This is a genomic window from Asticcacaulis excentricus CB 48, assembly GCF_000175215.2.
GTDB classification, from domain to species: Bacteria; Pseudomonadota; Alphaproteobacteria; order Caulobacterales; family Caulobacteraceae; genus Asticcacaulis; species Asticcacaulis excentricus.
The window spans coordinates 1,230,080-1,345,422 of sequence record NC_014816.1; the positions used below are offsets into that span (position 1 = coordinate 1,230,080).

Genomic DNA, 115,343 nt, shown 5'->3' on the forward strand with positions numbered 1-115,343 from the left:
TCACGGACAGACTATTACTCAACGACGACCTGGACGCGCACGAACAATGCCAGCAACTCGACCCCGTGGCCAAGCGCCAGCTATTACGGTACGCCCAGCTACAGCTATGCGCAATACAACGGGACAATTACGGCTACGCCCACCAGCGCCGGTGGGTATGGCTCCGGATCGACGACCACCATCAAGGACAACAGCACCATTACGGCGAATTCGGACCTTCTCGGCGTCGGCACCGACAGCTGGAACGGTTGCGTCATCGATCGCAAACAGCCATATGATGTCTCGGGGCAATCTCCTATCGCGTCCAATACTGACACGCTTTATCCGGCGGCCAAATGTGCCACCAATAACCTTTTACCAGTGATGGGGCTGACCACGGATATTGCCGCTGTGCGGGCCCATGCCCAAAAGCTGACGCCGGCCGGCAACACCAATATCACCATTGGTGTGCAGTGGGGTATGGAGCTTCTGTCGCCGGAACTGCCGTTCAATACGGCCAAGCCCTATAGCGACAAGACCAATTACAAGTACATGATCGTCATCACTGACGGTGAAAATACCCAGAACCGCTGGAGCACCTCAGCCTCCACTATCAATGCCCGCACGCTGCTGGCTTGCCAGGCGGCCAAGGATCTTGGGATCACCGTCTATACCATACGCGTCATGGAGGGTAATTCCGACATGCTCAAATCCTGCGCTAGCCGTCCGGAATACTTCTACGATGTGACGGCCTCAAGCCAGCTGACCTCGACGCTTGCTAAGGTTTTCTACTCGATCCAGAGCACGCGCCTGACGAAGTAATACTAAGGGGCATTGAACATGACCCCGGAATGCCTTTCGCGAACATCTGATGCCTTCGGTACCGTTGAGTTAGTCGCGAGGTCTCAATGGTCGAATGCGGGTAGCCTCCTCGTGCGCTGAGATAGGGGGTATTTCCTTAATTTTGTCAGTTAGTTGCTGGCACGCTCACAATCGAAATGACAGGGTTCTGCAATAGAGTGAATCTTAAGCTTTGGCGCGTAAATTGCAGGGCAAAGCCGATACTTAGACACGGATACACTCATGGGCCTGCCTGACTTCTTTCGCGATCGACGTGGCAACACAGCCGTTATGTTCGGCCTGTTCTTCTCTATCCTGATAGTCTCGATGGCCGGAGCCGTGGACTACTCGAACGTCATCTCGCGCCGTAGCAAAGCTCAGGACGCGCTGGACGCGGCAACGCTGGCCGTTGCCGTTTTGCGCCCGGCAACCGTTGAGCAGGCTCAGGCGGCCGTAAAGCTGCGTCTGGACAAGGAACTGGGAGACAACCCGGACAAGGTCGTTATTGGTCAGTTCAATTACGATACAAAGACACGCACCTACTATGTGACGGCCAAAGGCACCTATAAGCCGTTTCTTCTGGGCGTGGTAAACATCAAGGAGATCCCCTACGAGGTTATTAGTGAGACCATTCAGGCGGCCAACGGCACGTTGGAACTGGCGCTGGTCCTCGATAACACCGACTCCATGGGACAAATCCTCAATGGCAGCAGCACCCGGCTCGATGTCTTGAAAACCGCAGCAACGAACCTTGTTAACACGGTTATGACATCTGCGAACAAGGACTATGTAAAGGTCGCTGTTGTACCCTATGCAGATTACGTCAATGTCGGTTTGGCCAATCGGAGCCAATCTTGGGTTTCGGTGGGCGCAGACTATACGGTGCCTGCTGCGGCCAAGACCTGCACCACAATCTCTACTAAACAGGTCTGTACTGGTGGGGTATATGGGACTTGCGACTCCATCAAAGATGGCGTGCCTATCAAGGTCGGATGCTGGAAAACGCCGCAAACCTGTACGACGGTAAATATAACACCTTATCAATCGTGCAATAACCCGCAACCGACCTACTATAAATGGTATGGTTGTGTGCGCCATCAGGTCGATTCCAAAACCAAAATGCTCGTTCTGCCTGATCCGTTGACTGCCTACACGGGCGTGCTCGAGACGGCACAAAAGTGCCCGACGGCCATCCAGCCTCTGAGCAATGACAAGACTGTGGTGACCAATTCTATCAAGGGGCTGGTCAACAGCATCGGCAGCTATAAGCCGGATACCTTCATCCCAGGGGGCCTGCACTGGGGCGTCAACACGCTATCTCCGCCGGCGCCCTTCAAAGAAGGGATGGCCTATGATTCCAAGAATAAGGAACCGAAGAAGGTCATTGTTCTTATGACCGATGGCGCCAATACGCTCTACACCAATTCCTCTGGCCAGATCGTATCGGCAGCGACAGGAAGTCCGCCGACGATCAGTTCGTCACTGGTCGCCCCGACCTACACAGCTCAGGATAATGCCTGTAAATATGCCAAGGGTAAGAATATCGAAGTTTTCGTTATCGGACTTGGGGTAACCGATCCTACGGCGCTGAGTGCGCTGAAATCCTGCGCCACGGATGCCCAGCACTATTTTGATGCCCAGAATGCCAATGACCTGATTGAAGCCTTTGAAATCATCGGCGGCAAACTGAGCGTCGTGCGTCTGATGCAATAACTGAGGCAGAAAAGCGCCGCCGCTCAGATAAGCGTCTTTTCTCAACCAGTTGACGGTGTTAAGCGAAGAGGCGGGGACGTCGTGTTCCTGCCTTTGTTGCTGTGGGATGGATCATGAACCAGAAGATTGACTGGAGCGAGCTGTTCTTTTCGTCCACCGGACGAGTGCGTCAGACGCCGTTCCTGATCGCCCTGGCGGTGCTGGTCGGACTGTTCATGATCTATGACTCGGCCATTACCGGGGCACCGCGCGTGCTGACCGGATGGGTGGTCTATCCGGCGCTATTGTTCTGCGCCGCGTGTGTGCTGTCGAAGCGCCTGCACGACCGGGGGCGCTCCGGCTGGTGGGCGGCGGTGATCCTAATTGCGTTCATGATGGTGTGGCCGCGCCCAGATAACTTCCTAGACTTTGTTGGCGCGCTGGTGCTGCTATGGGCTGCCATTGACTTAGGCGCGATGCCCGGCGAGAGGGGCGCGAATAGGTACGGCCGTTCCACCCGGTTTGCCGAGCCAGAGACCGTGTGAGCCCTGCCTCAGTCACCGGCACATCGCTTGCAGCGGGAGATGAATTGCGGCAAAGACACCGCATGACCCTCGATGAACTCAATATCTTCTGCCGGTCGCTCGTGGCTGCCACGCATGTGGTGCAGTGGGGCGGACACGATGTATGGAAGGTCGGAGGGAAGGTCTTCGTCATTGCGGGCAGACAAACCGATGGGCATTTGTCGTTCAGCGTCAAGGTCTCCCCCGTGGCGTTTGAAATTTTGCGCGATCACCCCGATTGCCGCCCGGCCCCCTATTTGGCGTCGCGGGGCATGAGCTGGATAGAGTATTACACCGGTGATCAGATGTCCGGAGATGAATTGCGCGGCCTGATCAGCGACTCGTACCGTCTGGTTGCCGACGGCCTGTCGAAAAAGAAACAGAAGGAATTAGGGCTTTGAACTATCGCCACGGCTTTCACGCCGGGAACTTCGCCGACCTGTTCAAGCACGCGGTCCTGTTGAATTTTCTGCGCGCCCTGCGGGAGAGTGCACAGCCGCTTCAGGTGGTGGACAGCCACGCCGGGGCGGGCCAGTACGACCTGTCCGATCCGACCTTCTCGCGCTCCAAAGAGGCCGAGGCTGGAATAGGCTATCTGCTGGGGGGGGATGTGCCGCAAAGTCTTATTCCCCTGTCGGACTATGTGTGGGCCAAGAATCGGGCGGCGGGGTTCAAAACGCGAATTGGTCTATATCCCGGGTCGCCGCTTCTGGTGCTCGACCATCTGACGGCGGAAGGCAGCTATATGGGCTGTGAACTCCGCAAGGACGATTACGAGCGCTTGAGGGCGACGGTAATGCCTCGCGGCAAGGCGCGTCATACGGATGGCTATGAGGCGGCGGTCGAAATGGCTGAGCCGGATAAAGATTTTTTTCTGCTGATCGATCCGCCGTTTGAGCAGTTCGAGGACTATGAGCGCATCAATCTGTGCCTGCGCGACGTGCTGAAAAAACAGCCCACCGCCAAGGCTTTGGTGTGGTTGCCGCTGAAAGACCTTGAGACATTCGACCGTTTCCTGCGCCATATGGAATGCGAGCTTCTGGAAGACCAGACAGGGGAGGGCGGGCCGGATATTGCTGTGGCCGAACTGCGCCTGCGGCCTCTGACCAATCCGTTGAAGATGAATGGTTGCGCGCTTGTGACGGTCAATGCGCCCGCTTCGGTGGTCGAGGCCATGCGCGACATTGCCGACGATCTGGCTCAGGTCTTTGCCGAACCGGGTGGCAAGGCCTCGGTGTGGACGTTAGATTAATCGCTGATCACGCGAATTTGCCCATTTAGGGCGATCGGTCGCATAGGCGGCTGTGAATTTATGTGTTAGTTTTGTGCGCTGCAATATTTTTTGAGCGCACGAGGCCACGAGATGTTGACTATGACGCAATCTGATCTGCCCGCGTTTTCACTGCCCACCTCCGAAGAGATGAAGAGCGCGACCGAGCGCCTGACCCATTTTTGGATCGGGGCCTGCTCGCCGATGTGGGTGCCGTTTTTTGCTGCGACCAGCTTCGGCGTTTCTGCGTGGATGCTGTCCGGTGTGCCGGCGCGGCGCCCGGGCGGCAGCGATCTTTATAAGGATCTGCCCAAGGGCTTTGTCGATATGATGAGCCTGCGTCAGACCTGGTACAAGGCCAGCGAAGACGCTGCCCATGTGCTGGAAGAAGTCAACGAGGCCGTCCGTGAGGCCGCCGTTGTGCCTGTTATCGCGGCTATCGAGGTCGAGGACGCCGTGGTCGATGCCTTAACGGAACTGTCCGAGGCGAACGGGAGCGCAGCCGCGCCGGGCATAGAGTTTGCCCCGGAGCCCGCAACTGAACTCGCGTCTGCGACGTCAGAAGCGCAAGTCGCCGATGGGGTGCTGCCAGAGCCGCTCGTCGAGTCCGCCCTTAAGCCGGTGCCGGCTGTCAGATCCGCGCCTAAGCGCCGCCCCGCGCCGCGCAAATAGCTTATTTGGCTGGGTAGATATCCACCCGGATTGGGCGGTGGTCGGAGCCGTAGTAGGGACCAGCCTTGCGATTGCGCAGGCTGAGCGCCTGGCCGGCAAAGGCATTGTCGATGCCGATACGCAAGGGAGCGGGCAGGACGGCGGGCCATGTGCCCACCGGGGCCGGGGCCGCGAACAGGCCCAGATTGCGACTGAAATCCATGAGGCCTGAGGCCGAGGGGGTGGTGTTGAAATCTCCGACCAGCACCGTGCGCTCCGGCCGTTCATCGCGCAGATCCGCACGCAGCCGCTCCAGTTGCCGCGGTTGGTTGCCCGGTGCGCTGAACGGCCACGGGCGCGTCAGATGCGAAACCGCGAGATTAAACGCCCCCGCAGGTGCTCCAACCTCTACGGTCAGCAGGCTGTAGCCAATAGGGCGGGCGCGCGGCCGCGTGAGGGGGTAGCGCGAAAACACAAAGGTGTCATAGCGGCGGGCCATGTGGGGATAGGTCTGGCGCAGTTTCGCCGCCAGCGTCTCTTCGGCCAGAGGTCCGGCTTCGACGATGGCGACGACATCGGGGTTTTCTGCTGTGACCCAGTCGAGTAATCGCTCTGGCGTCTCGTTGTTGACGTATAGGTTGGCGAAGATCAGCCGCACCGGGGTCGCCTTGGTGTCCGTTGGGGGGTGGGGCGGGCTAATCTGCGGCCAGAAGCTCAAAGCCAAAACACCGGCCGCTATCAGGCTGATGAGAGCCGAGGCGCGTTGACGCAACTGAATGAGCACAAAAGACACCGCTAAGGCCACGCTGAGAAGGGGCGCGGTGAAAATATCGATCAGATAGCCCCGTGCCTCATGCGGGTCGAGCAGGCACGCTGCGCCCATGCCCAGCAGAGCAAGGCTCAGCATAAAAGTCAAAAATGAAAACAGCCTGAGAACCAGCAAGACTTAGCGCAGGACGACGGCGGTACCTGAACAGGTGACCATCAGCATGGTGCCCTGAGAGACGGTTTCATAGTCGAGGTCGACGCCGACAATGGCATTGGCGCCGCGTTGCGCAGCTTCTTCCTGCATTTCCTTCAAGGCGGCTTCGCGGGCGGCGCGTAGCACTTTTTCATAGGAGCCCGACCGACCGCCGATAATGTCACGGATACCGGCAAACAGGTCGCGGAAGATATTGGCCCCCAGAATGGCCTCACCGGTGACGACGCCGATATAGGTGTCTATGCTACGGCCTTCGACGCTGGGTGTGGTAGTGACGATCATGATTAATTCCCCTAACTCACGTAATTGACGCATAACCCCGCTACAGGCAATGTCTAGCCATAACGGGCGAAGGGGAGCAAATGACATGTTTGTCAGGTCGGCTTATGACGTGCAGAAGGTCTACGACTCAGTAGGCACAATCAAGCGCCTGTCGGATCGCATTATCGGTATCGGCCCGTTCAACCTGATCGGGCTTGATGGCCTTTTGGCGTGGCTGCCGTTTCCGGTCGTTGGGGCGGTCTATTCATTCGGGGCCTCGGCGTACATACTGCTGAGTGGGTTTCGCGCCCGCATTAGTCCGGTCGCCTGGGTGCAGGCGGCGGTCGTTCTGGCGCTCGATCTGGGCATCAGCGGACTGGAGGAGGTCGCGCAACTTATCCTCCCGTTTTTCCCGGTGGGGGCGGTGGCGGATACCCTGTATCAGGGGCACCTCTACGCCTCGCACATCGTGCAAAAGGACATCGAAAAAACGCTTTACATCGAAGAGAGCGGCCGCGAAGCCCACGCGTCGGGCCGACACCAGGGGAATCTGGCGACGATGAAGGCGACCAAAGGGAAAAAGCGCCTCGTTTATCTTCTGCCCTGAAGTCGATCCTCGCCGCTCAGCTATCGCGGATACTGACAGGCTTCCCTTCCGTTGAGGTCCAAACGTGTCCTTGCAAAACGCCCCTCCCTTGGCCTGCCCTTGTTTCGAGCGGGGCGGGCATAAAAAGCACATACCCCGCAATGAACGCCTTTGGCGGCCTGATGTCCTCGCTCAGGCCCGCGTCAAGCAACGCGCGGTCACCATAAAGCCTGCCACATTGCATGTGGGCGGCGCGCTTATATGCTGCCCGAAGGCGCATCTGGGGTGGCCTGGGATGACCTCCCACTGGTGACTCTTCCGTCCATCAAGGCCGCGACTGGTCCCTTCTCAGCCTGCCCGACGCGGCGCGCGTGACCATCGGCTTTATGCAGGTTCAAGCCACCTTGTACGCCTTACAAAACCTTTGGCGTTTGGATTAGCGCGACAGCAGTTGTGACCAACCGTCTTTTGATCAGTAGGCGACAGGTCCTGTTCAACTACGCCGGGGGCGGTTGTCACTCTCAGTGGCAACAAGCCTGTAGGGACTGAGGAGGTCGGCCTTGTTTTTCAACTGCCTTTTCGTCGCGCGGCTTGCAGTGGACCTTGAGCTCGGACTTCTGACGCCCAAGGCTTCGCTCCAAGGGTCGTGCTTCATATCGTTTAGCCGGTGGATCGGCCTACGCTGCGCCACAGGGTTGATAGGTATGGGCCGGGAAGGCCCTAAAGCAATTTGCGTGTTTGTGCAGTAGATGCGCGATATTCTCAGCGCGGGAGGACTTGTATCAGCAAGCTATGGTATCTTCAGCTAGGACGAGCGGGAAGATAAGGTTTCGATTCGGACACCGGACGCGCCCCGATGTCATTCTGTCTGCCATGCAACTGGGCGTGCGTTATGACGAATTGATCCAGTTTTTGCTTAAATATTTTTAGTGGCAAGCCCCGGATATGGCGAAGGCCCGGTCGTTTCAGAACCGGGCCTTCATGGTGCCGTATGGCAGGATTGAACTGCCGACCTCAGCCTTACCAAGGATGCGCTCTACCACTGAGCTAATACGGCTAAACCGGTGTGAAGACCGGCTGAGGACGCGGCTAATACCCAAACCGAGGCGAAACGCAAAGCGAAAAGTGCATTTTTCGCTCGCTTTTTGTGGATGGAACGCTAAATCACCGGCCTATGAGCGACTCTCCGAATAAAAACCCCAGGGACGAGAAGGCCGAGCGCCTCAATGCCGCCCTGCGCGCCAATCTCCAGCGGCGCAAAGCTGCTGCCCGCCGTCCTGAGCCCACACCGATCCGTAAGGACGACGCGAAAAACTAGCTGTTGCACCTGCGGCCCGGTGATGTAGAACGCGAAATCCATTTCATTTCCAAAGCTCTGAATCGGGGCGGCCCCGTCGGCAGAAATGAAAGTTCAGACATTCGGATCAGGCGTACTCAATGGATCGTATTGCGTTGGAAGGCGGCGTGCCGCTCAAAGGGGACATTCCCGTCAGCGGAGCCAAGAATTCCGCGATCAAGCTGATGGCGGCGTCGCTGCTGACTTCAGAGCCGGTGCGCCTTACCAATATGCCGCGTCTGGCCGACACCCGCCTGCTGGGCCGCCTGCTGCAACGCTTTGGTACGCAGATCACTGAAACTAACGGACCGGACGGGCATCAGGAAACCCTGCTGCACACCCCGGAAATCACTTCGGCCTTTGCACCCTACGATCTAGTTCGTCAGATGCGCGCGTCGTTCAACGTGCTGGGGCCGCTTCTGGCGCGCACGGGTCATGCTAAGGTGTCCCTGCCGGGCGGCTGCACCATCGGCGCGCGCCCGGTCGATCTGCACCTCAAAGCGCTGGAGGCGCTGGGGGCGCATATAGACATGCACGAAGGCTATGTCTTCGCGCAGGCGCCGCGCGGCCTCAAAGGGGCTGAGATTGAGTTCCCCTTCGTTTCGGTAGGCGCGACCGAACACGCCCTTATGGCCGCCGCTTTGGCGCACGGCACTACAGTGTTTAAAAATGCTGCCTGTGAGCCGGAAATCGTCGATCTGGCTGAATGCCTTAACGCCATGGGCGCGAAGATCACCGGGGCCGGGACGCCAACCATCGTCATCGAAGGCGTCGCTTCGTTAAAGGGCACCGACTGGGCAGTGATCTGCGACCGTATCGAAGCCGGCACCTACGCGCTGGCCGGGGCGGCCATGCCGGGCAGTGAGGTACGCCTGACGAAGGTGCGCCCGGAACTGATCGGTATTCTGCTCGACAAGATGCGTCAGGCGGGCTGCGAGATCGAAACGACGGCAGATACGGTGACGATCCGTCGAGGTCAGGAGCGCCTGAAAGCTGTCGATATCACCACCGAAGTCTATCCGGGCTTTGCCACCGACCTTCAGGCGCAGTTCATGGCCCTGATGACCTTGGCGGAAGGTGAGTCCACGGTGCGCGAAACCATCTTTGAAAATCGCTTCATGCACGTGCCGGAACTGGGGCGTCTGGGTGCCAATATCTCGGTCCTGCACGGGGGCGAAGCGAAGGTGACGGGCGTTGAGGAACTGCGCGGGGCGCAGGTCATGGCAACCGATCTGCGTGCTTCGGCCTGTCTTGTCATTGCTGGTTTGGCGGCGCGCGGTGAGACGGTCGTCAACCGGGTCTATCACCTCGATCGCGGCTTCGAGAACCTTGAGGGCAAGCTTTCCGCCTGCGGGGCCAATATCCGCCGTATCAAGGGCAATGACCCGATCGAGGAAGAATAAGCCAAATGCCAAAACGTGTGCACCGGTTTTTGGATAGGAGGCGTTGAGATTACGGATGTTCGGGTGGTTTCACAAAAAGCCGAAACCGCTCCGTCTTCTCGCGCAGAGCGAAGAGGACGTGGTGCCGTTGAGCGCGCTGTTGCAGGATGCGGCCCTGCGTGGCGAAGACGTGCGTTACGACGCCCGCGCTCGCGCTCTGACCCTGCGTTTCAATCGCTTTTGCCATGAACACAAGAGCCGCACGCCTCTGCGTGCCGCCTGTGCGTTGCAGATCGGCTCGATCACAGGCCTTCGGTCGCGAGGTTTCGACGTGCATCACCCGCCGCAGGGCATGACCATTCTGCATCTGGCCACCGAACCGCTCGACGCGCCGGCCTGCCACCTCTATCTGCGCTTTGCGGGCAAGACCGCTGCCGAGCTGAAGATCGAGGTCGAGGCCGTCGATCTTCTGCTTATGGACCTCGCAGCGCCTCACCGCGCCCGTTCGACCCCTAGCCATCCGGTGTAATTATGAAACTGGCCCGTATCGACATCGACTCCGACAGCCTGGCTTCGCCGTCTCCGGAAGTGGAGCATGAGCGTCAGGTCGCCATGTTCGACCTGATTGAAAAAAACAGCTTCAAACCCGAAGGCGGTTCGGCGGAAAAATACGATCTACGCCTGGCCTATGAGGATGGGCGGCTGGTGTTTGATGTGTCGGGCGAGGGCTATGCCAAAAAAATCATGCTATCCTTCACGCCGCTCAAGCCGATCATGAAGGACTACGCCATGATCTGCGAAAGCTACTATGAGGCGCTGAAAAATGCCACGGTGGGGCAGATTGAGTCGATCGACATGGGCCGTCGCGGTATCCATAATGATGGAGCAGAACTGCTAACCGAACGTCTGGCCGGCAAGATTGAGATCGATCACGAAACCGCACGACGTCTGTTTACCCTGATCCATGCCCTGCATCTGCGAGGCTGATGTCGTATGCTGAGGTGCAGAATTGGGGTGTGGCTGAAAAACCCCGGAACACCTAATTCGTCGGAAATGAATGATCGTTCATTTTGAGTTCATCAAGATGGCGGTTTTGCCGCAATCTCCTATTAAATTTATGTTTTTCTTGTAAAAAAGTCCAGAAATGGCCTTTGAGGCGGCCCAATGCGGCCCCTTTGCGGAGCGATTGTCTTGTGGTCGCTGGAGCCTCAGCTCCGGTCGGCGCAACAAAGAGTGCGGTTCATGAAAATCGCACGGCACACGAAGACAATAGGAGTTCACTATGAAGACCATGCTCATGGCTACTGCCGCTTTGGCTGCCGCTGCTTTCGGCGCGTCCACGGCTTCCGCGCAATCCCTGTCGCAGCCCGAGGTGTATGGCTCGATCGGTGCGACCGCCACGAATAACAACGAGTCCGACTCTAGCCTTAACTCGATGAATGCGCGCCTCGGCACCAAGCTGACCCCGCACTTCGGGCTCGAAGGCGAACTGGCCGCCGGGACCAACGGCGACACGACCAATACGGGCCGTTACAAGCTGACCAATAAGAAGGCCGCCTACGCCGTGGGCTTCCTGCCGGTTTCGGACCGCGTTGAGCTGATCGGCCGCGTGGGTGTTTCGGACACCAAGCTGAAAAACTACAACAACTCGCCGATCGCCGAAGATGGAACGGCGCTGGATGTTGGTGTCGGAGCGCAGATGAAGCTCAATGACGCCTACGCCATCCGAGGCGACTATACCCGCTCGGCTTTCAAGGATGATCGCGGAAATGCCGACAACCTGTCGGTCAGCGTGGTTCGGAAGTTTTAATTTCTACCCTGCAAGCTAACCAAGGATTGGCGGAGTTCCGAAAGGGGCTCCGCCTTTTCATACGCGCTTTCCCTCTTTCCACTTAACCCGTTTGGGTATAAAGGGAGCGCCACTGATTTTCATGGGCGACATCGCATGACGATTCGCCCTTTTCCCTTTCCATGTGGGGCCGAATGGCAAAAGAAGAACTGTTGGAGTTTGCGGGTACCGTTGTCGAGCTTCTGCCGAACGCGACATTCCGCGTGACGCTCGAAGACTCGGGGCATGAAATCATCGCGCACACTGCGGGCAAGATGCGCAAGAACCGCATCCGCGTGCTGGCTGGCGACCGTATCATGGTTGAAATGACGCCCTATGACCTGACTAAGGGCCGCATCACTTATCGGTTCAAATAAGTGTTGGCCGCTTTAAGTAAGGGGCGCGCCTGATGCTGCCCCTTATTCTGGCCAGCTCCAGTCCTCGCCGTGTGGACCTGCTCGCCCAGATCGGCCTGAAACCCGATCGTATCCTTCCCTCCGATATTGATGAAACGCCGCTGAAAAGCGAGACCCCGCGCGAACTGGCCGGGCGGCTGTCGCGCGCCAAGGCCGAAGCCGTAGCGGCGCTGGTTACGCAGCCCGCCTATATTCTGGCCGCTGATACGGTGGTAGGGGTGGGGCGGCGCATATTGCCCAAGGCGGAAACGGATGCCGAAGTTCGCGCCTGTCTCGAACTGATGTCCGGCCGCAGCCATCGCGTCTATACTGGCGTCGCGCTGGTCTCGCCTAAGGGTCTGTCAGCGCGGGTGGTCGAAACCCGTCTGCAATTTAAACGCCTGAGCGCCGAAGAGATCGACGCCTATATTGCTTCCGGCGAAGGTCTAGGCAAGGCGGGCGGCTACGGTATTCAGGGCCGCGCCAGCGCCTTTGTCATTCACCTGATCGGCTCCTTTCCTTCGGTGGTGGGGCTGCCGACGTTTGAGACCCTGCAACTGCTGCGCGGCGCGGGTTACAGGGGGTGAAACTGTATGGTGAACAGCGGTTTGGTCTGATGCGTGCCTGTTTGGCGCGCGACGGGCTGCCGCTGCTCTATGCTGAAGGTCCGGCGCTGGATACATCCCTAACCCTGTGGGGAACGCGTTCGGTGGCTCGGCTAACCGCCAAATCGGGGCGGATCGGCTTCCTTAAACTCGCCGATGGTCAAGAGGCCATGACTGATCTCAGCGACCCCAATGCCCTGAACGAAGGTACGGCAGTCGAGGTCGAAATCGCCGCTGAAGCTCGTGCCGACAAATTGCCCCGTGTCCGCCTGCTGGGTGTCAGCGATGGGCCGCCACGTCGCCTGTCGGACCCGTTGGGGCTGATGGAGCGCCTGAAACAACAGGCGCGGCGCCTGATTGACCCTCAGGTCCGGTTTGAGCCCGCCGAAGACCCCGATGCCCTCGATATTGCCGAGGCGCAGGCGACCCAGCCCAGTTTCGACCTGCCCGGCGGCGGTTATCTGTCCATAGAGGCGACGCGCGCCCTGATCGCGTGCGATATCGACATGGGGCGTGCTGGGGAAGGGATGATCCACACGCCACGTCAGGCCGCCAAACGCCTCAATGAGGTGGCGGTTGAAGAGTTGGTACGCCGTCTGCGCCTGTCCAATCTGGCGGGCCTGGTGGTGGTCGATCTGATCGGCAACAAGCATAATGGTGAGAAGCTGACCGGATTGGTGCAGTCCGCCTTTGCGGCCGAGGGGCGAGCCATCGCCTGCGGGCCGATTACCCGCTTTGGGACGCTGGAATTCAGTCGGCCGTGGGGCGCACAGCCCCATATGGAAGAGACGCCGCTGAGGGCCGCACGGCGGCTCCTGTGGCGCGCCGTGGCCGAAGCCCGTTCGGATGTCGGTGGCCGCCTCCGGTTGCGCGCGCCAGGCCCGGTGGCCGATCAGGTGCGCCAGTGTCTGAAAGACAGCCTTGACCCGCTGACACCACGCCTCAGCGTCGAAACATCGTCGATAACCGAGGTGGTTCCACTGCCGTAATGGTTCCGCAGACCTCTCGGGACGCGTTGAGAAGAGGCCCTATAACTCTCGGTCGCACTATTTTCCGGTACATTCCCCGCGCCTCTGTTTGTTTGGAGAGAAGGCCTGATGATTTTGATCCGCCATATGAAAGCCAGCCGCAGGTCTGCATTTACAGCGAAGTGACGAAAAAAAAGAGCGGGTCGTGAGACCCGCTCTTTCTACATAGTATTGGGAGATTTTGCGACGGGGGCGACCCGAGCAAAACATTATCGCTATGGACCTTTGTCCACGTCCCGATCCGCAGGAACGGGACGTGAGCCAAATTAGAAATCCATACCGCCCATACCGCCCATGCCGCCGCCAGGCATAGCCGGGGCCGCTTCTTTCTTCGGGGCTTCGACCACGGCGGCTTCCGTCGTGATCAGCAGGCCCGACACCGAGGCCGCGTCTTGCAGAGCGGTACGCACAACCTTGGCCGGGTCGATGACGCCATCGGCCACCAGGTCCACGTACTTTTCGGTCTGAGCGTTGAAGCCGAAGTTGGCATCGTTCGATTCCAGCACCTTGCCAACAACGATCGAGCCTTCGACGCCCGCGTTTTCCGAGATCTGACGGATCGGCGCCTGCAGGGCCTTGCGCACGATGGCGATACCGGCGGTCTGGTCGTCATTGTCACCGGTCAGGTCGGCCAGCTTCTTCGACGCCTTCAGCAGAGCCGTACCACCGCCCGGAACGATACCTTCGTCCACGGCCGCGCGGGTCGCGTTCAGGGCGTCATCGACGCGGTCCTTCTTTTCCTTCACTTCGACTTCGGTCGAGCCGCCGACGCGGATGACCGCGACGCCGCCGGCCAGCTTGGCCAGACGCTCTTGCAGCTTTTCCTTGTCGTAGTCCGAGGTGGTTTCTTCGATCTGTTGCTTGATCTGAGCCACGCGGCCTTCGATTTCCGCCTTTTCACCGACGCCATCAACCACGGTGGTGGTTTCCTTGGTGATCGTCACCTTCTTGGCGCGGCCCAGCATGTCGAGAGTCACGGTCTCAAGCTTGATGCCGATGTCTTCGGAGATCACCTGGCCGGCGGTCAGGATGGCGATGTCTTCCAGCATGGCCTTGCGGCGGTCACCGAAGCCCGGAGCCTTGACGGCGGCGACGCGGAGGCCACCACGAAGACGGTTGACGACCAGCGTGGCCAGAGCCTCGCCTTCGACGTCTTCGGCGATGATCAGCAGCGGGCGGCCCGACTGAACCACGGCTTCGAGGATCGGCAGGATGGGTTGCAGGGTCGAGATCTTCTTGTCGAAGATCAGGATGTACGGGTCTTCGAGGACCGCTTCCATCTTGTCCGGGTTGGTGACGAAGTAGGGCGACAGGTAGCCGCGGTCGAACTGCATGCCTTCGACGACGTCCAGTTCGGTTTCGGCGGTCTTGGCTTCTTCGACGGTGATGACGCCTTCGTTGCCGACCTTGGCCATGGCGTCAGCGATCATCTGACCGACTTCGGTGTCGCCGTTGGCCGAGATGGTGCCGACCTGAGCGATTTCCGAGTTCGAGGTAACGGGCTTGGACGAGGCCTTGATTTCGGCGATGGCGACGGCCACGGCCTTGTCGATACCGCGCTTCAGGTCCATCGGGTTGCGGCCCGAAGACACCGACTTCAGACCTTCGACGGCGATGGCCTGAGCCAGAACCGTGGCAGTCGTGGTGCCGTCACCGGCCTTGTCGTTGGTCTTGGAAGCGACTTCGCGGATCAGTTGCGCGCCCAGGTTTTCGAACTTATCGGCCAGTTCGATTTCCTTGGCGACCGACACGCCGTCCTTGGTCGAGCGCGGCGCGCCAAACGACTTTTCAAGGATGACATTGCGGCCCTTGGGGCCAAGCGTGACTTTCACGGCATTGGCGAGGACATTGACGCCGCGCAGGATCTTGTCGCGCGCGTCCGAGGAAAACAGTACGTCTTTAGCAGCCATTTCGGGTGTTCCTTTGGTTGCGTATTATCAGAATAGGGGCGACAGAGCGGATTAACGCTCGACCACACCCAGGATGTCGGATTCTTTGAGGATCAGCAGGTCTTCGCCGTTCAGCTTGACCTCGGTGCCGCCCCACTTGCCGAACAGAACGCGGTCGCCGACCTTTACGTCCAGAGCGACTTGCTCGCCCTTTTCGTTGCGGGCGCCCGGCCCGACAGCGACGACTTCGCCTTCTTGCGGCTTTTCCTTAGCCGTATCAGGGATGATGATCCCGCCCTTGGTCTTGGCTTCTTCTTCAACGCGCTTCACGAGAACGCGGTCGCCCAGCGGACGAAAGCTCATATGATGTCTCCGATGTTATTCAGATGGATGTGTTAGCACTCAGTATGCCTGAGTGCTAACGCGCCCCTGAGTTAGGGTTGCGACCGCAGAGAGTCAAGAAGCGGCGAAGCGGATTCGTGTGAAATTTTTTCGCCGGAATTTATTTCAGCTCGATATCGGCCACGATAGGGAAGTGATCGGAAATGACCTTGCCCGAATAGCTGTCGGTCAGGGTGGCGAAGCTCTTAACCATCAACGTCCGATCCACAAAAATATGGTCGATAGCCTCGCCGTCCGTCTGGCGGATATCAAAGCCATTGAAGGTGCCGGTCGGTCCAAAACGGCGGGTGCTGGCGACGCGGCTGTCTTTCAGCGGGCTCGTTTCGGCGGTGAAGCGTTTATACGGCGCGCTGCCCATACCGGTATTGAAATCGCCCAGCACGATCAGGTGCGCGCCCGGCACGGGCGGCAGGCTCAGAATCTGCACAGCACAGTTTTCGCGCGCCTTGACGCCCACGTGGTCGAAATGGGCATTGCGAACATCAAAGACCTGCCCGCTGCGTTTATCCTTCAAAATAAGGCGCGTGATGGTGCGCGGGAAGGCGGCATCGGCGTCTTTCGAGGGGGTGTCGGGCGTCTGACCGCACCACTGAGTCGTCGCTGATACCTTCTCAAAGCGGTCGCGGCGCCAGAAGACGGTCGTGCTTTCGCCCGACTTGGCCCCATCATCGCGGCCGACGCCGTAATGGTCATAGTCTCCAAGGGCTTGCGACAGGTCATCGACCATCGGCAACAGCGCCTCCTGCACCCCCAGCACATCGGGCGCAAGGAAGGCGATCTGCGCCGCCATGCGCGGGCCGCGCTCCGGCCACGGTGGCACGTCCTGCGGATTAGCGTAGCGGATATTGTAGCTCATCAGGCGCAGGGGCTCGGCAGAGGCGGGCGAGGCGACAAGCAGCGCGGCAGCAAGTAGGGGCAGCAGTTTCATAGGGTTAGTTTATGGCGCGGCAGGCGCGGGGTCCAATGACATTCATATGACGTTTTTGAGCCGAGCTAACGTTTCACGCGGCTACTCTTTCACATCCCCACTTGTGGGGAGGTGGCGGGCGATGTCGCGCCGTAGGGGTATCTTTTCGGCAGGGGTATACCCCTCCGCCTCGTAAACTCGGCACCTCCCCATACAGTGGGGAGGAGGGAAATCGTGAAGTCACCTCAGTCTAGAGCGAGGGCGTGGTTACGGTCGCACCCTGCTGCTCCAGTTGTTGCAAGGCGCCTCCGGGGGTGAGAAGCGCTGACAAGGGCAGCACAATCAGGGACTTACCCGGCGTTCCTAAGGCAGTATTGATCGCGCCCACCGTCTGTTCGACCGACTGCCCCAGCATGGCCTTGGTCGAAGGCGCGCCTTCGAGACAGGCAAGAAGTGCTGAATCCGGCGACAAACGCTGCACGGCCTTGAGATCGCCAATGGCCCAGGCTTCGGTGGCGGCGCGGGCGTTCTTTATGGCAAAGTCAATCTCATCCAGCGTGGCCGCGACGCAATGCGCCTCTTGCTGCGTGCTAAAATCATCGATGCGCCCCAGGGTCTTGGCCACTGAGAAGCTGCCTGATGGCTTGGTTTTCAGCTTCTGGGCCTTGGCGAAACGCAGCAGCGTCTTTTCCGGGTCGCGCGTGGCAATCCCCGCCTTGTCATAAATATCCTCGCGCAGGGTGGCCGCTGCCCAGATGGGCGACAGTTTCTTGTACTTTTCGCGGTCCAGACCGTAGGCATCGGCCAGTGTATAGAAACGCTTCGACAGATCGGCTGGCAAGACCTCATCGAGCTTTTTGCCCAGCGGCAGGCGACGATCCATCAGCAGCCGCGCACCGCCGATCAGTCCGCCCTTAGCCTCTGGCGCGGTAAGCAGCACATTCGACAGGCCGATGACCCGCTCGACACGTTTGGAATCCCACGGGATGCGCTTGGTCATCACGGGCATGGCCCCCAGCACATAGACCTCGCTGTCGTCCTTGCGCACGCGCCACAGGGCGGGGCCGGGCAGGCGGGCCGTCACCACCACGTCGGTAATCCATTGATCGCCGTCCTGCATGGGGTGCGCTTCGCTGATCGTTTCCTGCGCGAAGGCCGCGGGCGCATTCAGGATCAGCGCAGCGAGACAAACGGATTTGAACATAGCGGGGCTCCTCTTCGGAGAGTCATTTGAGTCCTAACTCCGTGACCGCAATGGGGCGCGTCCGCTCAGTCGCCGCCCTTTGCTGTCAGATCAGCCTCGTCGGGGAGGTATGCCATGATGTCGCCCGGCTGACAGTCCAGCAGGAAACAAAGTTTTGACAAGGTATCAAAACGCATGCCCTTCACCTTGCCGGTGCGCAGCAGTGACATCTGGGTTTCCGAGATGCCGACCTGCGCCGCTAAATCCTTTGCGCGCATCTTGCGCCGCGCCAGCATCACATCAAGCGTTACATTGACCGGCATATCAGACGTACTGCTCCAGTTCCGCCGACAGGGCCTCGCGCGCCACCTGCAGCGTGCGGATACGCTGGCTTAGGCTAAACAGGATCAGGCCCAGACCTACAAAGATAAGGGTCAGCAGGACGTCATTTGCGACGCCGGGCTGCCGGCCGGTATTGTTATAGACCTCGCCCCATACCCAAGGTGTGACGTTCAGCCCAACAGCCAGGCCGCCAAGGATCAACCCCGCCCCGCTGTGGCGCAACCCTTTGGACAGAACCGGCTCTAGCGGCGTATCCGGACGAACGCGGGTGATCATGTCGGCAGCAAACCACAGGGCAATAGCTAAGAAACCATAGGGCAACAGCGGTAAGCCGCCTTGCAACAGCGCCAGACCGAAAATGTCGAGCCGATGGCTGGTATTCGCCCACAGTTTCGGCAACTGAACGACCACCAGCGGTACTATGATACCTGTCGGCAGGCCGATCATGGTTCTAAGAATAAGGGCCTTCATACAAAGCTCTCCATATCGGTTTGCAGCTTTTCACCAGCCTGCGTAATCAACCACAGCATTAGGCCGATCAGGCCGATGGTCAGGGGCTCGATAGCGAAATCATAGCGCACGCCGCGGAAGCGATCCTCGGTCATCGCGGTAAGGGTCGGCATAATTAGGATCGCCGCGATGGCCCCGTATATCAGGTTTGAACCGACGTCTTTCAGGCCCTTGACGACCGAAGCCCCAAATCCTTCGCCCTTATGCAGTCGCATAAAAACATCTGAAGCCGACCACAGGGCGAACAGATAGCAGATAGGAGCCAGAAGGCTGATCCAGAAGGACGGCAGCACCATACTGATCGACAGCAGCGACACCTGAACGGACGGGTCCGGGTGCATGTTGTTCAGGGGGGCGGCCTTTTCGACCACCAGTCCGGCGATAAGCCCTACGACGGCGACTTTTGTGCCTATGCCTATCAGGTCGAGCGGTAATTTGTGTGCAGACATGTGTGAACCCCTCTAACAAATTAATGTTAGGGGTATATAAATTTATATTAGAATTAAAGTCAAGAGCCGGTTAGACGTAGGCCCAGCGCCTGTTTCACCTGCCGGGCCTGACGCGCCTGATCGGTCAGGGCCCAGCCCGGAACGCCCATCAGCAGGACCGAAGCCAGCGCAAAGACCAGCGTCCGTAGCGCGCTGTTGTCCCCAAACATGAAGCTCAAGGCCGCCATCAGCAGCCATCCGGTGGAAGGGATCAACATCCAATCGCGGCGGCAGGTCGCTCCGGTCACGGCGCTGATCAGGGCGAAGACAATGGCGAGAAATGCCATGTTGGACACCGGATTATAGGTCCCGGCGACGACATTGCCGACCGAATAGACAAAGATGCCTGCTGCTGCGAAGAGCCAGGCGGCCGAAACGGCCTCGGTGCGCCAGTTGGACAACAGGCTGTGCTTGCGCACACGCAAAGCGATAACCACCGTGCCGATCAGGCCGGCCATAAAATAGATGAGACCGTAGGGCAGGGCGGGTAAAAGTCCGGCATAGGCCAGGCTCAGGCATAGATGGCCGACGCCCAGCACGCCGCCCCACCACAACAGGATCGGGCCACCGGCCAGACCCGCCGACTCTCCGCGCTCCATCAGTCGTCGCAGCCGCGTCAGTTCGTCATCCATCCCGGCGACATCTTCCGGCGACAGGGGCGGTAACAGGCTATCGAGCTTGGGGCCCTGTATCATGGCGCGCTCCTCTTATAAATATAAGCGTTACCACTGATTGCCCGAAGGTAAAGCGGAATCGTGTGGCTCAACCCGGTTGCCAAGGCCTGCGGGTTTCCGATAGTTTTGTCGTGACACAGGGAGCACGACATGACGCAGCGGCGGCGATGGATGATCGGTATGGCGGCACTGATGGGGGTGACGCTCCTGCAAGGCTGTTTTCCGGCACAGCAAAAGCCTGCAGAAAACACCGAAGCCGCCAAAGCCCCGTCCAAGCCCAAGCCGCTCTATCGCGACTTGCCAGTGCCGCCGGATTCAGTGCGTGTCCTGATTCAAACCACCAAGGGCGATATTGTGGTCGAACTGGATGGCAAGCGCGCGCCGATTTCGACGGCTAACTTCTTACAATATGTGGACTCCGGAAAGATGACGGGCGCCCAGTTCTGGCGCGCCATGAAGTCGGGCAACGGTGGCTTCGTTCAGGTCGAGGCTGCGGGCCACCGCTATCAGCCGATTCCGCACGAGCCGACCTCACAGACCGGACTGTCGCACACCGATGGCACGATTTCGACGGCCCGCTATGCCGTTGGCACGGCCAGCAACCAGTTCACCATCTCGGTCGGGGACATGTCCTACATGGACGCCGGGCGTGATCCGGAGGGCGACAATCAGGGCTATGCCGCTTTTGGCAAGGTGGTGTCGGGCATGGACGTGGTCAAGAAAATCTTGAACGGCAAGATCACCAAAAAGAAGATCGAGGGCGGCTGGGACGGGCAGAATCTCGAAAATCCGGTGGAGGTGCTCTCAGCGAAGCGGCTCAACTGACGGCGCTAAGAGCCGGCCTCTCTAAGCGCGGGCGAGATCCATACGCCCCGTACGGCAAGAATCTGTATAAAATATCTCCATTTGGCCCATATTACCAAAAAGCAACTTGACGCTTTTTTGACGGGATGATCGTCTCAACCGTAACGGGGCGGGCGCGACGCGTGGCGTTCCGGAGCATCCTTTCATTCCGGACATCTTTTAAGGAGATACGCCGTGCACAGACGCAACTTTCTGGCCATGACCGGCCTGACGGCGGGCAGCCTGCTCGTGCCGTCGCTTTACGGGCGAGCCGTTGCCGCCGAAGTGCTTCAGGAGACGATCGACGTCAAGGTGAAGAAGACGCTGGCTGACGCCGGTCTGAACGCCGCGACCGGTTCCGGGGCCAGCTATTGCGACGTGCGCGTCGGGCGCTATCTGCGCCAATTCGTTATCACGCGCGAAGATCGCGTTGAAAACGTCGTGAATACCGAGTCGCTGGGTGTGGGCATCCGCGTCATCGCCGATGGGGCCTGGGGCTTTGCGGCCACAAATGACATGACCACTGAAGCCGTGGCCAAGGCCGCCAAGCAGGCCGTGGCCATCGCCAAAGCCAACGCGAAAATCCAGACCGTTCCGGTCAAGCTGGCCCCCGTCAAGGGCGTTGGTGAGGTGTCGTGGAAGACGCCAATCAAAAAGAACAGCATGGAGGTTCCGATCAAGGAAAAGGCCGAGCGCCTGATCGACGTCAATACCGCCGCACTGAAGGCCGGGGCCGACTACGTCAATTCGATGATGTTCCTCGTCAATGAGCAGAAGTATTTTGCTTCGACCGACGGCTCCTACATTGATCAGGACGTGCACCGCATCTGGGTGCCTATGACGGTCACCGCCATCGACAAGGACTCAGGCAAATTCCGCACGCGCGACGGCCTGTCGGCGCCGATGGGTCTAGGCTACGAATATCTCGATGGCGAAGCCAAACAAAAATTCACCGATCCGGCGGGCGTCACCGGCTATGGCCTCAGCTATGATATGAAGGAAGACGCGATCGCGGGCGCCAGACAGGCGCGCGAAAAGCTCAAAGCGCCGTCCGTCAAGCCGGGCAAATACGATCTCGTGCTCGATCCCAGCCATATGTGGCTGACCATCCACGAGTCGGTGGGCCACCCGACCGAGCTTGACCGCGTTCTGGGCTATGAGGCCAACTACGCCGGCACCTCGTTTGCGACGCTGGACAAGCGCGAGGCGAAGTTCCAGTACGGCTCGGAAAACGTCAATATCGTCGCCGACAAGACGCAGTTCGGCTCACTGGGCTTCGTCGGGTACGACGACGAAGGCGTCAAGACCAAGAAGTGGGACATCATCCGCGACGGCAAACTGGTCGATTATCAGGCCATCCGCGATCAGGCGCATATTCTGGGCAAGACCGAGTCGGATGGCTGCTGCTACGCCGACTCGTGGTCGTCGGTGCAGTTTCAGCGCATGGCCAATATCTCGCTGGAGCCGGGCAAGAAAAAGCTTAGCGTCGCCGACATGATCAAGGGCGTCGAAAACGGCATTTATATCGTGGGTGACGGCTCATTTTCGATCGACCAGCAGCGCTATAATGCACAGTTCGGCGGACAACTCTTCTATGAGATCAAGAACGGCAAGATCACCCAGATGATCGAGGACGTGGCCTATCAGATTCGCACGCCGGAATTCTGGAACGCCTGTTCGGCGATCTGCGATGAAAGCGATTATCGCCTGGGCGGCTCCTTCTTCGACGGCAAGGGGCAGCCGGGTCAGGTCTCGGCGGTGTCGCACGGCTCCTCCACCAGCCGTTTCAACGGCATCAATGTCATCAACACCGCGCGTTCGCTCGGTTAATCGGCGGATTGGGAGATTACAGATATGGGCATCCTTACCGAAGCCGAAGCCAAGGCCATTCTCGACAAAGTCATCAAGCTGTCGAAGGCTGACGAATGTACCGCCACCTTGTCGGGATCGATCAACGGCAATATCCGCTTTGCGCTAAATAACGTCTCGACCAGCGGCATCATCACCAATACCGAGCTGGGGGTTCAGGTGGCCTTCGGCAAGCGCGTCGGCATCGCCACCATCAATGCCTTTGACGATGCCTCGCTGGAGCGCGTTGTACGCCGGGCCGAGGATCTAGCTAAGCTGGCCCCGGAAAACCCGGAATTCATGCCGGCCGTGGGCAAACAGACTTATACGCCGACCAATACCTTCAGCGAAGCGACGGCGACTGTTACCCCGGAGCAACGTGCCGGGGTGGCCGCCAAGTCGATCACCCCGTGCAAGCAGGCCAAGCTGATCGCCGCGGGCTTCCTGTCGGATGGTCAGGGTTTCCAGGCCTTTGCCAACTCCAACGGCAACTTCGGCTATCAGAAATCGACCTCGATGGACTATACCTGTACGGTGCGCACCGAAGATGGTCGCGGTTCGGGCTGGGTGGCGCGCAACCTTCAGAGCGTTGCCGACTTCAAGCCGGACACCGAAATCCAGATTGCCATGAAGAAGGCCGCTGACTCCGCCGACGCCAAGGCGTTGGAGCCCGGTAAATATACCGTCATCATGGAACCGGCCGCTTCGGCGGGCCTAATCTCGTTCATGATGAACTTCTTTGACGCACGCTCGGCTGATGAAGGCCGCAGCTTTCTGTCGAAAAAGGGTGGTGGCAACAAGCTGGGTGAGCAGGTCTATGACCCGCGCGTCACCGTCTATGCCGACCCGTCGCACCCGGAAGCCGCCGTGCTGCCGTGGGATGGTGAAGGTCTACCGCGCAAACGCCTGCCCATCATCGAAAAGGGCAAGGTGGCCAGCCTGCAATATTCCCGCTACTGGGCGCAGAAGCAGGGTAAGACGGCGGATGCCTCGCCGGGCAATCTGATTATGGAAGGCGGTACGAAATCGACCATGGACCTCGTGCGTTCAACGCAGAAGGGGATTTTGGTCACCCGCACTTGGTATATCCGTATGGTCGATCCGCAGACCGTGTTGTTGACCGGCCTGACGCGCGATGGCACCTTCTATATTGAAAACGGCCAGATCAAGTATCCGATCAAGAACTTCCGCTTCAACGAGTCGCCGGTCATCATGCTCAACAATATCGAGGAGCTTGGTAAACCAGTGCGCGTCGGCGATGATGAATCGCCGTTCGTGATGATGATCCCAGCTATGAAGCTGCGTGACTTTACCTTCACGTCGTTGTCGGATGCCGTCTGACGGTTCAGATAACGCTCCCTCTCCCTTTTGGGAGAGCCGGTTCGCCGGTGCGGGCGGGGTGAGGGGGAAGCCCCAGCGTAATTGCGCGCCATTTTCCGTCTCACCCGGCGCGAAAGCGCCACCCTCTCCCTCAAGGGAGAGGGGCATTAGTCGAGCGTCTTTTTTTCAGATTTTGGCAGGAGGTCTGGCGACGTTGCTGGCACCTCCGGCGCAAGCAGCCAGCTATGATTTCTGGTTCACGCGCCTGAAATACGCCTCCGGTGACTGGGACGTCGATCAGCGTATGCCGGCCAATCTGATCACCTCGCTGATCGACTACACGACCTTGCGCGTTGATCCGAAGGAGCATGTGATCGACCTCTCTGATCCAAAGATGCTCAGCGCGCCCTTCTGCTATTTGGCCGGGCACAAGCTGGTTGATTTCAGCCCGGCGGAGCGGCGTAATTTCGAGACCTACGTAAAAAATGGCGGATTCGTCTTTGTCGATGACTGCAATCACGACATTGACGGCCTGTTCGCCAAGTCGTTCGAGCGGCAGATGAGAACGATTTTTGGCCCACAGGCGCTGAAAAAACTGCCCAATACGCACGCCATTTATAAGAGTTTTTTCCAGTTCGACGGCCCGCCCAACACCACGTTTGAACTGAACGGCTGGGGCGACGACCTCGTGCACGACTACCTGAAAGGCATAGAGATCAATGGCCGTCTGGGCGTCCTCTATTCCAACAAGGACTATGGCTGCGAGTGGGACTACGACTGGCGCAACAAGCGCTTTCTAGCCGAAGACAATACCAAATTCGGCGTCAATATTGTGATTTATGCTTTGACGAGTTGAGACATCGGACGGCCTTCGCCTTCGGGGCCGGATTATGGGGATTAAGATATGTCGATCAGTGAAACCGAGATCAGGGAAAGGCTGGCCCGCCTGGGTCAACTGCGTCAGGCCATCGCTCAGGCCATTGTCGGTCAGGCCGATGTGGTCGAACAACTGCTAATCGGGCTCTTGGCCGGCGGGCATTGCCTGCTGGAGGGCGTGCCGGGGCTGGGCAAGACGCTGCTGGTACGCTCATTGGGGCAGGCGCTGGAGCTGCAATTTCGCCGCGTGCAGTTCACCCCCGACCTGATGCCCAGCGACATTCTGGGGACCGAACTGCTGGAAGAGGATCACGGCACCGGCCATCGCCATTTCCGCTTCCAGCCGGGCCCTGTCTTCACCAATTTGCTGCTGGCTGACGAGCTGAACCGAACGCCGCCCAAGACTCAGGCCGCCCTGCTGGAGGCAATGCAGGAACGCACGGTGTCCTATGCCGGGGTTACGCACACCCTGCCGTCGCCCTTCTTTGTGCTGGCGACGCAGAACCCGTTGGAGCAGGCCGGGACCTATCCGCTGCCCGAAGCGCAGCTTGATCGCTTCCTGCTGCACATCCGCGTCGATTACCCGACCGAATCCGAAGAACACGACATTCTGCGTCAGACGACGGGTGCCGGCGGTGAGGCGGTGCCCAAGGTCATGGCTGCAGACGATGTGCTGGTGTTGCAAAAACTGGTGCGCGATGTGCATGTGGGCGAAGACCTGCTGCGCTGGATCACGCGGCTGGTGCGCGCTACGCGGCCGGGTGAGGACGCGCCGCAGGCCGTCAACACCTATATAAAATGGGGGGCCGGGCCGCGCGCCGGGCAATCTCTGGTGCTGGCGGCCAAGGCGCGCGCCCTGTTGCAGGGACGGCTGGCGGCTACGCGCGAAGACGTGATGGCGCTTGCCGCCCCCGTCATGCGCCACCGCCTTCTGATGGCGTTTGCGGCTGAGGCCGAGGGCGTGGCCCCCGATACGGTTGTGGCCACCATTCTGAGCGTCGTAAAGCTCTGAGCGCATGGTGTATGATCCGATCCCTCCTGAGGTGCGCCACAGGCTGAAAGGTCTGCGCCTGAGCGCGCGCCGTGCGTCCGGGGCGTCGGGGATCGGGCTGCACGCGTCGCGCTCACGCGGGGCGGGACTGGAGTTTGCGCAGTACCGCGCCTATGAACCAGGCGACGAACTGCGACAGATCGACTGGAAGCTCTATGCACGCTCGGATAGGTTTTTCGTGCGCGAAGCCGAACGCGAAAGTCCGCTGAGGGTGTGGATGGTGCTGGACCTTTCGGCGTCGATGGGGCAGGCCGATACGGCGAAACCCGATTGGAGCCGCCTTGAGGCCGCTAAGACCATAGCGGCCTGTGTGGGCGAGCTGGCCTTGCGTCAGGGGGATGCTTTCGGCCTGATCACCCTCAGCGATCGCGGTGTGGGCGTGGTTGAGGCCGCAGCGGGGTTGAAGGCGCGCGACGGTCTGCGGCTGGGGCTGTTCAAACTGACGGCGGGCGGCAGGTTTCCCACGCTGGCGCAATTGTCGCCGGTTTGGGACCGTATCCGCGCGCAGGACATGGTCATGGTGTTCAGCGACGGCTTTGACGAGAGCTGCGCCGAGCTAATGACGCGCCTGTCTGCGGCTGGGCGCGACGTGCTAATGGTCCAGACCCTGACCGCCGAGGAGCGCGATTTTCCGTTTCAGGGGGGCTATCGTTTCGATGATCCGGAAGGCGGTGCCGAGGTGCTGGGCGACGGCAAGGCCCTGCGCGCTGATTTTCTCAAGCGCTTTGCCGCCGCCCGTCAGGCCTTTGAGGCGCGGCTGTTCGCAGCGGGGGTACGGCATACGCATTACTGGCTGGATGAGCCAGCGGACGCGCCGTTGTTTCGTCTGTTCGGTCAAACACCATCAGGAAAGGAGACGGCCTGATGCCCGCGCTCCTGTTTCCGTTAGGTTTGGCGGCTTTGCTGGCTATGGTCGTCCCGCTGGTCATCCACCTGATGCGGCGCGACGAGCTGCGTCCGGTGGTTTTCGCCGCCCTGCGCTGGCTCGATCCGCGTCCCAAACCGCGCCAACGTATCCGGTTCAGCGAATGGCCGCTACTGATCGTGCGTTTACTACTGATTGCGGTGCTCGCCCTGCTGCTGGCGCGGCCGGTATTGACCGCACGGCTTAGTGACAAGCCCTATGTCGCTGTGGTGCCGGGGGCGGATCTGAAAGCCGCGCAACAGGCGGTGGGCGAAGACGCCGAGGCGCATTGGCTGACGGAGGGCTTTCCGCTCCTGAGCGGTACCGCCGGTGCGGCGGGCGAGGTGAGCAGCCATCTGCGGCAACTCGATGCGCAATTGCCGCCGGGGGCGAAACTGACCGTGGTGGTGCCGCAAACTCTGCAAGGGGGGGACGCCGAACGCCCCATACTCAGCCGCACGGTCGATTGGCGCATCGTCGCCGGGGCCATGCCCGCCGCTCAGCCTGCGGCGACGAAACGGCCTGTTCTGAGCGTGCGGTATGCGCCGAACCACGCCGCCGATGTGCGCTGGTTCCGCGCCGTGTCCGCCGCCTGGCAGACGCCGTTTGAGGCGACCGGGATGGATGCCGCCTTGCCGTCGAAGGATCAGGTTTTGGTCTGGCTGGGCAGCGGCAACATTCCGCCTGCCCTCAGTGCGCGTGTGAAATCCGGCGGGACCGTTCTCGTGGGATCGCAGATGGTCTTGCCGCCATCGCCCCAGCGCCGCGTTGTGTGGCATGATGCCATCGGCGCACCGCTGATCGAGGCGCAAGGCGAGGGGCGGGGGCAGTGGCTACGCCTGACGCGGGCCCTCAGCCCGGCCGTTTTTCCAGCCCTGCTGGAGCCGACCTTTCCGGATCAATTGGCTGCCGTCCTGAGCCCGCCAGCGCCACCAACCCGCGTCGAAGCGCGCGACCTGATCCCGGTTGCGGGGCGTTCAATCTTTAACCGCCCGTCTGAGGAACTGACGCCGTGGCTAGCCCTGTTGGCGGCTGCCCTGTTTCTGATCGAGCGCCTGCTGGCCACCGCCGCTCGCCGGAGGGCCGCGCCATGAGGCCTCACAGTTTTACCGCCTCGGCGCGTTTGCGCACCTTGTTGAACGACGGGCTGACGGCCCTCCCGCTGATCGTCGCTGTGACCTTTGCGGGTTGGGCGGTGGGCGAAGAAACGGGGCTTTTGATGGCACTGTGTCTTGGCCTTGTCGTCGCCTTTGCGCTGGCCATGTGGCGATTGAAGCGCTTCGACCGCGCGTGGGTGATTGGAGCGCTCAATGCCCACCGCGCCGATATGGAAGACAGCGCCGATCTGTTGTTTGCGCGCACCGAAGACCTCAATCCCTTGCAGGCCCTGCAACAGCAACGAATGATCGAGCGCCTGCCGTCGCCGGCTGTGCTGACGCCGCCCTGGCGCTGGAAGCCGGTGGGCTTTGCATTGGCCCTAGGTCTGGCCATCGGTGCCCTGACGGCCGTGTTGTTTTGGTTGCCGCAGACGCATCCGACCGCTGCTGCCTCCGGCACGAGGGGCACCGGCGCGCCTAAACTGATCTCCGCCGAAATCGCCGTCACCCCGCCCGCCTATACGCGGCAGGCGGGGCACCGCGAAACCACGCTCGATCTCAAGGTGCCGCAAAACACGAAACTGGTCTGGCGGTTGCGCTTTGCGCCCGACGCCGCAAATGTCCGGCTGGTCTTTCACGATGGTCAGAGCATGGCCCTTCGGCGCGATGGGACCGGCTGGAGCGCTGCCCTTAGCGCCGACCGCTCACGCCTATATCGCATCGCGGCCGACGGCTTGCCGACGCAACCTCTGCACCGGCTGGAAGTCACTCCCGATGCGCCACCAAAGGTCGAGGCGGTCCTGCCGGACCGCGCCTTGACTCTGGTCACGCCGGGCCAGACGCAGTGGCCGCTGGTTTTTTCCGCCAGCGATGATTACGGCGTCGCCACCTCGACGGAACTTCGCATCATTCAGGCGCAGGGGCAGGGCGAAAACATTACCTTCCGTGAACGGACATTAACCTTAACCGGTACTGGCGGCGCGACCGATAAGCGCTTTGCCACGCGGCTCGACCTCAAGGCACTAGGGTTTGCCGTCGGCGACGACCTAATCGTGCAACTGACCGTGCACGACAATCGCACTCCGTCGCCGCAGGAGGTGCGCTCACCCAGCCTGATCCTGCGCTGGCCGTCCGATCTTGGGGCCGAAAGCACAGGGCTGGAGGCGCTGGCCCGTAAAACCCTGCCGGCCTATTTCCGCAGTCAGAGGCAGATCATTATCGACATCGAAGCCCTGCTAAAGGAGAAGCCGCGCCTGAAACCGGATACTTTCCTCAGCCGCTCGGACGCAATTGGCGTCGATCAGCGCCTGCTGCGCCTGCGCTACGGGCAGTTTTTGGGTGAAGAGGCCGAGGGCGAACGCGAAGCCCCGCCGGGCCTTGAAGAGGGGCATTCTGAAAATGACGGCCATGATCATGGGGGCCACGATCATGGGGGCCACGATCATGGGGGACTGGCCGCGAAACCCGATGCCGCGCCGGTGTTTGGTGACGGCGGCAATGTGACCGCCGAATATGGCCACACCCACGATGAGCCCGAAGCGGCGACCCTGCTCGATCCGGAAACGCGCGCCACGCTGAAAAAGGCGCTGGATGAAATGTGGCAGTCGGAGCTGCACCTGCGGCAGGGCAATCCGCAAACCGCCCTGCCGCACGCCTACAAGGCACTGGGCTATATCAAGGAGGTGCAGCAGGCGACGCGTATCTTCCTGTCGCGTGTCGGGCCGGAGCTGCCGCCGATAGATCATAACCGCCGCATGACGGGTAAGCGCGACGGCATTGCGCCCGTGCCTTTCGCGGTGACGGCGGCCCCGTCCCCCGATGCGCCCGTTGTGGCTCTGTGGACGGCTCTGGCTGAGACACCCGGGGCCAAAAACGACCTGCCGCTGGCGGCGCTCGATGGCTGGCTGCGCACCAATGAGGGCCGGGTTGGCGACCCGCTGTCGCTGCTGGCGGCGGTTGAGGCCGTGCGCGCCGACCCCGGTTGTGCCGCGTGCCGTCAGACGCTGCGCGGTCAGTTGTGGCGTGTCCTGACCCGGCCTCCGGCCGGTTTGGCACCCCGCCCGGCGGTCACGGCATCCGGTGGCCGCTATCTGGATGCACTGGAGCGACCGAGATGACCCCGTCTGTGATCGTGGCTCTCATGCTGTTGGCCGCCGTGGCCTTATCTACGCTGCGGCTGGTCCTGTGGTGGCGCAAGGCCGATGCGACCGAACGCTCGCTGCCGCGGCTTGTGGCGCTACTGGCCCTGACGCCGCTGTCGGCGTGGTTGCTGTATCTGACCCTGTTCCCGCCGCGTCTGGCCTCTGCACCCGGCACGTTGATCGTCGCTACACGCAGCGCACAGGCCGTGGATGCACAGGCAGGGGATCGCGTCGTCGCCTTGCCAGAAGCCCATATACCGGGGGCGGAGCGCGTCCCCGATCTCGCCACGGCCCTGCGCCTGCACCCCGAAGCCACGCGCCTGACCCTAGTCGGCGAAGGCCTGACGCCGCGCGACCGCACGGCGGTGGAGGGGCGGGCCCTGCGCTTTGTACCGTCAGCCCTGCCGCGCGGCGTGGTGCGGCTGGATACGCCTGAGCGCGTGGCCCCCGGTGGGGCGTTTCAGGTCGGCGTAATGGTCAACGGCGTGAAGGGAGGCGTCGTCGAACTGCTTGATCCGGCGGGGGTCGTTGTCGAAAGCCAAACACCCGATACCAGCGGTTTGGCGGTCCTCAGCGGCGCGGCAAAAGCCGCAGGGCCGGTGTCTTTCAGCGTGCGACTGCGCGAGGCCACTAAGGCCGTGGTGGAAACCGCCGAAGTGCCGGTGTGGGTCGATGAGGCGCTGACGGCGCGGGTGCGCGTCATCGGGGGCGCTCCGGGACCGGAGATCAAATATCTGCGCCGCTGGGCCGCCGATGCCGGTATCGACATGCAGGCGCAGGTCGCGCTGGGTGGCGGTGTGGCGGTCGGCGATGCGCCGCAGCCCCTGAATGTCGCCACGCTGAGCCAGACCGATCTGCTGGTCATAGATGAACGCGGCTGGGACGGATTGGGGGACGGGGGCCGCGCGGCGGTGATCAGCGCCGTGCGCGGCGGGATGGGCCTGTTGCTGCGGCCCACAGCCCTGCCGTCGGAGACGACGCGCACGCAGTGGGCGGCGCTGGGCCTGCGCCTCAGCGGCACGGGTGATCCGGAGACGGTGACCTTGCCTGTGCCCTCAGGCAGCAAGGACAAGGCACCTACCGTCACGCGCCTGAACCTGCGCCTCGAGAGCGCCGATGCGGTGCCACTGGCGGTGGACAATAAAGGGCAGCCTATGGGCCTGTGGCGGGCTGAAGGGCGCGGCCGGGTCGGTTTGTGGAGCGTGACCGACAGTTTCGCCCTGACGCTCAGCGGCGAGGCCGGGCGGCATCAGGCCCTGTGGAGCCACCTCTTTTCAACTCTGGTGCGGCGCTCCAGTGCGGCCCTGCCTACCATCAGCCCCGCCCGTGTGCATCAGCGCGTCAGCCTGTGCGGCCTGAGCGGCGCGGCCGAGGTGCTCGACCCGCAAGGCGGCGTCAGCCATCCCGTCGTTGATGCGGCAACGGATGAGGCGCGTTGTGCTGCCGTCTGGCCCACGCAGGCCGGCTGGCATGTGCTGCGCGTGACGACGGCAGAAACGGTGCAGGCCGTGCCTTTCCACGTCCTGTCGGACAAGGGCCTGCCGGGCGTTCAGGCGCTGGAGGCGCGTGAAGCGACTCAAGCCTTGGTGGCCGAAGACGCGCGTCCAACGGAAGCCACCGGCGAGGGCCGTCGCGCCGCCGCCTGGCCGTGGTTCCTCGGCTGGTTGCTGATCAGCGCGGTCCTTTGGTGGGTGGAGCGTCAACGCCGTCCGCAGCCCTGATCCACCTCTCAGCGGCCGCGACTCATATTTTTTCCTTATCTCAATGCGGTCAGAACGGAACACTGGAAGAAGTGTAACGTCCGGATTTGTTGAGGGTCCGGCGGATGGATATATGTCGGACGATCATACCCCCAAAAACGCGCCTCACGCCGGTTTAGACCGTCAGACCCTTCATGATCTGAACAATATGTTCGGGGCGGCCAAGGGCAGCCTGCAACTGATGCAGATGCGGCACAAGGACGACCCACAAAGCCTGCGCATCACCGGCATGGCCTTGCAAAGCCTCGATAATGCGCAGGCCTATGTCTATGACAAGCTGGGGTGCACCGATCTGCGTGACATCGACGGCGGTATTTCGGATTCGCCTGAACGTCTGGCGGCGCGGCATGGCGTCGTGGACTCCGGCGACCGCCACGACCTGTTTTTTGCCGCCATCGAAATGACGCGGATGCCGATGATCGTCACCGATCCCAACCGACCCGACAACCCCATTGTCTTCGCCAATCAGGCCTTCCTCAACACCACAGGCTATACGATGGAAGAGGTGATGGGGCGCAATTGCCGCTTTCTTCAGGGCGAGGGGACCGATCCGCAAATGATCGCCAACCTCAGCCGCGCCATCCGCGACCGCACCGACATTGCGGTGGAGATCCAGAATTTCCGCAAGGACGGCACCGCCTTTTGGAACGCTCTGTTCGTCAGCCCGATCTTCGACCGCGACGGCAAACTGCTCTATTATTTCGGCTCGCAGCTTGATGTTACGCGCCGGCGCGAAGCCGAAATGGCGCTGCGCCGGGCGCAGAAGATGGAGGCCATCGGGCAGCTGACCGGCGGCATTGCTCACGATTTCAACAACCTGCTTCAGGTGATTATCGGCAATCTTCAGATGGCGCGCACCGTCACTGAACAGCCGGAAAAGCTCCATCGCCACCACGAGGCGGTAATGCAGGCGGCCCAGAAGGCGCGCGTCCTGACGCAGCAATTACTGGCCTTTTCTCGCAAGCAACCGCTGGAGGCGAGGGTCGTCAATCTCAACCGTGTGGTCAGTGAGTTGAATGACCTGCTGTCGCGAACTCTTGGCAGTTTTATCGAGATTGAGCTTGATCTAGACCCCGATCTGGCCAATGCCCGCATCGACACCGTTCAGCTTGAGATGGCGCTGATCAATATTCTGGCCAATGCGCGTGACGCAATGCCCGAAGGCGGGCGGGTGGTTATCCGCACCACCAACCGCTCTGGAACGGAGGGCGACCAGGTCGAACTGTCAGTCAGCGACACTGGCGAGGGGATGCCGCCGGAGGTCTTAAGCCGCATCACTGAACCCTTCTTTACGACTAAGGAGGTGGGGAAGGGAACGGGGCTTGGGCTGGCGCAGGTCTATGGCTTTGTTAAACAATCAGACGGCGGTTTTGAGGTCGAGAGCACGCCGGGCGAAGGCACCACGGTGCATCTCTATTTCCCAATGGTGTCGGGGGCGGATGACAAGGCGCCGGCCCCTGAGCGCGCCTCTCAGACGCGTGGCAAGGGTGAGCGGGTGCTGCTGGTCGAAGATAATCGTGAAGTGCGCGAACTGGCCTGCGCTATACTTGAGGCCGATGGCTATGAGGTGGTGGCGCGCGAAAACGCTTCGTTGGCGCTCGACTATCTCAACGGGCCGGACGGGGTGGACCTTTTGTTCACCGATATCGTCATGCCGGGTAAGATGAATGGCGCCGCTCTGGCTAAGGAGGCACGGCAACGATTCTCCGACCTGCCGATCCTGATCACCACGGGTTTTGCTGACGATGTACACGGTCACACCAACGCGCGTGAGTTTGAAACCATCTACAAACCCTATATGCCCGACGAACTGTCTACGCGGGTGCGCGGGGTGCTGAACCGCAAGGACGATCACGGGGGCTGACATGCCTATGTGTGGGTGTAGCTCAAATGTCGCACTATCTGTAAGCGCTTACATGACGAATTGACAGCGCTGTTGTAAGCGCTTACAGAACGCCAAACGGACACTGTAAGCGCTTACACAACACGACAGGGTGCAGACTTTCATGGCGGCAAGCGTAACGCTCAATGACGTGGCCAAGGCGGCGGGGGTGTCGATAGCCTCGGCGTCGCGCGCCATCAATGGCCTCGATAACGTCACCGAAGAGGTGCGCGAGCGCGTCTTGGCGGCGGCGGGCAAACTGAAATACGTGCCGCACGGCGCGGCGCGAGCTCTGGCCATGAGCCGAACCAATACGATTGGCGTCATCCTGCCGGATATCTATGGCGAGTTCTTCTCGGAGATCATCCGCGGGATTGATGTCGGCGCGCGGGCCAGTGGTCTGCACATTCTGGTGTCCGGGTCGCACGGTGATGTGAAGGAGGCCGTCAAGGCGGCGCGCGCCATGGCCGGGCGCGTCGATGGCTTACTGGTCATGGCCCCGTATGCCGATGCTGATGACCTGTCGGGCAAACTCCCGTTCAACCTACCTCTGGTCATGATGGGCGGGGTGGGCGGTCAGGCCGATCTGCCGAGCCTTGTCGTTGACAACCATTCCGGCGCGCTAGAGGCGGTGCGCCACCTGTGCGAACAGGGCTGTCGCCGAATCGCGCACATCGCCGGGCCTGAGAGTAATTTGGAAGCGCAGGACCGCCTGCGCGGCTATCTCGACGGGCTGAAAGAGGCGGGGTTGTCGCCACAGGTATTGCCGGGCGACTTCACCGATGGCGCAGGTTATGCCGCCGTCCAGACGCTTCTGGCACAGGAACAGATGCCTGACGGCCTGTTTGCCGCCAATGACATGATGGCGTTGGGGGCGACCCTGGGTCTGCGTGAGGCAGGTGTGTCGATTCCGGATGACATCGCCATCATCGGCTTTGATGACATTCCGGTGACGCGCTACGCCTCGCCGCCCATTTCGACGCTGCGCGCCGGGGTCTTCGACATCGGCCGGCGCAGTCTTGAGCTTCTTTCCGCCCTGATCGAGCGCGGTTCAGCGGAGGCCTCGGCCTCAGCCGCTAGCCTGATCGTGCGGCCTGAACTGGTGGTGCGGGCGTCGAGCCGCCGCCGTTAAAGCGTTTCTGAAAACGCTGTGAGTATCGTGTTTTATATAAATAAAACAGTTCTTTGGGAGAACAGGATATGCTTTATATGTCTCGCACGCGGGGCCTGAGCCTTGGTGTTTCGGGCCTTGCCCTGGCGGCCGCCATCGTTATGGCGGCCCCGGCCTTCGCCGCGGAATCCGACGCCACTCTTCAGGGGCGCGTCTCCGCCGCCCCGGCGGGTACGGTGGTCACGGCGACCGACGCCAATACCGGGGCCAAGGCCACCGCCACGGTGCGCGCCGATGGCCGCTATGTGATCGTTGGCCTGCGTCCGGGCACCTATACGGTTACCTTCCGCGCGCCGGACGGTACAACGCGCACCGAACAGGCCGTGCTACCCGTCGGTCAAACGATCGAAGTTGATGCGGACCTCGCCACCGCCGAAGCGCCGGTGCAGGAAGTCACCGTCGTCGCCTCGCGCCGCAACAATCCGCGTCAGTCGGAAGTCTCCACCTCCATTTCGCGCGCTCAGATCGAAAACCTGCCCCAGAACGGCCGCAACTTCCTGAACTTTGCCGCTCTCGCCCCTGGCGTCTCGGTGTCTACCGACCCTGAGCGCAAGACGTTTCAGGCGGGGGCGGTCAATGCCAATCAGGTCAACGTCTTCATCGACGGTATGAGCCAGAAGAATCAGGTGTTGCAAGGCGGCGTTACGGGTCAGGACGCCTCGCGCGGCAACCCGTTCCCGCAACTGGCTGTGCAGGAGTTCAAGGTATCGACCCAGAACTTCAAGGCGGAGTATGAGCAGGCCGGTTCGGCGATCATCACCGCCGTCACCAAGACCGGGGGCACCGAATTCCACGGGACGGTGTTTGGTACGCTTCAAACCAAGAGCATGATCGGCCAAAACTATTACGACACCGGCCCCAAGCAGGATTTCGAAAACAAGGAATACGGCTTCGACATCGGTGGCCCGGTCATCAAGAACAAGCTGCATTTCTATATGTCCTACGAAGGCCGCAAGGACGCGCGCCCCTCGGATTCGGTGGATATGCGCAACAATGGCAGCTTAAATACGCTTAACCCGACCCTCGTTACCGCCCTGTCGAATGCCTATAACGGCAGCTATGCCAAAAACTTTCAGCAGGATATGGTATTCGGTAAGCTGACCTGGTTTGCTGACGATAACAATACGGTTGATCTGACGGTCACCAACCGAAAGGAAGACGATGTTCGTAACTTCGGTGGCCTGACGGCGTATGAACGCGGATCGACGCTCAATCAGGAAATTAAGGCCGTTGCCGTAAAGTGGCGTCATCGCGCGGGTAATCTGCTCAATGATATGCAATTGAGTTATCAGGATGCACAATGGCGTCAGGCCCCTCTCTCAACAAACCCGGCCATCACCCTGATTAATGGGCAAAATATCAATAACCAGCTCGCCTTCTTCGGCGGTACGCCCTATTCGCAGGTCAAGGCACAGGAAAGCCTTACCCTGCGTAATGATCTGACCCTGACCGGCATCGAATGGTACGGTACGCACGTCATTAAGGGCGGCTTCAAGCTGGCCAACTATAAGTACACAGCTGAAGAAAATGACCGCAGCCGGAATCCGGAATATTTCTACGACGCGGCCACTTATGTTTATGGCGGCACCAATACACCTGTGGCGGTGAAGATCGCCGATGGTGACCCGCGTATCACCTCGAACAATATGCAGTTCGGGGCCTATATTCAGGACGACTGGACCTTCGACGATCACTGGACCTTCAATCTGGGTGTGCGCTGGGACTATGAGTCCAACATGCTCAACAACGAATACTCGACGCCGGCCGAAATAGCGACGGTCATGCGTAATACGGCGGGTTTCAACAAAGCCTTCAATCCCAATGATTATATTTCCACGGGGTCCAATCGTAAGGGATTTAAGGGTGCACTTCAGCCACGTCTGGGCTTCGCCTATGATGTTAATGCTGACCGTGATCTGGTCATCTTTGGCGGGTATGGCCGCTATTACGACCGAAACATCTATGACCTGGCGCAACTGGAAACGCGCCGCGCCCAGATACATGTGGCCACCATCTACTTCCCGCAGGTTGCCGGACAGGCCAACACGGCGAACTGGAACGCTAGCTATTTCGGCAATCCAACGGCTCTGGTAGCACTTGCCAAGTCGCTGGGCCTGAAGGGCGAAGTGTTTGCCCTCAACAATGACGCCAAAGTACCATACTCGGATCAGTTCAATCTGGGCGTCCGCAAGCGCTTCGGAGAAATTTCCACCTCGGCCACGCTGTCGTACATCAAGTATCAGAACCTGTTTAACTGGGTGCTCGGCAATCGTCTACCGGACGGCAGCTGGTGCCAGTTCGGACCGCAATACGCCTGTCAGCCGTGGGGTAATGGCCTGCCGGGTTATGGGGCGCTGATCATCTCGAGCAATGAGCGTCAGGCACGTTACAAGGCGCTTTACCTCACCGCGGACAAGCCGTGGACACCCGCTTCGAAATACGGCTTCAGCACCACCCTGACCCTGACCGATGCGGAAATGACCGGCCACAATGACCCGTTCATCTTCGACTACGCGAGCCCTTCAGCCACTGGCTGGCACAAGGCGGAAGGCGTCGATAAGTGGCGCTTCGTCGGTTCGGGTATTGTGTCCGGCCCCTGGAATACCCGCGTTTCGGCCATTGTGACCCTGGCTTCAGGCACCCCGTACGGCCGCGTGCTCGATACCGCTCCGGCGCTTCAGATCCAGGAAGGGTATTTCTGGCCACGCAAGACTTTCAAACAGGTTGATCTGCGTGTGTCTAAGGACTTCAAGCTGTGGAACGGTCAGACGGTCACCGCCGATGCGCAGGTCTATAACCTGTTTGACACGTGGAACCGTGCCTATTCGCAGTGGACCGGCGGCTATGACAACGGCACGGGTGCCAAGGAGATACCGGACCCCAATGCCCAGGTCGGTCCCTCGCGCTCCTTCCAGGTCGGCCTGACTTACAAGTGGTAAGCCTTCTGGCGCGGTGGTTTCCGCCGCGCCGCTCCCCATGCCCGGCGGTGTCTCATCCCCTGACGCGTCGCCGGACATTTGCCCGCCAGCCTGTCTTCCTCGGCTCATGCGGCGCTGACTTGCCTTGTGCCGGGGGCTTCTCCTCCCGTTTGGAGCCCCCGGTTTTTTTGGTTTTGAGTGTCCCTGATGGACCGGCGGTGTCACCCGCAGACACCGTGTCGAAGGGAGTTCTGTGATGTCCGTGTCTCATACGTCCCGCCGCGCCTTTGGTCAGGGGCTTTTCGGCCTCAGCCTGTTGCCGCTGGGGGCCTGCGCGTCTCTGCAGGGTCGCTCAGGTGTACCGGGGTATGACGCGTTGCTGAGTGATCTGCACCGGCGGACGTTTCAGTTCTTCTGGGACGTGACCGATCACCGGACCGGCCTGACGCCGGATCGCTGGCCCACCCGCACCTTCTCGTCAGTGGCGGCCATCGGCTTTGCCTTCAACGCCTATATTGTCGGCGCGGAGTCCGGCTATATCCGCCGCGAACAGGCGGCCGAACGCACCTTTAACACACTGAATTTCCTGTATAACCTACCGCAGGGTGACGCTGTCTCCGGCACGGCGGGCTATCGGGGCTATTTCTATCACTTCCTGCGTTTCGATGACGGTACGCGCTATAAAACCTGCGAACTGTCCTCTATCGACACCTCGCTTTTGCTGATGGGGGCCCTGTGCGCCGGTCAGTATTTTGACCGCGATACCACAGTTGAACGCGATATTCGCCGCCTGTCCACCGCCCTTTATGAGCGCGTCGACTGGACCTTTATGATGCGACCGTCGGGGCGGCAGACCATGGGCTGGCATCCTGAGGACGGCTTCATTAAGGCCGAATGGCGCGGCTATAACGAAGGCATGATGGTCTATCTGCTGGCTATGGCCTCGCCGACACACCCGATTGACCCAAAGGCCTATCAGGTGTGGTGTTCGACCTATGATGAGACCTTTGGCCCTAATCACGGAGAGCCGCATCTGGGTTTCCACGCCCTGTTTGGCCATCAGTACAACCACGTCTGGATCGATTATCGCGGCATCGCCGACGCCTATATGCGTCCTAAGGGTCTGGATTATTTCGAAAATTCCCGCCGCGCCACGCTGGCGCAGCGCAACTATGCCATCCAGAACCCGATGGGGTTCAAAGACTATGGTCTGGACATCTGGGGCTTTACGGCCTGCGACGGTCCGGCGGATGTTAAGTTGACTCTCGACGGCGTGGAGCGGCAATTCCGTAGCTATTCGGCGCGCGGGCCAGGCGATCTACACCCGTTCGACGACGGCACGATTGCGCCGACGGCAGCACTGGGCTCGATCATGTTTACGCCGGTCGAGTCTCTGGCCGCCGCCAAGGCCATGCAGGCGCGCTACGGCACGGATATCTATGGCCAATATGGCTTTTTCGACAGTTTCAATCCAACCTTCGTCACCGACTATCCGTCGCGCGAAGGCCATCAGACCAAACGCGCCGGCTGGGTCTCCAACGACTATATCGGCATTGACCAGGGGCCGATCCTGTGCGGCATAGAGAACCTGCGCTCAGGCTTGTTCTGGCGGCTGATGAAGGGCTGCGCGCCGCTTCAACGTGGCTTGAAGCTGGCCGGGTTTGAGGCGGTGGCCTGATGCGCGGACACCTGTCCATCGTTGTGCTGATACTGGCCGCCGGGTTGCTGGCGACGGCTGTGGCGGCGCAAAACGCCCTTGTCACGCCAACGCCGTGGACCGCGGGGGCTTCGGAAGGCGTGACCTCAAAGGCCAGAGGCGGTGAAACAGCCCGACTAGACTACGGGTTCAAGGGCGCAGGCTATGCTTTTATCGTGCAGGATCTTGACTTTGCGGCCCCGGAAAACTTCGTCATCGACATCCCCGTAAAAGGCGAGGGGGCGGGCAATGATCTTCAGATCAAGTTTACCGATGCCTCCGGCGACAATGTGTGGTGGGTGACGCGCCCGGCCTTCGTGCCGACCCCACAGGGGACGGTGCTGCGCATCCGCCCGCGCCATATCGACTTCGCCTGGGGGCCGATTAAGGATCGTGCCTTCCTGGGCGGGAAACGCATAGAGGTTGTGGTCGTCAAGACGGCCAAGGGGGCTGCCTCCGGCTGGCTGGAGGTCGGGCCGATCCGCTGGCGTGCCGAGGCACCGGAACCGAAGACCGCAGCGCCTCTCAAAGCCGATGTGAAGGCCGTAGTAGATGGCGATGCCCGAACCGGTACCCCGGCAGCGTCCGTGACGCTCGACTTGTCGCGTGCGCGGGCATTTGGCGGATTGAAACTCGACTGGGGCAAGGTGCCCGCTCTTTATACGGTGGCTGTGTCCGATAACGGTCGCCGCTTCCGTGAGTTGCGCCGCGTAGCGGGTTCGGACGGAGGGACGGACTATGTGGCCTTGGGTGAGGTCGATGCGCGCTATGTCCGTGTCAACGGGCAGGGGCAGCTTAACGAGGCTGCCCTGCTGCCGCTGGAGATAGGGCTTAAGCCGAATGCTCTGCTGACTGAACTCGCGCGCACTGCGCCGCGTGGCGACTATCCGCGCGGCTTAACGGAGCAGGCTTATTGGACGGTTGTGGGCGTGGCCCAAGGCGGTCCCCGAGCCGCGCTGCTGTCCGAAGACGGGGTGGTCGAGTTGGGGCCGGAACGCCCGTCTCTGACGCCAGTGCTGAAGGTCGGCGCCAAGCGCCTGACCTGGGCGCAGGTCAGGTTGGTGCAGGGCATGGATGCCGAACGCCTGCCGCTGCCGACAGTCGAATGGCAGGGGGAGGGTGTTCAGATGCGGATCGCCCCGCTCGCCTTTGGAGAGAGCAACGCACCCTATTCGCTGGTGCGTTATGAGATGCGTTCCAACGCGGCGCAGACGGTGCGGCTGGAGCTGCACGTGCAGCCGATGCAGGTCAATCCACCCGCACAGTTCCTGACGCGGCCGGGGGGCTATGCGCCGATCCGCCGCCTCAGCCTCGAGGGCGACACGGTCAGTGTCGATGATCAGCCGCTTTGGCTGCTGACTCGGCCCAAGGATTTTACGGCATCGGGTTTCCTCATTGGGCCACAAGGGGCCAGTGCCTCCGACACGGACGGTTTAGCCTCCGGCGTGATTGGCTACGAACTGAACCTCACCCCCGGCGAGGCGCAAAGTGTCATCGTGGCCTTTCCGTTGGGCGGGCAGACGGTGCGCCCGACCATCGCGGGGGATGTTGCCAAGTGGGCCGAAACCCAAGCCGAAAGCGTCAGGGCCGACTGGCGGCAGCGGTTGGGGGATACCCGACTTGTCCTGCCCGCCGGTGCGCCGCCCATTGCCGACAGTGCGCGTCTGGCGCTCGCCTATCAATTGATCCTGCTCGATGGTGACTGGCTAAAGCCCGGCGCGCGATCTTACGACCGGTCGTGGATACGCGACGGGGCCATGATGTCCGAAGGCCTGCTGCGTATGGGGCTTCGTAAGGAGGCGCTGGCCTATTTCAAGGCCTATGCCCCGATGAGCTTTGAGACGGGCAAGGTGCCGTGCTGCGTCGATGCCCGCGGCGCCGATCCGACCCCGGAAAACGACTCGAACGGGCAGCTGCCCTGGCTGGCCGGAGAACTGATCCGCTTTGGCGTTGCGCCCGCAGAGATCGCGCCCTACTGGCCGCAGGTGTCCGGTGCCATCGCCTATCAGGAAGGCCTGCGTCAGGCCAATCTGACGCCGCAAACCGAGGCGCGCTATCGCGGCCTGATGCCGCCGTCGATCAGCCATGAAGGCTATTCGGATAAGGCGGCCTATAGCTACTGGGACAATTTCTGGGCATTGAAAGGCTATCGCGGGGCCGCGGTCACGGCGCAGGCGCTGGGCAAGACGGCGGAAGCCGCGCGCCTCACCGCGCAGGGCGAGGCCTTTGCGCGAGATCTGAAAGCCTCGATTCTCGCAACGGCGGCGCACTATGGACAGGAGGTCGTGGCTGGGGCCGCTGACCGGGGCGATTTCGACCCGACTTCAACGACCATGGGCCTGACCTCCGGCGCGCATACGGATGACATCCCTGAGGCTTTGAAGCGTCAGACGTTTGAGCGCTACTGGACGCAGACCCTGATGCCGCGCCGCCAGACGCCCAACAGCTATACGCCTTACGAACTGCGCAATGTCGGGGCGTTTTTGCGCCTGAAACAGCCCGAACGGGCGCGTCAGGCACTCACTATGTTCTTCGCTGATCAGGCCCCTAAGGCGTGGTTCCAGTGGGGCGAAGTGGTCACCGTCCCCTATCGTCAACCGTTGTTTATTGGCGACCTGCCACATGGCTGGGTTGAATCCGACTATCTGCGCGTGGCGCTCGACATGTTCGCCTATGAGCGGGCTGAGACGGCGCAGATGGTCCTTTTGTCCGGCTTTGACGCCAAATGGGCCGGGCTTGGTGAGACGCGGCTGGAGCGGTTGCATACGCCGTGGGGCACGCTATCGCTGACGGTCACTAAGGTGGGGTCGAGTTTGAAAATCAATATTGACTCCGACACTGCGCCACCCGGCGGCTATGTGGTTGACGTGCCCTCCCTGATGCGTCGAGATGTCCGCGTGCGGGTGGATGGTCGGCCCATGGCTCTGCACAACGGCGAAGCGATTGTCAAAACGGCAAAAGCCGAGATTATTCTGGGAGATGACCTATGATCTTCACACGGGTTCCCTCAAAGGCCTTGATCGCGCTCTTTAGCCTCTTTGTTCTCACCGCCTGTGCCAGCCTGCCGTCGGCGGACCTGCCGCGCGGTGAGACACCGAAATCCCTCGCTCTCAAAGACGGCAGTACAATCGGCTATATGCAGTATTTGCCGTCGAACATCAGCGGCAAGGCCCCGGTTTTGGTCTTTCTACACGGGACGGGTGAGATCGGCACCGATGTCAAACTGACCACCGTGCACGGCCCGTGGGCCTACAGCCGCGCCAACCCTGACAAGGCACCCTTCATCATTCTGGCGCCGCAACTGAGCGAGAAGGTCGAATGGAGCCCGGCGACGCTGGACGAATGGCTAACGCAGGCCCTGAAAGGTCTGCCCGCCGACCACAGCCGTCTCTACCTGACCGGTCTGTCGCGTGGTGGGCGGGGCACCTGGAGTTGGGCCATTGCCTATCCGCGACGCTTCGCCGCCATTGCACCGGTGTCCGGAGATTCGCTGTATCGTGACGGGGCATGCGCCCTGAAAGACGTGCCGGTATGGGCGTTCCATGGCGCAAAGGACGACATCGTCCTTTATCAACCCGAAGATCAGTTTGCCGATGCCGTGCGCGCCTGTGGCGGTGAGGTCAACTATACCCTCTATCCCGACGGCAATCACAATGCCTGGGACGCTGCCTATACCACTCCCAGCCTCTATGCGTGGCTGCTCAAACATAAACGTTGAATCTTTCCCCCGCAGATACCAAGGATAACCCATGACCGCTTTCACGCCCTCACGCCGGTTCTTCCTCAGGGGCGCCGTCGCCACGGCCGCCTTCCTCCCCGTCGTCGCGCCGGGCCTCGCCAGAGCGGTGGCCTCGCTGGACCCCTTTATCGAAAAGTTGATTGCGTCGCTTTCGCTCGAAGAAAAAGCCGGTCAGCTCAGCCTCTATGCCGACCTGACGCGACCGGACTTCGGCAATGTCAATCCGGCCGCTGTGGCCCAGACGAAGGACGAGGTGAAGGCGCGCATCCGTCGCGGTGAAATCACCGGCCTGTTCAATGGAATCGGGGTCGCCGGGGCGCGTGAACTGCAAAAAGTGGCGGTCGAGGAATCGCCGCACAAGATCCCGCTGATTTTCGCGGCCGACATTATCCACGGCCTGCGCACGACCTTCCCGGTGCCGCTGGGCGAAGCGGCGGCATGGGACGCCGATCTGGCCTACCGCACAGCGCGCGCTGCGGCGATTGAGGCGACCGCCGTCGGCCTGCACTGGACCTTTGCCCCGATGGTGGACATTGCCCGCGATCAGCGCTGGGGCCGCGTCGTCGAAGGCGCGGGCGAAGACACCTATCTCGGCAATGTCTTGGCCGTCGCCCGCGTCAAGGGTTTTCAGGGCAATGATCTGAAGGACGGACGCAATATGCTGGCCTGCCTCAAACACTTTGCCGCTTATGGCGCGGTACAAGGCGGTATGGAATACGCTACCGTCGATATTCCCGAAACTACCCTGTGGGAAACCCACCTCCCGCCGTTCAAGGCCGGACTGGACGCTGGCTGCCTGTCGGTGATGTCGAGCTTCAACGACATTTCCGGCGTGCCTGCCACGGCCAACCGCCACCTGCTGACCGAAATCCTGCGCGAACAGTGGGGCTTCAGAGGGTTGGTTGTGTCCGACTACACCTCCGAAGAAGAACTGATCCTGCACGGCTATGCCGCTGATGGGCGTGATGCGACCAAAAAGGCTATTATGGCCGGGTGCGATATGTCCATGCAATCCGGGCTTTATTTCAAACACCTGCCATCGCTTGTGAAGGATGGCGAGGTACCTCAGGCGGTACTAGATGAGGCGGTGCGCCGCGTCCTGAGCGTCAAGAAGGCGCTGGGCCTGTTCGACAATCCGTACCGTTCGATGGACGCCAAACGTGAAAAGGCTGATGTGCGCAGCGCTGAGGTTGTTGCCCTGTCGCGCGAAGCGGGTCGCCGCTCGATCGTGCTGCTGCGCAACGAAGGTAACCTCCTGCCTCTGGCCAAGACGGGACAAAAGATCGCCCTTGTCGGACCGTTGGGTGCGGATCGTCATAACCTGCCGGGGCCATGGTCGGTCTTCCCGGACCGCGCCAGGGGTGTCACTATTGAGGAAGGTCTGCGCGCTGTGGTGACAGACCCGGCGGCAATCACCGTGGTCAAGGGTGTGGATTTCGAAGCGGCCATTCCGGGCGGCATAGACGCCGCCGTTGCGGCGGCAAAAGCCTCTGATATCGTGGTGCTGGCCATGGGCGAGGCGGAGAACATGTCCGGAGAAGCGCAGGCGCGGACCGACATCTCGTTGCCCGCGCCGCAACTGGCGCTGATCGAAGCGGTCAAGGCGACGGGTAAGCCCACTGTTCTGCTGCTGCGTCACGGGCGGGCGCTGGCGCTCACCGGCGCGGCGCGTGAAGCCGACGCCATACTCGCGACGTGGTTCCTGGGGTCAGAAACCGGCAACGCCATTGCCGATATCCTGTTCGGCGAATACGCCCCCTCTGGCCGACTGCCGGTCAGCTTCCCACAGACATCGGGTCAGCAGCCCTACTATTACAATCACCGCATAACGGGTCGCCCGCAACTCGATCCGAAGGACATGGCCTATAAGACCCGCTACCGCGAAGTCACCAATGAGGCGCTCTATCCGTTCGGCTACGGCCTGACCTATTCAACGATTGAATACGGCCCCACGACGGTCAGCGCTACGGAACTGGGTTGGGACGCCACCCTGACGGTCAGCGCCGAAATCACTAATACAGGCGCGCGCGATGCCGATGAGGTGGTGCAACTCTACATCCACGATAAGGTGGCGAGCCTCGTCCAGCCCATCCGACAGCTCAAGGGCTTCAAGCGCCTCAGCCTGAAGGGCGGGGAACGCAAGCGGGTGGAATTTACCCTCAGCCGCGCCGATCTGGCCTTCGTGCACCCCGATCTGAAACCGGCGGCGGAGCCGGGAGCGTTTAAGGTATGGATTGCCCCCTCCGCGGTCGGCGGCACCCCGGCTGACTTCGTGCTGAAAGCCTAAATGACACGAAAAAGCGGCGAAATAGGCTTAGGCGGGGCCGCGGTTTACGGGTTGGGGGATTTTGCCTGTAACCTCTACTGGCAAAGCCTCAGCCTGTTTCTGTTGTTCTACTATACCGAAGTGGTCGGCCTGTCGCCCGCGACGGCGGGTTTGATCTATCTGATTGCCTCGGTATGGGATGGGCTGATCGACCCGCTGATCGGGGCGGCAGCGGACAAGACGCGCACGCGATTTGGGGCCTATCGCCCCTATCTGCTGTTCGGTGGGCCGCTGCTGGGGCTCAGTTTTTGTGGGCTCTATTATCGCCCGCCGCTGGAAGGCACGATGCTGACCCTCTGTCTTCTGGGCACACATCTGGTTTTTCGTACCTTCTATGCGCTGGTCAATGTGCCCTATGCGGCCCTGTCGGGGCGTATCACTGGCGACCCGGACCGCCGTGCGCAGTTGTCGGGTTTTCGCATGTTTTTCGGAGCCTTGGCGGCGGTTCTTGTGTCGCTGATCACCCCGGCTTCCGGGCAGGGGGGCTATTTCCTGACGGCTGTTGCTTTTGCCATCGTCGCCACCGCCCTGTTTCCACTGGTGTTTTCGGTGACGCGCGAGCCTGAGCTGCAGACGAGCGCGCCACCGCCGGCGCTGACGGCCCTGATCAGCAGCCTGTTGCGCAATCGTGCCTTCTGGCGGCTCAATTTTGGGGCGTTGGCTTTTGCCGTCTCAGGGACGGTCCTCACCAAGTCCGTCCTTTATTACTTCAAATACCAGCTACACGATGACCGCAGCGGCGCGCTGGCCCTGGCAGTGATGGGCATGGCCGGTCTTGTGGTTATTCCGCTATGGACGCTTCTGGCGCGACGCATCGGACGGCGCGGGGTGTGGATCGCGGCCTGCGGTGTGGGCCTGAGTGGGTTGGGGGCGCTGTGGGCAATCAGCACCGCCGCCGGTCCTTTGGGCGTTATCGCCTGTCTGGTCTGCGTCCATAGTGGCTCCTTGGGTCTGTTTTTCGCCTTCTGGTCGCTGCTGCCCGACACAGTGGACTATGGCGAGCAGACGCTAAGGGTGCGCGCCGATGGCTTCGTCTTCGGCGTCGCGGGCATGATCTCGAAGATTTCGATGGGGCTGGGCGCGGGCCTGTTCGGTTGGGGCTTAAGTCAGGCCGGCTATGAGCCCCATGTCGCCCAAAGTGCAGCAACCCTTAGCGATCTGCGGCTACTGATGCTGCTCACCCCCGCTCTGGGGTTTGTTTTGTGTCTGGTGCTGATGTTAGGGGATGTGCGGGCGAAATCATCGTCCGTCTGAGGCTGCCCGCCTCCAGCGGCGGTGGTCCAGATAGGGCCCCTGATAGGGCGGGCGGGGTTCGATGGCGTTAGGACTGTCCGGATTTTGCGTGGTCGCCACGCCCCCATTGCGGCACACCGATGGGTCCATGCCGTAGAGTACGACGGCAAAGTCATAGACGCTGCGTTCAACCAGGGTGCGCACACCCAACTGGATAGGCTCCATTTCGCTGAACCCGCCCGACAGGTCGAGCATGGTCCCGTCGAGCAGGGTGAATAGGCCGGGCTTTACCTCATGCCCCACAATCTGCTTCTGATAGGCGGTGACGCGTTTGATCTCCTGCGAGCGCGTGTCGATCAGGCGCAGATCGAGCGCGATATTCATCACAAACCGCCGCGACACGAAGCTGCCCGCCGGATCATCGCTGCCAGTGCCCCCGGCGCGCAGATCGACCCCGTCCGAGCGGATATTGTAATTCAGCTCCGTCAGGCCGCCGGAAATGTAGTAGTCGGACCCGGCGATCTGCCCGGCATAGACCTTGCGGAAATTGTCCGGATCGTTGCCTGCCTGATCCGGCGTGTCGGACAGGACGTGATCCATAGCGGCCTTCAGTTCATAGTCTGAGATGTCGCGATCACCGCGCTCGACCTGAGGCAGGCCGGCGCGCGACAGGGCCGACTGGGCGAAAAGGGCGATGCCCTGCGTGATATTGGCCCCCGTATAAAAGTCGCGCTTGCCCGTCAGATCGTCGATGCGGCTCACCGCCACGCGCGGCAGTGGCTTGTGCGTGACCAGCGCCGCCTGCTGAAGACAGGTCAGATCGGCGCTGTAGGGCGTCAGATTGGCTGTCGCGGGGGCATTGCCCACAGGCTTGGCATAGAGGCCGGTCTGCGGATCGGCGGTGACGCTGGCGCAGGCCGAAAGCAGCAGGGGCAGGCAAAAGACCAGACGTCTCATGGCTGCACCGCTTTCAGACCGGACCCGCTGAGGCAGGCGCGGGCGTCAGTGGCGGTCCAGAGCGGCGCGATCAAGTGATAGACCGAGCGTTCGACCAGTTCGCGCACCGACATTTGCAGCGGCTCCTGACGGCTGTTGCCGCCTTGCAGCAGCAGGCCGATATCCTCGCTGCCGCCCGTGAGGCGACGGTCATTTGTGACGCCGATCACTTGCTTCTGAAAGGTGACGGTATCGACCACCTGCTGGGTCTGGGTGTTGACCAGCCGCAGATCGACGGCGACATTGAGCACATAGGTGCGGCCGCTGATCTGACCCTGCGCACCGGGCAGGGCCTGGGAGCCGATGGCCGCGTCGTAGCCGTCAGAGCGGATATTGTAGTTCAGTTCGGTAATGCCGCCCACAATGTAATAGCGCGAACCGGCGATTTGCCCGGCTAGAATCGGGCGGAAATTGTCGCCGCTTTGCCCGGCGCGCTCCGGCGTATCCGACAGCAGCTTTTGCCGCGCATAGTTCAGTTCGATCTCGGCCACAGAATTGTCGAGGCGCTCGACCACTGGGACCCCGGCATAGCCGAGGGCACTGACGGCAAACAACGACGCACCTTGTGTGATCTTGGCGCCTGTATCGAAATCGATCTTGCCCGTCAGGTCGCCAATGCGCCCGACGGCCAGTCGCGGCAGGCCGTTCAGAGACGGGCGGCGGGCGAGGCAGCGCAAAGCGGGCGTCACCGGCGTTTCATTGAGCGTCACTTCCGCCTGTGGAGGCGTGGCGACGGCCAGACCCGGCGTGAGCGCGCCTGCGGAACAACTCAGGGCGAAGAAGAGGCGAAGGGTGGGGGGCATCTGCGCGTATCCGGGAAGGGGTGAAAGCGGGGAGGTGTTATTCACCGGTTGTTTTGCGACCGTTGAGCACGGCGGAGACGTTACCGGAATTGTACTGACGGCTGTTGAGAATGACCGTGTTGTGGCTGCCGCTGACCGTGACCGCCAACAGGTTGCCTATCGCCGTGGCCGTGGCCGTCCCTTGCGTCGTCGGAAGATTATTGTTCGACAGAAGGCTGCCGCCGTTGGAACTCGACTGGCTGTAGCGGCTATTGGCGTCGTCGTACTGGATGATGCCGTTGACGATCAGGCGGTTGCCATTGGCATCGCGCGTGGTGGGGGTGAAGGGCTGGTTTTCCAGCCGTCGGCCATTCCCATAGCCGTTTTCCAGCGCCCGCAGGTCTGAGGTCTGCGCGACGGCGGGCAGGGCCAGTAATGGGCCGGTGAAGACGAGACCGGTAAGAAGGACGGTTGTCCGCATGTCTATTGCTCCATAACGGAAAAGAGGAGCCCGCCTGCGCGGCAGGCTCCCTTCCGGATCATCAGAAACCCTTGACAGTCAGGGTGTTTCCGATGGCCGCCGCCGTAGCGTCCACCTTGCCTGCCACGCCCGCGATGGTCGTGTTGGCGTAGGCATTGACCGCAGCCGTATTGACCTGAGTCGAGTTCAGGCTGCTGAAGTCGGTGGTGAAGGTGGCCGAGTTGCTGATGGCGGCCGCCGTGGCGCTGACCGACTTGTCCACATTATAGACCGTGGCGTTCAGCACCGCCGACGGGTCGTAATTGACGTACTGGGTGTTTGACACGGCGCCCGACCAGTCGGCTTTCACCGTCGCCGTATTGGCAATGGCGGCCGAAGTGGCGCTGACATCGCCCGTCACATTGGTGATGGTCGTCGAAAGGTTGGAGGTCGCGTCCCCGAAGAAGCGCTGATAGTTGTTCAAGCCGTTCAGGCTCGACCCTTCGGCGGTGAAGCTGTTGCCGATAGCCGCAGCGGTCGCCGACACGTCACTGGTGACATTGTCGATCTTGGCGTTCAGTTGCGCCTTGATGTTGGACGAGTTGTTCTGATTATTCGAGGCGGTTTGCGCCTGAGCCGAACCGGCCAGAACCAGACCGGCGACGGCGATTAGAGAAAGGTACTTCATCTGAGTCTCCTGTGTATTTGCCCCCAAGCGGGCCACAGAAGATCAGCAATAGACAGGCCAATAAACGCAGTTAATCTTTCATTTTTAATGTTAGTAAATAAAAAATTAAAACATTCTCGTTCAGGGGAAATTAATATTTAATAAAAAGTGAGTTAACCTGAGTTTGCAATTATTAATAAATTGAAAATCATGTTTCTTAAGGTCGCGATAACCTTAGAGTGTATCGAGTTAATACATGTATTTATTTGAGAAAATATCGTTTCGCTCCTTGGGGGAAAGGCGAGTGCTCCGTGTGTCAGAGCGGTACGCCTGCGGTAACTTTATAATGGCTCCATGCCACATAAATCGGGGGTGCAGGGGCCTTGCGGCCCCTGCGTCTATCCCTTTTAAGGCACCGTCGTCTCGATGGTGAAGCTGTAGGTCTGGGGCTTCAGCGGGATGCGGTACTTGACCAGCGAGCGCGCCTCCTGCGACCATCCGGTATCGCCGCCGACACCGATCTGGGCCAGGTCGATCAGCAGCGTCCCGTCACCACGCGGCGTGACGTCAGCGGCACGCCATTCCCCGCGCGGGCGGGCATAGAGGTCTTCATAGGGGAAGGCGAGGGCATTGGCGCTCAGGGGCTGGGCCCCGGTCACCTTCACGCCCTTACCTGAAGCATCGGAGACGGCGATCCAGCGCACCTCGGTCTTGTTGCCCGTTTCCTGCGGGCGGGCATAGTCGTGGAACTGCTCGGCCACCGTGCCCTTATAACGACCGATGGCGTAACCGGTCTGACGATCAACGTACGATTCCTGCGGTCCGCGTCCGTACCATTCGAGATTGGCCAGAGACGGATCGGTGTCAAAGCGCAGACCAACGCGCAGCGGATCGGGCAGATCATCCTTGATTGGGTCGAAGTCGGTGGTGACCATGACCTTGCCGTTGGTGCGCAGGCGGTAGGTGACGGTGACCTTCACCTGACCGGGGCCGTGCACGAACAGCACCTGTACGCGGTCAGCCTCGACCTTCAGGTCGCGCACGCGGCGGTTTTCGGTCAGGCTTTTCCAGATGCCGTGGTTACGCGCCACATTGGCACCTTCGTCATTGTCGGTCAGGCCGCGCCAGAAGTTGGGTGTGCCGCCTTTGAGCAGGGTCTTGCCGTCGCTGTCCAGCGCGATCAGGCCCGTATCGGCGTCGATGCTCAGCGTGCGCCCGGCGGCGCTGAGGGTGATGGCCTTGCCCTCCTGCTGTGGTTTGACGAAGGCCGTAGCCTCCGCCGCGGCCGAAGCCGGGCGCAGCACAAACTGGCTCCAGCCGACCGTCGAATGCGCCGGCACGCCGCGGATGCTGTCGTTCTTGGCGATGGCGGCCAGCGTCACGATGTATTCCGCACCGTCCTGCGGCAGGGCCGGCAGGGACAGGGCCACGTCGGAGGACGAGTCAGGGGCGGCATTGACACCGCCCAGCGTGCCGCGATCGGCGACCACGCCGTCCTTCAGCAAGGTCCATGTAAAGTCAAAGCCCGACAGGTCACGGAAATTGTGACGGTTGATGACCGTGACCTTACCCGACTGCGGTGCGCCTTCGAAGGTGACCGGCGAATAGACCTTCTGAAGCTCGTAATATTCCGGGTCCGGGGTACGGTCAGCCTGCACCAACCCGTCACCCACCACCGAATTGTCGCCACGTTGCGGGTTCACATCGAAGCCTGAGGCCCAGTAGTGACGGCCTTTGGAGTCCGTGCCGTCCACGAACTGATCAATGAAGTCCCAGACGAAGCCGCCTTGCAGCTTCTTTTTGGCGCGGATGGCGACCCAGTAATCTTCAAGATTGCCGAGGCTGTTGCCCATGGCGTGGGCGTATTCGCACTGGATCAGCGGCTGGGCGTAGCGCGGGTCTTCGGCATAGTCGTTGATGCGGTCGATATCGTCGTACATCGGCGCGTAAATATCGACATAGGGGTTGGGCTGATGATCGCCGTACAGGGTGCCATGGCCCAAGTAGGAGATCAGGCGCGTCGGATCGTTCTGGCGAATCCACCTGGCCGCATTTTCAAAGTTTGGCCCGGTGCCTGCCTCATTGCCGAGCGACCAGAAGATGATCGACGGGTGGTTCTTGTCGCGTTCAACCATGCGAGAAATGCGGTCGAGGTGAGCATTGGCCCAGTGCGGCTTGTAACCCAGCTGGATCTGCTCGCGGATTTTCGGGTCGTTGGCCTGCGCCGCCTTCCTGTCGGCGGTGTCCATATATTCATGGCTCTCGATATTGGCCTCGTCCATGATATAGAGGCCATATTCGTCAGCGAGGTCGTAGAGATACGGGTCGTTGGGATAGTGCGAGGTGCGCAGCGCATTGACATTGGCCTGCTTCATCAGCTCGACATCCTTGCGCATTAGCTCCGGCGTCATGACGCGGTAGGTCTTCGGGTCGTGCTCGTGGCGGTTGACGCCTTTGATCAGGATGCGCTTGCCATTGACCTGGACCTCGCCATTGCGGATTTCCACCGTGCGGAAGCCGATCTTCTTCGCGGTGGCCGAGATCAGATTGCCCTTGGCGTCGGTGAGCTCGATCACCAGCCGGTAAAGGTTGGGCGTCTCCGCCGTCCACGCCTTGACGCCCTTGAGTGTGCCGCTCAGTTGCGCGGGCTTGCCGACACTGGCCTTGCTCGTGGTTTTCAGCACCTGCGTCTCGCCGTCATAGACGGTGGCAGTCACTGTGGCCGCACCTTTCTGACCCGCCAGTTCGGCCTCCAGCGCAAAGACGCCGTCTGTATAGGTCTTGTCGAGGGTGGCGCGCACCGTGAAATCGCGCAGGCGCGTTTTGGGCTCCGCATAAAGATAGACCGAGCGCTCAATCCCCGACAGCCGCCAGAAGTCCTGATCCTCAAGGTAAGAACCATCGGCATACCGGTAGATTTCCAGTGCGATCTCATTGTGACCAGACTTGAGGAACTTCGTCACATTGAATTCGGACGGCAGCTTAGAATCTTCCGAATAGCCGACCTTCTCGCCATTGACCCAGATGTAATAGGCCGCACCCGCCGCGCCGATATGCAAAAACACATCCTGACCGGTCCAATCCGCGGCCACCTCGAAGCTACGCTTGTACGAGCCCACCTCGATCATATCGTGCGGGATGAAGGGCTCATTCGCCGGGAAGGGATATTTGATATTGAAGAATTCCGGCAGGCCGAACTTGCCGTCGCCCTGCGCCTGAATCATGCCGGGGACCTGAATCTTATCCCAGCCGCTCAGGTTCGCGCCGGCTTTGTAGAAATCTTTCGGGCGATTATCGACACCTTTGGAGAATTTGAAATCCCAGGTGCCATCCAGCGACAAAAAGCGCGTTGAGGCCGATTTGTCGCCCTTCAGCGCAAGATCACGGCTCTCGAAATTGAAGAAGGTCGCCTTCATCGGCTCGCGGTTCACCGCCACCACCTCAGGCTGCTCCCATTCCGCCACGGGCGCGGTTTGCGCCAGTACGGGCGCTGCGGCGAGCATCATCACCCCCGCCGCCACCGAGCCCATTACCATCTTCCTGAGCGATCCAGACATCTCTTACCCTTCTTCGTCTGTTTATTTGTCTGATAAAATATGGCGTCACGCTCACGACGTGGCCAGCAAAAAGTGCGGCCGGAGGGTAAAAAGGGCGTTTAAGAGCCCATTTCAGTCTTTCATTGTTCGATCAGTCTCAGATGGTGAAGGGGAGTGGTCAGGCAAGTGAGCGTCCGCTAAGCGGTGATCAGGGTCACGCTCGAAGGCTTCAAACCCTCCGCTGAGGCCGTCACTGTGATGCGCGCGCCCGAACGGCCGGATTGCACAATGGCCTGCGCCAGACCGTTGAACAGCTTGCGCTCAGAGGCCTTATCGGCCTCATGACTGGCCGGATTACCGTTGCCGACGCCGATCACAGCTCCGCCGCCGGACAGGGAGAAGGTCACCAGATTGTCGGCCTTGGGCACCGGGCGCCCCTTGGCGTCAAAGGCTTCGACCTTAAAGATAGCCACATCGCGGCCATCGGCTTTGAGCGCGGTGCGGTCCGCCGTCAGAACGAGCTTAGTCGCGGGCCCGGCGGTTTCGCGCACAGCCTTCATGACGACCTTGTTGCCCTTATAACCAAAGGCCTGAATCTGGCCCGGCTGATAAGCCACATCCCATTCGAGGTGCCGATTTTTGACGACGGTCTTCTTGCCTTGTGACTTGCCATTAACGAACAGTTCGACAGCATCGAGATTCGAATGCACCCAGACGGGTATGTTTTGCCCTTCCTTGCCTTCCCAGTTCCAGTGCGGGAACAGGTGCAAAAGCGGCTCATTTCTCCACCAAGCGCGGTAATAGAAGGCATTGTCCTTCGGGAAGCCGCAGGTGTCCAGAATGCCGAATTGTGACGAGATGGCCGGCCAGCGGTTATAGGGCGTCGGCTCGCCGCGATAATCAAAGCCCGTCCATATAAAGCCGCCCGCGATAAAGGCCTTCTCATCGAACAGAGGCCAGTAGGCTTCGGCGGTCGAGGCCCACCATGGATGCTCGGTATCATAGGCCCGCAGCACCGAGCGGTCCGGGTCATTGACGTACTCGCCGCGTGTCGAAACGGTAGATCCGGTTTCCGAGCCATAGATAGGAATGCTTGGATAGTCGGCGTGGAACTTTTCCATCAGGTGATGGCGATAGTTGAAGCCCAGCACATCGACGACCGAGGTGATGCCCTTGCCGTAGGAATTGTCGAGCGCCGCCGTCACCGGACGGGTGGGGTCAAGGCGCTTGCACAGAGCCTTCATGGTTTTGGCGACTTCAATGCCGCGATCGGTGCCCTGCAGCGGTTCTTCGTTGCAGATCGACCAGGCGATGACCGACGGATGGTTGCGGTCGCGGCGGATCATGGCCTCAAGTTGATAGAGGCCGTCTTCGGACGACGACATCTTGCGCGTTTCGTCGATGACGAGGATGCCCAGCCGGTCGCAGGCCATCAGCACTTCGGGCGTCGGCGGATTGTGCGAGCAGCGAAAGGCGTTGGAGCCCATGTCTTTCAGTTGCTGCAACCGCCAGACTTGCAGGGCATCGGGGATGGCGGCACCGACCCCGGCATGGTCCTGATGGTTGTTGGTTCCTTTAAGTTTGACCGGCTTCTCATTGAGCAGGAAGCCTTTTTCAGCGTCGAAGCGGATATCGCGCAGACCGAAATAGGTCACCACCCTGTCCTGAGCGCTGTTACCCGCATCGACGGTTGTTTCCAGTCGATAAAGGTGCGGTGTGTCTACGGACCACAGAAGGGGATCGCCCAGTTTCAGCGTCTGACGAACAGTGGTAGACTCGCCCGCCGCGACCTCAACCGTTGCTCCGTCGTGCGCCGCCTTGCCACCGATGGCCGAGGTGAGTTTGACGTTGCGCGACTGAGTGGAGGCATTGCGCACCGTGGTTTCAATCTCGACCGTGCCGTCGGTATTTCCGCGCACGCAGACGCCCCATTGCGGGATATGCACGGCACTCGTCTTCACCAGCCAGACATGGCGGTGGATACCCGCGCCTTCGTAGAACCAGCCTTCACCTTCGGTCGCATCGACGCGCACGGTCAGGATATTGGGCTTGTCGTCCGTATTGACGAAGTCGGTGATATCGACCTGAAACGAGGTGTAGCCGCTCTCATGCCGTTTCAGGATAAAGCCGTTGAAGATGATTAGCGCGTTGCGGAACACACCGTCGAACTCGATCCACAGACGCTTGCCCTTATCCGCAGGGGAGACGGGCACCACGCGGCGATACCAGCCGATAGAGGTTTCGGGGAAGTCGCGTCCGATGGGTTTATAGCCATGCGCCGCCAGCATGTCGGGCTCATCCTCGCCATTGGCGATGGGGCCTTTGATGCCTTGTGCAAAGGGCAGGGCGACAGCCCAGTCGTGCGGCACGTCAATCTTTTGCCAGTTGGAATCGTCAAACTCCGCGCCAACGCAGGTGGCGACGCGCGCGCCTTGCTTGGCATGGGTACGTAGCGCCAGACCATAGTCGAAATCGCGGCTAATATCGCTGGCGTGGCCAAAGGTGAAGCGCCAGTCGAGATCGAGCGACAGGCGTTCACGCGGGCCGAGGTCGTCCTGCGGGAAAAAATCGATGACGGGTTCATTCGTCTTCGGTGCCGCAACGGCGTGCGGTACCGTCAGGGCCGCCCCGGTGACGGCGGCGGTTTGTAGGAGGCGGCGACGGTTGAGATCGGTCATGACGGTTTCCTCTGGTTTGTAATTATCTTACAAATAAAAAGGCCGGGCTTTCAAGCGAAAACCCGGCCTCTTAATCCTCTGAAATCGATTAGAATTTGTAGGTAAGATCGAAGAGGAAGCGACGTCCATAATAGGACATGTCGCCGACGCGGTTTGACTTATAGTCCGTGTATACCTTCATCGGCGTATCCAGCAGGTTGCCCGCCTGGAAGCGCAGCGAGACGCTGGAGTTGACATTATACCCGGCTGAAAAGTCGAGCGTCGTTTCCGGCATCACGCGCACCAGATTGGTCGAATCCCAGCCGAGGATGGCGGTGTATTCCGAATGGTACTTTGCGCCCAGACGCGCTTCGAACTTTTTGTCCGAATACCAAAGATCAAGGATGGCCGTAGTGTCGGCCACGCCGTTCATCGGCAGCGGATTGCCTGCCGGGACGAATTCCTTAATGTTGGAATTGACTAGAGCCAGGTTGGAATAGATGCCGAAGCGGTCCATCCACGATACGTTCGGTAGGAAGGTGTCGAACGGCGTCTGGAAGGTGAACTCGACGCCGGAAATGAAGCCGCCCTTGCTCGAATTGATCGGCGAGGTCAGGGTATAGACATTGCCGTTGATCGTTTCGCTGCGCTGGTTATAGCCGACATAGTTCTTGACGTTTTTGTAATAGCCCGCCACCGCGAACAGCGAATCCGGACGGAAGTAATATTCATAAGAGACGTCGATCTGATCGGCTTCAAACGGCTTCAGATAGGGGTTGCCAGCCGAGCCCGTATAGGGGGCTGAGGTTGAGATGGCGCGATTGGCCTTCAGCTCATTCAGCGGGGCGCGCGACATAACGCGGGCCAGACCGAGCTTCAGGAAGCCGTTGTCGATCACCTGCACCTTAACCGAGGCGGAGGGCAGGACCTTGGTGTAGCTGACGCCGCCCGTGGTGGGGGTCAGGGTCACACGCTCGACCCAGTTGCCGGGGGTGGCTTCGACCCAGACGCTGGTGCGCGAGTCACCTGAGGACTGGCTATCGACATTGACGACCCTCAGGCCGACATTACCCGTGACCGGGGCCTCGATGAAGGTCGAGGCGAAGTTACCCTGCACATAAGCTTCGCCGACCTTTTCCGAGACTTCGGAATTGTAGGCGATCTGATCAGGCGACAGGCTAAAGGCGTTGGGACCATAGACCTGAGTGCGCAGAGCGTCGAAATCCCCCTTCAGCATGGCCGGAACGTTGAAATTTTCCAGCTTGTAGGCCGTCAGGGTCGAAGCGTTGACGCTAGCTGTAACCGGACCTGCGGCCTGCGTATAGCCGGTGGCTTCCGATTTGGTGCGGTCTGCATAGCGGGCGCCGAACTGTAGCGACGTCCAGAAGTCACCACCGAATTCGCGGCGGAAATCGACCTGTCCCGACGTCAGTTCGTCCTTGACCTTACCCACATCATTGGTCCCGGCCACGGTGGACAGGGTGGCGGTCTCTGGCTGTTGCGTAACGGTGATGGACGGGTCTTCGCTAAGCAACCACGTCATGCTGGACGGATAATATTCCGTCTTGATGGCGCGCCAAGTGTTTTCACGCTCGGCATTCGAATAGGAGAGGTCGGCGGTGACGGTCCACAACTCGCTCGACCACTTGCCGTTCAGACCCGTGACCAGTAGCGATTTGTCTTCGGCATAACGCGCCACGACGGGCATCAGGCGCGACCACGCGGTCGTCGCCCCGACCAGATCGCCATTGACGATGACCGGATTGCTAAAGCTGCCCGTATTGCCACCGGCCCAGTTGCCCCAGTTGTTTTCACCGTACCATGTCTGGTTCTGGTCTTCCTGAATCTTATACTTTGAATAGAGCAGGTCGTAGGTCAGCTCAAACTGCGCGTTCGGGCGGTACTGCGCGCCAAACGACGCCGAATAGCGGTCAGCATCAAGGAACTTGGCTTCTGCACCCGCGCCCCATGGTGTTGGCACCTTGGGGCCGCCCGCGATGACCGGACCGGTCGAGTTGCCGGCGCGGATCGAGTCGTCGTTGAAGCCCCAGCCTCGGAAGCTCTCATAGCCGTTCTTCTGGTTCTGACCCGTCAGGCCTATAACGAAGGCGAACTGGTCATTGACCTTTTTTACCCAAGAGCCAGAGGCGCGCCAGCCAAGGCCGTCATAGCCCGGAAAGGCCTTGCCGCCGTCATAATAGACGCCACCAGCTCGGACGACGAATTCCGGACCAGAATAGGAAAGGGGACGGATGGTTTGCAGATCAACGGTGCCCGAGATGCCGCCCGAAAGGAGGCGGGCTTCGGAGGACTTATAAACGGCGGCCCCGGCGACCACTTCCGAGGGATAGATTTCCCAGCGGACATTGCGATCGGGCTCGGAGGTGGCCACCTCGCGGCCATTAACCGTGCCCAGCACCATGCGCGGACCAATGCCGCGGATCGAGGCCTGGCTGTCATTGCCGCGGTCGCGCGAGGTGGTCACACCCGGCAGGCGCGCCAAAGACTCGGCGATGGTGACATCGGGCAGGACGCCGATTTCCTTTGCCGAGATAAATTCGGCCACACCAGAGCTGGAGCGTTTCTGATCGATGGCGTCACGCAGTGACTTGCGGATACCGACGACCGTCACCTCTTCCGGCACATCGGCGGGGGCTTCGGCCTGTGCGGTGTCAGCGGTACGCTCAATGCTGGTGGCAGAGGCGCGCACCAGCACGGCGGCGCGGCCATCGTTCGATTTGAGGCTGAGGCCGGTGCCGCTTATCAACTGAGCAAGGGCCTTATCGACGGGCAGGGTGCCTTCGACAGCGTTGGTGCGCAGACCATTAAGGTCATCGGCGCTGGCCAGTAACTGAAGACCGGATTGTTGGGCAAAGGCCTGCACGCCCTTGGCGGCGGGTTGCGCCGGGATGGCGAAGGCCTTGGTTTGGGCAAAGGCGGGTGCGCTGTAGGCGGCACTGACGCTAAGCGCGGCGATCAGGGCGGCTCGTGAGGCACCGGACAACTGGATCATTATGGTGTTTCCCGTAGGACCGCGCCTTGGAGTGGGACTGCGGTTGCTTTTTATCGGGTGTGCCGGTTTGGCGGCAGTCACCCCTCCTGTTATCCAAGATGAAGCCCGAAACGCTTTCCGCCGCTTCATTTGATATTTTTATCTCATGGCCTGTCATATTCACGACCGCCCGGACCGAAATAAGCCCGAGGTGAGTTGACTTATTTGTATATCGTATACAACAATGAGTCATTAGGATTCAATTCCATGCAGAGGACGGGTTAGGGTGATACACGCCGTTCGGCTTCCAACCCTCATTGCCTTGGGCCTCCTAGGTGGTGTCCCCATGCTACCGGTTACGGCGATGGCGCAGACCCTTGAAATGTGGCGCGTCGCGGTCAAGACCGTCTCTGCAGATAGGCGAGAGCAGAGATGATGAAGAACAAGATAACGGCGTTCATAACTTCCATGCTGCTGCTCGTGCCGCTGGCGGGGGGGGCGCCGGCATGGGCCGCGCCTGAGGTGGTCGACTATGAAAAGGCCATCGGCCTGCGCGACGCGTGGTCGGGTCTGACGCGCGATATTGCCGAGCCCGCACAGTGGATCGAGGGTGCGCAAAGCTTCGTCTACCGCAAGTCGGTCGCAGGCGGCTTTCAATTCGTCCGCATGGATGCGGCAACAGGACAAAAGCAGGTGGCCTTTGACCACGACCGTCTGGCGGCAGCCTTTAACGCCGCGGCCGGTACACACTTGACGGGCCTGACCCTGCCGTTCACGCCGCCCTTTTCGATGACGCAGTTCAGCGATGGCGGCCAAAAGGTCGCCATCCGCTGGGACGAGGCGATGTGGTCTTGCGATCTTCTGGCCTATGCGTGCGAAAAAAACGTGGACCGGCGGCAGGATCGCGGCTTTTCAGGCGTGGTGCGTGATCTCAAATCGCCCGCCGATAATACACCGAAGCCGTCGCCGGATGGTCAGTGGCTGGCCTTTGTCCAGGATTTCAACCTTGTGATCCGCCGTAAAGTCGGGGGTGAGATCATGCGCCTGTCAATAGACGGCACACAGGGGCTGTTCTACGATCCGGAGTCAATCCAGTGGTCGCCGGACTCGCAAAAGATCGTCGCCTTTCGCGTGCAGCCGGGCTTCCGCCGCGAAGTGGTGCGGGTCATCTCTTCACCCTCCGATCAGGTGCAGCCGAAGGTCGATGTGCAGCTTTACCCGAAGCCCGGCGACGCCATCGACATCGATCGTCCCGTGCTGTTCGACGTGGCGAAGCGCCGCCGGATAGAGATTCCCACCGATCTCTTCCCCAATCCGATGACAACGAACGCTCTGAGTTGGCGTAAGGACAGCCGGGGGGTACGCTTTGCCTACGATCAGCGCGGCCACCGGCTCTACCGTCTGATTGAGGCCGATGCCGCGACGGGGCAGGCGCGGGTTGTGGCCGAGGACCGCTCGGACACCTTCATCAATACCTACAGCCGGCGCTACAGCTACGATGTGGGGGGCGAAGGGCGCGAACTGATCTGGATGTCCGAACGCGACGGCTGGAACCATCTCTATCTGTATGATGCCACCACCGGCAAGGTGAAGACGCAGATCACAAAAGGCGAATATGTAGTGCGTCAGGTGCTGAAGGTCGATGACAAGGCGCGTCAGATCTATTTTGCCGCCAACGGCATGCGTAAGGGTGAAGACCCGTACTTCCAGCACTATTATCGCATTGATTTCGACGGCAGGAATCTGACGCCGCTGACCACGGCCGCGGCCTGGCACGACGTCAGCTTCTCTTCCGACATGCAGTATTATACCGACACCTATTCGCGGGTGGACCTGCCGAATGTGATGGAGCTGCGTCGGGTAGCGGACCGCAGCCTCGTCGCCACTGTCGAGAGCGGCGACATTTCACGCCTGACGGCAGCGGGCTTTAAACCGCCAGAAGTGTTCACGGCCAAGGGGCGCGATGGCCAGACCGATATCTGGGGCGTTATCGTGCGCCCGACCGATTTCGATCCGAACAAAAAATACCCGGTCATTGAAAACATCTATGCGGGGCCGCATTCGTCCTTTGTGCCCAAGACCTTCTGGCCCTTCGGCCCGCACTCCAGCGGCGACAAGGTGATCGGTATGCAGTCTTTGGCCAATATGGGCTTTATTGTCGTGCAGATCGACGGCATGGGCACGCAGAACCGTTCCAAGGCCTTCCATGATGTGGCGTGGAAGAATGTTCAGGACGCCGGTTTCCCCGATCGCATCGCCTGGCATAAGGCGGTGGCGGCCAAATACGGGTCTTACGACATCAGCCGCGTCGGCATCTATGGCGGCTCAGCGGGCGGGCAAAACACGCTGAGCGCCCTTGAGGAATATCCCGAGTTCTACAAGGCCGGCGTGGCCTATGCCGGCTGCTTCGACAACCGCATGGACAAGATCGGCTGGAACGAGGCGTGGATGGGCTGGCCGGTTGACGCCAGCTACGCCCGCGCTTCGGGGGTTGAAAATGCTCATAAACTGAAGGGCGAGGTGCTGCTGGTCGTCGGCGAACTGGACATGAATGTCGATCCGGCCTCGACGCTTCAGGTGGTCAATGCCCTGATCAAATCGCGCAAAGACTTCGACCTGATCGTGGTGCCGAACGAAGGCCACGGCGCCTTGCGCAACGCAGGCGACGTCAATTACGGCCTGCGGCGTCAGTACGACTTCTTCATCCGCCATCTGCAAGGAGAAGCGACGCCGCAATGGAATGCGCAACCCGACACCCTGCCGAAACCAAAGTGACAAGATGACCGATAACGTAAGCCTAACCCTCGACGACGCCCGCGCGCTTAGCCTGCGCACCCTTATCGGCAACGGCTTCTCCGAGGCCCATGCCGAGGTGATCACCGCGACCATTCTGGCCGGGCAGCGCGACGAATGCCACTCGCACGGGCTTTACCGTCTGTTGGTCTGCGTGGCGACGCGCCGGGCGGGTAAGGTGTCGAACGCCGAACCGCTGATCAGCGATGCGGCACCGGGGCTGGTGCGGGCTGATGCACGGGGGGCCTATTCCCTGCTGGCTCTGGCGCGCGGCCTGCCGCTTCTGGCGCAAAAGGCTCGAACGCAAGGGGTTGCGGCTCTTGCCATCAATCATTGCTACCATTTTTCGGCCCTGTGGCCGGAGGTCGAAGCCATTGCCGCCGAGGGTCTGGTGGGGCTGGCCATGACGCCCAGCCACGCGTGGGTCGCGCCGCACGGCGGCACCAAAGGTGTGTTCGGGACCAATCCGTTGGCCTTTGCCTGGCCGCGTCCGCAGGGCGAGCCGTTTGTGTTCGACTTCGCCACCAGTGCCGTGGCGCGCGGTGAAATCGAACTGCACCGCCGGGCGGGCAAGCCTATCCCCGAAGGCTGGGCGCTGGATAGCGACGGCCAGCCTACGACCGATGCCGAGGCCGCCATGGCCGGGGCCATGCTGCCCTTCGGCGGGCATAAGGGCTCTGCCCTGTCGGCGATGATCGAGCTGATGGCCGGGCCGTTGATCGGGGATTTCCTCAGTCTGGAATCCTACGCCTATGATGCGGGGCAGGGGGCAACACCCTATCACGGCGAACTGCTGCTAGCCATCGACCCGGAAACCTTTATGGGAGGGTCTTACTCCCACCATTCCGGCCGGGCCGAGGCCCTGTTTGACGCCATTGTGGGGCAAGGCGCGCGCTTAGCTTCGCAACGCCGTTATGAGGCGCGTAAACAGACCCATGCGTCAGGCCGCGTGACCATCCCGTCTAAACTTTATCAGGATATTCGCGCCCTTACGGATTAGGTTTGTCCTCGAGGGCTTTTTGCAACTGGCGCTTCAGCCTGCGTCTCATGGCGGCGTCCAGCGGGCCGTACAGGCCCTTGTCGCGCGGGCTAAGGTGCGCTACCGGGTCGCCACTCTCGCCAAACACATAGTGCCCGAACAGGTTGCGCCAGACGCCGCGTTCGTGCTCAGGCAGATCGCGTATGGCCAGCAGGGCGTACAAAAAGGCGTCAGATGGCGCGGCGTCGGGCGCAACCGCCGCGTCCCACCAGTAGTTGACAAGCACATTAAACGGCGACAGTGAGCGCACCTGATGCCACCAGCCGTAGGGAATATAGAGTGCATCCCCGGCCTCTAGGTCTATATCGACGCGCACGGCCTGTGCCTCGGCATAGCGCGGGTAGCGGTTGAGGTCCGGGCGGTCGATATCGACCATGCTGACGGGCACGCCGCCGATGGTGCGCTCATAGGGGCCGGGATAGAGGTTGGCTAACTGCTGCGGCGGGAACAGGCTGAAGCGTCGCCGCCCGGCCACGACGCAGGCGATATTGTCGTTCAGATCGTAATGGGTGCGCGTCACCACGGCATTGCCGATCCAGATACGCGGGATGACATTGGGAAGAAGGCCAAGCCGGTTCTCGGCACCAAAGCCCGGCATCTGGGGCTCTACAGGCGTCGATTGCAGGCTGATGGCCAGTGGGTCAGCTTTACCGCGCTCATCTAGCAGGCGCGCGAGAACCTCTGCCATCGTCGCTGGGCCGTGGCTGAAATTCATGACGTGGGTGTCAAAGCCGTAGAAAAACGTGCCTCTGGCCTGTGGCGGCGCGACATAGACCCCGGCCGGGGCCCCATTGTCGTGCCTCAGCAGATAGTCGGCCAGCGCCTCATCCGACGTCAGGCCGAAATGTACGGCAGGCCAGTCCGCAACGACGCCTTTTAGGACGGCGGGGTAACGCGCCGGGCGGACAAGGTCGTCGAACGTGGCTTGATCCGGGCGGTTATAAACGGGCAGGGGGGACGGCGGTTCAGACATAGGGCTTCTTGCAAGGTGGCTCAATAGGCTGGCAAAAAAGCCGCACCGTGTCCACCGTATACTTTATGTGACAAAATCGTATAAAATATAATTGACGATCCTCCGGAACGGTGTTTAGGCTTTAATGTGTCAGAATTGTTTCCGCATGACGTCGGTTTTTTGGCGTCTGCGGTCGTTCAAGGGGATTGAGATGAGAAAGTTTACGACGCGATCATTGGTCATGAGCAGCGTGGCGGCCTCCGCCATCTTCACCGGCTGGATGGCCGCACCCGCCATGGCTCAGGAAGACGGTGCCGGTCAGGCGGTTGAAGAAGTGGTGGTCACCGGTACCCGTATCCGCCGCCCGAACCTCAAGAGCGCGTCGCCGATCACCACGGTCGATGCGGCTGAAGTGAAGCTTCAAGGCGCGACGGGCGTGGACAGCTACCTCGCCAAGCTGCCGCAGATCGAGGCGGCGGCCAACGAAAACCAGTCGAACGGCTCTGACGGCACAGCGGGCGTCAACCTGCGCAGCCTGGGTGGCAATCGCGCGCTCGTCCTGATTGACGGACAGCGCTTCCTACCGTCTTTGGGCGTCGATCTCAACTTCGTACCGTCGGTTCTGGTCGAACGCACCGACGTGCTGACGGGCGGGGCCTCTTCAGTCTATGGTTCGGACGCCATGTCCGGCGTCGTCAACTTCATCATGAAGAAGCGTCTGGACGGCGTTATCGTCGATGCCCAGTACAGCATCTACAACCACAAGAACGATAACGATTATTTGCGTGGCATTCAGGCGGCCAAAGGCTTCAAGCTGGCGGACAAGGACGTGTGGGATGGGGAGAAGTACGACTTCAATGTTGCCGCCGGTGGGCGCATCAACGAAGGCAAGGGCAATATCCTTGGTTATTTCGGCTACCGCAAAATGGAAGCTGTGCGTCAGGATGCACGCGACTATTCCAACTGCGCACTAAACTTTGCCGATGGCAAGGGATCAGCTTTCGCCTGTGGAGGTTCGGGCAACCACGCCTATGGCTGGTTCCTGCCGCAGACCGGTCCCAATGCCGGCGACGCCTTCGCCAACAGCAAAGACGGTAGCAAAACCTGGGTGACGAACGATTCATCGTTTGCCTATAACTACGCGCCCGACAATTATATTCTACGTAACGCTGAACGCTATCAGGCGGGCGGTTTCCTCAACTATACGTTCAATGATCATGCGGAAGCCTATGGCAGCTTCATGTTCATGGATGATCATTCGGTCAGTCAGGTCGCCCCCTCGGCCATTTGGTCAGGCCGTGACTTCACAATCAACTGTGATAACCCCTTCCTTAGCGATCAGCAGAAGACCATCCTTTGCGGCTCTACCACCTCGACCGCGAACGCAACGTCCTGGGTGTCCTTGCGCGCGGCGACAGGTGAGCCACGCCGAAACGATATGCGTCACACCAACTATCGCTTCACGGCGGGCTTGAAAGGGGAAATCGTCTCCGGCTGGCGATATGATGCAAACTACATGCACGCCATCACCATTGGGCAGTTCAACTATCAGAACGACATCAATCAGGATAAGGCGGCGCAGGCGCTACAGGCGGTTATGGTGAATGGTCAGGTTGTCTGTAAGGACACCTCCAACAACTGTAAGCCCATCGACGTTTTCAGCGCGAAGGGACCGTCGGCCGAAGGCTACGCCTTTATCTATGCGCCTACCTTTACGCGCAACGAACAGACCATCGACGTCTATAATGCCTATGTAAGTGGTGATCTGGGTCAGTATGGGGTGAAATCGCCCTGGGCCAATGAGGGTATTGCGGTTGTCGCTGGTCTTGAGCATCGTACGGAAACGCTGGATGTGAAGCTGGACGAATCCCAGCTTTCATATTCGTCCAATTCGGACGGCGAGGTGTCGGTGGACGAGTGGTTCACGGAATTCGACGTGCCGGTGGTGGCCGACAAGCCACTCATCCACTCGTTGAACCTGGCGCTGGGTTACCGCAAATCGACCTACAACGTTTCGTCCTCCACCTCCAGTGGTTCGGAGAAGAAGACCGAAACGTCGAAGTTCGAAGTACGTTATGCCCCGACGACGGATGTGCTGTTGCGCGCAAGCTATAACAAGGCCATACGCGCCGCCAGCATCACCGAGCTGTTCGCGGCGCAAGGCGTCGGCAATGTGTCGCTGATTGACCCATGTTCGCGTTCGGAAATTGTCAAGGCCGGGGCACCGACGGCGGCGCAATGTGCCCGCACGGGTGTCGATGCGACAAAGTATGATATCGCGAAGATACCGGATACGCCCGCGGATGTGGGGACGGCGCTAGGGGGCGGCAACCCGAACCTTAACCCGGAAGAGGCGAAGACGACCACCTTTGGTGTCGTGCTGACACCCCGCTTCGTGCCCGGCTTCACTATGAGCGTTGATTACTACAAGATCCGTATTGAAGGGTATATCGGCTCGGTTCCGGCCCAAACCGCCCTGTCGCAGTGTATAGCCACGGGTGACGCCTTCTACTGCGGTTTGATTCACCGTAATCCGAACAACGGCGCCCTCTATGGTTCGGACACCAAGGGTGGCTACATCACCTCGACCAATGTCAACACCGGCTATCTGGAAACCAAGGGCATCGACTTCACGGCCAGCTATCGGCTGGCGACCGGCTATGGCGACGTGAACTTTGGCTTTGTCGGTACCCTGCTCGACTCGCTGGAAACCGAAGTGCTGCCGGGTCTGGGGGCTTATGACTGTAAGGGGCTGTACGGCGGCACCTGCGGGCAGCCGTCTCCGAAGTGGCGTCATAATCTGCGTGCGACCTGGACTGTGCCTGGGGCGGATCGCTTCTATGTCCCGACCAGCGTCTCGCTCAACTGGCGTCACTTTGGGGGCACGGATCTCGCCACCAATACGGATGACCAGTACCTGACCGGCACCAAATCGACGATCAACGCCCGCATCGGCAATTATGATTACTTCGATCTGGCCGTGACCAAGGACCTGCCGCGAGGCTTGGTGCTGCGCGCCGGCATCAACAACCTGTTCGACAAGGACCCGCCGGCCATCATGAACGGCCTGCTGTTTGAGAACGGCAACGGTAACACCTTCCCCAGCACCTATGACCCGCTGGGCCGTATGCTCTTCGTCGGCATCTCCGCGAAGTTCTGATGACCATTGTCCGGGGCTGCGGTTACGTGGCCCCGGCAAGGCTAATTACCCTGTAAGCGCTTTTTCAGTCTGCGCTTTCCGGCGGTTCTCCTCCCTGCCGCCGTGACTATCCCCCCTGGGCGGCAAACCCGATTGCGTGACGGTTTGCCGCCATTTTTTTGTCAGTGAGCCAGCTCATGCCTCAAGGATTTCATCGTCGTGCCCTTCTACGGGGATCGCTCGCGGGAACGGTAGGTCTGGGGGCCGCAGCGGCCTCTGCTGCGCCGGCTCTACCCCGACTCGAGAGCACGTTCTCGGTAAAGACCCATCGCCTGACCCAACTGGCGCAGTTTAACGCGCACGGTATGTCATGGACTGTCGATGAGGATCAAACACGCCGCGAAGGCGCTATCGTCTTCACCTCGGACAAGGGGGCGTTTTCTCTGTCAAAGCGCCCTGAAGCGGTGTTCGACGACATCACGCCCGCCTATCTGGGGCTGGCGCTCAAAGACATCTGTCAGGCCGATGCCGACCTGCTGGCCGACAAGTTGCTGGCGCACGGCGATGACCCGGACCCCGATGAGGTGCGCCGCGCGGCCCCGCCCGCCGGCTGGAATTTCACCCGTGAGTCGCTGTGGTGGCGGATGCCGTGGACGACCTTTGTCGGCACTACGCAACAGGGCGATACCATGCCCGTCTTTCCCAACGGACGTACGCGCACCTTTCGCCCCGAACATGTGTTTCCTGAACTGAGCGGCGACGACAATGTCAAACGCCGCTGGGAGGGACTGCTGGGCGGCTGGCTGCCTGCGGTTCACAAAATCATCGAAACTTCACCGACGCGGCACTATGACCTACTGGTCTTTGCCGACGTAACGGCGACGGATAAGCTGGTGGTGCAGACTTGGCACCGCACCATCCAGTACGATCATGGCAAGCCGGTCAAGACGGCCTTTGGCTATTCCTACGCCCCGTTCCCGCCGCGCCGCGTCGAACCGACTGCCGAGGCCTTTTATGAGGGGCTTCTGACCTTTGCCGGTGACTGGCAGGCGCGGCTCAAGGATCAGGCGAAGCTCAACATTCCCGATGCCGCTCTGTCGGACATGGTCAGCCACGCTTTTGCCAAGGAACTGATGGTGCGCCCACAAGGCGTCTATCCCAAATATGGCGTGATTGATCGCGACTATTTCGGTTCGGAATATGACGGGTTTCAGGACACCTTCACCTCATCGGTCTACGCTAATCTGGAGTGGGGGCGCTTTGATCAGGCTAAGGCTGTCCTGATCAACTATTTTGAGAATTTCGTCTTCGACGACGGACAGATCAACATGCGCGGGCCGGAAGTGGCGCAGTTTGGCCTGACGCTTAGCCTGCTGGCGCGATATTTGCGCTATACGGGCGATACAGCGACGCTGAAACGCTTTGCCGGCAAGATCGAAAACACGGCGGCCATCCTCACCGAACTGCACGATGTGGCGCTGAGAAAGCCCGCCGGGGACGCCGGGTTCGGCCTGCTCGACGGCTGGAGCGAGTCGGATGCCTGCCTGCATCTGGACCCCTCGGTGTGGTGGAAACCCTACTGGAACAATTCGGCCTTCGCCGTGCGTGGCTGGCGCGATATAGCCGCCGTCTGGGCTGTTATCACGCCGGATAAAGCCGGGCAGGCCGCCGACTGGAAAAGTCGCGCCGATACGCTTCAGGCGCAACTGATCAAGACCCTGCGCGCCCATATCCGCCACGACCTGACGCCGCCCTATGTGGCAATCCTAGCGGGGGCCACACTGACCCATCGTCAGGCTATGGTCGAATCCGCACGCACCAAGAGCGGAAATGAACAGGGGTGGGCGCACCGCGCCTATGCCGAATTACTGCACGCCGACGTCCTGCCCGACGATCTGGCCCAGACCGTGATAAATGCCGTGCGCGGGCATGGGGGCACGGCCATTGGCGTTCTGGCCAATTTCGGCCCGCCCAGCGACGACAGCCGCGACCAGTTGGGCTTTATCTCCTACGGATATGCCCAGCAATTGCTGCGTTCAGACCGTATTGAGGAATACCTGCTGTTCCTGCACTCTCATCGCTACCATTCGCATACTCCCGGCACCTGGGTCGCGGGGGAGGTTACGGGGATCACCGGCGGCCTGCCACTCTTCTGCATCCCGGCGCAACTGACGATACCTAAGCTGGTGCGCTGGGCGCTGGTGTTTGAAGCCTCGGACGAAGACACCTTGTGGCTGGGGCGTGCCGTGCCGCGCCAATGGTTTGCGTCCGAACAGCCTATCACCATCACCGGCGCGCCGACGCGGTGGGGGCCGGTCGATTTGCACCTGCAAAGACAGGGGCTCACCCTTACGGGCGACGTCCGCCTGAGCGGCGAGACCTGGCCCTCAGATTTGCGTTTGCGCCTGCGGGTGCCAAAAAACATGCGATTGGCTGCGGTCACGGTCAACGGTAAAAAAGCGGTGGTCGAGGGTGAAGATGTAGTGATCCGGCCACAGGGCGGGCCATTGCGCATTCAAGCCCGCTTGCGCAAGGGATAAAGGTTGCGTTTGATACGAGTGTGCTGTGATGGTCAACTGGACGGTTGACAGTCGCAGTAAAAGCGACACAAATCGTATACGAAACGGGGATCGACGCCGCGGCGTCTTGTTTAAGGGACTTTTCATGGGATTGTTTGGACCGCTAAAACCGCTGCATCGGGCGGAAGAAGACGGCAAGGCGCTGGCCAAGACGCTGAGCTGGCCGCACCTGATGGCGCTGGGCATAGGCGGCATTATCGGCACGGGCATCTACACGCTGACCGGCGTGGGGGCGGGGCTCGCTGGGCCCGGCGTACTCGTCTCCTTTGCCCTGTGCGGTCTGGTCTGCGCATGCGCGGCCTTGTGCTACACCGAAATGTCTACCCTGATCCCCGCCGCGGGCTCGGCCTACACTTACACCTATTCGGCGATCGGTGAGGTGGCGGGTTGGGTCGTCGGCTGGGCGCTGATCCTCGAATATTCTCTGGCCTGCTCCAGCGTGGCGGTCGGCTGGTCGGCACACCTTGTGGGCTGGCTGAATGAGGGGATGGGCCTGCAATTACCGGCCTTCCTGCTCAATGCGCCGCACGCGGGCGGCCTCGTCAACTTGCCGGCAGTACTGGTATCGCTGGCAGTGATGGGTCTTTTGATGATCGGTGCGCGCGAAAGCGCCACGCTGAACATCCTTTTGGTCATCATCAAGATCGTGGCGCTGGGGGCCTTTATTGTCCTGGGCCTGCCAGCCATTCAGGCCGGGAATTACGATCCGTTCGCCCCGTATGGTTTTATCGGTCAGCAGATCGGCGGCGAAAAAGTCGGCATCATGGCGGCGGCCGCCATCGTCTTTTTCGCGTTTTTCGGCTTTGATGCGGTTTCGACCTCTGCGGAGGAGGCCAAGAAGCCGGGCCGCGACCTGACCATCGGCATTCTGGGCTCCATGGCCGTTTCGACCCTGATCTACATGCTGGTCGCCGGTGTGGCCGTCGGTGTCGCGCCGTTTCAGGAAATCGCCAACAGCGCCGAACCGCTGCCGCACATCCTGCGTGAAATCGGCTATCCGATGGTGGCCGGCCTCGTCGGTCTGGCCGCCATCGTCGCCCTGCCATCGGTCATTCTGGTCATGATGTATGGTCAGAGCCGCATCTTCTTCGTCATGGCGCGCGACGGCCTGCTGCCGCAGGCGGTGGCCAAGGTCAATAAGAAAGGCTCGCCGGCGCTCATCACCCTGATCACCGGTATCTTCGTGGCCATCTTCGCCGGTTTTGTGCCGCTGAAAGAGATCGCTGCCCTGTCGAACGCCGGGACGCTGATCGCCTTTATCGCCGTGGCCCTGTCGATGATCATCCTGCGTCGCCGCTTCCCGAACCTGCCGCGCACTTTCAAGACGCCAGCCTATCTGCTGGTCGGGATTGCGGCAATCTTAGGCTGCGCCTTCATCTTCTACAGCCTGCCGATTCAGAGCCAGCTCTTTACCCTTATCTGGATGGCGATTGGTCTGGTCGTCTATTTCTCTTACGGTAAGTGGCATAGCCGCCTGAAAAGAGAGGGTTAAATCCTGTTGAGATGAACCAAGAGGGCGGGGAAAACCCCGCCCTGAACTTCTTTTCAAGCCGGTTCGGTCAGCGGAACAGGCGCGTGATCGTGGGCTTCGAGGAAGCTGACGATGCGACGGCGGCATTCGACGAACTGCATATCCTGCATCACGACCCTACGGTCGCGCGGGCGCGGAGTCTTTACGTCCACGATCTGCCCAATGCGGGCCTTGGGGCCATTGGTCATCATGACCACGCGATCTGCCAGCAGCACCGCCTCATCGACATCGTGCGTGATCATCAGCACGGTCGAGCGGATGCGTTCGTGCAGTTCCATCACGGTGTCCTGAAGATGGGCACGGGTGAGGGCATCGAGCGCGCCAAAGGGCTCATCCAGAAGTAGCACCTTGGGCTCCATCGCCAAGGCGCGGGCAATTCCGACGCGTTGTTTCATGCCGCCTGAGATTTCGCCAGGGCGTTTATCCTTGGCATGAGTCATCTTGACCAGTTCCAGATTGTGCAGGGTGCGGTCGTGGAGCTGTTTTAGGTTTTCCTTGGCGCCATAGAGCTTGGCGACGGCCAGACGCACGTTCTCATAAACGGTCATCCACGGCAGAAGCGAATGGTTCTGGAACACCACGGCGCGTTCGGGGCCGGGGCCTTTGATCTCTTTATTGTCGAGCAAGGCAGCCCCCAGCGTCACCGGCACAAGGCCCGCGACCACATTCAGTAGCGTGGATTTGCCGCAACCGGAATGGCCGATGATCGACAGGAATTCGCCCTTGTGGACGCTCAGAGAGACATTGTCGAGCACCTGAGAAATGACGCCGTCGCGCTCGAAATCGACATAGATGTTTTCAAGAGAAAGAAGCGGTTTGGACATGAGAGTTCCTTTTTAATCCGCAGTGGTCCCGCGTGAGACGTACTGACCTACAAGGGCCACGAGCCGGTCGAGCACAAAGCCGACCAGACCGACCCAGACGAGGGCGACGATGATGTCGGACATTCGCGAAGAGTTGTACTGATCCCAGATAAAGAAGCCGATGCCGACGCCACCTAGCAGCATTTCGGACGCCACAATCGCCAGCCAGCTCATGCCGACCCCGATGCGCAGGCCTGTAAAGATGTGCGGCGTGGCGGCGGGTAGCATGATCTTGAAGAAGTATTCACCGGGCGTCAGACGTAACACTCTGGCGACATTGACATAATCCTGCGGGATATTGCGCACGCCGACCATGGTGTTGATCACAATGGGCCAGATGGAGGTGATAAAAATCACGAATAGGGCCGAGGGCTGGGCTTCGCGCAAGGCGGCCAGTGAGATGGGCAGCCAGGCCAGCGGCGGCACAGTGCGCAGGACCTGAATGATCGGGTCTGTCCCTTTGCGCGCCCAATCAACCGTACCGAGGAAAGCCCCCAGCAGGACGCCGCACACGGCGGCCAGCCCAAAGCCGATACCGACGCGCGACAGAGAGGTCAGGACATGCCAGAACAGGCCCTTGTCCACGCCTCCTCGGTCATAGAAGGGATCAAAGATCAGTTCCTGCGCTTCCATCAAGACCATGGAGGGCGAGGGCAGGCCCCCCGGAAAGGCGGTACCCAGCGCTTCCCACATCAGAAGCAAGGCACTCACCGTGAGCAAAGGCATCAGGTAGTTACCGGCCTTGTCGGCCAGCTTGCGCCGTTTGGAAGCCGCTATCTGTTTGGCCTGAGCCGCCGCCAGAAGGATCTGGTTGTGATCGGCGACAGGGTCGGCGGGCGTGTTAGGCTGAGGGGCGGTCATTTTGTGAACTTCGAAGGGCATGGAAACCTCAATATCCCTCTCCCCCGAAGGGGAGAGGGGGGGGGGGCGTTAGGCCAGCTTCTTGACGGGCTGGCTGGCGAGGTAGGCATTCGGGTTGGTCCAGTCGAAGGTCTTGCCATCGAAGAAGCGCTCGACGCCGCGGGAGTCCGCCGGGGCCGGGATGCCATACTGTTTGGCGACTTCGCGCCACAGGTCGGAGCGGTTGACCTTGTTGACCAGAGCCTTGGTATCCACGTCGTTGTCGATAATGCCCCAACGCTTGTTTTCGGTGACGAACCAGGTGTCGTGCGACTTGAACGGGAAGCCGGCATTGTCGGCCCAGAACTTCATCAAATGGGCTGAGCCGGAGACGTTGCGGCCATCGCCGTAATTAATTTTACCCTGGAGGCGCGGTAGGATGTCGTTGATCGGCACGTTGATATACTGACGCCCAGCGGTGATGGCGCACATGGCGGGGCGATTCTTGTCGCACCATTGCTGGGCTTCCATGACCGCCGCGATCAGGGCCTTGGCCGCATTCGGGTACTTATCGACCCAGTCGGCGCGCATCCCCAACGCCTTTTCCGGATGGTTCATCCAGATTTCTGAGCTGGTGGTGGCAGTATAGCCGATTTTCTGGTTCACCAACTGACCGTTCCACGGCTCACCGACGCAGAAGACGTCTTGCGTCCCGGCTTTCATGTTGGCCACCATTTGCGGCGGCGGGATGACGATGGTGGAGACATCCGTATCCGGATTGATCCCGGCAGCCGCCAGCCAGTAGCGCACCCACAGATCATGCGTGCCGCCGCGATAGGTCATGGCCACCTTGGCCAGATTGCCGGCGGCCTTCATCTGGGCAAACTTGGCCTTGGCGCCGGCGGCATTGAGGCCGACCTGCACGTTTTTCAGATCATTGCCGACGCTGATACCCTGACCATTGGTATTGAGCCGCGACAGAATATACATCGGCGTCTTGCGCGCTCCGACGCCAAGGGTGAATTGATACGGCATGGGGCTGAGGATGTGTGCTCCGTCGATGCCGCCGCCTTGTGAGCCCAGCACGATATTGTCGCGCGTAGCGCCCCACGAAGCCTGTTTCAGGACCTCGACATTGGGCAGGCCGTATTTGGCAAACAGGCCTTTTTCCTTGGCGATGATGAGGGGGGAGGCATCGGTCAGGGCAATGAAGCCCAACTTGGCACCGGAAACCTCAGGCCCCTGACCGGCCGCATAGGCACCGGAGGGAAAAAGCCCTTTGGCAGCGGCGACGGTGGCGGCGGCCCCGATCAGGGCCTGACGGCGGGAAAAGGTGGTCATATCAGACAGTCCCTTAAAGTTTATATTCGAAGCCGACCCACACTTTGGTGCGCGAGGCGGGCATCAGGGTGTTGGCGCGCTCAAAGTCGGCATATTTCAGCAGCAGCGACAGGTTCTTCGTCAGGCCAGAGGCAAACTGCGCGTCGAACTCCGTGCCGATTGACTGGCTGAGGCGATCTGTCTCAAAGTCGTGGTAGGCGAGCGTCAGGGTCGGGTTTTTGATCAGCGGGAAGGACGGGTGGGTGTAGCCTGCTACTGTCAGGGTGTAGCTAAGGTTTTTAAACCCGTTGGCCATGGTCTTGTTGCCATTGAAGGCCAGCGCATCGGACCAGCCATTGAAGGCGTGCGCCGTGGCCAGAGGCGTAATAAAGCCGCGCGTGCCATCGCCTTCAAAGGTCTCGTAACCCACCTTGAAGGTGTACATGTCCCAGGTCGCTGCCCCGTCGATATTGGCGGCGGACAGCTCGAAATCGGCCGGGTTATAGCCATAGTCGGTTTGTTTGGCGTAATAGCCGGAATAGGCCAGCTTGAAGGATGATACCCACGCCGAACCGGACGCCTTGAGGCCGATGGTATTGGTCGAGTTCGCCTTGGCATTCTCGAAATCGAGCGCGTAATCAAAGACCTGAAGCTTTAAGGCTTCAGTGATCGGTAGCGTGACATTCAATAAATGGCTGTCAGAATCCCAGTCGGCGGTTTCCCCCAGAACACGGTTGACCTGAAACACATAGGCGTAGGTAACGGCCAGCTTGCCCACCGTGGTATCGACGCGCAGAGCATCGAAGGTCTGTTCGTCCTGACGCCAGCCGATATTGCCGATGAAGCGCGCATCGTCGAGGATGAGGCGCTGACGACCGGCGGTGACGGTGGTGAAACTTGAGGGCGTCCACACCACCTGCGCACGGTTCAGTTCGGTCACTGTCGGGTCGTTGACGGCGGGATATTGGGTCTTGCCGTTGGTGGTTGAGTTGTAGTCGTCGTCGAGAGCGCGGACATCATCGAATTCCACGAGAAATTTCAGGTTCTTCCAGTCTGCCGACTGAAAGCCAATGCGATTGCGCAGAGTGAGCGCCGCCCCCTTTTTCAGCCCCGCCTGATCCACGCCCTCGTAGCGCAGACGGCTTTCCAGCAGAGGCTTACCCATGGCCAGCGCCTCACCAAACGTCTCCTGAGCGAAAGCCGGGGCACAGAGCCCGCTTAAAAATGTTGCGCCGCACAAAATTAAGGGCGCGCTTTTCCGACGCAGCTTTAGATGGGCCACGGTCATATCCCCTGAAAAGAGCAAAAAAAAACGCCCCAGACTAAACCGCAGGTTCCCCCGATGCGGTAATGGTCTGAGACGTCGTTGTCCGGTTATAGGCGAAGCCCTCTGTGGCGCCGCCGTGTGTTATCCGCCTTTGGATAACGTCGTCAGCGTCATACAACATTCACTGGGCGTCAATCTCTTTTTTCGCATCTGCGTAAAGTTTTTAAAGGCGGGCGGGTTGTGAGGTATTTTGGTCACAAACCCCGAGGCCGCATCATGCGACTATGTGGCGAGGCCCCGACCGCGCCACGCCGACTGTGCCCGTGAGGCGCGCTTCCTTTGCAAATCCTCAACAGATGTGCGCTGCGGTAATCTTTCATTATCCATAGTTCGGTCATAAAGGCGCGAGACTACTGACGCTCCGGAGACCCTCATGCGCACCTTCAAGCGAATTTCCGTTTTTGTCCTGCCGGTGGTGCTGGCTGCGGCCCTTTCGGCTTGTACGGTGATGCCTCAGGCGCCGAAATATCCTATTTATATGGAGAATAGGCCGGTCGCCGAGGGGCCGCGGCCCGCACCGGTTGAGCCGTCACAGGCACCGGCCGAGGAGCCGACGGGGATCCAGCCGTTAGGCTCCAAGGGCGGGATCACGACCACGGAGTTGCCGCCCCCCCCTCCGCCGCCGCCGCCGGCCAACACCGTAGCAACTAAGCCCGGGCCGACTGCTCCCAAGCCCGTAGCGACCCTGCCGGTCCACGACAGCCGGGCGGGGTTTGTCTACACGCTTCAGCCTAAGGATACGTTGTTTGGCGTGTCGCGGCGTTTTGGCGTGCCGGTACAGACCCTGTACAAAATGAACGGTCTGGCGTCTGACTCGGTGACCCATATCGGTCAGAAGATTTTGCTGCCGGAGACGGCGAAGGACAAGGGAACGGAAACCTATGCCTCCGGGCCGGCCCCTGACCGTGTCAAGGCGGTCGTCGCGCAGGCCGATGCGCCGAGACCTGCCGTAATGCCGCCCGCACCCAAGCCGGTCGTGTCGGCACCTGTGGCAAAACCTGTTGTCACCGCGCCGACGCCGGCGCCCGCCAAGCCGGTTGAGGTCGCCAAAAGCTTGCCGTCCGATACGGCCGGGATCGTCAAACTGGGCAAGGGACGCTTTGTCTGGCCGTACAAGGGTAATGTGCTGGTCCGCTACGGTCAGTTGGCACCGAACGTGCGCAATGACGGCATCAATATTGGTGGTCCGGAAGGGGTGGATATTGTGGCCGCCGATGAAGGTACGGTGGTCTATGTCGGCGATCAGGTGAAGGAACTCGGCAATACAGTCTATATCCGTCACGCCGATGGCTTTTACACCGGCTATTCGCACCTCGGTAAGGTCAGCGTGAAGTCCGGGCAAAAGGTCGCTCAGGGGCAGGCCGTCGGCACCATGGGCAAATCGGGGGCGGTGGACCGGCCGCAACTACATTTCGAAGTGCGCTATACGCCGTCCTCTGAAATCGCCAAGCCGTTTGATCCGACACTGGTTCTGCCCTGATGCGGATGCCATTGGCTGCCCAAAGCATTGCACGTGTAAGGAAGCCGTAAAAAGCACATTGACCTTTTAATCTGTGTGCCTATGTATGGCCCAACCCTATTCCCTGCCTGCCGTTGGCGGGCCTAAACGGAGACCCCGGTCTTGGATACTGCCGCTCTTGTTCAGCTTCTGCCCTTCGTGGCGATCTTCGTCCTAATGTATTTCCTCATCATCCGCCCGCAGCAAAAGCGCGCGAAGGAACATCAGGCGCAACTCAATGCCGTCAAGCGCAACGACACTGTCGTCCTGTCGAACGGCATGATCGGCAAGATCACCCGCGTCGAAGACACCCAGGTGATGGTGGAAATCGCGTCGGGTGTGAATGTGCCAGTCGTCAAGTCGATGATTGCCGAAGTCCGCACTAAGGGCGAGCCCGCCCCGGCCAATGACAAGGCCGCTTAATCGGGTTCAGTCCATTTGGGCCTGTCTGATCCGTCAGACAGGCTTTTTGTGTTTTTATTCAACCCGTTCCTGCAAACTTTTCGCAGCGGGAACTAAAGGGTCGTAACGATCATGATGCAATTGTCCCGCTGGAAAATCACCCTGGTGACGCTCGTCACCCTGCTGGGGATATGGTTTTCCCTGCCCAACCTTCTGCCGAAAACGGTCCTTGACCAGTATGCTTTCCTGCCCAAGAACGGCCTAAATCTCGGTCTCGACCTGCAAGGGGGTTCGCACCTTCTGCTCGAAGTTGATACGGAGGCTTTGGCGCGGGACAAGATCAAGAACCTGACCGAAGAAACGCGTGACCGCCTGCGCAGCGCCGGGATTGCCTTCGGCAGTCTTACTGCTCAGGGCGATGTGGTCAGTGTGCGCATCAACGAAGCCGGGCGTGTCGATGCGGCCGTGACCGCCCTGACGCCGCTGTCCAATCCGCTGGTAAATAATCCTTCGGCGCGGGATGTGGCCATCACCAAGGAAGCCGATCAGGTCATTCATCTGACCTACACTAAAGAAGGCAAGGCCGCCGCTTCGTCCGGTGCCGTGGACGCGTCAATTGAAACTGTGCGTCGCCGCGTCGATAATCTGGGAACGCGCGAACCGACCATCATCCGTCAGGGCACCAACCGCATCGTTGTGCAGGCCCCCGGTGAAAGCGACCCAGAGCAGCTCAAGCGCGTGATCGGTACCACCGCCAAGCTGACCTTCCAGATGGTGGACGAGTCGGCGTCGCCTGCAGATGTGGCGGCCGGTCGTGTGCCGCCGGGTTCCGAGCTTCTGCCGACCTCGGACCCGACCCTGCCGCCGTCAATGGTCGTCAAGAAGCGTGTGATTGTTTCGGGTGAAAACCTTACAAAGGCCTTTGTCGATACCGATCAGAGCAATCGTCCAGCCATTGGCTTCCGGTTTGACGGGGAGGGCGCGCGCAAGTTTGGCGAGGCTACGTCGCAAAATATCGGCCGTCCGTTTGCCATCATCCTCGACGGCAAAGTCGTTTCCGCGCCGCGCATCATCAGCGCCATCACTGGTGGTTCGGGTCAGATAACGGGTAACTTTACAGTTCAGGAAGCCTCGGAACTGGTCAATGTGCTCAACGGCGGGGCGTTGACCGCGCCGCTGAATATTGAAGAACAGCGCGTGGTGTCGGCTGAACTTGGCGCCGACTCGGTGGCCAAGGGTCAGCTTTCGACCATTATCGCCTTTATTTCAGTGTTGATCTTCATGCTGCTGGCCTATGGCTGGCTGTTCGGCGGCATCTCTATCGCCGCCCTGATCGTCAACCTGATCCTGATTATCGCCGGTATGTCGGTGACGCAGGCGACCCTGACCCTGCCGGGTATTGCCGGTCTGATCCTGACCCTCGCTGTGGCCGTTGACGCCAACGTGCTGATCTATGAGCGGATGCGCGACGAAATTCGCGCCGGCCGCAATGTGATCGGTGCGCTGGACGCCGGCTTCTCCAAGGCCATGGAAACGATTATCGACGCCAACCTCACCTCGCTCGGTGCGGCGGCGATCATGTTCTTCTTCGGGGCGGGGCCGGTGCGTGGCTTCGCCTGGACCCTGTCGCTGGGCGTTATTACCTCGGTCTTCTCGGCCGTCATGGTGACGCAACTGCTGCTGGCCTGGTGGTATAATGCCCGTCGCCCCAAGACCCTGCCGATTCAGGCAGCGGACGGGAAGGGCGTGTGGCCGCTGATCAAGATCCTGCCGCAAAAGACGAATTTTGGCTTTGTGCGCTTCTCTAAGCTGGCCGGTATCATTTCCATGGTTCTTGTCGCCGCTTCGCTGTTCTTCACCATCTGGCCGGCTACGCCGCCGTGTGGCGGTCTGAACTGCGGCGTCGATTTCAAGGGCGGCACTATCCTTGAGATGTCGCAGAAATCCACTATTGATCTCGCTAAGCTTCGCAGCACGCTCGATACGCTGGACCTGCATGACGTGCAGGTTCAGGGCGCCGGGCAGTCGGGTCAGGACGCCATGATCCGCTTCGAGTCGCCGACCACCAACGCGCAGGCGGCGTTGGATCGTGTACAGACCTCAATTAAAGCGCAGTTCCCTGACGCCAGCTTCAAACCGGCCACTGTGGTCGGCCCGAAGGTATCGGGTGAGCTCTTCACCGGAGGTATTCTGGCGCTGGTTTTCGCCATCGGCCTGATGATGGTCTATATCTGGTTCCGCTTTGAATGGCAGTTCGGCATGGGGGCGGTCGTCGGCCTGATGCACGACGTTATCCTGACTTTCGGCCTGTTTGCTATCTTCCGGCTGGAATTTACCCTGACGGCCGTCGCGGCCATTCTGACCATCATCGGCTATTCGATGAACGATACCGTGGTTGTGTTTGACCGCATCCGTGAAAACCTTCGTAAGTATAAAAAGATGCCGCTCAAGGACGTGATCGACCTGTCGATCAACGAAACCCTGTCGCGGACCATTATCACCGGGGTGACGGCCGTTATGGCGTTGACCGGTCTGGCGGTTCTGGGCGGTGAGGCGCTGTTCTCGTTCTCGGTGGCGCTGATCTTTGGTATCATCATCGGCACCTATTCGTCGATCTATGTCGCGGCCCCAGTTATCCTGTTATGGGGTGTCAACCGTAACGCGGCCGAAGCCGAGGTTGTTGATGTGGGCGGCTTCAAGGGCAAGAAGGCCCCGCAGCCGTAAGGGGTTCTGCCAGCCTGACAAATGACCGCTCTGTCCGTTTGGCAGGGCGGTTTTTTGTTGCTTTTGGTGTGCGGCAGGGTAAGGGCAGGGCATGTCCGACTCGCCGATCTTACCCGAAGACGAAACCGTACCGCGCGATGAGGTCGTGCGTCTGGCCGCACAGTTTATTGAGGATGCGCAAAAGCGGGCCGACGTGCTAGCGCTGCTGGCCTTTGCCGAGGTGCTTCGCGATGTCCCGGCCCGCGTCTCCGAACCGCTGCTGGGGGATATCCGCTACACGTGGTGGGGTGAGGCACTTGAGGAAATCCGCGATAGGCGCAAGGTGCGCTACCATCCGCTGAGCGCAGCGCTGGCGGGTGTAGCCGAGCGCCATGCCCTTGATATGAAGGCGTTAATCGACGCCATTGACCCGCACCGCTTGCAACTGGATGGCCGCTTGTCACTGCGCGATGCGTTGAGCGTGGCTGATCAGGGACAGGCTGTCATATTGGTACAGGCGGCGAAGGTGCTGGATGCGACTGCCGATGCGGCGTGCCTGCGCATCCCGGCCCGCTTTCAGACTCTTGCGACACTGAAGGTGGTGGGGCGTTTGAACGCCGAGGAAGCGGGCGCGGAAGAGGGCCGTCATCTGTACCGTGAGGCGCGCCAGGGACTAAAGCGCGTGCCGTCAATCTTGTTACCGTTGGTCTTACCCGCGGCGGTGGCTGCAGACCTATGGCACGGGCGCGTGCGCGGTGCCCTGTCGGTGCGTCTGAAATTGCTATGGACGTTTGCGACGGGCCGGATTTGATTTGACCACGGATGCATACGGATAGCCGCCTGCGGCCGCTACACGGATGTCCAGTACTGAAATGTCTTTTAATATGAGTTTTTTATCCGCGTGATGGCCGCGCTGCGGCCATATCCCTGTCTATCTGTGGCTTAAACTGAAACCTTACCCAATGCCGAACATAGGTTTCTTTTTAGGCGGTTGTGATACAGTTGGCACTGTGGGTGTCGGGTATATTGGATAGGCCTTCCAGCCTTTGGCTACCATCTCTTCGAATCCCTTGCACTGCGGCAGGGTCATGATCACGCCGGTCTTCGGCTTGATGAACGGAGCCGGGAAGCGCGCCGAAGGGAAGGCCGGATTGACGAACACCCAGTCAGACGCCAGCCCATAGCCTTTTTCTCCACCCGTGCGCACCGCATTGTAGGCGATGCGGGCCTCTATCTCACTGACGCCCCATTTGCGCATGGCACGATAGAAGATGTCGTCGGCGTCCTGACGCTTACCCGGTTCCCCGATTGCGTAGAGCCAGTCGTGGACAATGGCGGCGCGGATGGTCGGTCCGTCCGTATTGACGGCGAACTGCCCGAACCAAGGCACCGATGCAAAATCGGTGCGGAACCATTTGGGGACCACCACCACCTTTCCCGTCAGCCTGTCGCAATAGGGAAATTCGTCGTTCAGCGTATAGAGTTTGCGGCCTTCCTTCTGCACGTCGAACAAAAGGACGGGCTGCGGTTGAAGGGAAGAGGGCACAACAACGGGAACCGGTACGATCGGCGGGGTCTCGGTCGTGGCGCAGGCGCTTAGGCCCATAACGGTCAGGGCAAGAAGAGGGGCGAGGGCTTTCATCACACACACACGTCAGACGGCACTCAGGCCGGAACCGCCTCTGTTTTTAACCACGTCTCGATATCATGCAAGGCCCGAACGCTCATCTGGCGTTTCTTGGCGCGGGTGCGATCCTTGACCGGGATCTTCTTGCCGTCTTCGTCGAACTTCGGGGCCTCCATCGGCGGCAGCAGTCCATAGTTGATATTCATAGGTTGGAAAGACGCCTTTTCGTCGGCCAGATGTCCGCCTGTAATATGCCCGATAAGGGCGCCCAGTGCCGTAGTTGGCGGCGGTGGCGGCAGGGTTTTGCCCTTGGCTTCGGCGGCAGCGAAGAGTCCGGCCAGAAGGCCCATAGCGGCGCTTTCGACATAACCTTCGACGCCTGTGATCTGACCGGCAAAGCGTAGGGACCGTTCCCCGATCAACCGTTTCAGCCGCAGGTCGGCCCCTAGCACCTTGGGCGACTGGATAAAGGTGTTGCGGTGCAGCCCACCCAGACGCGCGAACTGCGCGTTCTGTAGGCCGGGGATCATGCGGAAGACCTCGGCCTGAGCGCCGTGTTTTAGCTTGGTCTGGAAACCGACGAGATTATACAGGGTTCCTAAAGCGTTATCCTGCCGAAGTTGAACAATCGCGTACGGTTTGACGGTCGGATTGTTCGGGTCGGTTAGGCCCACGGGCTTCATCGGACCATAACGCAGGGTTTCTCGCCCCCGTTCGGCCATCACCTCGATAGGCAGGCAGCCGTCGAAATAGGGGACGTGCTCCCATTCCTTGAAATCGGTCTTGGGACCGATCAGCAAGGCATCGACAAAGGCTTCGTACTGGTCCTTTGTCATGGGGCAGTTGATATAGGCCGCCGCATCGCCGCCGGGGCCTTCCTTGTCATAGCGCGACTGCCGCCAGGCAATCGACATGTCGATGCTTTCGGCGTGGACAATGGGTGCGATGGCGTCAAAGAAGCTGAGATGGCCTTCGCCGGTCAGTTCCAGAATGACTTCGGATAGGGATTCTGAGGTCAGCGGACCCGTGGCGCAGATGACGTTACTCCAGTCCTTGTCCTTCAGTGAGGTGACCTCCTCGCGCAGGAGCGTCACCAGCGGATGCGCCGCCAGCGCGGCGGTGACGGCCTGAGAGAAGCCTTCGCGGTCCACAGCCAGCGCGCCGCCGGCGGGCACCTGATGCTTATCGGCGCAGGCCATGATCAATGAGTTGCCGCGGCGCATCTCGGCGTGCAGTAGGCCCACCGCATTATATTCCCAGTCGTCGGAGCGGAACGAGTTGGAGCAAACCAGTTCGGCGAGGCCATCGGTCTGGTGTGCGTCGGTCGGCTTGATGCCGCGCATTTCGTGGATAATGACGGGGATGCCGGCCTGAGCCAGTTGCCAGGCGGCTTCGGAACCGGCGAGGCCGCCGCCAATGATGTGTACGGGTTGGACTGTCATGCGGGTCATATAATGAGATCGTATGGCGATGTCACGGTCTCGATGAAAAACATAAGGGAGGTTGTCTTTGCCCTTTTAAAGGGAAAGGATTTGTTTAACAGTGTCCCCTGCTTAGGGTTAACGCTGCGGGTTATCGGGCTTTTGGGGATTTCGACGATGAGTTTCGGCACGGCCTTTCATCTGATCGGTGCGCTGAAGATGGCCGGGCAGAGCCTGCCGCTTTTGTGGCGTAAGGCAGGCCCGGTTCTGGGTGTTCTATTTGTTATCCTGCTGCTGGGGCATCTACCGCACCTTGATGTGTGGCTGCGGCGTGGCCTTATTGTGGTCGGTGTGATTGCGCATACAGCGGCAGCGGGGGCTCTATACCGCGTCGCGCTGTTTGGAGAGCGTTTTGCCGCGGCCGAAGGTCTGGGTTTTGGCGGCTTGCAGTTCGGCCGGGCCGAACGTCGCTTGCTGGGGGCGAGCGCGCTGGTTTTGCTGTTCTGGTCGATCGTGTTTATCGCGGGCGCCGTGGTGCTGGCTCTGTTTATGGGGGCGGCGGGCTTGCCCGAAGATAGCTTTCGCACGCCGCAGGCTTTGCTGCGCACCCTAATCGAAGGCGCCCAACCGCAAGGGGTCGTGGTCGGCATTGCGATCATCGCCGTTCTTCTGACGCTTAGCATCCTGACCGTAAAGCTGTGGCTACACCGCGCCGCTACGGTGGCCGAACATCGGCTGGTGTCGCTCAATGCCCTTAGCCTATCGTCGGGTCAGACCGTCAAGCTGGGCCTCGGTTACGGCTATATCCTGTTACCGTTTATCGTCCTCAGCAGCCTGATGCCGCCAATTGTGGTCGTTGCCGGCCTGCCACTAGGGGGTGTGATCAATCTGGCTCTTGGCGTCGGCGTCTTCATGCCGCTCAGCATCTCTTTTTTGGCTTCCGCCTATAGGCAAATCAGCGCACTTCGCGCTAAGGGATAGGTCGTTCTCTTTCCCCGGTTCCGTGCATGGCCTCGTCCGTTGATTTTGCCTTTGAAGGCTTCCGTATCATCCGTGAGCGGCCCATCCTAATTGCGTGGTGGGGCGCGGTTCTGCTGGTGGCGTTAATCCTTTCGACGGCGCTTTTGATGTCGGTGGCCGGGCCGGAATGGAACGCTCTGATTCAGGGGCAGGTGCCGAACGAGCCGGAAAAGGCAGCTGAGCTGCTCGTGCGTCTGGGACCGGCCTATGTTCTAGCTCTGATGGTCACCCTTGTATTTTCGGCGATTATCACCTGCGCTGTCTATCGGGCTGTGCTTGGCGGACATTCGCCCCAGTTCGGCTTTCTGCGTCTGGGGGCTGATGAGGTGCGTCAGATGGCGCTATCCTTTGTCTTGGCTGTGGTCATTATCGTCGTGACGCTTCTAATTACGGTCGTTCTGGCCATACTGGGTGGCCTACTATCGCTTCTCGTCGGTGCGGTGTCTCAAGCAGTCGCTCCGGTGGTTGGTGTGCTGACGGCCATTGCTGCCATGATTTTCAACATCTGGCTTATGGTGCGGCTGTCTATGGTCAGCGTGCAGAGCTTCGATGAGGGCCATTTCAATCTGACGGGTTCCTTGAAACTGACACAGGGACGTTTCTGGTCCCTGCTGGGCGGCTTTGCCGTAGCATTTCTGATGGCGCTTGTGGTTAGTATGCTGGCGCAGACCGTCTATATGGCGCTGGCGGTGCTGGTTACGGGGCGTGATGTCGCCTCGGTCGAAGACGTGCCACAACCAGACGTTTCGCAGCTGGCCAATCTCATGGAACCGTTGACGGGGGTTTATTTGGCGGTCAATGGGGTGATTGCGCCCCTTACCACGGCGATCATGATTGGAGCGGTCGCCGCGGCTTACCAAACGTTGAAAAATACGCCGAACACCTGATCAACTTCCGACAAGGTGCAAGATGTCGCGGCCTTGTGGCTGCTGAATGGGGCGGGCATTCGGCCCGGTCAGTCGCTGATAGGCGTCTACCTGTTCCGGTGAAATCGATAGCGGCGAGGCATAGACCAGCCAGGTGACTTTTTCCGTGCATGGCGGTGTGGTGAGCGAACCGGAATAGGCATAGAATTCTTCAGTTGCGGGCATCAAATCGCGCGCATTTACCAGTAGGTCGGGTATCAGGGCCGCCGGGCCCGGATCCGTCGGCAACCACGTCCAGATGGGGGCCAGCATCGGATCAGCCACGCCGACATCCGATAGGACACCGATGACCAGAAGGTCGCCCTTGTCATTCTTATGAACAAAGTGGGTTTCGATGGCCGCGCGGTGACCGTCGATGGTGTGTTCGGACGGGGTGTGGAAGTGGAACTGCACCAGCTTATAGCGCACGCCGTCCATCACTACGCCGCCGCCATCGGTGGGGGAGACCTGAATGGCGTGCCCCAGGTTCTGGATCTTGGCCGGGGACGAGGTATAGTCGAGCGTCAGATTCACCGATTTGGGGGCCGCCACGCCGCTGAGATTGATAGGTGACTGACGGGGGCCGGTCTTGCAGGCCTTGTTCTCAGTGCTCAGATCGCCCCAGTGCGCCGGGCCGTCATCCCCTTCATAGCTCCAGTGAGTGACGTCGCCTTTGGCTGCACCGTGACCATCACCGCCGTGGTCCCCGCCCCCATGATCGCCCGTGGCTTCGGCATGAGGATCGCCGTGCTCCGCCTTAGATTTGCTGCAAGCAGACAAGCCCACGCTCATCAGGGCGAAGGCAGCAACCGTAAAAAGCAAAACAGAGCGGCGCATGGGGAACTCGAATCGAGAGTGACGATGTTCGATTCAATGCCGCAACAGGGTTAACGCAGTGTTCACTTTCAGCGGATGTGAAGCCGATTTGCTACGAAAAGCACAAAAGCTCTGAAGAGCAAGCCGGGGTGACTGGCTATACTTTTTGGGACTTTCTCGGCTAATGCAGTGTCATTTCCGCGCCGTATGCCGGGCTAGAATGTCTTTCAGGTATTTGCCGGTCCACGACTTCGGATTGTCTGCCACCTTTTCCGGGCTGCCATAGGCCACGATCTCACCGCCACCGTCGCCGCCTTCCGGGCCAAAGTCGAGCAACCAGTCAGCCGTTTTGATGACGTCCAGATTGTGTTCGATCACAATGGTGGTGTTGCCGTGGTCGGTCAATTCGTGAAGCACCTCCAGCAGCTTTCGTGTATCTTCGAAGTGCAGGCCCGTGGTTGGCTCATCGAGAATATACAAGGTCTTGCCCGTGGCGCGCTTCGACAGCTCTTTCGACAACTTTACGCGCTGCGCCTCGCCGCCCGACAGGGTGGTCGCCTGCTGGCCGATCTTGATATAGCCCAGCCCGACGCGCTTTAGCGTCTCCAGCTTGTCGCGGATGGAAGGCACTGCCTTGAAGGCTTCGGCGCCTTCCTCGACCGTCATGTCCAGCACATCGGCGATGGAATGGCCCTTGAAAACGATCTCCAGAGTCTCGCGATTATAGCGCTTACCCTTGCAAACGTCGCATGTGACATAGACGTCCGGCAGGAAGTGCATCTCGATTTTGATGACGCCGTCGCCCTGACAGGCTTCGCAGCGCCCACCCTTGACGTTGAAGGAGAAGCGGCCCGGCCCATAGCCGCGCGCCTTAGATTCCGGAAGGCCGGCGTACCAGTCGCGGATCGGCCCGAAGGCCCCGGTATAAGTGGCGGGGTTGGAGCGAGGTGTACGGCCGATAGGCGACTGGTCGATCTCTACCACCTTGTCGAAAAACTCAAGCCCCTCAATCTTATCATGAGCGGCAGGATTGGCCGAAGCGTTGTTCAGCCGCCGCGCCGCCGCCTTGTGTAGGGTTTCGAGCGTAAAGGTCGATTTGCCCCCGCCAGATACACCGGTGATGCAGGTCATCACTCCTACCGGGATTTCTCCGGTGACGTTTTTCAGATTGTTGCCGCGCGCCCCGATAACCTTGAGCATCTTTTTCTTGTTGATGGGACGGCGCTCATTGTCTGTATCCTTAGAGAAAAAGAGGGGAATTTCCCGCTTCCCCGTAAGGTATTGCCCAGTCAGCGAGTTGGGATTCGACTTGATATCTTCGGGCGTGCCTTCGGCCACCACCTGCCCGCCGTGCACACCAGCGGCGGGGCCCATGTCGATCACATAGTCGGCGGTGAGGATGGCGTCTTCGTCGTGTTCGACCACCAACACCGAATTGCCCAGATCGCGCAGCCCTTTTAGGCTGTCGAGCAGACGGTCATTGTCGCGCTGATGCAGGCCGATGGAGGGTTCATCCAGCACATAGAGCACGCCGGTCAGGCCGGAACCGATCTGTGACGCCAGACGGATGCGTTGGCTTTCGCCGCCGGACAAGGTGCCGGAATTGCGCGACAGGTTGAGATAGTCGAGCCCCACCGCATTGAGGAAGTTTAGGCGGTCAAGGATTTCTTTCAGGACGCGCCGCGCAATATCCATCTGTTTTTCGCTCAGATGGTTTTGCAGGTCGGCGAACCAGTCGTGCGCCTTCTTGATCGACAGACCGGAGATTTCTGCGATGTCTTTCGCATTGACCTTGACGGCCAAGGCTTCGGGTTTGAGACGCTTTCCGCCGCAGGCCTCGCACGGGGTTTCGGCCTGATAGCGGCTGAGGTCTTCGCGCACCCACGACGAGTCGGTTTCGCGGTAGCGGCGTTCCATGTTGGGGATGACGCCTTCAAACGGCTTGGTCACGTCGTAGCGGCGCGAGCCGTCTTGATAGACGAACTTGATCTTTTCCGAGCCAGATCCCAGCAGTATGACGTCCTGCGCTTCCGGCGTCAAAGCGCGCCATTTGGTGTCCATTTTGAAGTCGTAATGGCCGGACAAGGCCTCAAGCGTCTGCGCGTAAAGGGGCGAGGGGCCCTTCGCCCACGGCGCAATGGCTCCATCCTTGAGGCTCAACGACTCATCGGGCACAATCAACGAGCGGTCGAAAGTCAGTTTGACTCCAAGCCCATCGCAGGTCGGGCAGGCCCCGAATGGATTGTTGAACGAGAACAGGCGCGGTTCGATCTCGGCAATGGTAAAGCCGGAGACCGGGCAGGCGAATTTTTCCGAGAAAATCAGGCGCTTCGGCTCCGTTTCTCCTTCGGCGATATCGGCATATTCGGCAATGGCAAGACCGTCGGCCAGCCGAAGCGCCGTTTCCAGACTGTCAGCCAGACGCTGCATCAGGCCGCTTTTGACCACCACGCGGTCCACCACGACGTCAATATCGTGCTTGTACTTCTTGTCGAGCTTAGGGGCGTCTTCGATGGCGTAATATTGGCCATTGATTTTCAGACGCTGAAAGCCCTGACGCTGAAGATCGGCGATTTCTTTCTTGTACTCGCCTTTGCGCCCGCGCACGAAAGGGGCCAGCAGCAGCAGACGCGTCCCTTCGGGCAAGGCCATGATCTTATCGACCATCTGCGAAATGGTCTGGCTCTCAATGGGCAGGCCAGTGGCGGGGGAATAGGGGACGCCGGTGCGCGCCCAAAGAAGGCGCATATAGTCGTGGATTTCCGTCACCGTGCCGACGGTCGAACGGGGATTTTTGGACGTCGTTTTCTGCTCGATGGAAATAGCCGGCGATAGGCCCTCGATCAAATCCACATCGGGCTTGGACATTAGCTCGAGGAATTGCCGGGCATAGGCCGACAGCGACTCGACGTACCGCCGCTGCCCCTCTGCATAGATCGTGTCGAAGGCAAGTGACGACTTGCCCGATCCCGACAGGCCGGTCAGCACCACGAGTTTGCCGCGCGGGATATCAACATCTACGCCCTTGAGATTATGCTCGCGCGCGCCGCGCACCTTGATGAAGCCCTGCATCAGGTTTGAGCTGCTCATCAGCATATCCTTGTCGTGTCCGCTATCGGCCATTACGCATATCCATCCGGGGAGGCAATTCCACCATATAGGTATAATGGCGGCGTCGAAAAAGTGTCAGCAGAGGTTTGCGGGTTCACTGCCTGATTTGCGGAGGGGGCGCAAGAACGTTTTGCGAACGCTTTTGTAAAAACTGCGACCGTGGCCCGCCTCGTAAAGGTCTGAATGTATCGCTCATCACATCATTCAATGGCGGCACGTGGGGCTAGCGGCGCTGATCGTCGTCGCGGCGCATTTGGTGCTGGCTCTGTTGTTCCTGGTGTCACGGCGCGAGCAAACCAAGGCCTAGGACCCCGTAATTTCCGAGATAGGCTTTGCGCTCCCTGTGCTCAAGCGTAAGGGGCCTGGGCCCGAAAGGCCGGTGTTCCGGAAGCGAAAGACACCTAATCGTCAGGAAACCTCGAAGGCCGTGTCCCTAGAGGTCGCGCTACGGACTACGGTCAGGGGAGAGCCGCCGCCCGAAGCGGCTGATGCGGTGTCGAGTGAGGCCTTGGGAGCTACTTTGCGACACGTACAGGCCTGTCGCCGAGCCTTGGTGGAGGGCAGCATCTTGCCGCCAGACTGTCCGGCGCGCGGCGAGGGGAAAAACCGCCACCTTTCGATCAAACCCGGAGATCAGCCCTATTGGGACGAGCAGATCACCGACAATGCATTCCAGCGTCGCTACAAAGCAAACAGGGCAACACCGAATACTGGCAAAGGGTAAATCGCAGTCGCGAAGACCCGCAAAGACACACTCCGCAGGAGTAATCCGCCGCCTCAATGGCGGCCTGAGCCGAAGGATCTATCAGGAATCATTCCGTTATTTCAATAGGCGTATGTTGGTCAGAGCCCCACCGCTACCGGAAGAGGCGGTAATGGGTTCAAGGTTCCAGGTTGTATTGTTCAGGATCAGCCGGTTCATCACCATCGACAGCTTGTCGCTGCTCATTTTTGATTGCGCATTAAAAGTGACGTTGCGGCTGGGAAGCCAGATCACGCCGTCCATATGGTTGGCTACGGCGTTGTTGAAGATAAAGTCGGTATTGCTCAGACCCGGCTTCTCAAAGAACAGCAGATTTTTGTATGTGCCCGTGTCGGGCGCGGTCAGGTCGGCGGAAATGCCGGAGTTGAACTGGATTTTCGAGGTGTCTTCGAAATAGAAGGTCACGCCCTTGCCCGTCCACGTCCCGCCATTGACGTTCCAGCCGCCGCTGCGGATGACGTACAGGCCGGGAGCAAAGCTGACCGTAGCCGACGAATTGTTGAAGTTGAACCAGCCGCAATAGACACCCGGGGTGAGGCTGACGTTGCTGGTGTTATAGTTGCCATTCGACACCGTGCACGGCGTACTGGCCACGGTCGGGATAAGCGCAGCCCACTGATCGGCAACGGTGGGGCACGATAGGCTCAGGCGATCAACCGTGGTCGAGTTACGAATGACAGTACTGCCTTCGATGCACACCTTCTTGAAGTTCAGGCTGGAGCCCGAATTGAAGATGGCAGCCGGATTGCCTTTGGAGCGCACCTGAATTTCGCAGTTGGGCGCGGTTATTTTGGCGCCGGAATTGACCAACAGCGCTTGACTGCCCGACGGATCAAGCACCTGAATACAGGGGCCCTGGCTGCTGGCCTTGCCGATGGCTGTGGCGGTGACGTTGATCTTTAAGCTGGAAATACCCAGCAGACCCAGCAGGACTGTAGGGCTGTCATATACGGCAGTGCCTGTCAGCGTGGTCTCGTCCGTGACGTATTTGGGGGTTACGCTCATCGAGGCGGGCAGGTTCGATTTGAATATGCGCGTCGCTACGTCACTGCGTTGCACCTGTTCCTGACGAAGCCCGCCGAGCACAGAGGCGTCCATGGCGTCTTGTAATTGCGCTCTCACGGAATAGGCCGCGTGCATATCGACAGCGCCGCCAACAGCTCCCGCAACGGCCACCAAGGACAGGGCAAAGGCTAGCGTTGTGTTGCCGTTTTTATGCGAAACATAGTGACGAAGGCGCGTGACAAGGCGTGCAGACATGGTTCGTTTCCCGACAGTCGCCACCATTGGTAGCGTATCCTTGTGAACACATGCTTAAGCTACAACGAAGAAATGACACCGGTTTCTGAATTTTACGCCTTCAAGCCGTAGTTCAGTGACTGAGGTGCACGATCCCTGATAGAGGCACCCGGGCCGTAGGTCAGGCTGGGTTTGCGCGTTTCGTTCAATGAGTCGGCTATGGCCTTCATCAGGCCTTCGGAGATCGTCTTGGCGGCCTCGACGGCACGGGCATGGCGCTCCGATATGGCCACAAAGGCTTCGGTTGCCTTGCGCAGGCTTTGCTTGTGTGCAGAGCTCACTCCTGTAAGGCGCGACGGATCGGCCTTGAGGCGGGCGCTTTCCTGACGATAAAGAGCCGACAGGCTGCGCGTTTCTTCGACCGACTCGCGGATATCGAGTGGACGGTGCGCCTCGAGCGCCTCGGTTTCATCGGTCAGGCGTTCGGTCAGGCGCTCGGTGAGAACCAGAAGCTGCGCGGCATAGTCATCGGCGTCGCGGGCGGAAATGCTCATGAGTGCGCCTCCTGTAGGGCAAGCAGTTGTTTCTGAACCTGAGCGGAAATACCGACCCCGCCGGATTTTACCACCTGACCGGCCAGGGCGTCGAGATAGACGGAACGAAAAGCCTCTTCACCTTCGCCGCCCCCGAACATGCCGTCTGTGGTCAGGCCTTCAAACATGGGCTTTAGCAGTTGCGAAATGACCATGTTTTCGAAGTCCGTGCCGACGGCCTTCGGATCGCGCGCCTTGGTCGCAGACACGGACAGGGGTTTGAAGTCCAAAGTGGTAGAGAGATTGGTGTCCATAGCGCTCATCGGATTACATAACCTCGATGTCGGCTTGTAAGGCCCCGGAAGCCTTGATGGTTTGCAGAATGGAGATCATATCGCGCGGGCTGACACCCAGAGCGTTCAAACCATTGACCAGGTCCGTTAGTGAGGTCGTTTCCTGAAGCTCAAACAAGCGTTTGCCTTTTTCTTCCTCAACACTGACCGAACTGTCTGGCACGGCTGTCGTCTGGCCTTGCGAGAAGGGAGCTGGTTGGCTCACGAACGGGCGCTCATCAACACGGATGGTCAGATTGCCTTGCGCAATGGCGACGCGCGACACGCGGACATTTTCACCGATGACGATGACACCATTGACCTCATCGATCACCACCTTGGCCGGGGTATCGACGGTAACCGCCATCTGTTCAATGGCCGTAATGAAGCTCATCATATTCATTTCGGGCCGGTTGCGCACCGACACCACGGTCGGGTTGTCGGCAAAGGCCGTACCGGGATATGCCTTGTTGACTGTATCTGCGATGCGCTTGGCCGTCGTGAAATCAGGGTTCTTAAGCGTCAGGCGCACGATTGGCATGGCGTTGAAGTCAAAGCCGGTTTCGCGTTCGATAATGCCGCCCGACGCGATGCGCCCGGCGGTTGGCACGCCCTTAGTGACAGAGGAGCCTGAAGCTCCACCGGCGGATACCGATCCGGTCTGGATCGAGCCTTGCGCCGCCGCATAGGCTTCGCCGTCTGCCCCCAGAAGCGGCGTCACCAGAAGGGTGCCGCCCAGCAGGCTCTTGGCGTCGCCCATGGCCGAGACCGTGACGTCGATGCGCGCACCGGGGGCTGCAAAGGGCGGCAGTTCGGCGGTGACCATGACGACGGCGGCATTTTTGGTATTGAGCGACGCGTCACGGATATTGACGTCCAGTCGCCCCATCATGCTTTCCATGGTCTGTTTCAGCATGGGGGCGTTGCGGACCGTGTCGCCCGTACCGTTCAGACCGACAACAAGGCCGTAGCCCACCAGTTGGTTCTTACGCACGCCTTCAATATCAACAATATCCTTGATCCGCGAAGCGGCCGAGGCTTCGGCAAATCCGAAAACCGGCGCACAAAGCGACAAAAAGGTAGTAAGGGCGGCGATCAGGAGGCGCATACGCATGTCCACACAAAGGGCATTAACTATGTTTGAACGACTGCGAAATGCGTGCCAGATAAAAAGATTATAAAAATCAGCACTCTGGGCTTGGTTCCGTGCGGCGGGGGAAAAATCTGCCGGGCCGTTAAGGGCTTGGAAACCACGGGCAGGCAAATACTCACCGTCTGTACACCCTTAGAAGAGGGTTTCGCGTCTTTATCGCCAGAACGGCCCCGACATGACCATATCACCGCTGAATGGGGCAAGCATGATCAAGATCAACGGACCGGCTGGACCGGCCACTGTGGGCGGGAGCAATGCGCCGCGCCGTGCGTCTGGTGGCTTTTCGCTGAACGGATCATCCGAAACGAAGTCAAGCGCGTCTGCGGCCTCGGTGTCACAGGCCCTGTCTCTGGGCGGGATTGATGCGCTGCTGGCCTTGCAGGCCGAAGATGATGTGCTTCAGGGCCGACGTCGCCGTCAGATCAAGCGCTCTCAGGATATTCTCGAAGCCCTGGAAGAGTTGAAACTGACCCTGTTGGGCGGCACTATCGACGATGGCGCACTTTTATCGTTGCAAAAGATGATCGAACTTCAGCGCGAAGAGGTCGAGGATCAGGGGCTGCAAAGCGTGCTCAACGAAATCGAAACCCGCGCCTATGTCGAACTGGCCAAGCGCCGGCTGATGTAAATTCCCCTGTAACGCGAAGCCTGCGTGATGAAGGCGTTTGCGCTGCACCATCGAAACGCTGTCAGGGTAAAGAAAACGTGATTGTTCACGACTGATTCCACGGGTATAAGCCGCGCCATCGGACCCGCGCCGTCACGTCCATATGGGGCCCTGTTCTTGCAGGGAGGGGCGTAGCGGCAGGTAACGTCTCAATTCGGGGCTAAACCAAGGGTGCCGTCAAACAATGTCATGGGGTGTGGTGCAAAGATGAGCGCTGTCGAGCTTTCCAAATCCGATACCGATGCCTATCGTCCCAAGGACGACGAAGAATACATGAATGAGCGTCAGCTCGCATATTTCCGAAAAAAACTGATCTCGTGGAAGACTGAAATCTTGGCCGGTTCGAAGGAAACCGTTTCGGTCATGCAGAAAGAAACGGAAAATCATCCCGATCTGGTGGACCGGGCCTCTTCAGAAGCCGACCGTGCGCTGGAGTTGCGGACCCGCGACCGTCAGCGCAAGCTGATCTCTAAGATCGACGAAGCCATTGCCCGTATCGACGATGGTTCCTACGGCTTCTGCGAAGAAACCGGTGAACCGATCGGTCTGGGACGGCTTGAAGCGCGCCCGACTGCGACGCTGTCTATCGAAGCGCAGGAACGTCACGAACGCTCTGAGCGCGTTCATCGCGATGATTGAGAAGATTGAAAGGGCGCCGGTGACGGTGCCCTTTTTCATTTAAAGCGTAATGATTCCGTAGAAATTATTCCGCCATCGGTGGAAGGCGCCCCGGACCGTAAAGACGTGGTTCTTGGCGCCTGAATCAAGCCCTTATTTTGACACCTAAAAGCCCGAATGGAGACGTGCGCGGGCTTTTTGTCGGCGAACGGCATTCGCCTGGGGATAGTAATGTTGCAAATTTGTGACACCGACCTTTATCCCTCTCTTTTTTAGGACTGCTCATTGCCGACTGCGGTCGCATCCTTATCTCCGCGCTCTCACTGATGCACGCCGGTTAGGTTTGGTATCAAGCGATTGTTTGCAATGCGACTTTTTCCGGATCCACACTGGAATTGCGCCCGTATTGCGGTAATATATTAAATGAGAACGCTTATGTCTAAAACGGTTTCTACTCTCGCTATTGTTGCCGCCCTGGGTTCGGCGGCTGCTTCGGCTCAGGCCGCCGAAGCCGCCTCGAAGGTCTATGTTCAGGGTGGCGCCTCTGTTGTCCGCGTCGAATATGAAAATTTTGGCGTCCTGAACGCTACGGCGGGCTATGCCTTCAACCGTCACGTCGCCGTGGAAGCCGAAGCCGCTTTCGGCGTGCAGGACAAGAAGATCGACGGCATCAAGGCCAAGGTCGACTACACGCTGGGTGCCTATGTTGTAGGCTCGCTGCCGGTGTCTGAAAATGTGGACCTGATCGGCCGCGTGGGTGCCGTGAAGGGTCAGATCAAGGTGAAGCTCAACAACAATATCTCGGCTTCGCTGGATGATTCCTCGGTCGCCTATGGCGTTGGTGTTCGCTACTTCCCGAACGGTGGCCTGAACGGTTTGCGCGCCGATCTCACAAAGTACGACTTCGATGATGCCGACGTTAAGGCCTTCCAGGTGTCTTACGTCCGCCGTTTCTAACCTTTAACTGCGTTAACGCGCCTATCGCGCCGTCTTCCTTGCGGGAGGCGGCGTTTTTTTGTCAGGCGTCTGGGCGATAGCTGGCCTTACTCTCGCCGAACCATGGGATCATTGAGGTCCGCCTCGCTGTCGATGTCGGTATGCGCATCTGGCGGCGTTTCCTCCGTTGCGGGGGGAGGTGGTATCTCGTTAAAGCCGTAAGGACGGTCGCTGGCGGCAGTGGTCTTGGGGCCGTAATCGGTCAAGCCATTCTTTTTCGGCGGTTCATGGCGCGAGGGCAGATCAGACATGGGCGTCTCCTTTGCCCTAAGATTGTCCTCGCACGCCTAAAGAAGCGATCTGGTTACAGGACGCGGCGCGTGTCGATTTCCTCATCGTGTGAAGCCAGTTCGTCGATGGCCCCTAACACCTCTTCGACCTTATCCACGCTCTTATAAGTGTTTCGGAAAGCCTCCGGAGTGAAACCTTTGCTGACGGTGAAATCGACCAGATCGAAGAAGGGCTGCCAGAAGCCACCCGAATTGAGGAAGATTATCGGCTTCTTGTGCAGATCGAGCCGCTGCCACGACAGAAGCTCAATTACTTCCTCAAGCGTCCCGACTCCGCCGGGCAGGACGACAAAGGCATCGGCCTCTTCGAACATCATCATCTTGCGCTCGTGCATCGACTGCACGACGATGGTTTCGACCTCATCGAGCAGGCGTTCCTTTGTGCGCAGGAATTGTGGCATTATGCCCAAGACCTTGCCGCCGGCCTGAGACGCCCCACGCGCCGCTTCGCCCATCAGGCCCACGCCGCCACCGCCATAGACAAGGCGCAACTGATGTTGAGCAAGAACCTGCCCAAGTGCCCGTGCCTCGTCCTTGTAGCGCTGATCGACAGCGTCCGACGAGCCGCAATAGATGCACACCGACAGGATAGGTCGCGGCGAAGCGGGGGAGGCGGAGTCGGGCATCGGTAATCCTCGTAACAATGGCGCAGGCGGGCTTGATTGCGGCCGGTGACAAACGATATGGTCAATCGAGTAAACAAATGAATGTCGTCGTAAATTAGAGGGCTTTGCCTTGAGTGCGCAACGCTTTTCAACGATTGCAGACGTGTTCTGTGCATGAGATTGTCAGGCTGCGTTTAGCCTGCTGAAAGGTATCGGCCTTGCGATGGGGTTCAAGCTAAGCAATGTGGTGATTTGCGCTGCTTCGGTCGTGCTGGTGTCTGGCTGCGGCGACAAGGCCCCGGAAAAGGTCGAGGTCGCCGACTATGTGGCGACCAATCGCGGCTATGTGAAATCGCCCGAAGTGACTTCGGTAGCGGTAACCGCCGCCGGTGAATTGCTGGTCACGGGCGCGGCCCTGCCCGAAGCGCGCGTGCGATTGACCACTCCGGCCGGGCAGGCCTATGGCGTCACAGCGGGCAGCGACGGACGCTTTCAGGCCAGCCTGCCCCAGATGTCGGGGGGCAGCTTTTACGATCTCGCCTTCGAGACCGAGGGGCGTTTGATGCGCGCCGAAGGGCGTCTGTTTGTGCCGCCCGCGTCGGATATCGGTGCCCCACCGCGTTCTGTGCTATTGCGTCCCGGTGCTTCGGCCCTGCCTTTGTGGCCGCAGGCCGGCCTTGTGGCTGTTGTCGATTACGATGCGGGCGGCGCCATGGCGGTATCTGGTCGCACTGATCCCGGTGTGATGGTCGATGTCGAAATCGACGGCCAGCCTGCACTTGAGGTGCGCTCAGGCGAAAACGGCGTCTACACGGCGGCCTTACCGGTTCGGGGCGGCCTAAGTAATGGCACGGTCACTATCGGGATACGCGCCCGCGACCGTTTTGAAACGCGGCAGGTCAGCCTGCGACAACCTTCGGCCGAAGGGGCCTCCTTGATGGGGGCGGCGTGGTATGTGGACTGGGCCATCAGCGGCGGCGGCCTTCAGACGACAGTTGTGTTCTGAGCCGCTTGGCTGTTTTGCTCCGCGTCATTAACGACATATTTGTAACGCAGTTGCGCAAACTGTGATGCGAATAACGCAAATATGTGCGTTGCGGCCTCTTAACAGGATTAAAGTTTGCACTATCTTGAAGTCAGGCGAAAACTGTTGGAGCATTCTCTCCGTAACGTTTTCTGCTTCGTGTGAGTCTCAAAAGACGAAGGGTGGTTCGCCTGCCCATCGCCCAGTTAAGAGGACAGGTTTGACGTTTGGTCCCTCCCTGCTGCGTCCGCCACTATCGGCAGTTTCGCCGGTTGAGGCGGCGCGCGCGCCGAAGGCCCCGGTGACAGATGTAGACAAACCGGCCAATGCGCCGTTTGCCGTCATCGACGCCAAGCCCAAGGCGGCGAAACCCTCTCTTTATCGCGTGTTAATTCTCAACGACGACTATACCCCTATGGAGTTCGTCGTGTACGTGCTGGAGCGATTCTTCAACAAGTCCCGCGAGGACGCCACCCGCATCATGCTGCACGTCCATCAGACGGGCGTCGGCGTTTGCGGGGTCTACACCTATGAAGTCGCGGAAACCAAGGTCGCCCAGGTGGTGGACATGGCCCGGCGGCATCAGCACCCTCTCCAGTGCACCATGGAGAAAGACTGAATCTGATGCCGACACTCTATCCAGAATGCCGACACCAACACCCTCTCCAATATACGATGGAGAAGGACTGAGGATCGCTTGAACCCGACTTTCAGCCCCCGTTCATCGAGGAGACGTAAGACTAAACTGTACCCGCTTTTTTGCTCCAAGGAGAGGCCGACATGCCATCGTTTTCAAGCGCTCTCGAAGAAACCCTGCATCGCGCGGTGGGTCATGCGAACACCCATCACCATGAGTACGCGACCCTGGAGCACCTTCTGTTGGCCCTCGTCGATGACGCCGATGCCGCAGGCGTCATGACGGCTTGTAATGTGGATCTGACCAAGCTCAGGACCGCATTGACGGCCTACATCGAAACCGACCTCAAATCTCTGGTCGTTCCCCATTCCGAAGAAGCCAAGCCGACCGCCGGCTTTCAGCGCGTCATTCAGCGCGCGGTGATCCATGTGCAGTCATCGGGCCGTGACGAAGTGACTGGTGCCAATGTGCTGGTGGCCATTTTTTCTGAGCGCGAGTCCCACGCCGCCTTCTTCTTGCAGGAGCAGGAGATGACGCGCTACGATGCGGTCAACTATATCGCCCACGGCATCGCCAAGAAGCCAGGAGCGTCTGAACCGCGCACGGTACGCGGATCTTCCGAAGACGGCTCGCCCTCTTCTGAGGAAAAGTCGGGCAAGGCAGCATCAACGGATGCCTTGGCGGCCTATTGCGTTGACCTGAATGAGAAATCGCGTCACGGCAAGGTCGATCCGCTGATCGGACGTTCGGCCGAAGTTGAGCGCGCCATTCAGATCCTGTGCCGCCGCACCAAGAATAACCCGCTGCTGGTCGGTGACCCGGGCGTCGGTAAAACGGCTATCGCCGAAGGTCTGGCCAAAAAGATCGTTGAAGGCGAAGTGCCGGAGGTGCTGTCCGGAGCGACCATCTATTCGCTCGACATGGGCACACTGCTGGCCGGCACCCGTTATCGCGGCGACTTCGAAGAACGCGTCAAGCAGGTGGTCAAGGAACTTGAGGCGCATCCCAATGCTATCCTGTTCATCGACGAAATCCACACCGTTATCGGTGCCGGAGCAACGTCGGGAGGGGCGATGGATGCCTCCAACCTGCTGAAGCCAGCGCTGGCGTCGGGGGCCCTGCGCTGCATGGGTTCGACCACCTATAAGGAATACCGTCAGCACTTCGAAAAGGATCGGGCCTTGGTCCGTCGCTTCCAGAAGATAGACGTTACCGAGCCGTCGCTAGATGACACGGTGAAGATTTTGAAGGGCCTCAAGCCTTACTATGAGACCTTCCACAATCTGAAATACACCGATGCCGCCATCAAAACGGCGGTCGAGCTGTCGGCGCGCTATATCACCGACCGCAAGCTGCCGGATAAGGCGATCGACGTGATCGACGAAGCCGGGGCCTTGCAGGTGATCCTGCCCGAAGGCAAGCGTAAGAAGGTTATTGGCCCGAAGGAGATCGAAACGGTGATCGCCAAGATCGCCCGCATCCCGTCGAAGTCGGTATCCAAGACCGATACTGAGGCACTGCGCGACCTGACGAACGACCTGCAACGGGTGGTATTCGGTCAGGATGAGGCTATCGAACAGCTTTCGGCAGCGATGAAGCTGGCCCGCGCGGGTCTGCGCGATGCCAATAAGCCCATTGGCTCTTATCTCTTCTCCGGTCCGACCGGTGTGGGCAAGACCGAGGTGGCCAAGCAGTTGTCGCAAACGCTTGGAATCGAGCTGTTGCGCTTCGACATGTCAGAATATATGGAACGCCATACTGTATCGCGCCTGATCGGTGCGCCCCCGGGCTATGTCGGCCATGATCAAGGTGGCCTTCTAACCGATGCTGTGGATCAGACGCCGCACGCCATCGTCTTGCTCGACGAAATCGAGAAGGCGCACCCGGACATCTACAACATCCTGCTTCAGGTGATGGATAATGGTACGCTGACCGATGCAGTAGGCAAGAAGGTCGATTTCCGCAATGTGGTGCTGATCATGACCACCAATGCGGGCGCTTCAGACAACCAGAAGAATTCGATTGGTTTCGGACGCGAAAAGGTCTCGGGTGAGGACGAAGTGGCCATCAAGCGCTTGTTCACGCCGGAATTCCGCAACCGTCTGGATGCCATCGTCACCTTCCGTCAGCTCAAGCCGGAGGTCATCGGGCAGGTCGTGCAGAAGTTCATCCTTCAGCTCGAAATGCAACTGGCCGACCGCAATATTACGATCGAGCTGTCGCCGGATGCCGAAAAGTGGCTGGCCGAAAATGGTTATGATGAACTGTATGGCGCGCGTCCGCTGGCGCGGGTCATTCAGGAGAACATCAAGAAGCCGCTGGCAGACGAGATCCTGTTCGGCAAGCTGGTGCGTGGCGGGCATATTCTGGTCAAGCTCGCCGAGGGTAAGATCGCCTTCGATATTACGCCCGCCAAGGACAAGAATGCCTCGCGCGCCGAGGCGGTGGACTAAGCCCGTAAATGGGGGGTGTGGGGTCCATGACCCCACATCTCTTATGTATATTCGGGGGAATGTTTGATCAGTTATAACGCGTAAGTCCGCACTGTCCGCCCTGATGATCGTCTTGATCATCGCCTACATCCTCGCGGCACCTTCCCGGATTTCTTAAGTGGTCTGGGCGATGGATTGCTGGATGGGTTACAAAGGGTCGATTTACGCACGGCGGCACGGACAAATCCGAAATAATTTATGCTGTGTGTGCTGGGGCCATGATGCCACAACCCTGAACCCTAAAGAAAAACCCTTCGGATCGCTCCGAAGGGTTTTTTGTTACCGTGGTAAGATCCGGCCCTACGGTGCATAGGGCTCGGGGGCCAGGACGCTGGCACCCTGCTCGCGCAGGCGGGCGTCGCGGGCCTCCTTCATGATCATCTGGGCGCGTGGATCACCGGCCGCCCAGCCGAGGAAGGACAGGGCTTCGAAGCCCTTGGCGCTGGCCTCTACACCCTTGCCGAACATGGCGAAGGGCGACTTGTTATTGGGGTAGTTGACGAGCTTCACCTTTACGTCGTCACCGATCTTGGCCAGCTTTTTGGCCTTGGCTACGGCGGCGTAGAAGCCGCCGGTCTCATCGACCAGCCCCAGTTGTTTGGCCTGCGCGCCCGTCCAGACGCGGCCCTTGGCAATTTCACGAACGCGTTCGGGAGCCAGCTTGCGGCCTTCGGCGACATGGCCGATGAAGGCGTTATAGATGGTGTCCATCCAGTTGGAGATGGCCTGCGTTTGCTTGTCGGTGAAGGGTTTGCCGGCGGAGTATGCACCAGCATATTCCGAGCCGACACCGATCTGACGGAAATCGACGCCAAAGCGCGAAGCCGCTTCGCCGATGGCCATCTTGCCGCCATAGACGCCGATCGAGCCGGTTAAGGTAGTCGGGTTGGCAACGATAGCGCTGGCCCCTGCCGAGACCCAGTAACCGCCCGAGGCAGCATAATCGCCCATCGAGACCACGACCGGCTTCCCGGATTTTTTGGCGTAGGCGAGGGCGCGCGAAATCTGCTCGGAGGCCGTGTCCGACCCGCCGGGCGAAGAGACGCGGAAAACGATGGCCTTGACCTTGTCGTTCTCGACGGCGTCGTAGAAGGCCTGAGCCACATCGTCTGACAGCATCTGGGCTTCGCTGCCGAAGCCACCGCCAGACCCCTTGCCGGTCATGATCGGACCTTCGCCATTGATGACCGCGATGGTCTGGCTGCCGGTCGATACGGTGGTCGCCGCATAGGACTGAATGTCCATCATTTGCGTGTCCGCGCCGCCCTTGGCCTTGGCGGCCTCTTCGATTTCCTGCACCTGACCTAGGTTGGTGATCAGGCCCAGTTCCTTGGCCTGCTCAGCACTGTAGGGACCAGCTTCAAGGATGGATTTCAGCTTGCCGGCATCCAGCTTGGCGTCCTTACGGTCGATCGCAGCATCGTTGATCAGCGAGTCATAGACTGAGCCCATCCACGAAAGGGTGGCTTCGCGGTGCGCCGGGGTAAAGTCGCTTTGCAGGTAGGGGTTGACGGCGTTCTTGTACTCATAGCGCTGCTGGAATTGCGGCGTGATGCCGTACTTGTCGAAGGCGCGCTTGAGGAACATTTCTTCGGTGGCAATCCCGGTTACCTGAAACGAAGAGCGCGGTTGCATCCAGAATTCGGTCGCCGCCGTACCCACCGTGTAGGAGGCCAGCACCATGGTCGAGGGATAAAGGCCCTGTGAATGGGCATAGACCGGCTTGTTTTTGCTGCGCACATAACGCACCGCCGTGCGGATTTCCTGCGCGGCGGCAGGCATCAGTCCGCCTTCGGGCAGACGGATCAGCACCGACTTAACCTTGCTGTCGTCCGCCGCGTGATAAAGCGAAGTGACAATGTCCATAGTGGATAGCGGCCGGCCTGTGATGAAGGCGAACGGATCGGACCGCGTCTGATCCGTCAAGCCTTCGCGCAGATCAACCACCAGCGTGATGGCTGATGGCGTGGTGGGCTTGGATGCCGCGGCGACCATGGTGATCAGCAGGAAAGGCACGCCGACGAAGAACAGCACAAAGGCGGCGAATACGGCGGCTACCGTAATGAAAAACTGTTTCATGTGACGAACGTCATCCCCGAATTGGGTGCAGCTATATCAAAATGCGCCGGAACCACGATGGGCGACGCACGCGCACTCAGCAGCACACAATAGCGTGCGTAACAATAAGGTCAAATGAAGAGCGTGTAATGCAGGCGAACGCAGGTCAGAATTTGGTGCGACCTGCGACCGGTTCGCGGTCATGCTGATACTTCGGGTCGCCGTGGCAGTGAGGGCACGAGACGCCTTTCTCATACAGTGGGCTTTGCTGATCCTCTGCGGTCAGGGCGTGGTCGCAATAAAGGCATAGGACGGCAGTTTGTGATGGATTCAGATGATGATCGACGGCGATGCGCTCATCGAAGACAAAGCATTCGCCGTCCCATAGCGACTCTTCGGCTGGAACGTCCTCGAAATACTGCAAGATACCACCTTTGAGATGATAGACCTCGTCAAAGCCGTTCTCCATCATCCAGGCGGTATATTTTTCACATCGGATGCCGCCGGTGCAGAAGGTGGCGATCTTCTTGCCTTTAAGCTGATCGGCGTGCTGACGCGTCCATTCGGGCAAGAATTTGAAGGTCGGGATTTTGGGGTCAATCGCACCTTTGAAGGTGCCCAAATTGATCTCGTAATCATTGCGTGTATCGAGGATCACCACGTCGTTGCGGCGGATCAGGTTGTTCCAGTCCTTTGGCTCGACATAGTGACCCCGGCGGGTCAGATTAACCGGTTCCCCCAGCGAAATCGTCTCCTTCTTGAGGCGCACGCGCACCTTTCCGAAGGGCTGGGTGTCGGCATAGGACTCCTTCCACACGATCGGCTCGCCGATCAGTTCAGTTTGGAGATAGGTCAGGAAGCTATCTATGGCCTCACGCGTGCCGGCCATGGTCGAGTTCACGCCTTCGGAGGTGATCAACAGCGATCCCTTGATGCTCAGCCCTTTCAACCTTTCGAGCAGCGGGGCCTGATGCGCTTCGAAATCGGGAAAGTCGAAGAAGTGATAGAAGGCGGCGATGACGTAGGGCGGCTGTGACATGCGGCGGGAGCTATCACATAGCCCGCCTTCACGAAAGGGGTCAGGATGTCGCTTTGCCTACAGGAAACGCCAGCGTCGGATAAACGCGGCCTGTCCGTGACGGATATTGGCCTCATCAACGACATTCCATAATACGGTGTCTTCTATGTAGAAACGCCGACCGCTGGCGGACACGCGGATACCGGCGTAATGATCGACATATCCCTGAACCAACGCGGCTTTGAGCAAGGCATTACGGTCGGACTGTATGCCGTTGTCGGGTTCTGCGGATTGACGCGAGGGCAGTCGGGTAAAGTCGTCCCAACCCATCTCCCAAAGCCTCAATGCCTGTGCATTGGCATAGCGAAAAACCGGATCTGCTTCGATGCCGTGAGACACAATCACCTGTGGGGTCGCAAACAGGGCTTCGGCCAGTGCGGCGTCGCTCAGTCCAGCGGTACCAGCGACAATCTGCCGCCCGGTAAAACGATGGAAGCTGTGGGCCATCAGTCGGTTATAGGCCTGAACGGCAGGGTCAAGAATAGGGGACATCATGCGCTCATAAGAAACGGAATGATTTGATTTTTAGCGATTGTGTCCGATGCGCATTGAAAAATCATATGGGGTAGAGGCAGGTCAACGATGCGAATGTTGTTTTGCAGCGGGTAATGACGTGGCAGGCACAGCGGTAAAAGCCGATCCTGTGTCGCATTCAGGCAAAGTACAGGGATTGAGAGTGCAGCAAGTGCTGCTCTCATATCACATCGCAACACACTTTGTACGCGCGCCAGGAGAGTCCGGCGATCTATGAAACGGGTCTGTTCAAAAATTTGGGCGGCCCATTGCCCGTGCCCACCGTTGAAAAGCATAAACTTTATCTGCCATTTTCGTAGCGGGATAAAACGCGCCAATGGCACAAGAGGCGCTATCCACTGGCCTGGTCTCGAAAAAGGCGACGCAGCGAAGGTCGCGCCTAAAATTAACTTCACGGGTTTAACTGCCGCATGCGTCGCCAACCAGATTGCCAAAGGGCCGCCAAACGACTCACCCACCAAAATGTAATCACGGTCTGTAGGCAACTCTGACAAAAGGTGGCGGCCAATGTGTTCATAGGATTGATCGCCGTTCTGCGGATAGGACAGCACCTTTATCTCGTAAAAGGCCTTAAGTGCTTCAACGAGGCCCTGAAAAAACACCCCTGTCCCATCGGTTCCGGGCAGAAGGATCAGCAGGGGAGCAAGCATTAGTTAGATCCAGAGAAGTTGGGGAAAATTTCAACGGGGGGATTGCATGTCACAAAAGCTTGGGTTAGTGAAGCGCCCTCTCGTTGAGACAAGCGAGACCAGCAAGTCTTTCAAAGGCTTTCTAAGTGACCTGCTGGGGAATGGTGTAATGGTAACACTCCGGTTTTTGGTACCGTCATTCTAGGTTCGAGTCCTAGTTCCCCAGCCAATTTTCTTTTCCTTCATAATCTTGCCCTTTTGGGTGTTGATCGTTCAGCGATTTCAATGCTTTTTCTTAATTGCTATCGAATGGTTGACTAAAATCTGCAATCAATTCTCCATCCCGTTCTTGATGGCGAAGTTTAATAGCTTTCTTTGGCGCATTCCTTCCGGCTTTTCGAAGATTGAATGAGCATCGTGGGCAACGGACAGGAGATTGAGCAGAGGCGACGGCCTTCAATCCGTGCCATAGGCGACCGCGGCACGCGCAATGAACTCACCAATCAAGGACTGGGCGCGCGGATCATTACCGCGCTCCTTCAGAGAATAGACGCCCATACGCACCGGGTCGGCCCGGTCATCAGGCGCGAGTTGGACCTGAAAAACGCCGAGGCGCTCAAACTCTCGCGCCATCAGCTCGCCATGCTGTAAGACCGCATGCGTGTGTTTTACGTAGTCGAGGCAAGCCTCTAGCGAGTTTGACGTGAAGGCCTTCCCCACCGTGCCATCCATAAATACTGAGCTTGATAAGCGTCGCTGATGGCTCTCTTTCGGAAAGGCCAGGGTTGACGGATAGGCCCTTAGTTCGGACAAAGTCCGGGTGCCTCCCAGCAACGGATGGCCCTCGCGCACAAAATAGCCGTCGCGCAGATAGCCAACAGGGGTGAAAACGGTTCCAAGGCTCGGGTCGAGGTCTGGCACCTTATGTCCGACAAAGGCCAGAATATCTCCTGCCAGCAACTGATCCATCAGGCGCAGCACATTGCCGATGCTGACGTGAATGGCGACATCCGGATGACGTTCGCGGTATTCGAAGATAAAGGCGCGCAAAAAGCCGGTCCAGGCCGTGTAACCGGACCCAAGACTTAAGCCATAGTCCATCTGGATGCGCTGCCGCTCGATGGAGGTCAGGGCGTTTTCATGCAGCCGTTTCATGACGATGCCGTGCTCATAAAGCGTCTGACCGTAGGGGGTGAGCCGCATGCCTCGGGCCGTGCGCTGAAACAGTTCCACCCCCAGAGACTTTTCTAGCTTGCGTAGGTTGAAGGTCAGGGTGGGTTGGGTAACGCGCATGCGCTCCGCCGCCAGACTGATCGACCCGGCGTCCGCGACGGACAGAAACTGTAGAAGGGCACGATCCATTTGTGTCTCGCCAAGATATAGATTTTTTCTATATATATGCAGATATTTCGTATTTTTCTATAGGGCAATTTGCTGATACGAGTAAGCCAATCGGTGGCAATCGACAGTAATTTGTATGTCGATTCCTAAATGCCTGGAATTCAGATGTAGATTTCATTCCATCTGATGAATTGAATGTGTCTTGGCGAAATATTTATACAAGAATTCACAGAAAACGTGGCCGAGAGTTACGCCGCGTGCATTTTTATCACTTCTTTTTTTCTTAATTTGTTTTACGAAAAATTGGTTTTGATTGATATTTACTATTGATTGGTCAGATTTGATCATTTATGAGTAAGAGTGATCGTTAGATCTGTGATGATCCGTGCCTAGGGCATCACCCAACGAATCCGGTCGTAGAATCGGTTGCTACAGAGAGGATGTTTCCATCATGACAGTCACCCAACGGGCGAAGTGCGCCCGTATTCGCACAGGCGCTTCCCTGATGGTTTTGGTGCTTTTGGGCTGCGGTGGGCAGGTCCTGGCCCAGGATGGGGCCGGGCAGACCGATGAGCCCATCGAAGTCGTTGTGACGGGTTACCGCAAGAGCGTCGAGTCTGCCGTCAACACCAAACGTCGCGCCAACAATATTGTTGATGTGATCAAGGCCGACGATATGGCGAGCTTTCCTGACGCCAATCTTGCTGAGTCCATCCAGCGCATACCCGGCGTATCGATCACTCGCGATGGCGGCGAAGGGCGCAGCATCACGGTACGTGGATTGGGCAGCGACTTTACCCGCACCACGCTGAATGGTGTTGAGGCCTACTCGGCGACAACTGGGTCTACGCTCGGCGTGATGGCTGGTATCAACCGCACACGAGGTTTTGACTTCTCGACCTTTGCCTCGGAACTGTTCAACAGCGTCACTGTCAACAAATCGCAGTCCGCCGACATGGACGAAGGCTCACTGGGCGCGACGATCGATTTGCAGACCGGTCGTCCGTTCGATAAGCCCGGCTTCCGCATGGCTGCATCGGCTCAGGCCGCCTATTACGATAACAACAAGACCACTTCGCCGCGCGTAGCGGGTCTGATCAGCAATACCTGGAATACCTCGGCCGGTCAGATCGGCGCGCTTTTATCGGTCGCCTATTCCGAGCGCCTGATGCAGGAAGACGGCTATTCCGACACTTCGGCCTCGGACTACTCCGATGCCAATAACGGCTTTTGCGGCGTGGCGGTCGATGACCCCAATCAGGCCGGCAGTCAGGTCGTCAATACGGCCATCCCCTACGTGAACTCTCTGTCGGGGACCGGCACCCGTCCGGCGGGACAGTGTTTCTCCGGCTTGGCGTCCAACGCCGCGGCCTACGCCAAGATTAATCAGCCGAACGTGTTCCTGCCGCGTAACCCAGGCCTGGGTCGCTTTGAACTCGATCAGAAACGTCTGGGCGTGACCACCGCGTTCCAGTGGAGGCCAAACGACAACACCCGCGTTACGCTGGATGCTGTCTATTCGAAATTTGATCAGAACCGTCAGGACTATGCCCTGTCAAACGCGTCAAATAACCGCAACGTGAATGGGGCCTCAGCCACGTTTCCGCTGTTTGCCGGACGGGTCGATTCCCAGATCATGGACGTCAACGTGACTTCCAGCGGTCAAGTCGACTATATGAGGCTTAACCACGTCGATATCAAACATATCGCGGAATATGCTGAGACGACCACCACCACTTATATGCTGGGTTTGCACGGCGAGCACACCTTCTCGGACAGGTTGCGAGGCGATTTCCGTATTGCGCAGTCCGGCTCAGAGTTTGATCAACCGCTCGACGTCTTTATTTCCTATGACGCGTTTAACAAGGATGGCTATGTCTGGGATGCGCGCACCGATGCCCGCCGCCCCTTCATCAATTATGGCTATGATGTCACCAACATCGCCAATGTGACCTTCACCAATGCGGGCACCGGCCTGACGCCAGACGTGCGCATCGTACATGCCAATGTGAAGAACACCTTGTCGAGCGTCGAGGGCAACCTGCATTACGACCTTCTGGACGGGCTGACGTTCCACACAGGCTTCCTGAAAAAAACGTACGAGTTCACTTCACGTCAGACCCAGCGGGTCTATGGCAACAACACTTCGCCAGCAGCCAAGTCCGATGGTAAGCTGCCGTTTGAGTTCACCAAATTCGTAGCGGATTTCCCAAACCTTGGGTCTTTGAGCACGGTCCTGACAGGCTGGGGCGAAGGTCTTGACCTGCCAGCAGGCTCTGTATCGTCATGGGTGGTGCCCGATGTTCAGGCCTTTATCAGCAGGCTGGATCTGAACTGCAACTGTGTTAACAGCTATGGCGATTGGACTCTGGGTGAAAACGCCGTGCGCGGCGGCAATGCGCTTGCCAACAACCGCGCGGTCACTGAAGACGATACGGCACTCTACGGCATGGTGTCGTTTGAAGAGGACTTGGCTCGCGGCATGCGTCTGCGCGGCAATGCTGGTCTGCGTTATGTCAAGACCGAGGTCACTGCTACGGGCTATGCCGGGACAACGCTAGCGACCGTCAGCCACAGCTATGACGACTATCTGCCAGCGCTTAATCTGGCACTGGAAGTGACGCCTACTTTCACGACGCGCTTCGCCTTTGCCGGTGTCATGTCACGGCCCTTCGTAGGGTCTCTGACACCCGGCGGCACGGTAAACACCACCTTTGGTGTGCAATCGGTCAATATCGGCAATCCGTTCCTCGATCCCTACCGCGCGAAGAACTATGATCTGAGCTTTGAATGGTATCCGACCCGTAGCACGCTGCTGAGCGCCACCCTGTTTTACAAGGACATCGCTAGCATGATCCAGTCCATCACCTCGATTGAGGCCTACAGCAATACCGGCCTGCCACTCAACCTTCTGTCGCCTGGTCAGGACGCCTCGACTCCTTACACAGTTACGCGCACCCGCAATACCGAAGGCGGCTATATCAAAGGCGTTGAGCTGAGTCTCGTTCAGCCCTTCACCTTCTTGCCTGCGCCGTTCAACGACTTCGGGACGCAGATCAACTACACCTGGATCGACTCGTCGGTGCTTTACTACCTATCGGCGGGTACAGCGACAACGGCGCCGACCACCACACGGGACCAATTCGTCAATGTGTCGCCCAATTCGGTAAACGCCACTCTTTACTACGAAAAGGGACCGTTCGAAGCCCGCGTTTCGGTCGCCTATCGCGACGAATACATCACCGCCTTGCCGTTCAAGAACGAACTTCTCGACGCCAATGGTAGCTATGCGACGACCAATGTCGACATGTCGGCATCTTATAAACTCAGTTCAAAGCTCTCTATCAATTTCGACGCGCTGAACCTGACCAATCAAATGGGTGACCAGTGGTCGGGGAAGGAGCGGCGCGCGCAGCGAGTGTTCAGCAACACCGGCCGTCAGATATTCCTCGGCGTTTCCTATACCTTCTGATTCACTCCCCCAACCGGAAGGTAACTTAGGCGGCCCGTAAGCGTGCGGGCCGCCTTTTTTTAGTTTTTTTTGGACTCAAGTCTTGAAGTGAGGTCGAAGGCGTGTGCCTCACTCGTCAGGAAGAACGCACGTTTCGCAAGGATCATATCACCGGGTAATCCGAGCAGTCCCAAACTGAGGCACAAGTGAAATAGACGAACAGTAGTAACCCGGTTTCGGGTAATCAACACAAGCCATTCTGGCGCTAGTCCAATCTCCTCAAGATTTGACGTTATAGGCGCGGAACCAGTTGACGAAGCGCGTTACACCGTCTTTGAGGCCAATGCGTGGTAAGAAACCTGTCAGGGCCTGAAGTAAGCGTGTGCTGGCATAGGTGCGCGGCACGTCGCCTTTTTGCATCGGCAGCATGTTACGCTTCAGCGGGGTTTGCAGGGCCTCCTCGATCGTGTCGATGAAAGACAACAGGCTCACTGGCTGACCGCCACCCAGATTGACCACCCGGAAAGGCCCTAGTTTGGAAAGGGTGTCATGGGCTTGATCGTCTGGCACGCGATTGCCTTCAGAAGGTGCGACGGGGATCAGTCGTACAATCGCCTCGACCAGATCGTCGATATAGGTAAAGTCGCGTGCATGCTGTCCCATGCCGTATACGTCGATGGCTTCGTTCCTGTCGGCGGCGTTAACAAATTTGAACAGCGCCATATCGGGACGCCCGTAGGGGCCATAGACGGTGAAGAAGCGGAAGGCTGTCGTCGGTATCTTCCAAAGGTGGGCATAGGAATGGGCCATCACCTCCATCGACTTTTTCGTCGCGGCGTAGAGGGTCATCGGCTCATCCGTTTTGTCTACTTCCTCGAATGGCACCTTCTCATTAGCGCCATAGACGGAGGAGGTCGAGGCCAGCAGCAGGTGCTGTGGTTTTAAGAGGCGGGCGACTTCGAGGATATTAAAAGAGCCGATCACATTGGTGTTGACGTAGGTACGCGGCTGTTCAAGCGAGTAGCGTACACCCGCCTGCGCGGCGAGGTGGATAATGATCTCCGGTTGACAAGCCTCAGCAGCCGTCATTAGCGCGTCCATGTTTTCTAGCATGGCCTCTGTGTGCGTATACTGGGGGGCGCTCTTCAAGCGTTCCACACGCGCGCGCTTTAACCTCACATCGTAATACTCGGTCATCCCGTCATAGCCGTGAATCGTATGCCCCTCGGTCAGCAGGCGCTGCGCCAAGTGGAAGCCGATAAAGCCTGCGGTGCCAGTAATGAAGACTCTCATATAATCACTCTCTCCCAGACGCCGAGGGGGATCGCATCCGGGATACATCAAAGACGTTAATCTGGAATCGCCGACAGACGGACCTGACATTTGATTCTGAAGATCGGTGTTAGTCATCCTACTGACCGATCACTGTAAAAGCTGCAAGCCCGCGTGGTCTTTCCGTGCGTTTGAGCGGCAAATATCGGGCATTTATGTCAGGCTGTGGGCGTAAGCCGCCGATCAATAGGCGTTTTTATCGCGACTGATTATCAGTGCCGTTCGCATAAGGATAACAAGCTCATCCCTGATAAACCACGACTGGATATCTTCGTTATCTGCCTACACGGGGTTTTCGATGCGGGCGAGTGTGCGGATTTCTCCCCGATAGAACAGCCGTCAGACCGGTCAGGTCTGTTCGCGCGCAAAAGCGCGTATTGTAGCCGCGGAGGGGCGAAGCAAACGTCTTATCGGGAGCGATGGCGTGCGGGTAAGGCCAAACCATATACATGTCGTCATTCAGCACATTAAAGAGTTGCGGCAGCTCGTCGAGGGCTGGTCCGGTGCAGAAACCGGCCGAGGCGGGTCACGCGGGCATCGTTGAGCTGGGTCTGAAGCACCTACGCGGCATCCTCTGCGACCCGTATGGTTCGGACCTTGTAGATTTTGAAAACGCGCCCTTTGAGGCCGGTGCGGCGTTGGCAGAACAGCACCCATCGAGCGGAGTCGAGCCTGATCAGGAAGTTGAGGATAGGCAGGGTGGGCAGAAGAATGAGGGTGAGGAACGGAAAAGCCCATATCCATAAAATGTTTATGAGGGCATCAGGCTATTCGGCAGCGGTGATGCATCCGATGCAGGATCGGGGCTTCGGGATCGGGGTGGCGGCGCACAAGAAATCAGGGCAGGGTGACAGCGTATCTTTCACGTCGGCGAAATCCGTTCATCTAACATATTCCGACATGGCTGAAGCCTTTAAATTTTAAGACAAACAGCTTTGTTTTGTAAATGTCTGAAAATCAGGAAGTGTAAAGCTGAAACAAGGCATTTACTGAGTGGTGCGCGGCACAATCGCCCGTCGCCATCAATCGCACGTCTGGGCGTTAGCCATGTTTTTCGTCAGATTGGAAAATTGTGTTATGCGACTGGTGCACTTGGAAGTTTTGCTGAAGCGTGTCTTCTGTGGATAATTGGTCCTGAAGACGGTTTTGAGGCACGTCAGACGTGGATGTCTTGTGCGTTCGCCAAGAGCGCTCTAGTACGGAGGGCGAAAGGTGAGTCCCATGCGTATCCTCCTGACCAATGACGACGGCGTCGAAGCGTATGGCATGACGGTGCTGCGTGAGATCGCGGCGCAACTGTCTGATGACGTATGGGTGTGTGCGCCGCTCTATGAGCAGTCGGGCAAGGGGCGGGGCATTACCCTGCATGATCCGTTGCGAGCCCGCCGTCTGGATGAGCGCACCTTTGCTGTAACCGGCACGCCGACTGACTGCGTGCAGATTGCCGTCAACGACCTGCTCTCTGACCCTCCCGATCTGGTGCTGTCGGGTGTTAACCGAGGCTTTAACCTCGCGCAGGATGTGACCCTGTCTGGCACGGTCGCAGGAGCCTTGCAAGGTATGACGCTGGGCATCCCGTCGATTGCCCTTTCGCAGTGTCTTGACTTCGATCTGGACGTCGAAGCGCAGTGGGAAGCGGCAAAAGCCTACGGCGCGCCAGTTATTTCATCTCTTTTGTCAAAGGGTTGGGCGAATAACCTTATTTTTAATATCAATTTCCCCGACTGTGACGACGAGGCGGTGACGGGCGTGGAAATGACGCGGCAGGGTTTCCGTGATCTGCATGATCTGCACGCCGTCAAGCGGATCGATCCGCGCGGCCGCCCCTATTACTGGCTCGATTTCCACGGTCACGACTGTGAGCTCGTCGACGGCACCGACCTCAAGGCTGTGGCTGAAAACCGTATTTCCGTTACGCCCTTGCATCTGGACCTGACACACTACGAAACGCTGCACGCCTATAAGGGTGTTTTTGGCGGCACGGCCCCCAAGCGTATCCGTACCCCCGACCTCAAGGAGACTGGTCGATGAGCGAGGCCCCTCTGCCGGAAACCCGCATTGAGCGCCTGCTGGCCAGTCTGAAAGCGCAAGGCATTCAGGACGAAAAGCTGCTGCACGCTATGGAATATACTCCGCGCGACCTGTTCGTGCCGGAATTGTTCCTTGACCGTTCGTGGGAGGATTCTGCCATCCCTATCGCGGCGGGGCAGACCATTTCGCAGCCCTATATCGTCGCCCTGATGACGCAGGCCCTGAAGCTGGAAGGCCGCCATCGGGTGCTGGAGATCGGCACGGGGTCCGGCTATCAGACGGCGATCCTGTCGCGCCTGTGCCGCTACGTCTATACTATCGAGCGCTATCGCTCCCTGATGCTGGAGGCTGAAATCCGCCATAAGCGACTGATGATGGAGAACATTATCTATCGCTTTGCCGATGGCTGGGACGGTTGGCCGGAGCAGGCGCCGTTTGACCGTATCCTTGTTACCGCGGCGCTTCCCGACGAACCCCTGCCGCTTTTGGCACAGCTCAAAGTCAAGGGGATCATGGTCGCGCCGCAGGGGCGTGGCTCGGTGCAGCGCCTGCTGCGTTATACGCGCACCCCCGAAGCCTATGAGGTCGAAGATCTCGGCGAGGTGCGCTTTGTGCCGCTGATTGAAGGCGTGGCCAAGGACGCTTAAATCTCAAGATGCAAAAACTGATTGAAGGCGCTCTTTTCATAGTCCGCAAAAGCGTCGCCCTTTGTGAAACCGCAACGACGATAAAGTGTCAGGGCCGGATCGAAGGTGGGCCCGCTGCCGGTTTCAAGACTGAGTCGGGTATAGCCGCGTTGACGCGCAGTACCTATAATGTGTGTAAGTATGCGGGCCCCGACGCCTTGGCGCAGGTGGTCGGGATGGGTGCGCATGGATTTGACTTCCCCCCGTCCCGAACCCAGCGATTTCAGCGCCCCGATACCGGCGACCTGTTCGCCTGACCAGAGGGTCCACACGGTTACTTCAGGCGCTTTCAGGCCACTCAGATCCAGCGCGAAGACATTCCCAGGTGGTGAGTTTTCGTGCATACCGCGCAGGTGCAGTTCCAGAAGAGCCTGCACCCGCGCATCGCTGAGATCGTCCTTGCGTATTTCGAATGCCATGGGCAGATCAGTTTTCATCCTTATACGGACTGGTGCCGCCGCGCGCGATAAAGCGATCCACGGCCTGTTCCATCACCGGTAGGGGCACGGAGCCTAGTTCCAGAACCGTGTCGTGGAAAGCGCGAATATCGAACTTCTCACCGAGCGCCGCTTCGGCCTTGGCGCGGGTCTTCCAGATGGCCATTTCCCCCAGATAGTAGCTGAGCGCCTGACCCGGCCAGGCGATATAGCGATCCACCTCGGTGGTGATTTCGTGCTCAGACAGGGCGGTGTTTTCACGCAGGAAGGTGAGCGCCTGATCGCGGGTCCAGCCCTTGGCGTGCATCCCAGTATCGACCACCAGACGCGCCGCGCGCCACATCTGATAACTCAGCATACCAAAGCGCTCATAGGGCGTCTGGTACATCCCCATTTCGACGCCCAGACGCTCGGAATAAAGCGCCCAGCCTTCGCCATAGGCCGAAATGTACCCGCTTTGGCGGAAGGGTGGCAGGCCCTTGTTTTCCATGGCAAGCGGCATCTGGAAGGCGTGGCCCGGTGCCGATTCGTGCAAGGTCAGGGCCATGACCGAATAGAGCGGGCGCGACGGCAGATTATAGGTATTGACCCAATAGCCACCCGGTCCGCCGCGACCGCTGGTGTAGAAGGGCGCGATTTCCGGAGCCACGGGGATAATCGCAAAGCGCATCCGAGGCAGACGGCCGAAATAGTCGCCGGCCTTACCGTCGAACATTTTGGCGGCCCAGGCCGAGCGGTCCAACAGTTCCTGCGGCGTTTTGGCATAGAATTGCTGATCGGTGCGCAGGAAGGTCAGGAAAGCTTTGAGATCGCCCTTGAAACCGACCTCCTTCATCACCGCGTCCATTTCGCCGCGAATCTTGGCGACCTCATCCAGACCGATCTGGTGAATCTGGTCCGGTGTCAGGGTGAGGGTCGTGTATTCGTAGATTTGGGCCTGATAGAAGTTGCGACCATCCGGCAGGTCGATAGCGGCGATGGAGGTTGTGGCCTTAGGCGTATATTCGCCATTGAGGAAGGTCAGTACGTTCTGGTGCGCGGGAATAACGCTCTTCTGTATGGCCTCAAGGCCCAGCTTTTTCAGTTCGGCCTGTTTGTCGGCCGCAATAGTCGCCGGGAAGTGTTTGAACGGCTTATAGAAGGGGTTGGCCTCGCCCTTGGCCTCAATGACTTGCGTCAGTGAGACATCACGGCCTTGCAGCGAAACACGCGGCAGGGTGAAGCCGCGCTTGAGGCCTGAGCGCATATTGTCGATATTCTGACCGAAATAGCGCGGCATGTCGCCGAGTGTTTTGATATAGTTGCGATAATCGGCCTCAGTGCGCAAGGTGCCGCTGGCGATATAGTTCAGATCAGCCCAGAATGAGGTATCGCCGGCGAGAGGTCGTTCATAGAGTTTATAGACCTGCCCGTTGATCAGGGTTTCGATTTGAAAGCGATAGACGCGGTAATTGTCAGCGTCCTTTTCCGACAGCTTGCTGGTGTCGATCGCATCAAGTTCTTTCAGCACATTCTGCCAATAGGCCAGTTTCTTGTCCTGAGCCGCCTTTGAGACGTCGGGCAGGCCGCCAGTGCGCTGATCGGCGGGCGTGTCCTCATTGGCCGCGGACTGTTTGCCGCGCCATTCCCATTCGGTTTTGTAGATCGTCTCGAACTTTGCCTGCACCGCCGGATCGACCTCAGCCCAGACGGGCAGGGCGGAACTGACGAGAATGACAGACAGGGCGGTGGCGCGCAGAAGGGCTTTCATGAGATCACTCTGTGAGGCGTGGCAATGCCAAAATGTATACCGTATAATTTGAACTTGGCAATCCGAGTTATACCGTAACAGCTAATTAAACCG

94 protein-coding genes and 2 tRNA genes (1 of these 96 cut by a window edge) are annotated in these 115,343 nt (G+C 59.5%); 53 read left to right on the top strand and 43 right to left on the bottom strand.

Translation table 11 applies throughout. From position 1 onward, the window contains the following. The 6 genes from ASTEX_RS05840 to ASTEX_RS05865 all read left to right on the top strand — a co-directional run. Positions 1-801, top strand: the final stretch of a protein-coding gene (locus ASTEX_RS05840) for a pilus assembly protein TadG-related protein (RefSeq protein ID WP_013478686.1). Its footprint begins 912 nt before the window's first position; 801 of the gene's 1,713 nt are visible here — the last part of the coding sequence; its start codon lies off the left edge, out of view; its stop codon occupies positions 799-801. 261 nt (positions 802-1,062) lie between these two features. Then, positions 1,063-2,532, top strand: coding sequence for a TadE/TadG family type IV pilus assembly protein (locus tag ASTEX_RS05845; protein WP_013478687.1), 1,470 nt, complete (start codon positions 1,063-1,065; stop codon positions 2,530-2,532). Positions 2,533-2,645: 113 nt separating this feature from the next. Then, positions 2,646-3,056 carry a DUF805 domain-containing protein gene (locus ASTEX_RS05850; RefSeq protein WP_013478688.1) on the top strand — a complete coding sequence of 137 codons (411 nt, stop codon included), beginning with the start codon at positions 2,646-2,648 and terminating at the stop codon, positions 3,054-3,056. Between the two features lie 62 nt (positions 3,057-3,118). Next, entirely contained in the window at positions 3,119-3,475 is a 357-nt protein-coding gene (locus tag ASTEX_RS05855; RefSeq protein ID WP_013478689.1) for an MmcQ/YjbR family DNA-binding protein, read from the top strand. After that, positions 3,472-4,326: a 23S rRNA (adenine(2030)-N(6))-methyltransferase RlmJ gene (gene rlmJ, locus ASTEX_RS05860; protein ID WP_013478690.1), complete on the top strand. Its 855-nt coding sequence runs from the start codon at positions 3,472-3,474 to the stop codon at positions 4,324-4,326. The genes ASTEX_RS05855 and rlmJ overlap by 4 nt, the downstream gene beginning before the upstream one ends. A gap of 120 nt (positions 4,327-4,446) precedes the next feature. Further along, on the top strand, positions 4,447-5,016 hold the full coding sequence (locus tag ASTEX_RS05865) for a hypothetical protein (RefSeq protein WP_041658554.1): 570 nt from the start codon (positions 4,447-4,449) through the stop codon (positions 5,014-5,016). Between the two features lies 1 nt (position 5,017). On the opposite strand, the gene ASTEX_RS19245 is transcribed toward ASTEX_RS05865, so the two are convergent. Both ASTEX_RS19245 and ASTEX_RS05875 read right to left on the bottom strand, forming a co-directional pair. Then, complete coding sequence (locus ASTEX_RS19245; RefSeq protein WP_013478692.1) at positions 5,018-5,902, bottom strand: endonuclease/exonuclease/phosphatase family protein; 885 nt, start codon at positions 5,900-5,902, stop codon at positions 5,018-5,020. Between the two features lie 39 nt (positions 5,903-5,941). Then, positions 5,942-6,259 (bottom strand): heavy metal-binding domain-containing protein, encoded by a 318-nt coding sequence (locus ASTEX_RS05875; RefSeq protein ID WP_013478693.1) that lies wholly within the window; start codon positions 6,257-6,259, stop codon positions 5,942-5,944. 85 nt (positions 6,260-6,344) lie between these two features. Between ASTEX_RS05875 and ASTEX_RS05880 the strand changes: the two genes are divergently transcribed. Continuing rightward, positions 6,345-6,845 (top strand): DUF4112 domain-containing protein, encoded by a 501-nt coding sequence (locus tag ASTEX_RS05880; RefSeq protein ID WP_013478694.1) that lies wholly within the window; start codon positions 6,345-6,347, stop codon positions 6,843-6,845. Positions 6,846-7,806: 961 nt separating this feature from the next. Here the strand turns inward: ASTEX_RS05880 and ASTEX_RS05890 are convergent. Further along, positions 7,807-7,881: transfer RNA gene (locus ASTEX_RS05890), tRNA-Thr, on the bottom strand. 117 nt (positions 7,882-7,998) lie between these two features. On the opposite strand from ASTEX_RS05890, the gene ASTEX_RS20490 reads away from it, so the two are divergent. The 8 genes from ASTEX_RS20490 (at position 7,999) to ASTEX_RS05930 (ending at position 13,359) form a co-directional block, all read left to right on the top strand. After that, positions 7,999-8,142, top strand: a complete 144-nt coding sequence (locus ASTEX_RS20490) for a hypothetical protein (protein WP_168148072.1) — start codon at positions 7,999-8,001, stop codon at positions 8,140-8,142. A gap of 119 nt (positions 8,143-8,261) precedes the next feature. After that, positions 8,262-9,563 (top strand): UDP-N-acetylglucosamine 1-carboxyvinyltransferase, encoded by a 1,302-nt coding sequence (gene murA, locus ASTEX_RS05900; RefSeq protein WP_013478696.1) that lies wholly within the window; start codon positions 8,262-8,264, stop codon positions 9,561-9,563. A 55-nt stretch (positions 9,564-9,618) separates the two neighbouring features. Further along, positions 9,619-10,071, top strand: coding sequence for a DUF2948 family protein (locus ASTEX_RS05905; RefSeq protein WP_013478697.1), 453 nt, complete (start codon positions 9,619-9,621; stop codon positions 10,069-10,071). A 2-nt stretch (positions 10,072-10,073) separates the two neighbouring features. Beyond that, positions 10,074-10,529, top strand: a complete 456-nt coding sequence (locus ASTEX_RS05910) for a UPF0262 family protein (RefSeq protein ID WP_013478698.1) — start codon at positions 10,074-10,076, stop codon at positions 10,527-10,529. Between the two features lie 295 nt (positions 10,530-10,824). After that, on the top strand, positions 10,825-11,352 hold the full coding sequence (locus ASTEX_RS05915) for a porin family protein (RefSeq protein WP_013478699.1): 528 nt from the start codon (positions 10,825-10,827) through the stop codon (positions 11,350-11,352). A 173-nt stretch (positions 11,353-11,525) separates the two neighbouring features. Further along, on the top strand, positions 11,526-11,747 hold the full coding sequence (infA, locus tag ASTEX_RS05920; RefSeq protein WP_041658556.1) for a translation initiation factor IF-1: 222 nt from the start codon (positions 11,526-11,528) through the stop codon (positions 11,745-11,747). Between the two features lie 32 nt (positions 11,748-11,779). Continuing rightward, positions 11,780-12,352, top strand: a complete 573-nt coding sequence (locus tag ASTEX_RS05925; protein ID WP_013478701.1) for a Maf family nucleotide pyrophosphatase — start codon at positions 11,780-11,782, stop codon at positions 12,350-12,352. A 29-nt stretch (positions 12,353-12,381) separates the two neighbouring features. Then, positions 12,382-13,359 (top strand): ribonuclease E/G, encoded by a 978-nt coding sequence (locus ASTEX_RS05930; protein WP_049781691.1) that lies wholly within the window; start codon positions 12,382-12,384, stop codon positions 13,357-13,359. A gap of 305 nt (positions 13,360-13,664) precedes the next feature. Here the strand turns inward: ASTEX_RS05930 and groL are convergent, their stop codons facing one another. The 8 genes from groL to ASTEX_RS05970 form a co-directional block, all read right to left on the bottom strand. Further along, on the bottom strand, positions 13,665-15,308 hold the full coding sequence (gene groL / locus ASTEX_RS05935) for a chaperonin GroEL (protein ID WP_013478703.1): 1,644 nt from the start codon (positions 15,306-15,308) through the stop codon (positions 13,665-13,667). A gap of 51 nt (positions 15,309-15,359) precedes the next feature. Beyond that, positions 15,360-15,650: a co-chaperone GroES gene (gene groES / locus ASTEX_RS05940; RefSeq protein ID WP_013478704.1), complete on the bottom strand. Its 291-nt coding sequence runs from the start codon at positions 15,648-15,650 to the stop codon at positions 15,360-15,362. 139 nt (positions 15,651-15,789) lie between these two features. Further along, on the bottom strand, positions 15,790-16,617 hold the full coding sequence (locus ASTEX_RS05945; RefSeq protein ID WP_013478705.1) for an endonuclease/exonuclease/phosphatase family protein: 828 nt from the start codon (positions 16,615-16,617) through the stop codon (positions 15,790-15,792). A gap of 229 nt (positions 16,618-16,846) precedes the next feature. Beyond that, positions 16,847-17,800 carry a TraB/GumN family protein gene (locus ASTEX_RS05950; protein WP_013478706.1) on the bottom strand — a complete coding sequence of 318 codons (954 nt, stop codon included), beginning with the start codon at positions 17,798-17,800 and terminating at the stop codon, positions 16,847-16,849. Between the two features lie 65 nt (positions 17,801-17,865). Then, positions 17,866-18,102, bottom strand: coding sequence for a helix-turn-helix domain-containing protein (locus tag ASTEX_RS05955; protein ID WP_013478707.1), 237 nt, complete (start codon positions 18,100-18,102; stop codon positions 17,866-17,868). Position 18,103: 1 nt separating this feature from the next. Next, the gene (locus tag ASTEX_RS05960; RefSeq protein ID WP_013478708.1) at positions 18,104-18,592 is read right to left on the bottom strand and encodes a hypothetical protein; all 489 of its coding nucleotides are present in this window, start codon (positions 18,590-18,592) and stop codon (positions 18,104-18,106) included. Next, the gene (locus ASTEX_RS05965; protein ID WP_013478709.1) at positions 18,589-19,080 is read right to left on the bottom strand and encodes a hypothetical protein; all 492 of its coding nucleotides are present in this window, start codon (positions 19,078-19,080) and stop codon (positions 18,589-18,591) included. Before ASTEX_RS05965 ends, ASTEX_RS05960 begins: the two co-directional genes overlap by 4 nt. Before the next feature lie 59 nt (positions 19,081-19,139). Continuing rightward, the gene (locus ASTEX_RS05970; protein ID WP_013478710.1) at positions 19,140-19,814 is read right to left on the bottom strand and encodes a hypothetical protein; all 675 of its coding nucleotides are present in this window, start codon (positions 19,812-19,814) and stop codon (positions 19,140-19,142) included. Positions 19,815-19,943: 129 nt separating this feature from the next. On the opposite strand from ASTEX_RS05970, the gene ASTEX_RS05975 reads away from it, so the two are divergent. The 17 genes from ASTEX_RS05975 (at position 19,944) to ASTEX_RS06055 (ending at position 46,619) form a co-directional block, all read left to right on the top strand. Further along, positions 19,944-20,618 carry a peptidylprolyl isomerase gene (locus ASTEX_RS05975; RefSeq protein ID WP_013478711.1) on the top strand — a complete coding sequence of 225 codons (675 nt, stop codon included), beginning with the start codon at positions 19,944-19,946 and terminating at the stop codon, positions 20,616-20,618. Between the two features lie 213 nt (positions 20,619-20,831). Further along, positions 20,832-22,466 carry a TldD/PmbA family protein gene (locus ASTEX_RS05980; protein ID WP_013478712.1) on the top strand — a complete coding sequence of 545 codons (1,635 nt, stop codon included), beginning with the start codon at positions 20,832-20,834 and terminating at the stop codon, positions 22,464-22,466. A 24-nt stretch (positions 22,467-22,490) separates the two neighbouring features. After that, entirely contained in the window at positions 22,491-23,825 is a 1,335-nt protein-coding gene (locus ASTEX_RS05985; RefSeq protein WP_013478713.1) for a TldD/PmbA family protein, read from the top strand. A 145-nt stretch (positions 23,826-23,970) separates the two neighbouring features. Continuing rightward, complete coding sequence (locus ASTEX_RS05990; protein ID WP_041659000.1) at positions 23,971-24,660, top strand: DUF4159 domain-containing protein; 690 nt, start codon at positions 23,971-23,973, stop codon at positions 24,658-24,660. A gap of 48 nt (positions 24,661-24,708) precedes the next feature. Beyond that, complete coding sequence (locus tag ASTEX_RS05995; protein WP_013478715.1) at positions 24,709-25,692, top strand: AAA family ATPase; 984 nt, start codon at positions 24,709-24,711, stop codon at positions 25,690-25,692. A gap of 4 nt (positions 25,693-25,696) precedes the next feature. Further along, a complete protein-coding gene (locus ASTEX_RS06000) occupies positions 25,697-26,596 on the top strand; it encodes a DUF58 domain-containing protein (RefSeq protein WP_013478716.1) in 900 nt (299 codons plus the stop codon). Beyond that, a complete protein-coding gene (locus ASTEX_RS06005) occupies positions 26,596-27,729 on the top strand; it encodes a BatA domain-containing protein (RefSeq protein ID WP_013478717.1) in 1,134 nt (377 codons plus the stop codon). The genes ASTEX_RS06000 and ASTEX_RS06005 overlap by 1 nt, the downstream gene beginning before the upstream one ends. Next, on the top strand, positions 27,726-29,849 hold the full coding sequence (locus tag ASTEX_RS06010; RefSeq protein WP_013478718.1) for a DUF4175 family protein: 2,124 nt from the start codon (positions 27,726-27,728) through the stop codon (positions 29,847-29,849). Before ASTEX_RS06005 ends, ASTEX_RS06010 begins: the two co-directional genes overlap by 4 nt. After that, positions 29,846-31,594 carry a hypothetical protein gene (locus tag ASTEX_RS06015; RefSeq protein ID WP_013478719.1) on the top strand — a complete coding sequence of 583 codons (1,749 nt, stop codon included), beginning with the start codon at positions 29,846-29,848 and terminating at the stop codon, positions 31,592-31,594. Before ASTEX_RS06010 ends, ASTEX_RS06015 begins: the two co-directional genes overlap by 4 nt. A 112-nt stretch (positions 31,595-31,706) precedes the next feature. Then, the gene (locus ASTEX_RS06020; RefSeq protein ID WP_013478720.1) at positions 31,707-33,497 is read left to right on the top strand and encodes a histidine kinase famiy protein; all 1,791 of its coding nucleotides are present in this window, start codon (positions 31,707-31,709) and stop codon (positions 33,495-33,497) included. 142 nt (positions 33,498-33,639) lie between these two features. After that, entirely contained in the window at positions 33,640-34,647 is a 1,008-nt protein-coding gene (locus tag ASTEX_RS06025; RefSeq protein ID WP_013478721.1) for a LacI family DNA-binding transcriptional regulator, read from the top strand. 77 nt (positions 34,648-34,724) lie between these two features. Further along, on the top strand, positions 34,725-37,625 hold the full coding sequence (locus ASTEX_RS06030) for a TonB-dependent receptor (protein WP_041659005.1): 2,901 nt from the start codon (positions 34,725-34,727) through the stop codon (positions 37,623-37,625). Positions 37,626-37,860: 235 nt separating this feature from the next. Then, positions 37,861-39,282, top strand: a complete 1,422-nt coding sequence (locus ASTEX_RS06035) for a glucoamylase family protein (protein ID WP_013478723.1) — start codon at positions 37,861-37,863, stop codon at positions 39,280-39,282. Next, positions 39,282-42,290, top strand: a complete 3,009-nt coding sequence (locus ASTEX_RS06040; protein ID WP_013478724.1) for a discoidin domain-containing protein — start codon at positions 39,282-39,284, stop codon at positions 42,288-42,290. Before ASTEX_RS06035 ends, ASTEX_RS06040 begins: the two co-directional genes overlap by 1 nt. Then, positions 42,287-43,018: a carboxylesterase family protein gene (locus ASTEX_RS06045; RefSeq protein ID WP_013478725.1), complete on the top strand. Its 732-nt coding sequence runs from the start codon at positions 42,287-42,289 to the stop codon at positions 43,016-43,018. Before ASTEX_RS06040 ends, ASTEX_RS06045 begins: the two co-directional genes overlap by 4 nt. Before the next feature lie 31 nt (positions 43,019-43,049). Then, positions 43,050-45,326 (top strand): glycoside hydrolase family 3 N-terminal domain-containing protein, encoded by a 2,277-nt coding sequence (locus tag ASTEX_RS06050; RefSeq protein ID WP_013478726.1) that lies wholly within the window; start codon positions 43,050-43,052, stop codon positions 45,324-45,326. Then, entirely contained in the window at positions 45,327-46,619 is a 1,293-nt protein-coding gene (locus ASTEX_RS06055) for an MFS transporter (RefSeq protein ID WP_013478727.1), read from the top strand. It begins immediately after the preceding gene. Here ASTEX_RS06055 and hfaB (ASTEX_RS06060) read toward each other — a convergent pair. The 7 genes from hfaB (ASTEX_RS06060) to ASTEX_RS06090 all read right to left on the bottom strand — a co-directional run bounded on the left by hfaB (ASTEX_RS06060) (position 46,605) and on the right by ASTEX_RS06090 (position 58,709). Further along, a complete protein-coding gene (hfaB, locus tag ASTEX_RS06060) occupies positions 46,605-47,555 on the bottom strand; it encodes a holdfast anchoring protein HfaB (protein WP_013478728.1) in 951 nt (316 codons plus the stop codon). The two genes, ASTEX_RS06055 and hfaB (ASTEX_RS06060), sit on opposite strands and share 15 nt — an antisense overlap. Beyond that, complete coding sequence (gene hfaB / locus ASTEX_RS06065; protein WP_013478729.1) at positions 47,552-48,397, bottom strand: holdfast anchoring protein HfaB; 846 nt, start codon at positions 48,395-48,397, stop codon at positions 47,552-47,554. Before hfaB (ASTEX_RS06065) ends, hfaB (ASTEX_RS06060) begins: the two co-directional genes overlap by 4 nt. 37 nt (positions 48,398-48,434) lie before the next feature. Further along, positions 48,435-48,857, bottom strand: a complete 423-nt coding sequence (hfaA, locus tag ASTEX_RS06070) for a holdfast anchoring protein HfaA (protein WP_013478730.1) — start codon at positions 48,855-48,857, stop codon at positions 48,435-48,437. 61 nt (positions 48,858-48,918) lie between these two features. Further along, the gene (locus ASTEX_RS06075; RefSeq protein ID WP_013478731.1) at positions 48,919-49,524 is read right to left on the bottom strand and encodes a hypothetical protein; all 606 of its coding nucleotides are present in this window, start codon (positions 49,522-49,524) and stop codon (positions 48,919-48,921) included. Positions 49,525-49,910: 386 nt separating this feature from the next. Next, positions 49,911-53,060, bottom strand: coding sequence for a glycoside hydrolase family 2 TIM barrel-domain containing protein (locus ASTEX_RS06080; RefSeq protein WP_144004619.1), 3,150 nt, complete (start codon positions 53,058-53,060; stop codon positions 49,911-49,913). A gap of 176 nt (positions 53,061-53,236) precedes the next feature. Then, the gene (galA, locus tag ASTEX_RS06085; protein ID WP_013478733.1) at positions 53,237-55,717 is read right to left on the bottom strand and encodes a beta-galactosidase GalA; all 2,481 of its coding nucleotides are present in this window, start codon (positions 55,715-55,717) and stop codon (positions 53,237-53,239) included. Positions 55,718-55,805: 88 nt separating this feature from the next. Beyond that, positions 55,806-58,709 carry a TonB-dependent receptor gene (locus ASTEX_RS06090; RefSeq protein WP_013478734.1) on the bottom strand — a complete coding sequence of 968 codons (2,904 nt, stop codon included), beginning with the start codon at positions 58,707-58,709 and terminating at the stop codon, positions 55,806-55,808. Positions 58,710-59,120: 411 nt separating this feature from the next. Here ASTEX_RS06090 and ASTEX_RS06095 point away from each other — a divergent pair, with 411 nt between their 5' ends. Both ASTEX_RS06095 and ASTEX_RS06100 read left to right on the top strand, forming a co-directional pair. Continuing rightward, entirely contained in the window at positions 59,121-61,463 is a 2,343-nt protein-coding gene (locus ASTEX_RS06095; protein WP_013478735.1) for a S9 family peptidase, read from the top strand. Between the two features lie 4 nt (positions 61,464-61,467). Next, entirely contained in the window at positions 61,468-62,481 is a 1,014-nt protein-coding gene (locus ASTEX_RS06100) for an Ldh family oxidoreductase (protein ID WP_013478736.1), read from the top strand. Here ASTEX_RS06100 and ASTEX_RS06105 read toward each other — a convergent pair. Beyond that, the gene (locus tag ASTEX_RS06105) at positions 62,471-63,493 is read right to left on the bottom strand and encodes a cupin-like domain-containing protein (protein ID WP_013478737.1); all 1,023 of its coding nucleotides are present in this window, start codon (positions 63,491-63,493) and stop codon (positions 62,471-62,473) included. The genes ASTEX_RS06100 and ASTEX_RS06105 overlap by 11 nt on opposite strands. A gap of 190 nt (positions 63,494-63,683) precedes the next feature. Here ASTEX_RS06105 and ASTEX_RS06110 point away from each other — a divergent pair, with 190 nt between their 5' ends. From ASTEX_RS06110 to ASTEX_RS06120, 3 genes are all read left to right on the top strand, one after another. After that, a complete protein-coding gene (locus tag ASTEX_RS06110; RefSeq protein ID WP_041659013.1) occupies positions 63,684-66,632 on the top strand; it encodes a TonB-dependent receptor domain-containing protein in 2,949 nt (982 codons plus the stop codon). 176 nt (positions 66,633-66,808) lie between these two features. After that, positions 66,809-69,151 (top strand): hypothetical protein, encoded by a 2,343-nt coding sequence (locus ASTEX_RS06115; RefSeq protein ID WP_013478739.1) that lies wholly within the window; start codon positions 66,809-66,811, stop codon positions 69,149-69,151. Between the two features lie 124 nt (positions 69,152-69,275). Beyond that, positions 69,276-70,682 (top strand): amino acid permease, encoded by a 1,407-nt coding sequence (locus ASTEX_RS06120; RefSeq protein WP_041658560.1) that lies wholly within the window; start codon positions 69,276-69,278, stop codon positions 70,680-70,682. Between the two features lie 53 nt (positions 70,683-70,735). On the opposite strand, the gene ASTEX_RS06125 is transcribed toward ASTEX_RS06120, so the two are convergent. Genes ASTEX_RS06125 through ASTEX_RS06140 form a run of 4 tightly spaced genes read right to left on the bottom strand, consistent with a single transcriptional unit; the run spans position 70,736 to position 74,909 of the window. Further along, positions 70,736-71,545 (bottom strand): ABC transporter ATP-binding protein, encoded by an 810-nt coding sequence (locus tag ASTEX_RS06125; protein ID WP_013478741.1) that lies wholly within the window; start codon positions 71,543-71,545, stop codon positions 70,736-70,738. 12 nt (positions 71,546-71,557) lie between these two features. Further along, complete coding sequence (ntrB, locus tag ASTEX_RS06130; RefSeq protein WP_013478742.1) at positions 71,558-72,466, bottom strand: nitrate ABC transporter permease; 909 nt, start codon at positions 72,464-72,466, stop codon at positions 71,558-71,560. A 48-nt stretch (positions 72,467-72,514) separates the two neighbouring features. Continuing rightward, on the bottom strand, positions 72,515-73,765 hold the full coding sequence (locus ASTEX_RS06135; RefSeq protein ID WP_013478743.1) for a CmpA/NrtA family ABC transporter substrate-binding protein: 1,251 nt from the start codon (positions 73,763-73,765) through the stop codon (positions 72,515-72,517). A gap of 13 nt (positions 73,766-73,778) precedes the next feature. Next, complete coding sequence (locus ASTEX_RS06140) at positions 73,779-74,909, bottom strand: alginate export family protein (RefSeq protein ID WP_245532481.1); 1,131 nt, start codon at positions 74,907-74,909, stop codon at positions 73,779-73,781. A gap of 535 nt (positions 74,910-75,444) precedes the next feature. Between ASTEX_RS06140 and ASTEX_RS06145 the strand changes: the two genes are divergently transcribed. From ASTEX_RS06145 to ASTEX_RS06160, 4 genes are all read left to right on the top strand, one after another. Continuing rightward, positions 75,445-76,551 (top strand): peptidoglycan DD-metalloendopeptidase family protein, encoded by a 1,107-nt coding sequence (locus ASTEX_RS06145; RefSeq protein ID WP_013478745.1) that lies wholly within the window; start codon positions 75,445-75,447, stop codon positions 76,549-76,551. A 141-nt stretch (positions 76,552-76,692) separates the two neighbouring features. After that, positions 76,693-76,992 carry a preprotein translocase subunit YajC gene (gene yajC / locus ASTEX_RS06150; protein ID WP_013478746.1) on the top strand — a complete coding sequence of 100 codons (300 nt, stop codon included), beginning with the start codon at positions 76,693-76,695 and terminating at the stop codon, positions 76,990-76,992. A gap of 111 nt (positions 76,993-77,103) precedes the next feature. Further along, positions 77,104-79,695, top strand: coding sequence for a protein translocase subunit SecD (gene secD / locus ASTEX_RS06155; RefSeq protein ID WP_013478747.1), 2,592 nt, complete (start codon positions 77,104-77,106; stop codon positions 79,693-79,695). 91 nt (positions 79,696-79,786) lie between these two features. Next, entirely contained in the window at positions 79,787-80,485 is a 699-nt protein-coding gene (locus tag ASTEX_RS06160; protein ID WP_013478748.1) for a squalene/phytoene synthase family protein, read from the top strand. A 144-nt stretch (positions 80,486-80,629) separates the two neighbouring features. Here the strand turns inward: ASTEX_RS06160 and ASTEX_RS06165 are convergent, their stop codons facing one another. Continuing rightward, the gene (locus ASTEX_RS06165) at positions 80,630-81,316 is read right to left on the bottom strand and encodes a DUF1353 domain-containing protein (protein WP_013478749.1); all 687 of its coding nucleotides are present in this window, start codon (positions 81,314-81,316) and stop codon (positions 80,630-80,632) included. Positions 81,317-81,339: 23 nt separating this feature from the next. Beyond that, positions 81,340-82,752, bottom strand: a complete 1,413-nt coding sequence (gene trmFO, locus ASTEX_RS06170) for a methylenetetrahydrofolate--tRNA-(uracil(54)-C(5))-methyltransferase (FADH(2)-oxidizing) TrmFO (RefSeq protein WP_013478750.1) — start codon at positions 82,750-82,752, stop codon at positions 81,340-81,342. A 147-nt stretch (positions 82,753-82,899) separates the two neighbouring features. On the opposite strand from trmFO, the gene ASTEX_RS06175 reads away from it, so the two are divergent. Both ASTEX_RS06175 and ASTEX_RS06180 read left to right on the top strand, forming a co-directional pair. Next, positions 82,900-83,703 (top strand): hypothetical protein, encoded by an 804-nt coding sequence (locus ASTEX_RS06175; RefSeq protein WP_041658561.1) that lies wholly within the window; start codon positions 82,900-82,902, stop codon positions 83,701-83,703. Between the two features lie 26 nt (positions 83,704-83,729). After that, entirely contained in the window at positions 83,730-84,629 is a 900-nt protein-coding gene (locus tag ASTEX_RS06180) for a hypothetical protein (protein WP_013478752.1), read from the top strand. Here the strand turns inward: ASTEX_RS06180 and ASTEX_RS06185 are convergent, their stop codons facing one another. The 6 genes from ASTEX_RS06185 to ASTEX_RS06210 all read right to left on the bottom strand — a co-directional run bounded on the left by ASTEX_RS06185 (position 84,630) and on the right by ASTEX_RS06210 (position 92,549). Beyond that, positions 84,630-85,484, bottom strand: a complete 855-nt coding sequence (locus ASTEX_RS06185; RefSeq protein WP_013478753.1) for a carbonic anhydrase — start codon at positions 85,482-85,484, stop codon at positions 84,630-84,632. Positions 85,485-85,655: 171 nt separating this feature from the next. After that, positions 85,656-88,535, bottom strand: a complete 2,880-nt coding sequence (gene uvrA, locus ASTEX_RS06190) for an excinuclease ABC subunit UvrA (RefSeq protein ID WP_041659016.1) — start codon at positions 88,533-88,535, stop codon at positions 85,656-85,658. 859 nt (positions 88,536-89,394) lie between these two features. After that, positions 89,395-90,597 carry a pilus assembly protein TadG-related protein gene (locus ASTEX_RS06195; protein ID WP_144004623.1) on the bottom strand — a complete coding sequence of 401 codons (1,203 nt, stop codon included), beginning with the start codon at positions 90,595-90,597 and terminating at the stop codon, positions 89,395-89,397. Between the two features lie 92 nt (positions 90,598-90,689). Next, positions 90,690-91,130 carry a hypothetical protein gene (locus ASTEX_RS06200; protein ID WP_013478756.1) on the bottom strand — a complete coding sequence of 147 codons (441 nt, stop codon included), beginning with the start codon at positions 91,128-91,130 and terminating at the stop codon, positions 90,690-90,692. Continuing rightward, positions 91,127-91,423: a rod-binding protein gene (locus tag ASTEX_RS06205; RefSeq protein WP_245532482.1), complete on the bottom strand. Its 297-nt coding sequence runs from the start codon at positions 91,421-91,423 to the stop codon at positions 91,127-91,129. Before ASTEX_RS06205 ends, ASTEX_RS06200 begins: the two co-directional genes overlap by 4 nt. Before the next feature lie 13 nt (positions 91,424-91,436). Beyond that, entirely contained in the window at positions 91,437-92,549 is a 1,113-nt protein-coding gene (locus ASTEX_RS06210) for a flagellar basal body P-ring protein FlgI (RefSeq protein ID WP_013478758.1), read from the bottom strand. Positions 92,550-92,799: 250 nt separating this feature from the next. On the opposite strand from ASTEX_RS06210, the gene ASTEX_RS06215 reads away from it, so the two are divergent. From ASTEX_RS06215 to ASTEX_RS19250, 3 genes are all read left to right on the top strand, one after another. Then, the gene (locus ASTEX_RS06215) at positions 92,800-93,222 is read left to right on the top strand and encodes a flagellar assembly protein FliX (protein WP_245532483.1); all 423 of its coding nucleotides are present in this window, start codon (positions 92,800-92,802) and stop codon (positions 93,220-93,222) included. A gap of 246 nt (positions 93,223-93,468) precedes the next feature. Next, positions 93,469-93,900, top strand: a complete 432-nt coding sequence (gene dksA, locus ASTEX_RS06220) for an RNA polymerase-binding protein DksA (RefSeq protein WP_013478760.1) — start codon at positions 93,469-93,471, stop codon at positions 93,898-93,900. A gap of 414 nt (positions 93,901-94,314) precedes the next feature. After that, a complete protein-coding gene (locus ASTEX_RS19250) occupies positions 94,315-94,836 on the top strand; it encodes a porin family protein (protein ID WP_013478761.1) in 522 nt (173 codons plus the stop codon). An 86-nt stretch (positions 94,837-94,922) separates the two neighbouring features. Here ASTEX_RS19250 and ASTEX_RS06230 read toward each other — a convergent pair whose 3' ends face one another. Continuing rightward, positions 94,923-95,126, bottom strand: a complete 204-nt coding sequence (locus tag ASTEX_RS06230) for a hypothetical protein (protein ID WP_013478762.1) — start codon at positions 95,124-95,126, stop codon at positions 94,923-94,925. Positions 95,127-95,179: 53 nt separating this feature from the next. Further along, on the bottom strand, positions 95,180-95,791 hold the full coding sequence (locus tag ASTEX_RS06235) for an LOG family protein (protein ID WP_013478763.1): 612 nt from the start codon (positions 95,789-95,791) through the stop codon (positions 95,180-95,182). A gap of 202 nt (positions 95,792-95,993) precedes the next feature. Between ASTEX_RS06235 and ASTEX_RS06240 the strand changes: the two genes are divergently transcribed. The 3 genes from ASTEX_RS06240 to clpA all read left to right on the top strand — a co-directional run bounded on the left by ASTEX_RS06240 (position 95,994) and on the right by clpA (position 99,884). Further along, positions 95,994-96,776 (top strand): hypothetical protein, encoded by a 783-nt coding sequence (locus tag ASTEX_RS06240; RefSeq protein ID WP_013478764.1) that lies wholly within the window; start codon positions 95,994-95,996, stop codon positions 96,774-96,776. 319 nt (positions 96,777-97,095) lie between these two features. Beyond that, positions 97,096-97,413, top strand: coding sequence for an ATP-dependent Clp protease adapter ClpS (gene clpS / locus ASTEX_RS20990; protein WP_041659021.1), 318 nt, complete (start codon positions 97,096-97,098; stop codon positions 97,411-97,413). A gap of 161 nt (positions 97,414-97,574) precedes the next feature. Beyond that, positions 97,575-99,884, top strand: coding sequence for an ATP-dependent Clp protease ATP-binding subunit ClpA (gene clpA / locus ASTEX_RS06250; RefSeq protein ID WP_013478766.1), 2,310 nt, complete (start codon positions 97,575-97,577; stop codon positions 99,882-99,884). A 339-nt stretch (positions 99,885-100,223) separates the two neighbouring features. Here the strand turns inward: clpA and sppA are convergent, their stop codons facing one another. The 4 genes from sppA to ASTEX_RS06270 form a co-directional block, all read right to left on the bottom strand. Then, positions 100,224-102,002, bottom strand: a complete 1,779-nt coding sequence (gene sppA, locus ASTEX_RS06255) for a signal peptide peptidase SppA (RefSeq protein WP_013478767.1) — start codon at positions 102,000-102,002, stop codon at positions 100,224-100,226. 145 nt (positions 102,003-102,147) lie between these two features. Continuing rightward, complete coding sequence (gene trhO, locus ASTEX_RS06260; RefSeq protein ID WP_013478768.1) at positions 102,148-103,020, bottom strand: oxygen-dependent tRNA uridine(34) hydroxylase TrhO; 873 nt, start codon at positions 103,018-103,020, stop codon at positions 102,148-102,150. A 57-nt stretch (positions 103,021-103,077) separates the two neighbouring features. Continuing rightward, positions 103,078-103,554 (bottom strand): MEKHLA domain-containing protein, encoded by a 477-nt coding sequence (locus ASTEX_RS06265; protein WP_245532484.1) that lies wholly within the window; start codon positions 103,552-103,554, stop codon positions 103,078-103,080. Then, entirely contained in the window at positions 103,551-104,243 is a 693-nt protein-coding gene (locus tag ASTEX_RS06270; protein ID WP_013478770.1) for an alpha/beta fold hydrolase, read from the bottom strand. Before ASTEX_RS06270 ends, ASTEX_RS06265 begins: the two co-directional genes overlap by 4 nt. A gap of 134 nt (positions 104,244-104,377) precedes the next feature. On the opposite strand from ASTEX_RS06270, the gene ASTEX_RS06275 reads away from it, so the two are divergent. Next, positions 104,378-104,451, top strand: a tRNA-Gln gene (locus ASTEX_RS06275). A gap of 227 nt (positions 104,452-104,678) precedes the next feature. On the opposite strand, the gene ASTEX_RS19255 is transcribed toward ASTEX_RS06275, so the two are convergent. Continuing rightward, positions 104,679-105,584, bottom strand: coding sequence for a LysR family transcriptional regulator (locus ASTEX_RS19255; protein ID WP_013478771.1), 906 nt, complete (start codon positions 105,582-105,584; stop codon positions 104,679-104,681). 430 nt (positions 105,585-106,014) lie between these two features. Here ASTEX_RS19255 and ASTEX_RS06290 point away from each other — a divergent pair, with 430 nt between their 5' ends. Beyond that, positions 106,015-109,035 (top strand): TonB-dependent receptor, encoded by a 3,021-nt coding sequence (locus tag ASTEX_RS06290; RefSeq protein WP_013478772.1) that lies wholly within the window; start codon positions 106,015-106,017, stop codon positions 109,033-109,035. A 258-nt stretch (positions 109,036-109,293) separates the two neighbouring features. On the opposite strand, the gene ASTEX_RS06295 is transcribed toward ASTEX_RS06290, so the two are convergent. The 3 genes from ASTEX_RS06295 to ASTEX_RS21060 all read right to left on the bottom strand — a co-directional run bounded on the left by ASTEX_RS06295 (position 109,294) and on the right by ASTEX_RS21060 (position 111,101). Then, complete coding sequence (locus ASTEX_RS06295; protein ID WP_013478773.1) at positions 109,294-110,307, bottom strand: NAD-dependent epimerase/dehydratase family protein; 1,014 nt, start codon at positions 110,305-110,307, stop codon at positions 109,294-109,296. A gap of 313 nt (positions 110,308-110,620) precedes the next feature. Further along, positions 110,621-110,830 (bottom strand): sugar transferase, encoded by a 210-nt coding sequence (locus tag ASTEX_RS21055; protein ID WP_425358998.1) that lies wholly within the window; start codon positions 110,828-110,830, stop codon positions 110,621-110,623. Between the two features lie 76 nt (positions 110,831-110,906). Further along, positions 110,907-111,101, bottom strand: coding sequence for a sugar transferase (locus tag ASTEX_RS21060; RefSeq protein ID WP_083805556.1), 195 nt, complete (start codon positions 111,099-111,101; stop codon positions 110,907-110,909). A gap of 466 nt (positions 111,102-111,567) precedes the next feature. Between ASTEX_RS21060 and surE the strand changes: the two genes are divergently transcribed. Together surE and ASTEX_RS06310 are read left to right on the top strand one after the other, a co-directional pair. Further along, on the top strand, positions 111,568-112,377 hold the full coding sequence (gene surE / locus ASTEX_RS06305; protein WP_013478775.1) for a 5'/3'-nucleotidase SurE: 810 nt from the start codon (positions 111,568-111,570) through the stop codon (positions 112,375-112,377). After that, the gene (locus ASTEX_RS06310; RefSeq protein WP_013478776.1) at positions 112,374-113,024 is read left to right on the top strand and encodes a protein-L-isoaspartate(D-aspartate) O-methyltransferase; all 651 of its coding nucleotides are present in this window, start codon (positions 112,374-112,376) and stop codon (positions 113,022-113,024) included. The genes surE and ASTEX_RS06310 overlap by 4 nt, the downstream gene beginning before the upstream one ends. Here ASTEX_RS06310 and ASTEX_RS06315 read toward each other — a convergent pair. After that, positions 113,021-113,482: a GNAT family N-acetyltransferase gene (locus ASTEX_RS06315; protein WP_013478777.1), complete on the bottom strand. Its 462-nt coding sequence runs from the start codon at positions 113,480-113,482 to the stop codon at positions 113,021-113,023. The genes ASTEX_RS06310 and ASTEX_RS06315 overlap by 4 nt on opposite strands. Before the next feature lie 7 nt (positions 113,483-113,489). Then, positions 113,490-115,250, bottom strand: a complete 1,761-nt coding sequence (locus ASTEX_RS06320) for a DUF885 domain-containing protein (RefSeq protein ID WP_013478778.1) — start codon at positions 115,248-115,250, stop codon at positions 113,490-113,492. Positions 115,251-115,343: the final 93 nt, after the last annotated feature.

Bases quoted from the DNA above. Each gene is read 5' to 3' on its own strand.
- ASTEX_RS05845 (WP_013478687.1), top strand. From the start codon at position 1,063: ATGGGCCTGCCTGACTTCTTTCGCGATCGACGTGGCAACACAGCCGTT.
- ASTEX_RS05850 (WP_013478688.1), top strand. From the start codon at position 2,646: ATGAACCAGAAGATTGACTGGAGCGAGCTGTTCTTTTCGTCCACCGGA.
- ASTEX_RS05855 (WP_013478689.1), top strand. From the start codon at position 3,119: ATGACCCTCGATGAACTCAATATCTTCTGCCGGTCGCTCGTGGCTGCC.
- ASTEX_RS05865 (WP_041658554.1), top strand. From the start codon at position 4,447: ATGACGCAATCTGATCTGCCCGCGTTTTCACTGCCCACCTCCGAAGAG.
- ASTEX_RS19245 (WP_013478692.1), bottom strand. From the start codon at position 5,902: ATGCTGAGCCTTGCTCTGCTGGGCATGGGCGCAGCGTGCCTGCTCGAC.
- ASTEX_RS05875 (WP_013478693.1), bottom strand. From the start codon at position 6,259: ATGATCGTCACTACCACACCCAGCGTCGAAGGCCGTAGCATAGACACC.
- ASTEX_RS05880 (WP_013478694.1), top strand. From the start codon at position 6,345: ATGTTTGTCAGGTCGGCTTATGACGTGCAGAAGGTCTACGACTCAGTA.
- ASTEX_RS20490 (WP_168148072.1), top strand. From the start codon at position 7,999: ATGAGCGACTCTCCGAATAAAAACCCCAGGGACGAGAAGGCCGAGCGC.
- murA (WP_013478696.1), top strand. From the start codon at position 8,262: ATGGATCGTATTGCGTTGGAAGGCGGCGTGCCGCTCAAAGGGGACATT.
- ASTEX_RS05905 (WP_013478697.1), top strand. From the start codon at position 9,619: ATGTTCGGGTGGTTTCACAAAAAGCCGAAACCGCTCCGTCTTCTCGCG.
- ASTEX_RS05910 (WP_013478698.1), top strand. From the start codon at position 10,074: ATGAAACTGGCCCGTATCGACATCGACTCCGACAGCCTGGCTTCGCCG.
- ASTEX_RS05915 (WP_013478699.1), top strand. From the start codon at position 10,825: ATGAAGACCATGCTCATGGCTACTGCCGCTTTGGCTGCCGCTGCTTTC.
- infA (WP_041658556.1), top strand. From the start codon at position 11,526: ATGGCAAAAGAAGAACTGTTGGAGTTTGCGGGTACCGTTGTCGAGCTT.
- ASTEX_RS05925 (WP_013478701.1), top strand. From the start codon at position 11,780: ATGCTGCCCCTTATTCTGGCCAGCTCCAGTCCTCGCCGTGTGGACCTG.
- ASTEX_RS05930 (WP_049781691.1), top strand. From the start codon at position 12,382: ATGCGTGCCTGTTTGGCGCGCGACGGGCTGCCGCTGCTCTATGCTGAA.
- groL (WP_013478703.1), bottom strand. From the start codon at position 15,308: ATGGCTGCTAAAGACGTACTGTTTTCCTCGGACGCGCGCGACAAGATC.
- groES (WP_013478704.1), bottom strand. From the start codon at position 15,650: ATGAGCTTTCGTCCGCTGGGCGACCGCGTTCTCGTGAAGCGCGTTGAA.
- ASTEX_RS05945 (WP_013478705.1), bottom strand. From the start codon at position 16,617: ATGAAACTGCTGCCCCTACTTGCTGCCGCGCTGCTTGTCGCCTCGCCC.
- ASTEX_RS05950 (WP_013478706.1), bottom strand. From the start codon at position 17,800: ATGTTCAAATCCGTTTGTCTCGCTGCGCTGATCCTGAATGCGCCCGCG.
- ASTEX_RS05955 (WP_013478707.1), bottom strand. From the start codon at position 18,102: ATGCCGGTCAATGTAACGCTTGATGTGATGCTGGCGCGGCGCAAGATG.
- ASTEX_RS05960 (WP_013478708.1), bottom strand. From the start codon at position 18,592: ATGAAGGCCCTTATTCTTAGAACCATGATCGGCCTGCCGACAGGTATC.
- ASTEX_RS05965 (WP_013478709.1), bottom strand. From the start codon at position 19,080: ATGTCTGCACACAAATTACCGCTCGACCTGATAGGCATAGGCACAAAA.
- ASTEX_RS05970 (WP_013478710.1), bottom strand. From the start codon at position 19,814: ATGATACAGGGCCCCAAGCTCGATAGCCTGTTACCGCCCCTGTCGCCG.
- ASTEX_RS05975 (WP_013478711.1), top strand. From the start codon at position 19,944: ATGACGCAGCGGCGGCGATGGATGATCGGTATGGCGGCACTGATGGGG.
- ASTEX_RS05985 (WP_013478713.1), top strand. From the start codon at position 22,491: ATGGGCATCCTTACCGAAGCCGAAGCCAAGGCCATTCTCGACAAAGTC.
- ASTEX_RS05995 (WP_013478715.1), top strand. From the start codon at position 24,709: ATGTCGATCAGTGAAACCGAGATCAGGGAAAGGCTGGCCCGCCTGGGT.
- ASTEX_RS06000 (WP_013478716.1), top strand. From the start codon at position 25,697: ATGGTGTATGATCCGATCCCTCCTGAGGTGCGCCACAGGCTGAAAGGT.
- ASTEX_RS06005 (WP_013478717.1), top strand. From the start codon at position 26,596: ATGCCCGCGCTCCTGTTTCCGTTAGGTTTGGCGGCTTTGCTGGCTATG.
- ASTEX_RS06010 (WP_013478718.1), top strand. From the start codon at position 27,726: ATGAGGCCTCACAGTTTTACCGCCTCGGCGCGTTTGCGCACCTTGTTG.
- ASTEX_RS06015 (WP_013478719.1), top strand. From the start codon at position 29,846: ATGACCCCGTCTGTGATCGTGGCTCTCATGCTGTTGGCCGCCGTGGCC.
- ASTEX_RS06020 (WP_013478720.1), top strand. From the start codon at position 31,707: ATGTCGGACGATCATACCCCCAAAAACGCGCCTCACGCCGGTTTAGAC.
- ASTEX_RS06025 (WP_013478721.1), top strand. From the start codon at position 33,640: ATGGCGGCAAGCGTAACGCTCAATGACGTGGCCAAGGCGGCGGGGGTG.
- ASTEX_RS06030 (WP_041659005.1), top strand. From the start codon at position 34,725: ATGTCTCGCACGCGGGGCCTGAGCCTTGGTGTTTCGGGCCTTGCCCTG.
- ASTEX_RS06035 (WP_013478723.1), top strand. From the start codon at position 37,861: ATGTCCGTGTCTCATACGTCCCGCCGCGCCTTTGGTCAGGGGCTTTTC.
- ASTEX_RS06040 (WP_013478724.1), top strand. From the start codon at position 39,282: ATGCGCGGACACCTGTCCATCGTTGTGCTGATACTGGCCGCCGGGTTG.
- ASTEX_RS06045 (WP_013478725.1), top strand. From the start codon at position 42,287: ATGATCTTCACACGGGTTCCCTCAAAGGCCTTGATCGCGCTCTTTAGC.
- ASTEX_RS06050 (WP_013478726.1), top strand. From the start codon at position 43,050: ATGACCGCTTTCACGCCCTCACGCCGGTTCTTCCTCAGGGGCGCCGTC.
- ASTEX_RS06055 (WP_013478727.1), top strand. From the start codon at position 45,327: ATGACACGAAAAAGCGGCGAAATAGGCTTAGGCGGGGCCGCGGTTTAC.
- hfaB (WP_013478728.1), bottom strand. From the start codon at position 47,555: ATGAGACGTCTGGTCTTTTGCCTGCCCCTGCTGCTTTCGGCCTGCGCC.
- hfaB (WP_013478729.1), bottom strand. From the start codon at position 48,397: ATGCCCCCCACCCTTCGCCTCTTCTTCGCCCTGAGTTGTTCCGCAGGC.
- hfaA (WP_013478730.1), bottom strand. From the start codon at position 48,857: ATGCGGACAACCGTCCTTCTTACCGGTCTCGTCTTCACCGGCCCATTA.
- ASTEX_RS06075 (WP_013478731.1), bottom strand. From the start codon at position 49,524: ATGAAGTACCTTTCTCTAATCGCCGTCGCCGGTCTGGTTCTGGCCGGT.
- ASTEX_RS06080 (WP_144004619.1), bottom strand. From the start codon at position 53,060: ATGTCTGGATCGCTCAGGAAGATGGTAATGGGCTCGGTGGCGGCGGGG.
- galA (WP_013478733.1), bottom strand. From the start codon at position 55,717: ATGACCGATCTCAACCGTCGCCGCCTCCTACAAACCGCCGCCGTCACC.
- ASTEX_RS06090 (WP_013478734.1), bottom strand. From the start codon at position 58,709: ATGATCCAGTTGTCCGGTGCCTCACGAGCCGCCCTGATCGCCGCGCTT.
- ASTEX_RS06095 (WP_013478735.1), top strand. From the start codon at position 59,121: ATGATGAAGAACAAGATAACGGCGTTCATAACTTCCATGCTGCTGCTC.
- ASTEX_RS06100 (WP_013478736.1), top strand. From the start codon at position 61,468: ATGACCGATAACGTAAGCCTAACCCTCGACGACGCCCGCGCGCTTAGC.
- ASTEX_RS06105 (WP_013478737.1), bottom strand. From the start codon at position 63,493: ATGTCTGAACCGCCGTCCCCCCTGCCCGTTTATAACCGCCCGGATCAA.
- ASTEX_RS06110 (WP_041659013.1), top strand. From the start codon at position 63,684: ATGAGAAAGTTTACGACGCGATCATTGGTCATGAGCAGCGTGGCGGCC.
- ASTEX_RS06115 (WP_013478739.1), top strand. From the start codon at position 66,809: ATGCCTCAAGGATTTCATCGTCGTGCCCTTCTACGGGGATCGCTCGCG.
- ASTEX_RS06120 (WP_041658560.1), top strand. From the start codon at position 69,276: ATGGGATTGTTTGGACCGCTAAAACCGCTGCATCGGGCGGAAGAAGAC.
- ASTEX_RS06125 (WP_013478741.1), bottom strand. From the start codon at position 71,545: ATGTCCAAACCGCTTCTTTCTCTTGAAAACATCTATGTCGATTTCGAG.
- ntrB (WP_013478742.1), bottom strand. From the start codon at position 72,466: ATGCCCTTCGAAGTTCACAAAATGACCGCCCCTCAGCCTAACACGCCC.
- ASTEX_RS06135 (WP_013478743.1), bottom strand. From the start codon at position 73,765: ATGACCACCTTTTCCCGCCGTCAGGCCCTGATCGGGGCCGCCGCCACC.
- ASTEX_RS06140 (WP_245532481.1), bottom strand. From the start codon at position 74,909: ATGGGTAAGCCTCTGCTGGAAAGCCGTCTGCGCTACGAGGGCGTGGAT.
- ASTEX_RS06145 (WP_013478745.1), top strand. From the start codon at position 75,445: ATGCGCACCTTCAAGCGAATTTCCGTTTTTGTCCTGCCGGTGGTGCTG.
- secD (WP_013478747.1), top strand. From the start codon at position 77,104: ATGATGCAATTGTCCCGCTGGAAAATCACCCTGGTGACGCTCGTCACC.
- ASTEX_RS06160 (WP_013478748.1), top strand. From the start codon at position 79,787: ATGTCCGACTCGCCGATCTTACCCGAAGACGAAACCGTACCGCGCGAT.
- ASTEX_RS06165 (WP_013478749.1), bottom strand. From the start codon at position 81,316: ATGAAAGCCCTCGCCCCTCTTCTTGCCCTGACCGTTATGGGCCTAAGC.
- trmFO (WP_013478750.1), bottom strand. From the start codon at position 82,752: ATGACCCGCATGACAGTCCAACCCGTACACATCATTGGCGGCGGCCTC.
- ASTEX_RS06175 (WP_041658561.1), top strand. From the start codon at position 82,900: ATGAGTTTCGGCACGGCCTTTCATCTGATCGGTGCGCTGAAGATGGCC.
- ASTEX_RS06180 (WP_013478752.1), top strand. From the start codon at position 83,730: ATGGCCTCGTCCGTTGATTTTGCCTTTGAAGGCTTCCGTATCATCCGT.
- ASTEX_RS06185 (WP_013478753.1), bottom strand. From the start codon at position 85,484: ATGCGCCGCTCTGTTTTGCTTTTTACGGTTGCTGCCTTCGCCCTGATG.
- uvrA (WP_041659016.1), bottom strand. From the start codon at position 88,535: ATGCAGGGCTTCATCAAGGTGCGCGGCGCGCGCGAGCATAATCTCAAG.
- ASTEX_RS06195 (WP_144004623.1), bottom strand. From the start codon at position 90,597: ATGTCTGCACGCCTTGTCACGCGCCTTCGTCACTATGTTTCGCATAAA.
- ASTEX_RS06200 (WP_013478756.1), bottom strand. From the start codon at position 91,130: ATGAGCATTTCCGCCCGCGACGCCGATGACTATGCCGCGCAGCTTCTG.
- ASTEX_RS06205 (WP_245532482.1), bottom strand. From the start codon at position 91,423: ATGGACACCAATCTCTCTACCACTTTGGACTTCAAACCCCTGTCCGTG.
- ASTEX_RS06210 (WP_013478758.1), bottom strand. From the start codon at position 92,549: ATGCGCCTCCTGATCGCCGCCCTTACTACCTTTTTGTCGCTTTGTGCG.
- ASTEX_RS06215 (WP_245532483.1), top strand. From the start codon at position 92,800: ATGATCAAGATCAACGGACCGGCTGGACCGGCCACTGTGGGCGGGAGC.
- dksA (WP_013478760.1), top strand. From the start codon at position 93,469: ATGAGCGCTGTCGAGCTTTCCAAATCCGATACCGATGCCTATCGTCCC.
- ASTEX_RS19250 (WP_013478761.1), top strand. From the start codon at position 94,315: ATGTCTAAAACGGTTTCTACTCTCGCTATTGTTGCCGCCCTGGGTTCG.
- ASTEX_RS06230 (WP_013478762.1), bottom strand. From the start codon at position 95,126: ATGTCTGATCTGCCCTCGCGCCATGAACCGCCGAAAAAGAATGGCTTG.
- ASTEX_RS06235 (WP_013478763.1), bottom strand. From the start codon at position 95,791: ATGCCCGACTCCGCCTCCCCCGCTTCGCCGCGACCTATCCTGTCGGTG.
- ASTEX_RS06240 (WP_013478764.1), top strand. From the start codon at position 95,994: ATGGGGTTCAAGCTAAGCAATGTGGTGATTTGCGCTGCTTCGGTCGTG.
- clpA (WP_013478766.1), top strand. From the start codon at position 97,575: ATGCCATCGTTTTCAAGCGCTCTCGAAGAAACCCTGCATCGCGCGGTG.
- sppA (WP_013478767.1), bottom strand. From the start codon at position 102,002: ATGAAACAGTTTTTCATTACGGTAGCCGCCGTATTCGCCGCCTTTGTG.
- trhO (WP_013478768.1), bottom strand. From the start codon at position 103,020: ATGTCACAGCCGCCCTACGTCATCGCCGCCTTCTATCACTTCTTCGAC.
- ASTEX_RS06265 (WP_245532484.1), bottom strand. From the start codon at position 103,554: ATGATGTCCCCTATTCTTGACCCTGCCGTTCAGGCCTATAACCGACTG.
- ASTEX_RS06270 (WP_013478770.1), bottom strand. From the start codon at position 104,243: ATGCTTGCTCCCCTGCTGATCCTTCTGCCCGGAACCGATGGGACAGGG.
- ASTEX_RS19255 (WP_013478771.1), bottom strand. From the start codon at position 105,584: ATGGATCGTGCCCTTCTACAGTTTCTGTCCGTCGCGGACGCCGGGTCG.
- ASTEX_RS06290 (WP_013478772.1), top strand. From the start codon at position 106,015: ATGACAGTCACCCAACGGGCGAAGTGCGCCCGTATTCGCACAGGCGCT.
- ASTEX_RS06295 (WP_013478773.1), bottom strand. From the start codon at position 110,307: ATGAGAGTCTTCATTACTGGCACCGCAGGCTTTATCGGCTTCCACTTG.
- surE (WP_013478775.1), top strand. From the start codon at position 111,568: ATGCGTATCCTCCTGACCAATGACGACGGCGTCGAAGCGTATGGCATG.
- ASTEX_RS06310 (WP_013478776.1), top strand. From the start codon at position 112,374: ATGAGCGAGGCCCCTCTGCCGGAAACCCGCATTGAGCGCCTGCTGGCC.
- ASTEX_RS06315 (WP_013478777.1), bottom strand. From the start codon at position 113,482: ATGGCATTCGAAATACGCAAGGACGATCTCAGCGATGCGCGGGTGCAG.
- ASTEX_RS06320 (WP_013478778.1), bottom strand. From the start codon at position 115,250: ATGAAAGCCCTTCTGCGCGCCACCGCCCTGTCTGTCATTCTCGTCAGT.